Origin of the sequence: Halomonas qinghailakensis (assembly GCF_025820815.1) — a bacterium.
GTDB classification, from domain to species: Bacteria; Pseudomonadota; Gammaproteobacteria; order Pseudomonadales; family Halomonadaceae; genus Vreelandella; species Vreelandella qaidamensis.
In genome coordinates this window covers 2,703,402-2,818,744 of sequence record NZ_CP096973.1, presented here as the reverse complement: position 1 = coordinate 2,818,744, position 115,343 = coordinate 2,703,402, and the positions used below count along the sequence as shown (strand labels likewise).

Annotated in this window: 98 protein-coding genes, 3 tRNA genes and 1 pseudogene (2 of these 102 cut by a window edge); 34 read left to right on the top strand and 68 right to left on the bottom strand. The window is 52.7% G+C overall.

The annotated features are described in order from the left end of the window. From M0220_RS13030 to M0220_RS12950, 18 genes and pseudogenes are all read right to left on the bottom strand, one after another. Window positions 1-954 carry the 5' portion of a beta strand repeat-containing protein gene (locus M0220_RS13030; RefSeq protein ID WP_264017845.1) on the bottom strand. It extends 654 nt beyond the left edge of the window, so the window shows 954 of its 1,608 coding nt (coding positions 1-954); the start codon lies at window positions 952-954; its stop codon lies beyond the left edge, outside the window. Then, window positions 951-4,373, bottom strand: a complete 3,423-nt coding sequence (locus M0220_RS13025; RefSeq protein ID WP_264017844.1) for a beta strand repeat-containing protein — start codon at window positions 4,371-4,373, stop codon at window positions 951-953. Before M0220_RS13025 ends, M0220_RS13030 begins: the two co-directional genes overlap by 4 nt. Before the next feature lie 22 nt (window positions 4,374-4,395). Further along, entirely contained in the window at window positions 4,396-6,918 is a 2,523-nt protein-coding gene (locus M0220_RS13020) for a beta strand repeat-containing protein (protein ID WP_264017843.1), read from the bottom strand. After that, window positions 6,918-7,565 carry an immunoglobulin-like domain-containing protein gene (locus M0220_RS13015; protein WP_264017842.1) on the bottom strand — a complete coding sequence of 216 codons (648 nt, stop codon included), beginning with the start codon at window positions 7,563-7,565 and terminating at the stop codon, window positions 6,918-6,920. The genes M0220_RS13020 and M0220_RS13015 overlap by 1 nt, the downstream gene beginning before the upstream one ends. Further along, window positions 7,480-8,547 carry an immunoglobulin-like domain-containing protein gene (locus M0220_RS13010; protein WP_264017841.1) on the bottom strand — a complete coding sequence of 356 codons (1,068 nt, stop codon included), beginning with the start codon at window positions 8,545-8,547 and terminating at the stop codon, window positions 7,480-7,482. The genes M0220_RS13015 and M0220_RS13010 overlap by 86 nt, the downstream gene beginning before the upstream one ends. Continuing rightward, the gene (locus tag M0220_RS17375) at window positions 8,450-8,770 is read right to left on the bottom strand and encodes an immunoglobulin-like domain-containing protein (protein WP_318784696.1); all 321 of its coding nucleotides are present in this window, start codon (window positions 8,768-8,770) and stop codon (window positions 8,450-8,452) included. The genes M0220_RS13010 and M0220_RS17375 overlap by 98 nt, the downstream gene beginning before the upstream one ends. Window positions 8,771-8,791: 21 nt before the next feature. Further along, window positions 8,792-9,367: pseudogene (locus tag M0220_RS17370) on the bottom strand (immunoglobulin-like domain-containing protein); the annotation flags it as partial. Between the two features lie 56 nt (window positions 9,368-9,423). After that, window positions 9,424-9,630 (bottom strand): hypothetical protein, encoded by a 207-nt coding sequence (locus M0220_RS13000; RefSeq protein ID WP_264017838.1) that lies wholly within the window; start codon window positions 9,628-9,630, stop codon window positions 9,424-9,426. A gap of 166 nt (window positions 9,631-9,796) precedes the next feature. Continuing rightward, the gene (locus M0220_RS12995; RefSeq protein WP_264017837.1) at window positions 9,797-12,994 is read right to left on the bottom strand and encodes a hypothetical protein; all 3,198 of its coding nucleotides are present in this window, start codon (window positions 12,992-12,994) and stop codon (window positions 9,797-9,799) included. A 188-nt stretch (window positions 12,995-13,182) separates the two neighbouring features. Continuing rightward, the gene (locus M0220_RS12990) at window positions 13,183-15,033 is read right to left on the bottom strand and encodes an ABC transporter ATP-binding protein (protein WP_264017836.1); all 1,851 of its coding nucleotides are present in this window, start codon (window positions 15,031-15,033) and stop codon (window positions 13,183-13,185) included. After that, the gene (locus M0220_RS12985) at window positions 15,030-16,067 is read right to left on the bottom strand and encodes a hypothetical protein (protein WP_264017835.1); all 1,038 of its coding nucleotides are present in this window, start codon (window positions 16,065-16,067) and stop codon (window positions 15,030-15,032) included. Before M0220_RS12985 ends, M0220_RS12990 begins: the two co-directional genes overlap by 4 nt. Further along, complete coding sequence (locus M0220_RS12980) at window positions 16,060-19,263, bottom strand: UDP-N-acetylmuramoyl-tripeptide--D-alanyl-D-alanine ligase (RefSeq protein ID WP_264017834.1); 3,204 nt, start codon at window positions 19,261-19,263, stop codon at window positions 16,060-16,062. The genes M0220_RS12985 and M0220_RS12980 overlap by 8 nt, the downstream gene beginning before the upstream one ends. 77 nt (window positions 19,264-19,340) lie before the next feature. Continuing rightward, window positions 19,341-19,973: a response regulator transcription factor gene (locus M0220_RS12975; RefSeq protein WP_264017833.1), complete on the bottom strand. Its 633-nt coding sequence runs from the start codon at window positions 19,971-19,973 to the stop codon at window positions 19,341-19,343. Beyond that, entirely contained in the window at window positions 19,973-21,403 is a 1,431-nt protein-coding gene (locus tag M0220_RS12970; protein ID WP_264017832.1) for an HlyD family type I secretion periplasmic adaptor subunit, read from the bottom strand. The genes M0220_RS12975 and M0220_RS12970 overlap by 1 nt, the downstream gene beginning before the upstream one ends. After that, window positions 21,404-23,581, bottom strand: coding sequence for a type I secretion system permease/ATPase (locus M0220_RS12965; protein ID WP_030073254.1), 2,178 nt, complete (start codon window positions 23,579-23,581; stop codon window positions 21,404-21,406). It lies immediately after the preceding gene. A 64-nt stretch (window positions 23,582-23,645) separates the two neighbouring features. Then, on the bottom strand, window positions 23,646-25,457 hold the full coding sequence (locus tag M0220_RS12960) for a TolC family outer membrane protein (RefSeq protein WP_264017831.1): 1,812 nt from the start codon (window positions 25,455-25,457) through the stop codon (window positions 23,646-23,648). Between the two features lie 234 nt (window positions 25,458-25,691). Continuing rightward, window positions 25,692-26,585 carry a DMT family transporter gene (locus tag M0220_RS12955; protein WP_030073259.1) on the bottom strand — a complete coding sequence of 298 codons (894 nt, stop codon included), beginning with the start codon at window positions 26,583-26,585 and terminating at the stop codon, window positions 25,692-25,694. After that, on the bottom strand, window positions 26,582-26,851 hold the full coding sequence (locus M0220_RS12950) for a SelT/SelW/SelH family protein (RefSeq protein ID WP_264017830.1): 270 nt from the start codon (window positions 26,849-26,851) through the stop codon (window positions 26,582-26,584). The genes M0220_RS12955 and M0220_RS12950 overlap by 4 nt, the downstream gene beginning before the upstream one ends. Before the next feature lie 82 nt (window positions 26,852-26,933). Between M0220_RS12950 and M0220_RS12945 the strand changes: the two genes are divergently transcribed. The 4 genes from M0220_RS12945 (at window position 26,934) to ettA (ending at window position 31,147) form a co-directional block, all read left to right on the top strand. Then, a complete protein-coding gene (locus tag M0220_RS12945) occupies window positions 26,934-28,247 on the top strand; it encodes an MFS transporter (RefSeq protein ID WP_030073263.1) in 1,314 nt (437 codons plus the stop codon). A 173-nt stretch (window positions 28,248-28,420) separates the two neighbouring features. Beyond that, complete coding sequence (locus tag M0220_RS12940) at window positions 28,421-28,858, top strand: PAS domain S-box protein (protein ID WP_030073265.1); 438 nt, start codon at window positions 28,421-28,423, stop codon at window positions 28,856-28,858. 181 nt (window positions 28,859-29,039) lie between these two features. Beyond that, window positions 29,040-29,252 carry a PA3496 family putative envelope integrity protein gene (locus tag M0220_RS12935; RefSeq protein ID WP_030073266.1) on the top strand — a complete coding sequence of 71 codons (213 nt, stop codon included), beginning with the start codon at window positions 29,040-29,042 and terminating at the stop codon, window positions 29,250-29,252. A gap of 233 nt (window positions 29,253-29,485) precedes the next feature. After that, window positions 29,486-31,147 carry an energy-dependent translational throttle protein EttA gene (ettA, locus tag M0220_RS12930; protein WP_030073267.1) on the top strand — a complete coding sequence of 554 codons (1,662 nt, stop codon included), beginning with the start codon at window positions 29,486-29,488 and terminating at the stop codon, window positions 31,145-31,147. Between the two features lie 110 nt (window positions 31,148-31,257). On the opposite strand, the gene M0220_RS12925 is transcribed toward ettA, so the two are convergent. The 5 genes from M0220_RS12925 to phaR form a co-directional block, all read right to left on the bottom strand. After that, window positions 31,258-31,599, bottom strand: coding sequence for a histidine triad nucleotide-binding protein (locus M0220_RS12925; RefSeq protein ID WP_030073269.1), 342 nt, complete (start codon window positions 31,597-31,599; stop codon window positions 31,258-31,260). A gap of 53 nt (window positions 31,600-31,652) precedes the next feature. Next, the gene (locus M0220_RS12920; RefSeq protein ID WP_009721706.1) at window positions 31,653-32,525 is read right to left on the bottom strand and encodes a phosphoribulokinase; all 873 of its coding nucleotides are present in this window, start codon (window positions 32,523-32,525) and stop codon (window positions 31,653-31,655) included. Beyond that, on the bottom strand, window positions 32,525-32,977 hold the full coding sequence (locus M0220_RS12915) for an acyl-CoA thioesterase (RefSeq protein ID WP_264017829.1): 453 nt from the start codon (window positions 32,975-32,977) through the stop codon (window positions 32,525-32,527). Before M0220_RS12915 ends, M0220_RS12920 begins: the two co-directional genes overlap by 1 nt. Window positions 32,978-33,028: 51 nt before the next feature. Further along, complete coding sequence (gene purD, locus M0220_RS12910; protein WP_264017828.1) at window positions 33,029-34,324, bottom strand: phosphoribosylamine--glycine ligase; 1,296 nt, start codon at window positions 34,322-34,324, stop codon at window positions 33,029-33,031. 117 nt (window positions 34,325-34,441) lie between these two features. Continuing rightward, window positions 34,442-34,906 carry a polyhydroxyalkanoate synthesis repressor PhaR gene (gene phaR, locus M0220_RS12905; protein ID WP_030073282.1) on the bottom strand — a complete coding sequence of 155 codons (465 nt, stop codon included), beginning with the start codon at window positions 34,904-34,906 and terminating at the stop codon, window positions 34,442-34,444. 134 nt (window positions 34,907-35,040) lie between these two features. Here phaR and M0220_RS12900 point away from each other — a divergent pair, with 134 nt between their 5' ends. Further along, window positions 35,041-35,751, top strand: a complete 711-nt coding sequence (locus M0220_RS12900) for a 16S rRNA (uracil(1498)-N(3))-methyltransferase (protein WP_264017827.1) — start codon at window positions 35,041-35,043, stop codon at window positions 35,749-35,751. A gap of 55 nt (window positions 35,752-35,806) precedes the next feature. On the opposite strand, the gene rloA3 is transcribed toward M0220_RS12900, so the two are convergent. The 13 genes from rloA3 to hemH all read right to left on the bottom strand — a co-directional run bounded on the left by rloA3 (window position 35,807) and on the right by hemH (window position 47,197). Further along, a complete protein-coding gene (gene rloA3, locus M0220_RS12895; protein WP_030073286.1) occupies window positions 35,807-36,361 on the bottom strand; it encodes a retropepsin-like aspartic peptidase RloA3 in 555 nt (184 codons plus the stop codon). A 53-nt stretch (window positions 36,362-36,414) separates the two neighbouring features. Next, window positions 36,415-37,671: a lytic murein transglycosylase gene (locus tag M0220_RS12890; protein WP_030073288.1), complete on the bottom strand. Its 1,257-nt coding sequence runs from the start codon at window positions 37,669-37,671 to the stop codon at window positions 36,415-36,417. 68 nt (window positions 37,672-37,739) lie between these two features. Next, complete coding sequence (locus M0220_RS12885) at window positions 37,740-38,186, bottom strand: DUF3429 domain-containing protein (RefSeq protein WP_030073290.1); 447 nt, start codon at window positions 38,184-38,186, stop codon at window positions 37,740-37,742. Between the two features lie 49 nt (window positions 38,187-38,235). Further along, complete coding sequence (locus M0220_RS12880; protein WP_264017826.1) at window positions 38,236-39,657, bottom strand: DASH family cryptochrome; 1,422 nt, start codon at window positions 39,655-39,657, stop codon at window positions 38,236-38,238. Next, window positions 39,650-39,817, bottom strand: coding sequence for a DUF2256 domain-containing protein (locus M0220_RS12875; protein WP_084180475.1), 168 nt, complete (start codon window positions 39,815-39,817; stop codon window positions 39,650-39,652). Before M0220_RS12875 ends, M0220_RS12880 begins: the two co-directional genes overlap by 8 nt. Window positions 39,818-40,049: 232 nt before the next feature. Then, the gene (gene mnhG, locus M0220_RS12870; protein WP_030073293.1) at window positions 40,050-40,454 is read right to left on the bottom strand and encodes a monovalent cation/H(+) antiporter subunit G; all 405 of its coding nucleotides are present in this window, start codon (window positions 40,452-40,454) and stop codon (window positions 40,050-40,052) included. Next, the gene (locus tag M0220_RS12865; protein WP_009721695.1) at window positions 40,447-40,716 is read right to left on the bottom strand and encodes a monovalent cation/H+ antiporter complex subunit F; all 270 of its coding nucleotides are present in this window, start codon (window positions 40,714-40,716) and stop codon (window positions 40,447-40,449) included. The genes mnhG and M0220_RS12865 overlap by 8 nt, the downstream gene beginning before the upstream one ends. After that, window positions 40,716-41,189: a Na+/H+ antiporter subunit E gene (locus M0220_RS12860; protein WP_030073295.1), complete on the bottom strand. Its 474-nt coding sequence runs from the start codon at window positions 41,187-41,189 to the stop codon at window positions 40,716-40,718. Before M0220_RS12860 ends, M0220_RS12865 begins: the two co-directional genes overlap by 1 nt. Then, on the bottom strand, window positions 41,186-42,787 hold the full coding sequence (locus M0220_RS12855) for a Na+/H+ antiporter subunit D (RefSeq protein ID WP_030073297.1): 1,602 nt from the start codon (window positions 42,785-42,787) through the stop codon (window positions 41,186-41,188). Before M0220_RS12855 ends, M0220_RS12860 begins: the two co-directional genes overlap by 4 nt. Further along, entirely contained in the window at window positions 42,784-43,131 is a 348-nt protein-coding gene (locus M0220_RS12850) for a Na+/H+ antiporter subunit C (RefSeq protein ID WP_030073299.1), read from the bottom strand. The genes M0220_RS12855 and M0220_RS12850 overlap by 4 nt, the downstream gene beginning before the upstream one ends. Window positions 43,132-43,149: 18 nt before the next feature. After that, the gene (locus tag M0220_RS12845; protein ID WP_030073303.1) at window positions 43,150-43,581 is read right to left on the bottom strand and encodes a Na+/H+ antiporter subunit B; all 432 of its coding nucleotides are present in this window, start codon (window positions 43,579-43,581) and stop codon (window positions 43,150-43,152) included. Beyond that, window positions 43,574-45,922 carry a putative monovalent cation/H+ antiporter subunit A gene (locus tag M0220_RS12840; protein WP_264017825.1) on the bottom strand — a complete coding sequence of 783 codons (2,349 nt, stop codon included), beginning with the start codon at window positions 45,920-45,922 and terminating at the stop codon, window positions 43,574-43,576. The genes M0220_RS12845 and M0220_RS12840 overlap by 8 nt, the downstream gene beginning before the upstream one ends. Before the next feature lie 195 nt (window positions 45,923-46,117). Continuing rightward, the gene (hemH, locus tag M0220_RS12835; protein WP_030073307.1) at window positions 46,118-47,197 is read right to left on the bottom strand and encodes a ferrochelatase; all 1,080 of its coding nucleotides are present in this window, start codon (window positions 47,195-47,197) and stop codon (window positions 46,118-46,120) included. Between the two features lie 112 nt (window positions 47,198-47,309). Between hemH and M0220_RS12830 the strand changes: the two genes are divergently transcribed. Then, on the top strand, window positions 47,310-48,890 hold the full coding sequence (locus tag M0220_RS12830) for a cryptochrome/photolyase family protein (RefSeq protein ID WP_264017824.1): 1,581 nt from the start codon (window positions 47,310-47,312) through the stop codon (window positions 48,888-48,890). Beyond that, entirely contained in the window at window positions 48,887-49,282 is a 396-nt protein-coding gene (locus tag M0220_RS12825; RefSeq protein WP_264017823.1) for a thiol-disulfide oxidoreductase DCC family protein, read from the top strand. The genes M0220_RS12830 and M0220_RS12825 overlap by 4 nt, the downstream gene beginning before the upstream one ends. 26 nt (window positions 49,283-49,308) lie before the next feature. On the opposite strand, the gene M0220_RS12820 is transcribed toward M0220_RS12825, so the two are convergent. The 9 genes from M0220_RS12820 to rnr all read right to left on the bottom strand — a co-directional run bounded on the left by M0220_RS12820 (window position 49,309) and on the right by rnr (window position 57,249). Then, entirely contained in the window at window positions 49,309-49,611 is a 303-nt protein-coding gene (locus M0220_RS12820) for a DUF6482 family protein (RefSeq protein ID WP_030073311.1), read from the bottom strand. A gap of 212 nt (window positions 49,612-49,823) precedes the next feature. Then, on the bottom strand, window positions 49,824-50,117 hold the full coding sequence (locus M0220_RS12815) for a hypothetical protein (protein WP_009721685.1): 294 nt from the start codon (window positions 50,115-50,117) through the stop codon (window positions 49,824-49,826). A 66-nt stretch (window positions 50,118-50,183) separates the two neighbouring features. After that, entirely contained in the window at window positions 50,184-51,572 is a 1,389-nt protein-coding gene (gene dnaB, locus M0220_RS12810; RefSeq protein ID WP_030073314.1) for a replicative DNA helicase, read from the bottom strand. 294 nt (window positions 51,573-51,866) lie between these two features. Beyond that, on the bottom strand, window positions 51,867-52,313 hold the full coding sequence (gene rplI / locus M0220_RS12805) for a 50S ribosomal protein L9 (RefSeq protein WP_030073316.1): 447 nt from the start codon (window positions 52,311-52,313) through the stop codon (window positions 51,867-51,869). A gap of 15 nt (window positions 52,314-52,328) precedes the next feature. Continuing rightward, complete coding sequence (locus M0220_RS12800; RefSeq protein WP_030073317.1) at window positions 52,329-53,180, bottom strand: hypothetical protein; 852 nt, start codon at window positions 53,178-53,180, stop codon at window positions 52,329-52,331. Between the two features lie 12 nt (window positions 53,181-53,192). Beyond that, window positions 53,193-53,420 (bottom strand): 30S ribosomal protein S18, encoded by a 228-nt coding sequence (gene rpsR / locus M0220_RS12795; RefSeq protein WP_009097135.1) that lies wholly within the window; start codon window positions 53,418-53,420, stop codon window positions 53,193-53,195. Between the two features lie 33 nt (window positions 53,421-53,453). Further along, complete coding sequence (rpsF, locus tag M0220_RS12790; protein ID WP_030073320.1) at window positions 53,454-53,834, bottom strand: 30S ribosomal protein S6; 381 nt, start codon at window positions 53,832-53,834, stop codon at window positions 53,454-53,456. 212 nt (window positions 53,835-54,046) lie between these two features. Next, window positions 54,047-54,844 (bottom strand): 23S rRNA (guanosine(2251)-2'-O)-methyltransferase RlmB, encoded by a 798-nt coding sequence (gene rlmB / locus M0220_RS12785; protein ID WP_264017822.1) that lies wholly within the window; start codon window positions 54,842-54,844, stop codon window positions 54,047-54,049. Between the two features lie 2 nt (window positions 54,845-54,846). Continuing rightward, window positions 54,847-57,249, bottom strand: a complete 2,403-nt coding sequence (gene rnr, locus M0220_RS12780; protein WP_030073324.1) for a ribonuclease R — start codon at window positions 57,247-57,249, stop codon at window positions 54,847-54,849. Window positions 57,250-57,495: 246 nt separating this feature from the next. Between rnr and M0220_RS12775 the strand changes: the two genes are divergently transcribed. From M0220_RS12775 to M0220_RS12765, 3 genes are all read left to right on the top strand, one after another. Beyond that, a tRNA-Leu gene (locus M0220_RS12775) sits at window positions 57,496-57,582 on the top strand. Window positions 57,583-57,679: 97 nt separating this feature from the next. Beyond that, window positions 57,680-57,766, top strand: a tRNA-Leu gene (locus M0220_RS12770). Window positions 57,767-57,820: 54 nt separating this feature from the next. Next, window positions 57,821-57,907, top strand: a tRNA-Leu gene (locus M0220_RS12765). A gap of 255 nt (window positions 57,908-58,162) precedes the next feature. On the opposite strand, the gene M0220_RS12760 is transcribed toward M0220_RS12765, so the two are convergent. Next, window positions 58,163-59,026 carry a DNA/RNA non-specific endonuclease gene (locus tag M0220_RS12760; protein ID WP_264017821.1) on the bottom strand — a complete coding sequence of 288 codons (864 nt, stop codon included), beginning with the start codon at window positions 59,024-59,026 and terminating at the stop codon, window positions 58,163-58,165. 67 nt (window positions 59,027-59,093) lie between these two features. Beyond that, window positions 59,094-59,369 (bottom strand): Lrp/AsnC family transcriptional regulator, encoded by a 276-nt coding sequence (locus tag M0220_RS12755; RefSeq protein WP_030073328.1) that lies wholly within the window; start codon window positions 59,367-59,369, stop codon window positions 59,094-59,096. Window positions 59,370-59,627: 258 nt separating this feature from the next. Between M0220_RS12755 and M0220_RS12750 the strand changes: the two genes are divergently transcribed. Next, window positions 59,628-59,942 (top strand): high-potential iron-sulfur protein, encoded by a 315-nt coding sequence (locus tag M0220_RS12750; RefSeq protein ID WP_030073330.1) that lies wholly within the window; start codon window positions 59,628-59,630, stop codon window positions 59,940-59,942. 132 nt (window positions 59,943-60,074) lie between these two features. Here M0220_RS12750 and M0220_RS12745 read toward each other — a convergent pair whose 3' ends face one another. The 5 genes from M0220_RS12745 to M0220_RS12725 all read right to left on the bottom strand — a co-directional run bounded on the left by M0220_RS12745 (window position 60,075) and on the right by M0220_RS12725 (window position 68,414). Beyond that, the gene (locus tag M0220_RS12745) at window positions 60,075-61,643 is read right to left on the bottom strand and encodes a SpoVR family protein (RefSeq protein ID WP_030073332.1); all 1,569 of its coding nucleotides are present in this window, start codon (window positions 61,641-61,643) and stop codon (window positions 60,075-60,077) included. A gap of 20 nt (window positions 61,644-61,663) precedes the next feature. Further along, on the bottom strand, window positions 61,664-62,953 hold the full coding sequence (locus M0220_RS12740; protein WP_030073334.1) for a YeaH/YhbH family protein: 1,290 nt from the start codon (window positions 62,951-62,953) through the stop codon (window positions 61,664-61,666). Window positions 62,954-62,972: 19 nt separating this feature from the next. Beyond that, window positions 62,973-64,895, bottom strand: a complete 1,923-nt coding sequence (locus M0220_RS12735; protein ID WP_030073335.1) for a PrkA family serine protein kinase — start codon at window positions 64,893-64,895, stop codon at window positions 62,973-62,975. Window positions 64,896-65,177: 282 nt separating this feature from the next. Further along, a complete protein-coding gene (locus M0220_RS12730; protein ID WP_030073336.1) occupies window positions 65,178-66,221 on the bottom strand; it encodes a threonine aldolase family protein in 1,044 nt (347 codons plus the stop codon). Window positions 66,222-66,392: 171 nt separating this feature from the next. Beyond that, a complete protein-coding gene (locus tag M0220_RS12725) occupies window positions 66,393-68,414 on the bottom strand; it encodes an NADPH-dependent 2,4-dienoyl-CoA reductase (RefSeq protein WP_264017820.1) in 2,022 nt (673 codons plus the stop codon). Window positions 68,415-68,606: 192 nt separating this feature from the next. Here M0220_RS12725 and M0220_RS12720 point away from each other — a divergent pair, with 192 nt between their 5' ends. Together M0220_RS12720 and M0220_RS12715 are read left to right on the top strand one after the other, a co-directional pair. Next, window positions 68,607-69,524 carry a DMT family transporter gene (locus M0220_RS12720; protein WP_264017818.1) on the top strand — a complete coding sequence of 306 codons (918 nt, stop codon included), beginning with the start codon at window positions 68,607-68,609 and terminating at the stop codon, window positions 69,522-69,524. A 42-nt stretch (window positions 69,525-69,566) separates the two neighbouring features. Further along, a complete protein-coding gene (locus tag M0220_RS12715) occupies window positions 69,567-71,135 on the top strand; it encodes a bifunctional GNAT family N-acetyltransferase/carbon-nitrogen hydrolase family protein (RefSeq protein ID WP_030073342.1) in 1,569 nt (522 codons plus the stop codon). Window positions 71,136-71,202: 67 nt separating this feature from the next. Here M0220_RS12715 and M0220_RS12710 read toward each other — a convergent pair whose 3' ends face one another. The 4 genes from M0220_RS12710 to M0220_RS12695 form a co-directional block, all read right to left on the bottom strand. Next, complete coding sequence (locus tag M0220_RS12710) at window positions 71,203-71,502, bottom strand: MGMT family protein (RefSeq protein ID WP_264017817.1); 300 nt, start codon at window positions 71,500-71,502, stop codon at window positions 71,203-71,205. 26 nt (window positions 71,503-71,528) lie between these two features. Then, on the bottom strand, window positions 71,529-72,134 hold the full coding sequence (locus M0220_RS12705; protein WP_030073346.1) for an FMN-dependent NADH-azoreductase: 606 nt from the start codon (window positions 72,132-72,134) through the stop codon (window positions 71,529-71,531). 182 nt (window positions 72,135-72,316) lie between these two features. Next, window positions 72,317-73,768, bottom strand: coding sequence for an alanine/glycine:cation symporter family protein (locus M0220_RS12700; RefSeq protein WP_264017816.1), 1,452 nt, complete (start codon window positions 73,766-73,768; stop codon window positions 72,317-72,319). Between the two features lie 114 nt (window positions 73,769-73,882). Further along, window positions 73,883-74,302 carry a secondary thiamine-phosphate synthase enzyme YjbQ gene (locus M0220_RS12695; protein ID WP_030073350.1) on the bottom strand — a complete coding sequence of 140 codons (420 nt, stop codon included), beginning with the start codon at window positions 74,300-74,302 and terminating at the stop codon, window positions 73,883-73,885. 171 nt (window positions 74,303-74,473) lie between these two features. Between M0220_RS12695 and M0220_RS12690 the strand changes: the two genes are divergently transcribed. Together M0220_RS12690 and M0220_RS12685 are read left to right on the top strand one after the other, a co-directional pair. Then, window positions 74,474-75,085, top strand: coding sequence for a lipocalin family protein (locus M0220_RS12690; RefSeq protein ID WP_264017815.1), 612 nt, complete (start codon window positions 74,474-74,476; stop codon window positions 75,083-75,085). 17 nt (window positions 75,086-75,102) lie between these two features. Then, window positions 75,103-76,176, top strand: coding sequence for a tartrate dehydrogenase (locus M0220_RS12685; protein ID WP_030073353.1), 1,074 nt, complete (start codon window positions 75,103-75,105; stop codon window positions 76,174-76,176). Between the two features lie 63 nt (window positions 76,177-76,239). On the opposite strand, the gene wrbA is transcribed toward M0220_RS12685, so the two are convergent. Further along, window positions 76,240-76,839, bottom strand: coding sequence for an NAD(P)H:quinone oxidoreductase (gene wrbA / locus M0220_RS12680; protein ID WP_030073355.1), 600 nt, complete (start codon window positions 76,837-76,839; stop codon window positions 76,240-76,242). A gap of 247 nt (window positions 76,840-77,086) precedes the next feature. On the opposite strand from wrbA, the gene M0220_RS12675 reads away from it, so the two are divergent. The 9 genes from M0220_RS12675 (at window position 77,087) to M0220_RS12635 (ending at window position 85,428) form a co-directional block, all read left to right on the top strand. After that, the gene (locus tag M0220_RS12675; RefSeq protein ID WP_030073357.1) at window positions 77,087-77,527 is read left to right on the top strand and encodes a hemerythrin domain-containing protein; all 441 of its coding nucleotides are present in this window, start codon (window positions 77,087-77,089) and stop codon (window positions 77,525-77,527) included. 192 nt (window positions 77,528-77,719) lie between these two features. Further along, complete coding sequence (locus tag M0220_RS12670) at window positions 77,720-78,703, top strand: succinylglutamate desuccinylase (RefSeq protein WP_264017814.1); 984 nt, start codon at window positions 77,720-77,722, stop codon at window positions 78,701-78,703. 244 nt (window positions 78,704-78,947) lie between these two features. Then, window positions 78,948-79,718, top strand: a complete 771-nt coding sequence (locus M0220_RS12665) for an ABC transporter ATP-binding protein (protein WP_030073361.1) — start codon at window positions 78,948-78,950, stop codon at window positions 79,716-79,718. 15 nt (window positions 79,719-79,733) lie between these two features. Then, window positions 79,734-80,435: an ABC transporter permease gene (locus tag M0220_RS12660; protein ID WP_030073363.1), complete on the top strand. Its 702-nt coding sequence runs from the start codon at window positions 79,734-79,736 to the stop codon at window positions 80,433-80,435. A 1-nt stretch (window position 80,436) separates the two neighbouring features. Next, complete coding sequence (locus M0220_RS12655) at window positions 80,437-81,168, top strand: ABC transporter permease (RefSeq protein ID WP_030073365.1); 732 nt, start codon at window positions 80,437-80,439, stop codon at window positions 81,166-81,168. Between the two features lie 168 nt (window positions 81,169-81,336). After that, window positions 81,337-82,107 (top strand): transporter substrate-binding domain-containing protein, encoded by a 771-nt coding sequence (locus M0220_RS12650; RefSeq protein WP_030073369.1) that lies wholly within the window; start codon window positions 81,337-81,339, stop codon window positions 82,105-82,107. A 347-nt stretch (window positions 82,108-82,454) separates the two neighbouring features. Beyond that, window positions 82,455-83,252, top strand: a complete 798-nt coding sequence (locus M0220_RS12645) for a transporter substrate-binding domain-containing protein (RefSeq protein WP_264017813.1) — start codon at window positions 82,455-82,457, stop codon at window positions 83,250-83,252. Between the two features lie 93 nt (window positions 83,253-83,345). Continuing rightward, window positions 83,346-84,494: a beta-aspartyl-peptidase gene (gene iadA / locus M0220_RS12640; protein ID WP_264017812.1), complete on the top strand. Its 1,149-nt coding sequence runs from the start codon at window positions 83,346-83,348 to the stop codon at window positions 84,492-84,494. Window positions 84,495-84,603: 109 nt separating this feature from the next. Beyond that, window positions 84,604-85,428, top strand: coding sequence for a conjugal transfer protein TraX (locus M0220_RS12635; protein ID WP_264017811.1), 825 nt, complete (start codon window positions 84,604-84,606; stop codon window positions 85,426-85,428). Here M0220_RS12635 and M0220_RS12630 read toward each other — a convergent pair. The 3 genes from M0220_RS12630 to purE all read right to left on the bottom strand — a co-directional run bounded on the left by M0220_RS12630 (window position 85,406) and on the right by purE (window position 88,877). Further along, window positions 85,406-87,049: a sensor domain-containing diguanylate cyclase gene (locus M0220_RS12630; RefSeq protein WP_264017810.1), complete on the bottom strand. Its 1,644-nt coding sequence runs from the start codon at window positions 87,047-87,049 to the stop codon at window positions 85,406-85,408. The genes M0220_RS12635 and M0220_RS12630 overlap by 23 nt on opposite strands. Window positions 87,050-87,212: 163 nt before the next feature. Next, a complete protein-coding gene (locus tag M0220_RS12625; RefSeq protein WP_264017809.1) occupies window positions 87,213-88,352 on the bottom strand; it encodes a 5-(carboxyamino)imidazole ribonucleotide synthase in 1,140 nt (379 codons plus the stop codon). Window positions 88,353-88,364: 12 nt separating this feature from the next. Continuing rightward, window positions 88,365-88,877, bottom strand: a complete 513-nt coding sequence (purE, locus tag M0220_RS12620) for a 5-(carboxyamino)imidazole ribonucleotide mutase (protein WP_030073381.1) — start codon at window positions 88,875-88,877, stop codon at window positions 88,365-88,367. 217 nt (window positions 88,878-89,094) lie between these two features. Here purE and M0220_RS12615 point away from each other — a divergent pair, with 217 nt between their 5' ends. The 4 genes from M0220_RS12615 to M0220_RS12600 all read left to right on the top strand — a co-directional run bounded on the left by M0220_RS12615 (window position 89,095) and on the right by M0220_RS12600 (window position 94,678). After that, window positions 89,095-89,367 carry an XRE family transcriptional regulator gene (locus tag M0220_RS12615; protein WP_030073383.1) on the top strand — a complete coding sequence of 91 codons (273 nt, stop codon included), beginning with the start codon at window positions 89,095-89,097 and terminating at the stop codon, window positions 89,365-89,367. 275 nt (window positions 89,368-89,642) lie between these two features. Continuing rightward, complete coding sequence (dsrO, locus tag M0220_RS12610; protein ID WP_030073385.1) at window positions 89,643-90,419, top strand: sulfate reduction electron transfer complex DsrMKJOP subunit DsrO; 777 nt, start codon at window positions 89,643-89,645, stop codon at window positions 90,417-90,419. Continuing rightward, window positions 90,403-91,590 carry an NrfD/PsrC family molybdoenzyme membrane anchor subunit gene (nrfD, locus tag M0220_RS12605; protein ID WP_264017808.1) on the top strand — a complete coding sequence of 396 codons (1,188 nt, stop codon included), beginning with the start codon at window positions 90,403-90,405 and terminating at the stop codon, window positions 91,588-91,590. The genes dsrO and nrfD overlap by 17 nt, the downstream gene beginning before the upstream one ends. Beyond that, a complete protein-coding gene (locus M0220_RS12600) occupies window positions 91,583-94,678 on the top strand; it encodes a molybdopterin dinucleotide binding domain-containing protein (RefSeq protein ID WP_264017807.1) in 3,096 nt (1,031 codons plus the stop codon). The genes nrfD and M0220_RS12600 overlap by 8 nt, the downstream gene beginning before the upstream one ends. Window positions 94,679-94,697: 19 nt before the next feature. On the opposite strand, the gene chrA is transcribed toward M0220_RS12600, so the two are convergent. Together chrA and ilvD are read right to left on the bottom strand one after the other, a co-directional pair. Next, window positions 94,698-95,891 (bottom strand): chromate efflux transporter, encoded by a 1,194-nt coding sequence (gene chrA / locus M0220_RS12595; RefSeq protein ID WP_264017806.1) that lies wholly within the window; start codon window positions 95,889-95,891, stop codon window positions 94,698-94,700. Between the two features lie 311 nt (window positions 95,892-96,202). Beyond that, complete coding sequence (gene ilvD / locus M0220_RS12590; protein WP_030073394.1) at window positions 96,203-97,879, bottom strand: dihydroxy-acid dehydratase; 1,677 nt, start codon at window positions 97,877-97,879, stop codon at window positions 96,203-96,205. Between the two features lie 152 nt (window positions 97,880-98,031). Here ilvD and recC point away from each other — a divergent pair, with 152 nt between their 5' ends. From recC to recD, 5 genes are all read left to right on the top strand, one after another. Next, window positions 98,032-101,646: an exodeoxyribonuclease V subunit gamma gene (recC, locus tag M0220_RS12585; RefSeq protein ID WP_264017805.1), complete on the top strand. Its 3,615-nt coding sequence runs from the start codon at window positions 98,032-98,034 to the stop codon at window positions 101,644-101,646. Window positions 101,647-101,761: 115 nt separating this feature from the next. Next, window positions 101,762-102,052 (top strand): hypothetical protein, encoded by a 291-nt coding sequence (locus M0220_RS12580; RefSeq protein WP_264017804.1) that lies wholly within the window; start codon window positions 101,762-101,764, stop codon window positions 102,050-102,052. Window positions 102,053-102,055: 3 nt separating this feature from the next. After that, a complete protein-coding gene (locus M0220_RS17420; protein ID WP_030073398.1) occupies window positions 102,056-102,343 on the top strand; it encodes a type II toxin-antitoxin system RelE family toxin in 288 nt (95 codons plus the stop codon). A 96-nt stretch (window positions 102,344-102,439) separates the two neighbouring features. Continuing rightward, window positions 102,440-106,177: an exodeoxyribonuclease V subunit beta gene (gene recB, locus M0220_RS12575; protein WP_264017803.1), complete on the top strand. Its 3,738-nt coding sequence runs from the start codon at window positions 102,440-102,442 to the stop codon at window positions 106,175-106,177. Then, window positions 106,174-108,567, top strand: coding sequence for an exodeoxyribonuclease V subunit alpha (recD, locus tag M0220_RS12570; RefSeq protein WP_264017802.1), 2,394 nt, complete (start codon window positions 106,174-106,176; stop codon window positions 108,565-108,567). The genes recB and recD overlap by 4 nt, the downstream gene beginning before the upstream one ends. Before the next feature lie 578 nt (window positions 108,568-109,145). Here the strand turns inward: recD and M0220_RS12565 are convergent. The 3 genes from M0220_RS12565 to M0220_RS12555 all read right to left on the bottom strand — a co-directional run bounded on the left by M0220_RS12565 (window position 109,146) and on the right by M0220_RS12555 (window position 112,004). After that, window positions 109,146-109,868 carry a hypothetical protein gene (locus M0220_RS12565; protein ID WP_264017801.1) on the bottom strand — a complete coding sequence of 241 codons (723 nt, stop codon included), beginning with the start codon at window positions 109,866-109,868 and terminating at the stop codon, window positions 109,146-109,148. Then, complete coding sequence (locus tag M0220_RS12560; protein WP_264017800.1) at window positions 109,865-110,698, bottom strand: hypothetical protein; 834 nt, start codon at window positions 110,696-110,698, stop codon at window positions 109,865-109,867. Before M0220_RS12560 ends, M0220_RS12565 begins: the two co-directional genes overlap by 4 nt. A 64-nt stretch (window positions 110,699-110,762) precedes the next feature. Continuing rightward, on the bottom strand, window positions 110,763-112,004 hold the full coding sequence (locus tag M0220_RS12555; RefSeq protein WP_264017799.1) for an nSTAND1 domain-containing NTPase: 1,242 nt from the start codon (window positions 112,002-112,004) through the stop codon (window positions 110,763-110,765). Between the two features lie 387 nt (window positions 112,005-112,391). Between M0220_RS12555 and M0220_RS12550 the strand changes: the two genes are divergently transcribed. After that, window positions 112,392-113,408: an IS30 family transposase gene (locus M0220_RS12550; RefSeq protein WP_264017463.1), complete on the top strand. Its 1,017-nt coding sequence runs from the start codon at window positions 112,392-112,394 to the stop codon at window positions 113,406-113,408. A 1,220-nt stretch (window positions 113,409-114,628) separates the two neighbouring features. Here the strand turns inward: M0220_RS12550 and M0220_RS12545 are convergent. The 3 genes from M0220_RS12545 to M0220_RS12535 form a co-directional block, all read right to left on the bottom strand. After that, window positions 114,629-114,784, bottom strand: coding sequence for a helix-turn-helix domain-containing protein (locus M0220_RS12545; protein WP_264019230.1), 156 nt, complete (start codon window positions 114,782-114,784; stop codon window positions 114,629-114,631). Between the two features lie 26 nt (window positions 114,785-114,810). Further along, on the bottom strand, window positions 114,811-115,146 hold the full coding sequence (locus tag M0220_RS12540; RefSeq protein ID WP_030073414.1) for a zinc ribbon domain-containing protein YjdM: 336 nt from the start codon (window positions 115,144-115,146) through the stop codon (window positions 114,811-114,813). A 140-nt stretch (window positions 115,147-115,286) separates the two neighbouring features. Beyond that, window positions 115,287-115,343: the end of a HigA family addiction module antitoxin gene (locus M0220_RS12535; protein WP_264017797.1), read on the bottom strand. It continues 198 nt past the right edge of the window; only the last 57 of its 255 coding nucleotides appear in the window; the start codon falls outside the window, past its right edge; it ends in the stop codon at window positions 115,287-115,289.

Below are 115,343 nucleotides of genomic sequence, written 5' to 3'. Positions count from 1 at the left end.
GACTTCGTGGGACGTGGCGTTGTTGACCAGTACCAGGTCTTCGTAGCCGCTGTTGTCGCTGCCGCTGAAGTTGGTCGGGGCACTAATGACGTTGTCGTCGAGGAACACGTCCGGGTCATTGAACGTGAAGTTCGTGCTGCCGGTCAGTTCGTTGGCGGCCACCGTAATGGTCTGCTGCTCGCCGTTAACATCGAAGGTGAAGGTTTCTTCGGTGGTCGGGGCGTTGTCCAGCGTGACGGTGTAGGTCACCGTGGCACCGTCTTCGTTACCACCCGCCGCCAGACTGGACGTCAGCGTGGCGTTCACGGTGTCAATTGTGTCATCGACTTCGTGGGACGTGGCGTTGTTGACCAGTACCAGGTCTTCGTAGCCGCTGTTGTCGCTGCCGCTGAAGTTGGTCGGGGCACTAATGACGTTGTCGTCGAGGAACACGTCCGGGTCATTGAACGTGAAGTTCGTGCTGCCGGTCAGTTCGTTGGCGGCCACCGTAATGGTCTGCTGCTCGCCGTTAACATCGAAGGTGAAGGTTTCTTCGGTGGTCGGGGCGTTGTCCAGCGTGACGGTGTAGGTCACCGTGGCACCGTCTTCGTTACCACCCGCCGCCAGACTGGACGTCAGCGTGGCGTTCACGGTGTCAATTGTGTCATCGACTTCGTGGGACGTGGCGTTGTTGACCAGTACCAGGTCTTCGTAGCCGCTGTTGTCGCTGCCGCTGAAGTTGGTCGGGGCACTAATGACGTTGTCGTCGAGGAACACGTCCGGGTCATTGAACGTGAAGTTCGTGCTGCCGGTCAGTTCGTTGGCGGCCACCGTAATGGTCTGCTGCTCGCCGTTAACATCGAAGGTGAAGGTTTCTTCGGTGGTCGGGGCGTTGTCCAGCGTGACGGTGTAGGTCACCGTGGCACCGTCTTCGTTACCACCCGCCGCCAGACTGGACGTCAGCGTGGCGTTCACGGTGTCAATTGTGTCATCGACTTCGTGGGACGTGGCGTTGTTGACCAGTACCAGGTCTTCGTAGCCGCTGTTGTCGCTGCCGCTGAAGTTGTCGGGGCACTAATGACGTTGTCGTCGAGGAACACGTCCGGGTCATTGAACGTGAAGTTCGTGCTGCCGGTCAGTTCGTTGGCGGCCACCGTAATGGTCTGCTGCTCGCCGTTAACATCGAAGGTGAAGGTTTCTTCGGTGGTCGGGGCGTTGTCCAGCGTGACGGTGTAGGTCACCGTGGCACCGTCTTCGTTACCACCCGCCGCCAGACTGGACGTCAGCGTGGCGTTCACGGTGTCAATTGTGTCATCGACTTCGTGGGACGTGGCGTTGTTGACCAGTACCAGGTCTTCGTAGCCGCTGTTGTCGCTGCCGCTGAAGTTGGTCGGGGCACTAATGACGTTGTCGTCGAGGAACACGTCCGGGTCATTGAACGTGAAGTTCGTGCTGCCGGTCAGTTCGTTGGCGGCCACCGTAATGGTCTGCTGCTCGCCGTTAACATCGAAGGTGAAGGTTTCTTCGGTGGTCGGGGCGTTGTCCAGCGTGACGGTGTAGGTCACCGTGGCACCGTCTTCGTTACCACCCGCCGCCAGACTGGACGTCAGCGTGGCGTTCACGGTGTCAATTGTGTCATCGACTTCGTGGGACGTGGCGTTGTTGACCAGTACCAGGTCTTCGTAGCCGCTGTTGTCGCTGCCGCTGAAGTTGGTCGGGGCACTAATGACGTTGTCGTCGAGGAACACGTCCGGGTCATTGAACGTGAAGTTCGTGCTGCCGGTCAGTTCGTTGGCGGCCACCGTAATGGTCTGCTGCTCGCCGTTAACATCGAAGGTGAAGGTTTCTTCGGTGGTCGGGGCGTTGTCCAGCGTGACGGTGTAGGTCACCGTGGCACCGTCTTCGTTACCACCCGCCGCCAGACTGGACGTCAGCGTGGCGTTCACGGTGTCAATTGTGTCATCGACTTCGTGGGACGTGGCGTTGTTGACCAGTACCAGGTCTTCGTAGCCGCTGTTGTCGCTGCCGCTGAAGTTGGTCGGGGCACTAATGACGTTGTCGTCGAGGAACACGTCCGGGTCATTGAACGTGAAGTTCGTGCTGCCGGTCAGTTCGTTGGCGGCCACCGTAATGGTCTGCTGCTCGCCGTTAACATCGAAGGTGAAGGTTTCTTCGGTGGTCGGGGCGTTGTCCAGCGTGACGGTGTAGGTCACCGTGGCACCGTCTTCGTTACCACCCGCCGCCAGACTGGACGTCAGCGTGGCGTTCACGGTGTCAATTGTGTCATCGACTTCGTGGGACGTGGCGTTGTTGACCAGTACCAGGTCTTCGTAGCCGCTGTTGTCGCTGCCGCTGAAGTTGGTCGGGGCACTAATGACGTTGTCGTCGAGGAACACGTCCGGGTCATTGAACGTGAAGTTCGTGCTGCCGGTCAGTTCGTTGGCGGCCACCGTAATGGTCTGCTGCTCGCCGTTAACATCGAAGGTGAAGGTTTCTTCGGTGGTCGGGGCGTTGTCCAGCGTGACGGTGTAGGTCACCGTGGCACCGTCTTCGTTACCACCCGCCGCCAGACTGGACGTCAGCGTGGCGTTCACGGTGTCAATTGTGTCATCGACTTCGTGGGACGTGGCGTTGTTGACCAGTACCAGGTCTTCGTAGCCGCTGTTGTCGCTGCCGCTGAAGTTGGTCGGGGCACTAATGACGTTGTCGTCGAGGAACACGTCCGGGTCATTGAACGTGAAGTTCGTGCTGCCGGTCAGTTCGTTGGCGGCCACCGTAATGGTCTGCTGCTCGCCGTTAACATCGAAGGTGAAGGTTTCTTCGGTGGTCGGGGCGTTGTCCAGCGTGACGGTGTAGGTCACCGTGGCACCGTCTTCGTTACCACCCGCCGCCAGACTGGACGTCAGCGTGGCGTTCACGGTGTCAATTGTGTCATCGACTTCGTGGGACGTGGCGTTGTTGACCAGTACCAGGTCTTCGTAGCCGCTGTTGTCGCTGCCGCTGAAGTTGGTCGGGGCACTAATGACGTTGTCGTCGAGGAACACGTCCGGGTCATTGAACGTGAAGTTCGTGCTGCCGGTCAGTTCGTTGGCGGCCACCGTAATGGTCTGCTGCTCGCCGTTAACATCGAAGGTGAAGGTTTCTTCGGTGGTCGGGGCGTTGTCCAGCGTGACGGTGTAGGTCACCGTGGCACCGTCTTCGTTACCACCCGCCGCCAGACTGGACGTCAGCGTGGCGTTCACGGTGTCAATTGTGTCATCGACTTCGTGGGACGTGGCGTTGTTGACCAGTACCAGGTCTTCGTAGCCGCTGTTGTCGCTGCCGCTGAAGTTGGTCGGGGCACTAATGACGTTGTCGTCGAGGAACACGTCCGGGTCATTGAACGTGAAGTTCGTGCTGCCGGTCAGTTCGTTGGCGGCCACCGTAATGGTCTGCTGCTCGCCGTTAACATCGAAGGTGAAGGTTTCTTCGGTGGTCGGGGCGTTGTCCAGCGTGACGGTGTAGGTCACCGTGGCACCGTCTTCGTTACCACCCGCCGCCAGACTGGACGTCAGCGTGGCGTTCACGGTGTCAATTGTGTCATCGACTTCGTGGGACGTGGCGTTGTTGACCAGTACCAGGTCTTCGTAGCCGCTGTTGTCGCTGCCGCTGAAGTTGGTCGGGGCACTAATGACGTTGTCGTCGAGGAACACGTCCGGGTCATTGAACGTGAAGTTCGTGCTGCCGGTCAGTTCGTTGGCGGCCACCGTAATGGTCTGCTGCTCGCCGTTAACATCGAAGGTGAAGGTTTCTTCGGTGGTCGGGGCGTTGTCCAGCGTGACGGTGTAGGTCACCGTGGCACCGTCTTCGTTACCACCCGCCGCCAGACTGGACGTCAGCGTGGCGTTCACGGTGTCAATTGTGTCATCGACTTCGTGGGACGTGGCGTTGTTGACCAGTACCAGGTCTTCGTAGCCGCTGTTGTCGCTGCCGCTGAAGTTGGTCGGGGCACTAATGACGTTGTCGTCGAGGAACACGTCCGGGTCATTGAACGTGAAGTTCGTGCTGCCGGTCAGTTCGTTGGCGGCCACCGTAATGGTCTGCTGCTCGCCGTTAACATCGAAGGTGAAGGTTTCTTCGGTGGTCGGGGCGTTGTCCAGCGTGACGGTGTAGGTCACCGTGGCACCGTCTTCGTTACCACCCGCCGCCAGACTGGACGTCAGCGTGGCGTTCACGGTGTCAATTGTGTCATCGACTTCGTGGGACGTGGCGTTGTTGACCAGTACCAGGTCTTCGTAGCCGCTGTTGTCGCTGCCGCTGAAGTTGGTCGGGGCACTAATGACGTTGTCGTCGAGGAACACGTCCGGGTCATTGAACGTGAAGTTCGTGCTGCCGGTCAGTTCGTTGGCGGCCACCGTAATGGTCTGCTGCTCGCCGTTAACATCGAAGGTGAAAGGTTTCTTCGGTGGTCGGGGCGTTGTCCAGCGTGACGGTGTAGGTCACCGTGGCACCGTCTTCGTTACCACCCGCCGCCAGACTGGACGTCAGCGTGGCGTTCACGGTGTCAATTGTGTCATCGACTTCGTGGGACGTGGCGTTGTTGACCAGTACCAGGTCTTCGTAGCCGCTGTTGTCGCTGCCGCTGAAGTTGGTCGGGGCACTAATGACGTTGTCGTCGAGGAACACGTCCGGGTCATTGAACGTGAAGTTCGTGCTGCCGGTCAGTTCGTTGGCGGCCACCGTAATGGTCTGCTGCTCGCCGTTAACATCGAAGGTGAAGGTTTCTTCGGTGGTCGGGGCGTTGTCCAGCGTGACGGTGTAGGTCACCGTGGCACCGTCTTCGTTACCACCCGCCGCCAGACTGGACGTCAGCGTGGCGTTCACGGTGTCAATTGTGTCATCGACTTCGTGGGACGTGGCGTTGTTGACCAGTACCAGGTCTTCGTAGCCGCTGTTGTCGCTGCCGCTGAAGTTGGTCGGGGCACTAATGACGTTGTCGTCGAGGAACACGTCCGGGTCATTGAACGTGAAGTTCGTGCTGCCGGTCAGTTCGTTGGCGGCCACCGTAATGGTCTGCTGCTCGCCGTTAACATCGAAGGTGAAGGTTTCTTCGGTGGTCGGGGCGTTGTCCAGCGTGACGGTGTAGGTCACCGTGGCACCGTCTTCGTTACCACCCGCCGCCAGACTGGACGTCAGCGTGGCGTTCACGGTGTCAATTGTGTCATCGACTTCGTGGGACGTGGCGTTGTTGACCAGTACCAGGTCTTCGTAGCCGCTGTTGTCGCTGCCGCTGAAGTTGGTCGGGGCACTAATGACGTTGTCGTCGAGGAACACGTCCGGGTCATTGAACGTGAAGTTCGTGCTGCCGGTCAGTTCGTTGGCGGCCACCGTAATGGTCTGCTGCTCGCCGTTAACATCGAAGGTGAAGGTTTCTTCGGTGGTCGGGGCGTTGTCCAGCGTGACGGTGTAGGTCACCGTGGCACCGTCTTCGTTACCACCCGCCGCCAGACTGGACGTCAGCGTGGCGTTCACGGTGTCAATTGTGTCATCGACTTCGTGGGACGTGGCGTTGTTGACCAGTACCAGGTCTTCGTAGCCGCTGTTGTCGCTGCCGCTGAAGTTGGTCGGGGCACTAATGACGTTGTCGTCGAGGAACACGTCCGGGTCATTGAACGTGAAGTTCGTGCTGCCGGTCAGTTCGTTGGCGGCCACCGTAATGGTCTGCTGCTCGCCGTTAACATCGAAGGTGAAGGTTTCTTCGGTGGTCGGGGCGTTGTCCAGCGTGACGGTGTAGGTCACCGTGGCACCGTCTTCGTTACCACCCGCCGCCAGACTGGACGTCAGCGTGGCGTTCACGGTGTCAATTGTGTCATCGACTTCGTGGGACGTGGCGTTGTTGACCAGTACCAGGTCTTCGTAGCCGCTGTTGTCGCTGCCGCTGAAGTTGGTCGGGGCACTAATGACGTTGTCGTCGAGGAACACGTCCGGGTCATTGAACGTGAAGTTCGTGCTGCCGGTCAGTTCGTTGGCGGCCACCGTAATGGTCTGCTGCTCGCCGTTAACATCGAAGGTGAAGGTTTCTTCGGTGGTCGGGGCGTTGTCCAGCGTGACGGTGTAGGTCACCGTGGCACCGTCTTCGTTACCACCCGCCGCCAGACTGGACGTCAGCGTGGCGTTCACGGTGTCAATTGTGTCATCGACTTCGTGGGACGTGGCGTTGTTGACCAGTACCAGGTCTTCGTAGCCGCTGTTGTCGCTGCCGCTGAAGTTGGTCGGGGCACTAATGACGTTGTCGTCGAGGAACACGTCCGGGTCATTGAACGTGAAGTTCGTGCTGCCGGTCAGTTCGTTGGCGGCCACCGTAATGGTCTGCTGCTCGCCGTTAACATCGAAGGTGAAGGTTTCTTCGGTGGTCGGGGCGTTGTCCAGCGTGACGGTGTAGGTCACCGTGGCACCGTCTTCGTTACCACCCGCCGCCAGACTGGACGTCAGCGTGGCGTTCACGGTGTCAATTGTGTCATCGACTTCGTGGGACGTGGCGTTGTTGACCAGTACCAGGTCTTCGTAGCCGCTGTTGTCGCTGCCGCTGAAGTTGGTCGGGGCACTAATGACGTTGTCGTCGAGGAACACGTCCGGGTCATTGAACGTGAAGTTCGTGCTGCCGGTCAGTTCGTTGGCGGCCACCGTAATGGTCTGCTGCTCGCCGTTAACATCGAAGGTGAAGGTTTCTTCGGTGGTCGGGGCGTTGTCCAGCGTGACGGTGTAGGTCACCGTGGCACCGTCTTCGTTACCACCCGCCGCCAGACTGGACGTCAGCGTGGCGTTCACGGTGTCAATTGTGTCATCGACTTCGTGGGACGTGGCGTTGTTGACCAGTACCAGGTCTTCGTAGCCGCTGTTGTCGCTGCCGCTGAAGTTGGTCGCTGTTTGTCGTCGAGCCGCTGAAGTTGGTCGGGGCACTAATGACGTTGTCGTCGAGGAACACGTCCGGGGTCATTGAACGTGAAGTTCGTGCTGCCGGTCAGTTCGTTGGCGGCCACCGTAATGGTCTGCTGCTCGCCGTTAACATCGAAGGTGAAGGTTTCTTCGGTGGTCGGGGCGTTGTCCAGCGTGACGGTGTAGGTCACCGTGGCACCGTCTTCGTTACCACCCGCCGCCAGACTGGACGTCAGCGTGGCGTTCACGGTGTCAATTGTGTCATCGACTTCGTGGGACGTGGCGTTGTTGACCAGTACCAGGTCTTCGTAGCCGCTGTTGTCGCTGCCGCTGAAGTTGGTCGGGGCACTAATGACGTTGTCGTCGAGGAACACGTCCGGGTCATTGAACGTGAAGTTCGTGCTGCCGGTCAGTTCGTTGGCGGCCACCGTAATGGTCTGCTGCTCGCCGTTAACATCGAAGGTGAAGGTTTCTTCGGTGGTCGGGGCGTTGTCCAGCGTGACGGTGTAGGTCACCGTGGCACCGTCTTCGTTACCACCCGCCGCCAGACTGGACGTCAGCGTGGCGTTCACGGTGTCAATTGTGTCATCGACTTCGTGGGACGTGGCGTTGTTGACCAGTACCAGGTCTTCGTAGCCTGTTGTCGCTGCCGCTGAAGTTGGTCGGGGCACTAATGACGTTGTCGTCGAGGAACACGTCCGGGTCATTGAACGTGAAGTTCGTGCTGCCGGTCAGTTCGTTGGCGGCCACCGTAATGGTCTGCTGCTCGCCGTTAACATCGAAGGTGAAGGTTTCTTCGGTGGTCGGGGCGTTGTCCAGCGTGACGGTGTAGGTCACCGTGGCACCGTCTTCGTTACCACCCGCCGCCAGACTGGACGTCAGCGTGGCGTTCACGGTGTCAATTGTGTCATCGACTTCGTGGGACGTGGCGTTGTTGACCAGTACCAGGTCTTCGTAGCCGCTGTTGTCGCTGCCGCTGAAGTTGGTCGGGGCACTAATGACGTTGTCGTCGAGGAACACGTCCGGGTCATTGAACGTGAAGTTCGTGCTGCCGGTCAGTTCGTTGGCGGCCACCGTAATGGTCTGCTGCTCGCCGTTAACATCGAAGGTGAAGGTTTCTTCGGTGGTCGGGGCGTTGTCCAGCGTGACGGTGTAGGTCACCGTGGCACCGTCTTCGTTACCACCCGCCACCAGACTGGACGTCAGCGTGGCGTTCACGGTGTCAATTGTGTCATCGACTTCGTGGGACGTGGCGTTGTTGACCAGTACCAGGTCTTCGTAGCCGCTGTTGTCGCTGCCGCTGAAGTTGGTCGGGGCACTAATGACGTTGTCGTCGAGGAACACGTCCGGGTCATTGAACGTGAAGTTCGTGCTGCCGGTCAGTTCGTTGGCGGCCACCGTAATGGTCTGCTGCTCGCCGTTAACATCGAAGGTGAAGGTTTCTTCGGTGGTCGGGGCGTTGTCCAGCGTGACGGTGTAGGTCACCGTGGCACCGTCTTCGTTACCACCCGCCGCCAGACTGGACGTCAGCGTGGCGTTCACGGTGTCAATTGTGTCATCGACTTCGTGGTGGCGTTGTTGACGTGGCGTTGTTGACCAGTACCAGGTCTTCGTAGCCGCTGTTGTCGCTGCCGCTGAAGTTGGTCGGGGCACTAATGACGTTGTCGTCGAGGAACACGTCCGGGTCATTGAACGTGAAGTTCGTGCTGCCGGTCAGTTCGTTGGCGGCCACCGTAATGGTCTGCTGCTCGCCGTTAACATCGAAGGTGAAGGTTTCTTCGGTGGTCGGGGCGTTGTCCAGCGTGACGGTGTAGGTCACCGTGGCACCGTCTTCGTTACCACCCGCCGCCAGACTGGACGTCAGCGTGGCGTTCACGGTGTCAATTGTGTCATCGACTTCGTGGGACGTGGCGTTGTTGACCAGTACCAGGTCTTCGTAGCCGCTGTTGTCGCTGCCGCTGAAGTTGGTCGGGGCACTAATGACGTTGTCGTCGAGGAACACGTCCGGGTCATTGAACGTGAAGTTCGTGCTGCCGGTCAGTTCGTTGGCGGCCACCGTAATGGTCTGCTGCTCGCCGTTAACATCGAAGGTGAAGGTTTCTTCGGTGGTCGGGGCGTTGTCCAGCGTGACGGTGTAGGTCACCGTGGCACCGTCTTCGTTACCACCCGCCGCCAGCAGACTGGACGTCAGCGTGGCGTTCACGGTGTCAATTGTGTCATCGACTTCGTGGGACGTGGCGTTGTTGACCAGTACCAGGTCTTCGTAGCCGCTGTTGTCGCTGCCGCTGAAGTTGGTCGGGGCACTAATGACGTTGTCGTCGAGGAACACGTCCGGGTCATTGAACGTGAAGTTCGTGCTGCCGGTCAGTTCGTTGGCGGCCACCGTAATGGTCTGCTGCTCGCCGTTAACATCGAAGGTGAAGGTTTCTTCGGTGGTCGGGGCGTTGTCCAGCGTGACGGTGTAGGTCACCGTGGCACCGTCTGTTTACCACCCGCGCCAGACTGGACGTCAGCGTGGCGTTCACGGTGTCAATGTGTCATCGACTGCGTGGGTGGCACCGTCTTCGTTACCACGTGGCGTTGGGACGTGGCGTTGTTGACCAGTACCAGGTCTTCGTAGCCGCTGTTGTCGCTGCCGCTGAAGTTGGTCGGGGCACTAATGACGTTGTCGTCGAGGAACACGTCCGGGTCATTGAACGTGAAGTTCGTGCTGCCGGTCAGTTCGTTGGCGGCCACCGTAATGGTCTGCTGCTCGCCGTTAACATCGAAGGTGAAGGTTTCTTCGGTGGTCGGGGCGTTGTCCAGCGTCGGGGTAGGTCACCGTTCTTCGTCCAGCGTGACGGTGTAGGTCACCGTGGGACCGTCTTCGGCCGCCATTGACTGGACGTCAGCGTGGCGTTGGTCACGGTGTCGGGGCGTTGTCCAGCGTGACGGTGTAGGTCACCGTGGCACCGTCTTCGTTACCACCCGCCGCCAGACTGGACGTCAGCGTGGCGTTCACGGTGTCGTTATCATCAACGGTGATAATTGTAGCTTCGGCGCTGGTATCCAGTGCTTCGTAGTTGCCGCCCTCGGTGCCGATGATGCTCAGGGTCTGGCTCTGCTCGCCTTGCTGGAAGACGTCGTCTTCACGGCTGGCGAACGTGACGCTGCCTTCGGTGGCACCGGCGGCAATGACGATCTGCTCGCCGTTGGAGAGCGTGATGGTCAGCTCGGTGGCCGGGGCGTTGTCCACGCGGGCGGTGACGGTGATGTCCTCGCCTTCGGTGACGGTGTCCGGGGCCTCCAGGGTTACAGTAGCCTCTAAATCAGCATCGGCATCAGCGTCCGCATCTGCATCGGCGTCTGCATCCGCATCGGCGTCTGCATCGGCATCAGCGTCTGCATCGGCGTCCGCATCGGCATCGGCATCTGCGTCCGCATCAGCGTCCGCATCAGCATCTGCGTCAGAATCCGCATCGGCATCGGCGTCCGAGTCAGCGTCCGCATCGGCATCTGCGTCGGCGTCGGCGTCTGAATCAGCATCAGCATCAGCGTCTGCATCTGCATCTGCATCTGCGTCCGAATCGGCATCAGCATCAGCATCAGCATCAGCATCAGCATCAGCATCCGCGTCGGCATCGGCATCAGCATCGGCGTCCGCATCAGCATCTGCGTCAGAATCCGCATCCGCATCCGCATCCGCATCGGCGTCGGCATCTGCATCGGCATCGGCATCTGCGTCAGAATCCGCATCCGCATCCGCATCCGCATCGGCATCCGCATCAGAATCAGAATCAGAATCAGCATCGGCGTCTGCGTCCGCGTCAGCATCCGCATCAGCATCTGAATCAGCGTCCGCGTCGGCATCCGCGTCAGCATCGGCATCCGCATCTGAATCGGCATCCGCATCCGCATCTGAATCGGCATCCGCATCCGCATCTGAATCGGCATCCGCGTCGGCATCAGCGTCAGCGTCCGAATCGGCATCTGCGTCGGCATCGGCATCAGCATCAGCATCAGCATCAGCATCAGCATCAGCATCAGCATCAGCATCAGCATCAGCGTCCGCATCTGAATCTGAATCGGCATCTGCATCTGAATCTGCATCTGCATCGGCATCAGCGTCTGCATCGGCATCTGCATCTGCATCTGCATCGGCGTCTGAATCGGCGTCGGCGTCGGCGTCTGCATCAGCGTCGGCATCTGCATCAGCATCAGCGTCGGCATCTGCATCTGAATCGGCATCCGCGTCAGCATCCGCATCGGCATCAGCGTCAGCATCTGCATCTGCATCAGCGTCAGCATCTGCATCTGCATCTGCATCAGCATCGGCATCGGCATCGGCATCGGCGTCTGAATCGGCGTCGGCGTCTGCATCGGCGTCGGCGTCGGCATCGGCATCGGCGTCGGCATCTGCGTCCGAATCGGCATCAGCATCAGCATCAGCGTCGGCGTCCGCATCGGCATCAGCGTCCGCATCGGCGTCGGCATCTGAGTCGGCATCAGCATCGGCGTCAGCATCCGCATCAGCATCCGCATCAGCATCGGCGTCGGCGTCGGCGTCGGCGTCGGCATCGGCATCGGCGTCCGCATCTGCATCTGCATCTGCGTCAGCGTCCGAATCGGCATCGGCGTCCGCATCAGCATCAGCGTCAGCATCCGCATCAGCGTCTGCATCGGCATCAGCATCAGCATCAGCATCAGCATCAGCATCAGCATCAGCATCAGCATCGGCATCAGCATCGGCATCCGCGTCGGCGTCGGCATCAGCGTCCGCATCAGCGTCAGCATCGGCATCGGCGTCAGCATCAGCGTCGGCATCAGCATCCGCATCGGCGTCCGCATCGGCGTCAGCGTCCGAATCGGCATCTGCGTCCGCATCAGCGTCAGCGTCAGCGTCAGCATCGGCATCCGCGTCGGCATCAGCATCAGCATCAGCATCAGCATCAGCATCAGCATCAGCATCAGCGTCAGCGTCAGCGTCGGCATCCGCATCAGCATCGGCGTCTGAATCAGCATCAGCATCAGCATCAGCATCAGCGTCCGCATCCGCATCGGCATCCGCATCGGCATCCGCGTCAGCATCCGCGTCCGCATCAGCATCTGCGTCAGAATCCGCATCGGCATCAGCGTCCGCATCTGCGTCGGCATCCGAATCAGCGTCAGCATCCGCATCCGCGTCAGCATCGGCATCGGCGTCGGCGTCGGCGTCGGCGTCTGAATCAGCATCAGCGTCTGCATCCGCGTCAGAGTCAGAGTCATCTGGATCTTCTGGATCAGTTGGCTCTTCCGGATCAGTTGGATCTTCTGGATCAGTTGGATCTTCTGGATCAGTTGGCTCTTCCGGATCAGTCGGATCTTCTGGATCAGTTGGCTCTTCCGGGTCAGTCGGATCTTCCGGGTTAGTCGGATCTTCCGGGTCAGTCGGATCTTCTGGATCAGCATCTGCATCAGCGTCCGCATCGGCATCGGCGTCCGCATCTGAATCGGCATCCGAATCAGCATCTGCATCGGCGTCCGAGTCAGCATCCGCATCGGCATCCGCATCTGAATCGGCGTCAGCATCCGCATCTGAATCGGCGTCAGCATCTGCGTCAGAATCCGCATCGGCGTCTGCATCCGCGTCGGTGTCGTCTAGATCTGTTGTAGCAGCGGCTAGGCCACCATCAAATTCAACGAACTCGGCCCCTTCAAGGCCGCCTTCAGTGCTAAAGCTAAGCGGGTCGGTTTCTTCGGCAATACGAGCAAGGCGCACAAAGCTGCTACCACCACCGCCACCGCCGGCTGCTCCACCGGCTGCAGTCGCATCTAACAGTTCGAGTAGGTCGCCATCTTCATCATTAAGAGCAGTGAGCAGCGCTTCTAGATCGTCATCCTGGATGCTGGCATCAGTGGCTACAATCGCGTCAACATCAAGTTCGGGGGTAACCGCAACCTCTTGGCCGCCTTCGACAACGTTAACGCCTGTTCCGTCGGCAAAGTCTAGCTCTACCCGGCCATCTGCAGAGGTGATGATCGTTTCGCCTTCCTGAAGAACGTCGCCAACGCGAAGTTCACGCAGGTTGCCGTCTTCGTCACGTGCCCATGCCTGACCTGAAATTGCGATAACTGTTGCCATGTGCTGTATCCACCCGCTGCTTCATCAAAGAGATTGCCGTTTTTGGTGAAAATTCAATAAAGTGAACTTTTATTAACGGCATTTTGCAGCAAGATTAATCGTGATGACGACGAATTCATATTGTACTGGTGGACAGTACTACCACGGCGATAGGAAAAGACGGGCATGCTGAAAGCTAGGATGAGGCTTTAATACTCAACGGCGCTTTTCACGGGAGAGTTTTGCTCATCCGCGAGTGTAATGACCTCGTAGGCTTTTATAAGCCCAGACATCATGTTGAGTGCGCCTGAGTCATTATGAAGATGACAACGTTGGCAAAATTCGTGCGCTCGCGCCGCTAATGCAACGCAGTTTGCCGCTTGGGTGGGTGAGTCAAACCCATGCCAAGGTTGCTGACTATCAGCGTTTTCCCATTGGCTATTGATAACCTCAAGTATTTCCGCCTGTAGCTTTGCTGATAGAGGCCAGTGCGCGCCCAATGTGTCATATACCCAACCCTGCCAGTCCAATAGCAGCATGTGATTGTCTATAACGGCCATGCGGGCGCTACTAGGATTTTGTACCGTTAGACACTGGGGAACCCTTTCCACTTCAGCGATCATAAACGGCCATAGCTGCATGAAACGCTCGACTTGAAAGCTCTGTCGGTCTTGTTGTGTCAGGTAGGCAAAGTGTGAAGCTGCCACTTTCTTCATGCGCTCGGGTAAAGAGGCAAACGTTGCTGTGTATTGGGTAATCAGATGATTGGGCAAAGGAACATGGCATAGGCATTGCCGTAACTCATTCATCCAAGGCTTACGCTCTTCGGAATTCTTCCACTGGGGTGGCTTGTCTCCTATTTCCACCAACACAAAATGACACCAGGGTAACTGTCCACTAGCTCGTAAAACAGGCACCGTGGGCATAGCACTTTGAGACATCACACTTTGAGACACCGCACCATGGCAATAGCCTCCTACTTCATTCAAAAGCGCAGTTTCATGCAGTGCTTCGTTCTCTCGGGCAGCGATATAGCACTTTAGTAATACATAATATGGCAAGCCGTTGCTATCCGTTTCACAAACTAATACATGCGCTACGGATCGCCCATAGAGTAAACGGCATTGCAAAATTTCAAGATCGCCGACACAGTATTTGCTCTCAATCAACCATGACGGTAGCCACTGTTGAAGAGTCGCTTGTTCAAAGCGTTGGACAAAGTCCGTGGTTAGCGAGAAAGAAATCTGTTGGGAGCGAGGTAAAAGCAGCATATTAATCTGCTGAAAATACTTGATGATACTCAAGAAATTGACCAACCCATTAACACTGGCCACCATTAGTTGGCGCATTGCTAGCAGCAATATAAATAGCGTCAACAGTGGCCGCATTGTGCCATTGAGATGATCGAGGACAATAATCAAAAAACCCAAAGCAAAGCTGATATTGATGACGGTCAGAACGTTACCTTGCAGGGTATTCTGAATAGTTTGCACCCGCTCAAAGCGGTAGTAAAAGCTAACCATCATCACCAACCCCAACACACATGCCACTGCCAATAGCGCGAGCAGAGGGTGTAGAAAAGCGATCATCAAGCAGAAAAGCAGTGCGATCACCGCTGACGACAGGGCACCTATCACAATGCCAAGTACACGCTTGCCAACTAATCGATGGTTGGCAACTAGCCGAGTTTTATTCAAAAGCCCTAGGATTAGGGACGAAAGCTGGGCAATGGCTTTTGTAATTAACCATTTAAGTAAGGCGTAGGCGCAAAAGCAGAGCACGGCCGCTACGATTAATACCGCTATTTTGGCACCATGGGATTCTGTTCCAGGTACCCAGCCATCTATGCGGCTACGCCCGGTCATCAACACTTGAAGCAACTGCCAAGGTAACACTAGGCTTGCCAACAGCATGACCTGACTTACAATTTGCATTAACAGGATCGTTAATACACGCCAACGAAACGGCCATAGCACCGCGCGCGCTAACGCAGCCATTAGGTCGAGAACTTGATCTCCGTGAATCTCCTCTCTCTCCCTGTTAGTCGTCGGGTTACTCATCGATTAATCATTGGTTCTATAAGTTGCATGAAGGCACGTAATTCGTCCGGTTGATCGGCTATCGGCTTATACGTTGAAACGGCATCATGGATGGCAGATAAAATGACCCTATTGTGACGCAGGCTACGCTGCTCTGCCTCTGCCCAACCATATACGGGCCATTGCTCTTGATGGGCCAGTGTCGCGCCAGCCTCATTGAGTGAGGCGAAAAGTAACGGCAGAAAGGCATGGCCATAAAACTCACTCGCTGCCACTACTTGGCTGCCATCGTGGTAGCGCTTATCGTGTAGCTCCTTCTGAATTGAGCGACTACCCTGCGAGTCAAGCAGATAAAACAGTCGCTGCCAAAAGGTCGCTGCGCCGTAGCTTGCTTGCATCACTGCGTTAAGCGCTTCGGCATTCACAGGTAAGGGGGGCCCCTCTTGTGCACCACCTCTCTGCGCATCCTCTCTAAAGAGAGATTCCGACCAACGAGCTAACCCTTCATGCACCCAAGCTTGCTTGAACATCATGTGGGCATTTTGATACAGATGAAACAGCTCATGGGCAGGGGTTAAGTTTTCAGCAGCATTTACCTGCCCACCTAACGCCATACGAATATGGCAATCAGGCACAGTAGGGCTGCGTACTACTTCATCATACGCTTGCCCACCACGTGACTGGTCAGCACGTAATATCACCATAATGAAGTTTGCACGCTGATAGCGTGGCATGAGCAAGGGTGGGGTAAGCCCAAGAACGTCACGATAGAGTAGATTGGCGGCGTTAAGCTGTCTTTCCAAGTCATCTCGTTGTGTAGTGCTCAGCGCCCCAATCTCTTCAACGACCTCGATAAAAAAGTGAGCCTCCTCCAGTCCCAACGTTTGGTTCGGCCCGTTTGTTAATATCTGGAGAGGTGCATCACGTTGCAGGTAATGACACTCCCCTGCTTCTGGGGTCGGCTGAGCGGCTACTGGCGTTAGCTTAGCCGTGGCTATGCAAAGCAGTAGTAGAGTGATCCACCAATGGTGAGTTAACGGTAGATGTTTACTCATAAGGTAGCGGGGGGAAAAGCGCGTGTAGCCCAATGCCATGGGATGCTTTAACAAGCACGCTATCATGGGGCATTAGGTGGTGTGGCAGCGCTGCCTCAAGGGCTTTAACATCCGCAAAGTGAAACACGCCAGCAGCCTCTCCACCCAATAAGGGTGCTAACACTTGGCAGTGCTGACCACAGAGCAGTAATTCCCTAGCTGATAGTGAGGCAAGAAGAGGAGCAAGTTCCTGGTGTAGCCGTTCAGTCTCTGCGCCCAGCTCTAGCATATCGCCAATAATCACCAGCTTTTTACTCGCATCCACAGTGAGCGAAGAGAAGGCTTCCAACGCCATGCGCATCGATAAAGGGTTAGCGTTGTACGTTTCATCGTACAGTGTGATTGGCACGCCGTGACAATGCGTGGCCCGTACTTCGCCTCGCCCTGCCACTGCTTGAAAAGTGGCCAGCCGGGATATAACGATGTCTAGCGGTAAATTATCGTGCCTAGCCACCGCCAGTACTGCCATGGCATTCAGCATCATATGGCGCCCTGCAGCGCTCATGCCAAGTTCATACACACTTCCATCACACATAATCCGGGCGCTATTCCCTGCAAACGCAAGCATGCGTATATCTGCGTCGGGGTGCTCACCGAAACTCACCACCTGCAGGTGATAGCGCCTTGCCTGTTCGGCCAGATAAGCATAATGAGGCATATCGCGGTACAGAATAGCGACCCCATTAGGGGGCATGCTCTGAAAAATAAGCGCTTTCTTACGGGCAATTTCGTCTAGTGAGCGGTGATACACCAGGTGCGATGCCGCAATATTAGTGATTATGGCGATATCAGGGCGAGCAAGATCCGTATTCTGGGCCATGGAGCCGATGGCCATTTCAACCACCCAGTACCGTGCCTCTTGCGGCATCGAAGCGATGTTCCAGGCAATGCCAATCGGCAGGTTGGCACTGCCTTGCGTTTGCCCTACCGCACCGCTATAGCTCAGCACATGGGCCAGCATTGCTACTGCCGTTGTTTTACCCGCGCTGCCAGTAATACCGACGACGCGACCAGCGTAACTGCGCCGCTGCCACTGTCCTATCGCCAGCGTTGCTGCTCGCACATCAGCTACGTGTAACACAGGCACACCGATACCATGATATAACTCAGGGTCATCGCAAATGACAGCGGAAGCGCCTTTACTCACCAGAGACTTCACCGCGGCGAATGGCAAAAAACCTTTTTCCATTCCCTTGCCCCGCGCGATAACCACTTGCCCCGTTTGAAAAGATCTTGGCCAGCAGCATAGGCCTCTTGCTAGCCACTCATCAGGTGGAGTTGATATCCATACTCCCTCGGTTATCGAGACAATAGTTTTAGCATCCAAGCGCTGCCCCAATAGTGGCGACTTAATGCTGGCATAGCTTGCCTCACGCAGCATCTGCTGATACGCCACCAGCCCCGATAAGTAGTGCTCTACATCGTCAATCCTAACGCGGAAACTGTGATGGCGAATAAAAAAGCCATCCACAACAGTCGCCGGAGCTTTAAAGTACATCGCGACTTCCGGCCAGAAAAAGCCGTTCAGCAGATAGTTCGCCCTAGCATGCAAAGCGCGGTAAAACGCATTGACATCAAAGCCATTCAGCACATCGGCTAAATCAGGCCGTTGCTCAAGCTTAAGCAGCGTTTTATGAAACGCCATCGACAGCTCAAGCAGCGTGGGGAAAGTGGTGATCCGCTCGTGGATAAAATCGACATAGCCCGCGATATTGCGCACGGCAAACGCAAAGTATTTACGCTCTGGGCGGTGCGCCACCAGTTCATTGGAGCAATAAGCAAGCCAATGGTCGTGGGCATTTTCGTGACCGCTAGCAATAAAGTAGTCAAACGCGTTGACCACGCAGTCTAGCCAACGGTTATTTCGGGTATGGTCATAAAGCCGCATTAGGGCAAAAGCCGCTTCGCCATCGTAATAAATGATCCGGGTCTTTTCCTTAACCGACAAATCAGCCGCATTAAGTACGTGTATAAAGCTCCCATCGGCCTCTTGCATTCTTGTAATGCCAAGTGCCAGTGCATCTGCCAGCGCTGCATAACGATCGTCGCCCGTGACCTGGTGATACTTCACTAATGCAAGAATGGCGACTGCGTTGGCTCCCAGTTTGATAATGTCGCCAACATCCACCACATAGGCTGCGCCTTGGCGGTAAATAACAAACTGGGAACATAAGCCCGACAGCGCGCCGGCAATCTGCTGGCGTATCAGTCTGAGTTGTTCGTTACTTAACAGTCGCTGTTCCGCACAGGCCTCATAGCCTTCTAGCAAAGCATAGGTACTGCTAGCGTGCCGCAATACGTTGTAGGTATTAATACGGCGATCAAAGCAGGGAAAATAGCCATACACATAGCGCCCATCTTCCTTCATCTGCTTACCCAAAAAACGGGTGGAACGCTCGATTAACTCTCCTGTGGATGCCGCTGTTAGAGGAGGAGCTTCTCGCCTTCCCCAGCATCTTGGTTGAGTCTCTAGACCATGAACTCGAGCAGTTTCGCCGCTAACATCCACGAATACGCCAGCAGTAGAAAAGCTCCAAACTGGCATAGTATCGCCAAAGTCAGGCATCTGGCTTGAACCATGACGCGCTTTTATATAGCGCTCTAAGTGCCCCAAATTAACATCGGCATGCGCCACCTGATTGCCTGCGTATAGGCAGGCATTAGCGTTAAGCTCCATTTCTGTGAGTAGAAGCCGAGGAAGTTTCGTGCCCACAAACGCTAAGCCACTACGAAAATAGTTGCGTTTATAACGCTTAATGTTTTGCTTTAGCGTCTGCCACTGCCATTCACGCACTGCAAAAGGCCACTCCAAGCGACACCACACCAATGGGTGCTGAAACTTTCGCTCAAGCCGTTGCAGTGCCTGTTTCAACGCGGGGAGTAAAGCTGCCCAGTTGCCTGCCTGCAGGCTGTTCACATCAATCTGCACAGTAGCGACTTGAGCGCGCCCATAGCCATCGCTTACTGATAGCAGCATTAGCTGAGCAAACTCTGCTGGCTGTGCATGCTTGTTCAACCATATCGGCACCACCGTTTCACCGATGCCATCTAAAGCGAGCGCAACGTTGACCGCTTGGGCAGAAGGCCCAGCTTTTTCAGCGCCCGATTTGCTTAATGGGGGCAAGCCAGGCAGTGAAGAACGTGTATTGTTGGGCATTTAATTGCTCAAAAATAAGGGCTGACGTATGAAGCTGAACGCCATGCACATGCACAGCACACATGCAGGTATATCAACTAGAACTGTTCTAACGTGCGTTCTGCAACCGGCGTTAGCTTCAAAATTAGCTGTAAGCGATCACGGACAGCTAACTTCTTGAAGATGGCACTTAAGTGGGCCTTCACCGTACGTTCCGTAATGTCTAATTGGCGCGCGACTTCTTTATTGGTTGCACCACGAGCAACGGCTAACGCCACACCCCGCTCGCGCTCCGTTAATAGGTTCAAATAGTCACTCTGCTGATGCTCCGCACCTTGCTGACGTTTTTGTAGCGCCTTAAAAGTGCCACCTACCACCTTGGCAAGCAGCTCTTGTCCCACCCATATACCTTGATTAGACACCACAAGGGCGACTTGGATAAGGACGTCAGAAGCTGCCAGTGTATGGACATAGCCACGCGCCCCGAGGTCCAGCGCCTTAAGCGCCTCACGATCGTTAGGCACATAGCTGAGTATCACGACAATGGCACCATTTGCAGTTATCGCCGGAATCAGCTCACTCCAATTTTCGACCATCGTTGTTAGCCATGCCACGTCACCCGGCTGCACTTGATCCACTATTTTATCTGGCGTGGTGGCCATGCTTGCAGGAAAAGCACTTTCCCAGCGCGCCTTTAGGCGTCCATCCGTTGTCACAAACCAGTGTTTCATTAGCGCTCCCCCATGGAATCTCGCCACGCCCTTAAAACAGGTTTTAATAAGAACTGCATCACCGTTCTTTTGCCTGTCACAATATCGACTTGTGCCGTCATCCCTGGAATAACCTGCAGCCGGTCAGTAATACTTTCATCTTGCAAACTACGAACCCGGACCAAATAAAACGTATTACCGTCATCGTCAGTAATCGTATCTGCACTGATGTGGTCAAGCTCAGCCTGCAGCCCACCATATATGGCGTAGTCGTAGGCAGTGAGTTTGATCGTTGCAGGCTGCCCAGGATGTAGAAAGGCAATATCCTGAGGAGCAATACGGGCTTCAACCAGTAACTGGTCATCGCTGGGCACGATATCCAATACTTCTTGTCCTGGCTGGACCACCCCGCCAATCGTACTGATATGAATACGCTGAATCACACCATCGACAGGCGAGCGTATTTCGGTAAGGCGTACTCTGTCTTGAAGCCCCGTGCCTGATTGCTGAAGCGCGTTGAGATCGCCTAACGTCTGAGCAAGCTCATTTCGCCACTCACTTCTACGTTCGGCACCTAGCTCAAGTAACTGCCCCTCCGCTTCTTCCACTCCCGCTTCCAGACGTGAAACAGCAGCGGCAGCTTGATTGCGCTCACCAGTGGCACGCGACACTTCACGCTGTAAGCGCAATACCTCAACTTCTGAAACAGCACCTGAGGCGAGTAGTGGGCGAGTTAAGTTAAGCTCTTGCCCTGCCATACTTGCTTCACGCTGGGCTGTGTCACGACGTGCCTGCGCTTCCCGAAGTTCTTCTCGACGTTGCCGAATACGATCATTGAGGACGTTTTCTTGCTCACGTAGCTCTTCGCGCCGGCTTTCATACACCTCCCGTTCTTGCATCACGATATTAGGCACTTCTTGGCGCAGCTCTTCAGACGGCTCAAAAGCGGTGCCAGTCGCCAACGCCCTTAGCCGCTCTGCACGTGCTTCTAGTGCAAAACGCTGGGCACGGTTTTCGCGAAAATCAGACACAAACCGGGTTGGGTCAATTTGCATTAACACCTCTCCGGCACTGACCACCTGCCCTTCTCGCACCATGATCTGCTCTATCACACCGCCGTCAAACGACTGTATGCGCTGCAGTTGGCTTGCTGGAATAACCCGCCCCGCGCCACGGGTCACTTCATCGATGGCAGCAACCGATGCCCAAACCACCAGCACAATAATGGTCAGTAAAACGGTGTAGAGAAATAGCCGAGCTCGAATAGGCTCTTGCTGCATACGCGCCCAGTCAGTGTCGCTCGCCCAATCACGACTGAGGTGCGCCGAGGTAACTCGCCGGGCAAACAGCCTATCCATAAACGGACGAAACGGTTTCTGCCCTTTCTCAGAAAAACGACCAATGGCCTCAAAGCCTTTTTGTTCAGACGTGGAGGTGTTTTTTTTCGCCATTTACGACGCCCTCCCAATCTGCCCTTTGCGCAATGCCTCGACCACGGTATCGCGCGGACCATCCGCCACTACTTTGCCAGCATCCATAACGATGATGCGGTCAACCAGGGATAACAGCGAGGTACGGTGGGTAACAACGAGAATAGTTTTCCCCGGTGCAACACTGGAAAGGTTAGCTTTAAACGCTTCTTCGCTGGCGTTATCCATTGAGCTGGTTGGCTCATCAAGCAACAGAATGGGTGGGTCTTGTACAACCGCTCTTGCGATTGCAACAGCTTGTTTTTGACCGCCTGAAAGCGCTTGGCCACGCTCACCTACCTCAAGGTCGACGCCTTTGGGATGGCTATTAACCAATGATTCTAGACCCGCAATTTCGATCGCTCTAAGTAGCGCCTCGTCATCAACCCGGTCGTTTCCACCACCCGCGACAATATTATCCCGCAGCGTGCCAGCAAACAGGCTGACATCCTGAGGTACATAGCCAATATGACGACGAAGCTGGAGGGGATCTAGCTGACGAATATCAACGCCATCCACCAGCACCGCGCCGGATACGGGCTGATAAAAACCAAGTACCAGCTTATTCAGCGATGATTTTCCGCAGCCAATACGGCCGAGCAACGCGACTTTTTCACCGGCTTTGATAGAAATCGAGACATCACGCAATGCCTCTCTTTCTTCATTGGGATAGCGCAAGGTGACTTTCTCTAAGCGGATGCTGCCGGTAAAACTGGGCTTTTCTACGTAAGCCTTGCCTTCGTGGCGCTCCACGCTCTTGGCCATCACGCCATTTAAAGATTCCAGGGCAGTTGAGGACTGATGATATTGAGCCAGTAAAGCAGCCGCTTGGCTAACAGGCGCCATTGCCCGGGAAGAGAGCATATAGGCAGCAATCAACCCACCTTGGGTCAAGTTGCCTTCAATAATTTGATAGACACCGATGATAATGACGCACACGGCCACGCTGTGCTGCGCCCATTGAGCAACGCTTGAAACCGAAGAACTCACCATTTTGAGTTGGGCACCGGTTCTTGATAAGAAAGCAGATGCTTTTTCCCAATGGCGTTGAATTCGGCTTTCAGCGCGCAGCGCCTTGACGTTTTCTAATTGAGAAACGGACTCTACCAACAACGCATTACGTTGCGCCCCCACTTCCCAAGTTGTTTGTGAAAGCTCATGTAATTTGCCTTGTGCTGCAAGGGCATATAAAAGCACGAAAACAATTCCTATGAGCACTGGCAACACAAGCCAGGGGTTGATCAGTGCAATGATGGCCGCAAAAAGCAGTACAAAGGGCAAATCCACTATACCAAGAATGGTTGCAGAGCCGATAAACGCCCGCACCGATTCAAACGATTGAAGCGTTGAGGTAAACGAACCTGTTGACGCTGGCCGCTCCTCTAAGCGCAACCCCAACGTTTTCGCCATTATTGACGAAGAGAGCTTTACATCTGCTCGACTGGCTGCCAAATCAACAAAGCTGCTACGCATTAAGCGCAGCGCTAAGTCAAAGCAGAGCACAATAAAAATGCCAATTGCCAGCACCCAAAGCGTTTCAGTGGCCTGATTGGGTACAACACGATCATAGACATTTAACACAAACAGCGGCATTGCTAGCGCAAATAAATTGATAGCCACCGACCCTAAAACAATATCGCGATAGAGACGCCGATTCTCACGAATAACGCCCCAGAACCAGTGCTGGTCACCGCGTTTTTTAACTCCAGGTTCTGAAGCACTATCAACTCTAAATTTTGGTCGCACATAGATGGCTTCACCGCTATAACCTGCGTGAAGTTCCTCTAACGATATTTCCGTATCGGCTTCTGACAGCTCAGGAAAAATTACTTTTGCTTTTTGCTGCTTGAGATCCAACCCAAGCAACACACAAGCACGCCCCGGCTCCAACAATAAAATTGCGGGAAATAGGGCAGGATTTAGTCCCGAAAGCTTACTTTTCACAATATGCGCAGTAAGCCCTGCTCGCGAGGCTGCTCGCCCAAAGACAGAAGGAATTAACTTCCCTTGCTCTAAAGGCAAGCCTGCTTTTAAGGCTTCTGAGGACACTTCGTGCTGATAATATGAAGCAACTGCCTTCAAACACTCCAGTAACTCATCGCTTGATTCTTGCCCACCACTACGGGCAGCCCCAGAAACTGACAGCTCACTTTGCGTCACAAAAACCTCATTTCCCTTCCGAAATTTGAATATCTCGGATGACTAGATGCCCATAGTTCACTACTCAGCCACGCGTCACAAACGCATCCGCATAGCCAAATCCTTGCAGCTCAGACTGCAATGACTTTGCATCATTCAGGGATTCGAAGGGCCCTACTTGCACGCGAAAATTCCCTGCAGCTGTCACTACTCTAGCACTGCTGGATAACTGGTTATTCAATTGACGGCTCAGTGCCTCAGCACGCTCAATAGCACTTAAAGACGCCACCTGAACATAAAGTCCCTGCGTTTGACTTGGTGCTGGTACGTTCGTGACAGTGGCTTCAATAGGGGCAGCCATTACCAGCTCCTCAGATTCTGAGTAAGCACTTTGCGGACTATCGGCTTGCTGCGCAGAAATCCCACGGGTGAAATCATCTAAGGTAAAGCCACGCGGCCCCTCTACACCGCAAGCCATGCGAATGTTGTCAGCCATATCCTCGTAGCCCAGCTCATCAAGGCTTGGAATATCTTCACGGGTTACTTGCAGGGTATGCATTAGCTGCCCCATAGCCGCTAGGGTACGCGCTTCTGCTAGCGTCAAATCAAACTGTGCATTGGCATAGGCACGGCTAGCTTCAAAGTACTCGTTCTCACTATCTAGAAGGTCGAGCAAGGTGCGCTGGCCAATATCGAACTGCTGTTGGTATGCACCGCGGACACGGTCAATTGATTGACGATGTTCGTTCAAATATTCCAACTGCTCTTTTAAGCGCTGGGTGTCGTTATAAGCAATTTGTGTCGTTTGCCTAACGTTGGTACATGCGGTTTCTCGCTGACTCTCTGCTTGTTCAATTCTTGTCGTCGCTGCATTGAAGGCAGCATAGTCCGAACCGCCTCGATAAAGGTTCATGCTCGCCACCAGCTGAATGCTGTGTTCATCACTGCGACCAGCAATCGAATCATCTTGGTTATTCGTGCCTGTACGTCCTTGAATATCTAGACGAGGCATAAAGGCAGCGCGAGCGCCTTCACGCTCTGCACGTTGTACAGCAATATTTTCAATCGCCGCGTGAAATTCAGGGTTACCCTGGAACGCTAGCTCTATGGCTTGGCTAACATCGGTAGGTAAGTCATCGGCAAGAGAAGGCGCAGGTGCCATATTTTGTGCGGGAAGCGTGCCAACAATTCGCTGAAAACGGGCGGTAACATCGTGAAGGTTTGATGCTTCAGACATCAGGTTGGATTCGGCTAACGCCAGACGGCCGCTAATTTGTTCAAGGTCAACACCGCGCCCTGCCCCCGAATTAAAACGCTCTTCGATTTGCGTTAATACGCGCTGATGTTCACGGTAGTTATCCTGCGCTAAGCGCACTAACTCGCGATAGCGTGCTACGTCTAGGTAGGTACGAAAGGCTTCAAGGGCAATTTCTTCACTAGCCCCCAGCAACTCAAAATAGGCGACTAGCCGAGAACGGTCTAAGCGCTCAACCTCACTGCGGGTTGCAAAACCATCAAAAACCATCTGGGTTAACGTCAGTTCTGCAAAATCACTATCGTAACTGCCACGCCCATCATTTTGCTGATCCTGTCTTCCAACACCAGCACTGACATCAATCGTAGGTAAGTAACCACCTTGCGCCTCTCGAACGTCATTGCCGGACGCCCGAAAATTTGCCCAGGAAGCATTGACTTGGGGATTGGTGATAATAGCTTGTTGAATGCTGCTTGAAAGTGTTGTGCTGCCTGGCGCATAAAGCGTAGCAGGAAGCGACTGACCCAAAGCAGAGAGAGGAAGACAGACGAACGTCGTCACCGTGAGCGGTCGAATTGCGCGCTGAAAAAAAACTGTATTTAGGAACCCAGTATTTAGCGTTGTTTTGATGCCATTTTTCATCGTTGTTAATCCCTAATGAATATTTACGCTGCTAGCTAAAGGTGCAGCGGCTCTACGCCACCTACCCTGGGGCATGGTTCTTTTAGGTCTTACTTACTAGCTAATGCTCAGTGCGATCTAGACGTGGTTCGGTGACGCTCCCTTGCTCAGATTTTTCATTCAGTAGCATTAGTGGAAAACCACACTATAAAGCCAAACGTCACAAAATTTTACAATATAAATCTTAAAAAAACACTATATCGCCGATTTCCGGTTGGTTGTTAAACGCAATTGCTGTAGCGCTAGCCCAAGTAGAATCAGCCCTAAACCAATAAGCGTTGACACCAACAACGGCTCCCCCACCACTAAATAGAGCAACAGCAAGGAAACCGGAGGCGAAAGAAAGATTAGATTAGAAACCTTAGCAGTCCGCGAAACCTTACGAACTGCCATTTGCCAAAGCACAAACGCCACTCCCATTTCGAAAAGCCCTACGTAGACCCCAGCGCCTAACGCCTGCCACCCATGCCAGTTAAGCCCTGGCCCAACAAAGAATAGCAGCGCCGTTAAAACAGGCAAGCCAACGCTGAAGTTCTGCCATTGCGCAATTAAGGGTGCTCGCTCATCACGCGCGTTAAGCAACCAATACATCGCCCATAGCAACGTCGATAAAAGTGCAAACACCACACCTAGTGGGTCTGCAAAATCAACGTTGAAGATATTGCCGCGGGTGGCGATTACCCAAACACCGGCATAGGCAATAAGCCCCGCCACTATATCCATACGTGTCAGCCGCTGGCCTAGGATCGGCACAGCCAAAAGTGCCATCGCCAATGCCCAGGTATAATTCAAGGCCATGGCTTCTTGACCTGGCAACCGATCATAAGCAGCAAATAGCACCAGATAATAAGCAACCGGGTTCATTAACCCCGCCCAAGCGGCAGTACGCCAACCATGGCGAAGCGCTTGTGGTAGATGCCCCTGCTTCACCATCAAGACAGACATGAATACCCACGACACCAGAGCCGCAAGCCACATCAATTCCAGTGGGCTCATCCAAGCAAGCGCAACTTTAAAAGCGGTGGCAACCGTCGACCATAGCGCGACCGCTCCAAGCCCATACAATATCGCTTGACGATCTTGGTTCATCGGTCGATATGCCCCAGGTCTCGGGCTGGCTCAATCTGATCTCGTACGCGCTGCTTTAAAACTTTGATATCTGGAAAACCGCCATCGCGCTGCCTTTCCCATAGCAATGTCTCATCACACCAGATTTCAAAAGTTCCACCGTGAGAGGACGATAATGCAACTTCTGCTAGGCTTTCACCGAAGGTTGAAAGAAGCTCTTGAGCATACCAAGCACTTCGCAACAGCCACTGGCATTGCGTGCAATAACGTATTTGAATACGTGACATTCAGGGGTTCCTTAACGTTTTAATAGGGGCATCCTTACCTTTCATTCTGTCACCTTACATTTGCTACTGCCAAGGACCCCTCATGGCTGAACATAATGTTTCTCAAACACGAGTTTACGAATGGCTGACCAGTGATGATGATAGCCGAATGTGCGATGACATTCCCGACGAGGCATGTCAGGAGCAGCCACATAATTTCTTCCTGCATCTTTGTGCTTCGTTAGGTAATAAACTTGCTGATGAGCTATCTAGCGCCCGATTGGTCTTGCCTTGGTTAATGGGCATTATTGGCGCTCCTGTATGGATGGTAGGCCTGTTAGTACCTATCCGTGAAGCGGGTGCTCTGTTGCCGCAGCTTTTCGTAGCTGGTTTTATTCGCTTAAAACCAACGCGCAAATGGGTATGGGTAGCAGGCGCACTGATACAGGCCCTAGCGGCATTAGCGTTAGCACTGCTAGCACTGGTGGGCAGCGGCTCTTTGGGGGGCGCGATGGTGCTAGCTACCCTGGTGTTGCTATCACTGGCGCGAGGACTCTCATCCATAGCAACGAAAGACGTGTTGGGTAAAACCATCGCGAAGCGACGCCGTGGAACTCTAATGGGGTGGAGTGGCAGCGTAGCAGGCGCCGCAACCCTGGTAGCTGGCGGCGTTCTGATGTGGTTTGGCGACCAACCCGGCAACGTAGCACTGGCTATTTTACTGGTTGTTGCCGCCGCAGGATGGCTACTCAATGCAGTGAGTGCGGCGCGCATAGCGGAAGTGCCCGGCGCTGTAGAAGGCGGCGAAAATGCCTGGGATAGCATTAAGCTAGGGCTTTCTTTACTCAAAGAAGATCGCAATTTTCTAAACTTCAATCTGGCTCGCGCCCTGCTTCTTTCCAGCGCACTGGCACTCCCCTATTTAGCTCTACTCGGTCAACAACAAAGCGGTACTAACTTAGGTGGCCTTGGCCTGCTGGTAGTGGTATCAGGCATTGCTGCGATGGTGGCAAGCCCTGTATGGGGAAAGCGAGCAGACCAATCGAGCCGCCGTGTGATGAGGGATGCAGCCATCGGGACCGCCATTTGCTGTCTGCTGGGCGCAAGCCTGGCATGGCTCCCCAGCCAGTGGAGTGAAAGCGTTTGGCCTTATGCGATTATTTACGCCCTTCTGGTTATCGTTCATCACGGCGTACGCCTTGGCCGTAAAACCTACTTGGTTGATATCGCCACGCAAGAAAACCGAGCGTTGTATGTTGCGCTATCGAACACCTTAACCGGCGTATTAATGTTAGTGGTGGGCGGAGTAATTGGTGGGTTGGCACAATGGCTTGGTAGCGCGCCACTGTTGTTAATACTCGCTGGGACAGCATTCTGTGCAATGTTATCAGCCCAACGATTACCTGAGGCAGAATAGCGCTGTCGATTGCAATGCATCTCAACGCTCGCCATGATGGTAGGTAATTAGCGGTGATTAGCTGGGTTTTTGCTATTCTACCTTTATTAAGCAACATGAAATGCCGCTTAGCTCCGCGTTGATGGACAGCGCCATAGCTACGGAAGAACGAGAGCAGCAACAGGAACCCATTGATGAAACGATCTCCTTTGATCAGCCCGGAGTTACTCGAACGTATTGTTGACGCTTCTGAGGATGGCATCGTCGTTGCAGAGCAAGAAGGCGACGAAAACATCCTTATCTACGTTAACAAAGGCTTCGAACGCCTCACCGGCTACAGTGCGGATGAAATTCTTTATCGCGACTGCCGTTTTTTGCAAAATGAGGACCGCGACCAAGATGCGCTGACCTCTATTCGCGAGGCGCTAAAAGAGGGCCACCCCTCTCGCGAAGTGCTGCGTAACTACCGCAAAGACGGCACTATGTTCTGGAACGAGCTCTCCATTACGCCTGTATACGATGAAGCGGATAACTTGATGTACTACATTGGCGTGCAGAAAGACGTGACTGAGCGTGTCGAAGCTCAGCAAGCATTAGCAGCGCTCCAAAAACGTCAAGAAGTCGCAGAATAAACAAAAACACCAATAAAATATCTTCATGGGCTTGAACTTCAACCTAAGTTGCGGTAAATAGCGGCTAAGCGTATAAAAGCGCTAGGCGCTTCTTATTTCGTCTTAGTGATCGAAAGGTCTTATTGATCGAACGAGAAGCCGTTGTGATGCCGGTGCGCCGGCTTGGGTTGGAGGGCATACCATGAGCCGTGACCCCTTAAATCGTGAAACTTATACCAATGATGCACTCGATGCAGATGAGTTTGACAACTTAGACGCTGTTAATGACGACCATTATGGTAAAAGTAAACCCAGCAAAGCAGACACACTACGCGCCCGCCGCCAGGTAGAAGCATGGCTTGAAGAGCGCCGTTTGCAGCGCGCTATTGAAGATGATTGGGATGAAGAGGAGTAACTTCCACTTCTAAACCGCTTTTATTGGTTGGCAGTTTAGTCACGATGTCTAGTGCTTAAAATCATTATTCCGCTCTGTTTGTCACACACCGAGCTTTTACTAGGCTGCTAACCAACGTCCCAGAACGTCTTATCTTCTATGCTTCTGGCCTTTGTTCGCGCTGAGCACTATCATCTTAGCCCTATGCCAGCACATAGCTGCGACTCTTTTCTCCAACAACCTAACGGATTTCCATGGCGCAATACGTATTCACCATGAACCGGGTTGGCAAAGTTGTGCCGCCCAAAAAGCAAATTCTCAAGGATATTTCGCTATCATTCTTCCCTGGTGCCAAAATTGGCGTGTTGGGTTTGAACGGTTCCGGTAAATCCACACTGCTGCGCATCATGGCCGGTGTCGATAAAGAGTTTGAAGGTGAAGCTCGTCCGATGCCTGGTATCAATGTGGGCTACCTCCCCCAGGAGCCACAGCTTGATGACGAAAAGAACGTTCGCGAAACGGTAGAAGAAGCCCTAGGCGCCATTAAAGAAGCTCAAGAGAAGCTAGACGCGGTGTACGCCGCCTATGCCGAGCCTGATGCGGATTTTGATGCCTTAGCGAGCGAACAAGCACGCCTTGAAAATATTATTGAAGCTGCGGATGCGCATAACCTTGAGCGTAAGCTAGAAGTTGCTGCTGAAGCGCTGCGTCTACCGCCTTGGGATGCCAAAGTAGGCAACCTTTCCGGGGGTGAGCGTCGCCGCGTGGCATTATGCCGCCTGCTGCTTTCAAGTCCCGATATGCTGCTGCTTGATGAGCCTACTAACCACTTGGATGCTGAATCCGTTGCTTGGCTAGAGCGCTTCTTGCACGACTATAACGGCACTGTAGTGGCCATCACCCACGACCGTTACTTCCTGGATAACGTTGCTGGATGGATTCTAGAGCTTGACCGTGGCCAGGGCATACCCTTTGAAGGCAACTACTCTCAATGGCTGGAACAGAAAGAGCAGCGCCTGAACCAAGAAGCCAAGCAAGAAGTATCGCGCCAAAAAGCCATCAAGCAAGAGCTTGAATGGGTGCGCAGCAACACCAAGGGGCGTCAAGCGAAGAGCAAAGCGCGCCTTAATCGCTTTGAAGAGATGCAGTCTGGTGATTTCCAAAAGCGTAATGAAACAAACGAGATCTATATTCCGCCTGGCCCACGCCTGGGTGACAAGGTCATTGAGTTTCATAACGTCACCAAGCGGTTTGATGACAAACTACTCTACCAGGATCTCTCGTTTACCATTCCCCAAGGGGCAATTGTCGGGATTGTAGGTGGTAACGGGGCCGGTAAATCAACGCTGTTCAAGCTGGCCACCGGCCAAGAACAGCCGGATGCTGGCGAAGTAGTGATTGGCGAGACAGTCGATATTGCCTACGTTGAGCAGCTGCGCGACGCGCTAGACGACAAGCAAACTGTTTGGGAAGCCGTCTCTGATGGGCAGGATATTCTCAACATCAATGGCTATGAAGTATCCTCGCGGGCCTACGTTGGCCGCTTCAACTTTAAGGGGAACGATCAGCAGAAGCGCTTAGATGAGCTTTCTGGTGGTGAACGCGGTCGTCTGCAACTTGCCCAAACGCTGAAGCAAGGCGCAAACGTACTGCTGCTAGATGAGCCTTCAAACGATCTAGACATTGAGACCTTACGCGCATTGGAAGAAGCGCTACTTGCCTTCCCTGGCTGCGCTATGGTGATCTCTCACGATCGTTGGTTCCTCGACCGTATCGCTACGCACATTCTCGCCTTTGAAGGCGATTCAGAAGTTGTCTTCTTCGATGGCAACTACACCGAATATGAAGAAGACCACAAAAAGCGCGTGGGTAATGACACGCCTAAGCGGATGAAGTATAAGCGTATCGACGCCTGATCGTGGCATCGTAGCAACACTGCTTATATGCAAAAAAGCCCCATGTGCGGATGAAAGCGCACTTGGGGTTTTTTACTGTCTTAACGTTTATAAAAAAACTGAAAACGTTACTAGCCTGCCGGCCAAGTAAACTGCCGCCCACCCATCAAATGCATATGAATATGGTAAACAGTCTGGCCGCCCATTTCGTTGCAATTCATGACTACTCGATAACCATCTTCTGCGAAGCCTTGCTGTTTAGCTAGCTGTGCAGCGGTGTACTGCAATCGCCCAATAACCGCTAAGTCATCTGGAGTAATATCGTTCAGCGTGGCAATGTGCTTTTTAGGAATGATCAGCTGATGCGTTGGTGCCTGAGGGCTAATATCATTAAATGCCAACACGTGCTCATCTTCATATACGATATCTGCGGGAATTTCGCGGTTTATTATTTTGCAAAACAGGCAATCCATACGGCCTCCTTCATTTTGTAAGTGGCGAAAACGTACTAACTAGCAAAAACGGCCTAGCGAAAACGGCGCTGAGAAAGCAAATGGCGAACCAAGGGGGCTAGGATTAGCTCCATCGCTAGCGACATTCGCGCGCCAGGCACTACCAACGTGTGTGGGCGTGTCATAAACGAGTCTTTAATCATCGCCAATAGCCAGGGAAAATCCACTGTTGACGGGTCTCTAAAACGAATCACTACGAATGATTCTGCATCGGTGGGAATGTCTTGTACTTCAAACGGGTTCGACGTATCGACGGTGGGCACCCGCTGGAAATTAATATGGGTACGAGAGAACTGCGGCTGAATGTAGCGCACATAATCATCCATGCGCCCTAATATGGTATCGATTACCGCTTCCTGGGAATAACCGCGCAGCTTAGTATCACGGTCAATTTTTTGAATCCACTCCAGGTTCATGGTTGGCGCAACGCCAACTAACAAATCCACGTGACGAGCAATATCATACTCTTGCGTCACTAAACCGCCGTGCAGCCCCTCGTAAAATAACAAATCGGTACCACAGGGTAGTGACTGCCATTCAGTGAACGTCCCTACCCGATAACCCGCCTCAATTTTTTGCTTATCTTCCGCATGAATATAGTGGCGGAACGTACCCGCCCCATGTTCACCGTACTCGATAAACAGCCCTTCAAGCCGATCAAGCAGATTGGCTTCTACCGCAAAGTGAGAAAGTTCATCTTTACGCTCGGGCTCATCTCGAAAAATCCGCTGAAGGTCATCGCGAGTGTAGCGGTGGAACGCATCGCCATCCACCATGGCAGCGTGCACATCTTCACGCAAAAACATGCGTTCAAAACTGCGCCGCACCGTCGTGGTGCCCGCTCCTGAAGAGCCGGTAATGGCAATGATTGGATATTCCCGCGACATTAAGCACCTCTCTCCGGTGCGACCGCCTGAGCAATCGCCTGCACGACGTCATCAGGCACGTTCACAGGCCGCCCTGTAGAAAGGTCTAAAAGAAGCTGATTGACGCGAGCAGTTGCCACCACTTTATCGGTTTCCGCATGACAAATGCGCTGGTAAACCGTTAACGCTTTGCCTTGCGGCTCAGGGACAGCGGTCTCAATTATCAAGGCATCTGGCCAGCGTGCCTCGCTCTGATACTGAACAGCCAGATCGACAACAACGCTTGGGTACCCTTTCATATCCCACTCAGGCAAGCCTAGCGCTGCGAAGGCATGCACACGAGCTTCATGTAGTAGCGATACTAAAACGTCATGTCCCAAGTGACGGCCATAGTTCATATCCGTCACCCGCACCGTCAAAGGATGCCGATGAATAATCGCTGCCGAGGGGAAATCCAGCGTGACACGCTCCATGCCTAGCTCCTTGTCGGTGATAGTTTAGCGCTGGCGAACCACCGCTGTTTGCTATGCTTCCCGGGCGATAGCACGGAATGCGATATCACGGCGAAACTCAGCGCCTTCCCAATGAATCGCGTTAACACCCTGATATGCTTGCTGTTGAGCAGCAGAGACCGTGTTGCCCAATGCTGTTACACACAGCACTCGTCCGCCTGCGGTTAAAATAGCGCCGTCAGCAGCCTGTGTCGTGCCAGCATGAAAGACCTTGCACTGGGCCTGTTCTGCCTGTTCTGCCTGTTCTAAACCGTCAATGACATCGCCTTTACGGTAACTACCGGGATAGCCACCTGCTGCCATGACAACGCCAACAGCCGCACGGTCGTCCCACTTACACTGCTTATCAGCAAGCTCACCCTTAGCACCGGCCAGACAAAGGGCAGCTAAGTCTGACGTTAAGCGCATCATAATCGGCTGAGTTTCAGGGTCACCAAAACGACAATTGTATTCAATAACCTTTGGATTGCCTTCAGCATCAATCATCAGGCCCGCGTACAAAAAACCTGTGTATGCATTGCCCTCTTCCGCCATGCCTCGCACGGTAGGAAGTATAACCTGCGCCATGATGCGCTCGTCGATCTCTGGCGTTACCACCGGCGCTGGGGAGTAAGCCCCCATGCCGCCCGTATTGGGGCCAGTGTCGCCGTCGTAAGCACGTTTGTGGTCTTGGCTAGTAGCCATGGGCACGACATTTGCACCATCCACCATAACGATAAAGCTGGCTTCTTCGCCTTCCAGAAATTCTTCGATAACAACGCGCGCACCTGCATCGCCAAAGGCATTCGCTTCTAACATATCGCGAATAGCCGCTTCAGCTTCGGCTTCGCTCATCGCTACAATGACCCCCTTACCCGCCGCCAAGCCGTCAGCTTTGATGACAATCGGCGCGCCCATCTCAGCTAAGTAAGCCAAAGCGGGTGCTACCGCCGTAAAGGTTTGGTATGCAGCAGAAGGAATCTGATGACGTGCAAGAAAGTCTTTGGTGAACGATTTAGAGCCTTCCAATTGGGCGGCACGTTGAGAAGGTCCAAAAATGGTCAGGCCCGCAGCCTGAAAGCGATCGACAACGCCTTCCACTAGCGGTGCTTCTGGCCCCACCACTGTCAGCGCCACCTGCTCACGCTGGGCAAACTCAACCAACGCGTCTAAATCTGTTGCTTCAATCGCTACGTTGGTCAATTTAGGCTCGGTGGCAGTACCTGCATTACCCGGCGCAACAAACACCTGCTCGACATCACTAGACTGCGCTAATTTCCAAGCCAATGCGTGCTCGCGGCCACCGCCACCTATCATTAAAACGTTCATTATCATCCTTCTCAAACGGGAGTGCGTAGTTGAGACTAGTTGAGACTAGTTGAGCGCAGTTAAGAGCGTCATCGAATTAATCAGCCACATTATGCCACAACGTCTCAACCAGCGGCGTTACGAGCTTTTATCCGGCGTATCGTCTTCATCCGTTTGATTAGGCTGATTAAGCGTTTTTTGCCAAAAGCGCATATTCTCTTCCGCCAATTCGCGCATAAACTCCATGGGAGAGTGGCGAATTGCTTGTTGCCATTGGCTTTGCATGCGCTTTTGCTGCTCTAGCATGAGCTGGGTACCCTGCTCTAAATAGCGTGCCAGCGGTAAAGGTGATGACATATCATAAACACGGATCAGCTGGGCAAGCAGATCGTTCGAGAAGACCTCAGCATCGCTATCAGCCTGCTCTTGTTCGATAATGATCGACAGCAAGATAGTTCGCGTTAGATCTTCCCCACTTTTAGCATCTTCGACGCGGAAGGGTTCTTCCTCAATAATCAAACGCCGCAGATCCTCAAGCGTCACGTAACGACTTTGCTGAGTATCATATAACCTACGGTTAGCATATTTACGAATTACGCGCACAGCGCATCTCCTTAAACGCGGTAGAGGCTTTGTCGCCATTGCTGCTATTGTGCCTGCAACATGCGCCTATGCAAGCCAGCTTAACGGATTAGTACCGTTAGACGTGTCTTCCTTATGACCAATAGACGACAATCATGAATCTGATTCTGCTTAATCCGAGCGAAGTGAAGGGAGCTTATGCTTACCTTACTGACGCACGACGTATCACCCATTTACGCGAGGTACACCGCGCCTGTATAGGAGATCACTTCACCGTTGGCCTGCAGGGGGGGCAAATGGGGAAAGCACAGCTAACCGAACTAAACGATATCCAGGCAACTTTCACATTAGAAAGCTTGAACGAGCCGCCCCCACCGCCCCTGCCAGTACACTTAGTGTTGGCGCTTCCTCGGCCCAGAATGCTGGCACGTACCTTAGAGCATGTCACTGCCCTTGGTGTAAAAAATATTACACTGCTACACACTAAACGGGTGGAAAAAAGCTACTGGCAATCTCCCGAACTCCGCACGGAGAAAATTCACCACCACTTAGTACTTGGCCTTGAACAAGCGCGGGACACACAAATGCCCAAAGTGACGCTATGCAAAGGTTTTCGCCCCTTTTTAGAAGAACAGCTGCCTGAACTATTAAAAGAAAGGCGCGGCTTGATGGCACACCCTGGCATGCCGAACGCCTGCCCGCGGACGGTTGACGGGCAAATACTGCTTCTCGTTGGGCCGGAAGGCGGTTTTATCCCCTGGGAAGTTGAAAAACTACTTGAGGCAGGCTGCGAGGGCATGCACTTAGGCCCCCGCATCTTACGGGTAGAAACGGCCGTAACCGCGCTGTTATCCCGACTTTTTTAATCCTTCGCTACGCCTTTTGCTGGGTAACGAGCGCTATAGGCTCAAAAAACAGGCGTTAAGACTGCTCGTCTGCAGGGTCGTGGGGAACATAAGCCGCGTTTTCCCCACACTCTGGTTGTTGAAGAAAAGTAGCACGCACATCCAACAATCCTAAGTGACTAATCGTACGACGCCCCAAGAGAAGAGGATAAATCATCTCTTCTCGATCACGCAGGCTAAACTGCTCTTCATAAACTGTATTACCCATGCACACGTCCATTAGCACCACCGGACGCTCATCACGACCACCTGCCCCGCGTACGGCTAGCTCGCGATAGAGGGGGCGTTCGATCTGATCGCTAAATGTTTCACCGCTCTCCTGATCCTCTAGCTTGAGCCGGAAACGAACCCACTCTTCGCCCTCTTTCTCAAACATTTCGATATCACGTGCGTCTAGCGAAGAAGTCAGTGCACCGCTGTCTAGCTTAGCTTTCACAGCGATACCCCAAGGCTCAATTAATGCATTTTCAACCCAGCCAAATACCTTATCATCTGCTTGAGCAACCATGCTCACTAGTAATGCACCGGCAACAGCACTAGCAGCCAGAACACCCAGAAAAGTTTTCCTCATTACATTTCGTCCTTGGTGAGAAATTTAAATAACTACAAAGACCTAATAAACCATTAACGCAACCGTTCTAACAGCGCCTGTGTCGCGAAGCCATCCGGAATGAGTCCTTGGTCACGTTGGAAAGCGCGTAACCCTTCACGTGTATTGGGTCCCATGATGCCGTCCGCAGTTCCTACTGAATAACCAGCATTATTTAAACGTTGCTGCAGGGTACGTACATCATCACGTGTTAGCGGAGCTTGGTCTCTTGGCCAAGACGCTTTAATGCCATCACGTCCCGCAATAGCATCTGCCAGTGTAGCCACGGCTAGAGCATAACTGGTGGCATTGTTATAGCGCAAAATTGCCCGAAAGTTAGGCCCTACTAAAAATGCTGGGCCGTTTGCTCCTGCGGGCACAATCACCGCAGCGCTATCAAAATTAGGAAGTTCGCCACTTATCGGACGCACGCCTTGTGACGCCCATTCAGCACTGCTACGCCGTTGCGTTTGTGAGTAATCGAACGAGTCAGGCAAGTTGACTTCCACGCCCCAGGGCTGTCCAGCCTGCCAGCCTGCCCGCGCAAGATAGTTAGCGGTAGATGCCATGACATCAGGAATACTGCCCCATATGTCTCGACGGCCATCATTATCGCCATCCACAGCATAGGCTTCAAAACTGCTGGGTATAAACTGCGTATGCCCCATGGCGCCCGCCCAAGAGCCTTTCATTTGCTCAGCGGCAATGTCACCTTGGTCAATAATCCGTAGAGCCGCTAACAGTTCGCCCCGTGCAAAATCACGCCGACGGCCATCGTAAGCAAGTGTTGCCAGTGACTCAAGCGTCGAGAAGTCACCAAAATTACTGCCATAATTACTTTCGATACCCCAAATGGCGACGATAATTTCCGCAGGAACGCCATAGCGTTGCTGCATTTGCCGAGCAGTATCGCGATGAGCCGCAAGCTTTTCTAACCCGTTATTAATCCGTGTACTGGAAACTGCTGTATCAAGGTATTGCCAAATAGGACGAACAAACTCTGGCTGATACTGGTCAAGCTCAATCACCCGTTCACGGTAGCGAAGCCCATCAAACGCAGAGGTAAGCGTTGCCTCACTAATTCCTTGCTGTGCAGCGTAGCGGCGAAAATCAGCTAACCACTGGTTAAAACTGGCGTAGCTAACTTGTTCGGCTGCGCGTGCATCCACTTCGCTCATTAGCTGCTGATTAGCGGCTACGCTAGCACTTAGCGGAACACTACTCGCCGCTAATGCAAGTGATAAGCACAATGCGGGACGGATACTTATTGAACCTTTATCTTTCAAAGACATAGCATTAATCTCTTGGCAATCCTTGGCGTGTTTCCGATAATGGCTCAGAAACACGGCAGATGCTAGTCTTACCCACCAAGCCGCAATAAAACAATCAGGTGAAATGCCACCACGACCCCAGTCAGCAAACCACGCAGTTTAAAATACCAAGCAGGAAAGCCTTCTCGCCCATCGCGACTAAGATCGTAACCACCGATTAAAATAAAGCCTGCTAGCAACACCCATAACCCTGTCACCACATTGAATAATAATGCAGGCCAAGCGATTAAGCTGGGCACCATAGCGATAAACAAACGTCGGCGGTTGTCTGGGCGCGGTACTTGAAGAGCACTTCCCCAATGAACACCCCCTAGAAAAGACAAAATAACTGCGCTGTAATAGCTAAATCCATACACCGCTGTTACTTGCCAAGCAGAAGATCCCCACCAAGCGATCACGCCCCCGGCAACAAAAGGAATTAACCCTGCAAGACCAAGAAACCAAGCAACGCGGCAGTCACTACTTACCTCTCTCATATTTCAAAATCCACTTCTTGAACGCTATTGTCAGTACCTAAGTGAAACATTACTCATCTGTTTCTTGAAGTTCTGTTTTAGCTACTAGCCAGCGTTGCCACTCGCTTGGCTCTACATAGGGCACACCAAACCTGGAAGGCGCTACACGCCAGGGTTGTTGTCGCTCTAATCCTATTGGCAACGTCGCTAATTCAGGTAGCCAGTAGGCGACGTAAAGCCCCTTAGGATCATAATGGCTTGCTTGCTTTAGTACATTAAAATAACGGTCTTCACGGGGGTCACGGCCAACTCCAGCCACATAACGCCAATTACCCCAGTTACTTGCCACATCATAATCAATCAAACAGTGCTCAAACCACCACGCCCCAAGACGCCAGTCGACGTTCAGATCTTTCACTAGGAAACTGGCGACATTTTGGCGGGCTCGGTTAGATATCCAACCGGTGTATTTAAGCTCCAGCATGGCAGCGTCAATAAATGGCACGCCGGTTGTAGCATTGCGCCACGCATTAAATGCTTTGTTAGCAGGCGACAATTTTTCATGACCAAATAGCGCAGCGCCTTCCAGTTGGGCCGCTCGGTGAAAATAATCACGCCACAAGAGTTCAAAAACTATCCAGTAACTGGATTCACAGCTGCCGTTTATCGCTTCCCAGGCTTTTACTTCTTGATGCACCTGACGCGCGGACAAACAGCCACGTGCTAACCAAGGAGAAAAACGCGTCGAGAAATTTGCACCCAGTAACCCATTACGGGTTTTCTTATAAGATTCCGCACCGTTTTGACGCCAGAGATACTGTTGAAAGCGGTCACGGGCAGCCAGCTCACCCCCAACGAATACAAAGCCTTGTCGCTGATCCGGCTGCCAGTCAGCACTCTCTTCGCAAACGGCTTTTAAAGGAGGAAACCCTCTGGGCGCTGCGTCTGGCCAGGGTGGCAGTGTCACTGGTGCAGGTTGCGGTTCAGAAAATTCGCAATGTTTTTCTATACGGCGTCGGAATGCCGAAAAGCTTGGCGGCAGTTCATTCAACGCAAAGGGCAACTCATTTTCAGAAATCAAATAACCACTATCAGCGCAAAAAAGCTGACAACCCGATGGAAGATGCTCAGCAACACGCTCGATATGCTGCGATTCTTCATATCCCGAATGGACTGCTACTCGAACTTCTCGTGCGCTTAGCGTTTTGGCTGTTTCCAGTACAATACTGGCGGGGTCGCCAATGCGAACTAACAAATCACTGCCGCGCTGTAACAGCTCACCACGTAGCTCCATCAAACTTTGCCATAAAAAACGCAGGCGAGCTGGTCCAAGCCTAGGGGTGTCATCTCCCTCAAGCGCCGGCTCGAGCCATCGCTGATCTAGCACATAAAGGCAAAGCAACTGTTCTGGAGGGGTATTGAAATGTAGTAGAGGGTTATCCGCTATCCGCAAATTATCCTGAAGCCATACAATATCAGTCGTGCTAGTCATGCACTTGCCTCCTTGGTGTGCTTTGCTGCTTGGCTTCGCGACGGCAGCGTTCACTGCAATAGCGCACTTCATTCCAGCAGCGCGCCCACTTTTTCCGCCAAGTAAAAGGACGCTGACATTGAACGCAATCTTTTTGCGGTAAATCTTGCTTGCGTTGCATGGGAGTATCTCGCTGCCTGACGTTTGCACGCCACGTATAAAAACATAGACACATTATCCTACACAGTATAACTATTGTACATAAATTGACACGTTTGTTTCTGACGCTCAGCCCCTTTTCTCTAGTGCGCGCAATAAAAAAGCCATCCGAGTGGATGGCTTTTCAATAGTGAATACCGCAGCGAATCGCTATTCTATAACGCAAGGGAAAGAGTTAATCCGGCCCGCTGTGGTCAATCAGGGTCTGTAGTGCGGGGGTGCCGCTTGGCATTTTCATGGGTTTCAAGGCCGCTTTTAAGCTCGTGAGTCAGCGGATCATAGTTGGGCCTTAACTCATCTTTTACGGTACCGCTCCAGAGGCGTGAGCCAACAAAATAGCCTGCCCTGCCAATCACATGGGCAGCAATCGGTGCTGTTATTAAAATAAAAACAATAATAGCGAACGAGCGCGCAACAATGCCAACTTCGGCAAAGTGCATGGCTGCAGCCAACATAATTAAGATCACACCAAGCGCTGCCGCCTTGGTAGTTGCGTGCATACGTGTTAGCAGATCTGGTAGCCGCAGCAAACCAATTGCAGCGAGTAGCATAAAGCTCGACCCCGTTATCAACAGTGTGCCTTTGATAAACTCAATCATCCCGCGGGCCCCCACGTTCTAGAAAGCGTGCAAAACCAATCGCTGCTAAAAACCCCATCAAGGCAATCACAATAGCGGCATCCAGAAAGCTTGCCACGCCCGACTGAATTGCATAAACCCCCACAAGCCCCACCACCGTGGTGGAGAACAACTCAAGTGCAACAACACGGTCAGGTAAGCTAGGGCCTCGCACAACACGCACAAAGGTCAGCACTAGCGCTAGCCCCATAATGATCTGGCTAATCAAAATAACGGTATCCATTAACGAAATAGCTCCAAGGCACGGTGCTCCATTTCTTTTAAGTTATTTCGAAGCTCTTCTTCATCATCTAAAAACATCGCATGAATATAGAGCACTTTTCGGTCATCAGAGACATCAAGGCTCAATGTGCCCGGCGTTAGCGAAATCAAATTAGCAACCATAGTAATTTCCATTTCGGTACGAGCAGAAAGAGGCAGCGCAATAACGCCTGGTTTCATATGCCAAGGCGGTGTCAGTATATCGAATGCAACGCGTAGGTTAGCCTGCACTAACTCCTTAATGAAAAAACCGATAAAACCAATAATTCTCGGCACACGAGCCGGATAACCTTTCAACGCCTCGACTTGAGGCTCGATTAATAGCAATGCGATGTAGCCAAAAATCATCCCCACTAACAAATTAAGCCCCGTGAAGTCTCCACTTAACAGCACCCAGGCTAGCCCGAGCAAGAGGTTCCAAATCGCACCGGTCATGGGGAGTCCTCCGTACGGTCGCCTAACTGCTCGGCCTGTAACTCAATCGGGTCAAGCATCGCTGCTTCGGCGCTAGCAGACACACCTAGTACAGCCTCAATGTAACCTGACGGTGTCATCAGCTGCTCACCAATAAGCGTCATCACTTGCATGATGGGTTCAGCGAAAACACCTATTAATAGTGACATCATGGCCAGCACAATAACTGGCGTATACATCATCCACAGGCTTGGTTTTAATAAACGTCCATCATCTCCGACAGACGTGTGTGAGGCGGGTACATTGTTGTCTTCCGGCAGCGCCTTCCAGAAAACTTCATTCCAAATTTTCACCATGGAATAAAGCGTCATAATTCCTACCGCCAGTGCAAACCCTGTCGCTACGTAAGCTTCTGCTTCAAGGCCAGCGCGAACCAGCACGAACTTGGCAAAGAAGCCCGATAGGGGCGGAATGCCTGCGAGCGAAAATGCCGAAATAAAGAAGGCCACCGCTAACCAAGGCCGTTCGCGATAAAGGCCTCCCATCTTTTTAAGCTGGTAAGTGCCTTGTAAACGATGGGTAATACCGCTGATCAGAAACAGATTTGTTTTAACAATAATGTTATGCATGATAGCGAATACCCCACCAGCAATCGCTAGGGGTGTATAAAGTGCCAAACCAAGAATCATATAACCAATCTGGCTCACAATGTGGAATGAGAGAATGCGACGGAACTCATACTGAGCGGCAGCACCAAGCACACCGGTGACCATCGTCAGCACGGCTCCCCAAAGCATAATGTCCTGCAGATACCCCATTGTCTGATCAAAAATAAGCGTGAATACGCGAAACAACGAATACACCCCGACCTTTGTCAGCAAGCCAGCAAACAGCGCCGATACGGCTACTGGCGGGGTATGATAGGAAGCAGGTAGCCAGAAAAAGAGTGGGAAGGCAGCGGCTTTAATACCAAAGGCCACCATAAACATGACAGCAAGCACTTCGACCATGCCACTATGTTCTGCCTCATCCATGCGCAGCGCTATATCAGCCATGTTTAACGTGCCTACCGTGCCATATAGTAGCCCCACTGCTGTTAAAAAAATCACCGATGCAAGCAGGTTCAGCGTGACGTATTTAATAGCCCCTTCCATCTGCGCTCGCTCACCACCCAGAATCAACAACGCAAACGACGCCACCAGCATGACTTCAAACCAGACATACAGATTAAAAATATCGCCAGTTAAAAAAGCCCCCGCTACCCCCGCTAACAACAGGTGCATCAACGGGTAATAGCCAAACTTTTCGTGGCCACGCCCCGTGGTAGCCAGCGAATAAATACCCATTGCCAAGCCAATGATGCCTGTCATTAAAATCATGACGGCACTCAACATATCGGCAACGAGCGTAATTCCAAACGGCGCCGGCCAGCTGCCCATCTGCATGGTAATGTAACCATCAGCTAACACAGCAACAAATAGCCATACACTGACAAGCAGCAGTGCCACATTACCCGCTACCGCAATAAAACGTTGTACGGGGCGAGAGCGCCAAAACAGGAGTGAAAGCGCTCCAGAAAGCAGTGGCAGCAGGACGGGAAGTGCAACTTCAGGCCTCACGTGTCGGTATCCTTCATTTTGTCCAGATCATCTGCTTTTACGATTTCGTAGGCACGGCGAATTAACACGACAGCAAACGCCAGCACCCCAAATGCAATCACAATTGCCGTTAGTACAACGGCCTGAGGCAGCGGATCCGCTACCTCACCCAATGGTTGTAGCATCCCTTCCGGAATTAACGGTGGTGCTCCGCGGGTCATGCCTGCCGTAGTAAAAATCAGCAAATTAGCGCCATTAGACAGCAGCAATAGACCTATCACTAACTTAACAATAGAGCGGCGTAACATCATAAAAATAGCGGCGGCATAGAGCAGCCCAATCGCTAGTGCCATTAGCGGTTCCATATGGGGCCTCCTGAGTTATTAAGGTTCATCCTTATCCACCTCCATCAACGCCATCACCATACCCATGACCGAACCAAGCACAGCAAAGTACACTCCCACATCAAAAATGAGCGGTGTAGATGCTTTAAAATCAATCACGGGAATAGTCCACCACTGAGCGGTTAAAAACGGCTGTCCCATAAACCAAGCAGGTACGACTGAAATCATGCCTAGCAATAGCCCCACCCCAATTAAGTCACGGGGATCAACCATGCGTAGCACCTCTTTAGTGGCACTGACGCCAAAGGCAAACAGATAAAGCGTGAAAGCCCCAGCTGCCACCAGACCAGCAATAAACCCACCACCTGGCTCATCGTGTCCACGCAGCAACAAGAAAATTGAAAACATCAGCTGTAGCGGCATCAAAAAACGTGCCGCAGTATTGAGAATGATGGTGCCTGATTTAACCATCGTACGGCTCCTTAATACTGGCTTTTTCGCATTCTGCTGCTTTGTTTTCATCTCCGCCGTGGCGAAGCTTAAGCATGGCAATTACCCCAATTGCAGCGAGAGCAAGTACAAACATTTCGCCTAGCGTATCGAGAGCACGGTAGTCCACCAAAATGACGTTTACGATGTTACGGCCATAAGCCAAGGGAGCACTGTTCTCGACCATATATGTTGAAATTGGCTCAAACTGATTGATACTCCAGGCGGTCATAATCAGTAGAAAAATTAAAATCCCCATCATCGCAGCCACACTACCATCGCGGATACGTTCCAAACTGGTGGAGAGGTTTGAAAAGCGAGGCAAGCGAAAGAGCACCAAGACCAATAAGATAACCGTCATGGTCTCAACCAATAGCTGGGTAATACCCAAGTCCGGGGCACTAAAAAGAATAAAGATCAGCGCAATCGAGAAGCCCATAATGCCAACTGACACCACCGCCCCAAGACGTGAGCGGGAAATGGTCGCAAACAACGCACCCATCACCATCGTGCCAACGACAATTACTTCATGGAAACGCACGTCCAGCGTCAAGGCCAGCTGGGGAGAGTGGCGAACCAATATCGAGTTTCCAATCAGGGCAATAAGCACCACTAACATGACAAGAATGTAGTTGCGCATGTAGCCGTTTTGCAGCAAGCGTGTCTGCCATTCAGAAAATCGCACAATGCCATTCATTAAACCTTCGTAACCCGCTTCGGGGCCATGGCGCATGACGGGCGCCAGCATCGCTAATTTGCTACGGGCCCCGTCCCAGCGTTTAAACAGGAAAAAGCCTAGCCCAAGACTAACAATCGACATGATCAATGCCATGTTGATGCCATACCAGAGCGACAGTGTCACCGATAGTGGCTCGCCTGCCACCGCTGTTGCGGCTGATGTAAGTAACGCATCAGCCCCCAGAATGGCGGGTGCCAACCCTAGCAAAAGCGAACCAAGCGCCAACACAGCAGGCCCAATTAGCATGCTAAAAGGCGCTTCATGGGGCTCTTTTGGGGTGGTATGCAACTGCCCCCAAAAGGGGCGAATCGCTATGATGATGGCCACGGCTATCGTCAGGATGGCAGCTAAAAAGGCAAACAAAACTAACAGCATTTTAAAACGCTCTGCGCCTAACGCTGCTTCTAGCATTAACTCTTTTCCAATAAACCCAAAAAGCGGCGGCACACCAGCCAACGACAGCGCCGCCACACAGGCAATCACCGCGGTGATTGGCATGGCAGACTTCAGCCCACCCATGGCAGTAACGTCTTTGGTACCTGTCTCATGGTCTAATATACCGGCAACCATAAACAGCGCCCCTTTATACATCGAATGAGCAAGTAAAAAGGTAACAAATGCCGTCATAGCGTACTCAGAACCAATGCCCAACAGCATGGTTAACGTGCCCAGTGCCATAATGGTGGAATAGGCCAGTAGCTTTTTGATATTAGTGTGATGAATCGCTAAGAAAGCCCCCGTTAACATGGTGGTCGCGCCGACCACTGACAGTATTCCCACCCACAGCGCTGTGCCACCGAGCTCTGGCTGCAAACGGGCCAGTAAGTAAATACCTGCCTTTACCATGGTCGCTGAGTGCAGATAGGCCGAGACTGGTGTCGGTGCCGCCATCGCGTTGGGCAACCAAAAATGAAAAGGGAACTGAGCTGATTTTGTAAAAGCTCCCAACAGCAGGCAAATAAGCATAGGGGTATAAAGCGAATGGTCGCGAAGATCGCTTTCCATTTGGCTTATTTCATAAAGCGACCAACTCCCGCTAGCCACTCCCAGGAACACAAGGCCTGCCATCAACGCTAGTCCACCCGCGACAGTGACGAACAACCCTTGGCGTGCGGCTTTCCGAGCCTCCATGTCGTAGTGGTTAAAGCCAATCAATAAGTAAGACGTGATACTGGTTAATTCCCAAAAGACAAAGAGTGTCAGCAGCCCATCAGCGAGCACCAACCCCAACATAGAGGCCATAAACGCTACAAGCGCTAAGTGAAAACGTGCGATATCGTCATGGCCTTTTAAATACCCACCGGCATAAATCAGCACGAAGGTACCGATCACTGTAATCAAAAGGCCAAATAATAAGGAAAGCCCATCAACTAAAAAGCTTAGACTGATGCCTAGAGACGGCACCCATGCCCACTCCAGCAGTAATGATCCCTCGCTTATGACGACCGGCGCTAGGCTGAGCAGCCAGCCAGCCATTAGGGCAGGAAACAGTGCCAGCGCTAGGCTTGCCCGTTCTCCAAACCAGCGGTTGAGCAAAGGCGACGACGCTGCCAGCACAAAGCCCATTAAAACAGCGAATTGCATCCGGTGGTTTCTCCCTGTAAGAACGTTTCAGTTAACTCTAAGGCAGCAGCAAGATCGAACGGCCCTAACGTTGAATAAATGTGATTTTTAATGCACAGACCTTATACCAAGGTTGGTCAAATTTCTAGAAATCTAGGACCCATAAAAAAAGCCGCCGTGGTTAGGTACCTTGGCGGCTTGTGACAAGATGAATCCTTACGTAGTAGAAAGCCAACCTAACAACTCGTTGTTTACAACCGCCAACAGCGCCTCAATATGGTCATCCCGGTCATTCAAGCAAGGGATGTAGCTAAACGTCTCGCCGCCCGCTTCCATGAAGCTATCGTGAATCTCTTCCTTTATCTCTTCTAGCGTCTCGACACAGTCAGAAGAGAAAGCCGGCGACATAATCGCAATATGCTTGTGCCCCTGCTTAGCCAACTCAGCTACATGATCAACGGTTTGCGGGCCTACCCACTTTTCGGGCCCAAACTGCGACTGAAACGCAGTGTCCACTTCCTCTTTACTCAGCCCCAACTTTTCGCGCATCAAGCGCGTCGTTTTCTGGCACTGACAGTGGTAGGGGTCACCTTCTAACAAGTAGCGCTCCGGCACACCGTGGTAACTTGCCACCAGCTTGGTGGGACGAGTTTCAAAGCTGTCATAAGCTTCTTGTACCGAGTTTGCCAGCGCCTGAATATAGGCTGGGTGCTCAAAGTAAGCGGGCACTGTACGAATATAAGGTTGCCACTTCATTTTCATGAGCGTGCGGAATGCCTGATCATTTGCCGTCGCTGTGGTGGGCGAGCCGTACTGGGGATATAGCGGGAAAAAGACGATCCGCTCACAGCCCTTCTCTTTCATACGGTTGAGCACACTTTCGGTCGACGGATTGCCGTAGCGCATACAGAAATCAACTTCGACGTTATCGCCATAGAGCGCCTTCAAACGTTCGGCCATTTTCTCCGTTTGCGCACGCGTGGTGGTCAACAGTGGGCTCTCGTTTTTCTCGTTGTTCCAAATACTTTTATAAGCATGCCCAGAAGAAAACGGCCGCTTGGTTAAAATAATCAGCTGCAGCAGCGGCTGCCACTTCCAGTTAGCGTAATCAACAACGCGCTTATCAGACAAAAACTCACTGAGATAGCGACGCATGGACCAATAGTCAGTTGCATCCGGGGTGCCCAAGTTGGCCAGAACCACACCCACCTTGGCAGGAGGAACCGCAGGGTGGTCACTAGGGGCATGAACCAAACGCCCTTCGCCCGGCTGATCTTTCACAACACTATCGACCATGTCGCTAACTCCTTAGGTACTTTTAATAGTTGGCAAAATCTTAACACTTTTCGGCAAAGCCGCGGCATAAAGTTATACTATCAACATTATTTGTATAACTGCAGGCAAACTCATGTATAAGCCTTTACTGCTTGTTCTTGGCGATCAGCTGTCGCTTTCCCTGGCAACCTTGCGCGATGCGCCGAACAACGCGGTGGTCGCCCTATGTGAAGTCAGCGAAGAAGCACGTTATGTGCCTCACCATATACATAAGATCGGCTTATTCATGGCCGCCATGCGACATTTTGCCCAAGCGTTACGGGATAAAGGCTATACCGTGCACTACACCCGCCTTGATGATCCCGACAATACCCATTCGCTCATCGAAGAAGCCGAACGTATTGCAACCCAGTATGGCTGCAGTGAAATACACGTAACGAGACCCGGCGAGTGGCGATTATGGGATGCCATGCGCCAGCGCCAACAGGCTACCCTACCCTGGCAACTGATAGAAGATGAGCGTTTCTTTACCACACCCGACGACTTCGCTCACTGGGCTCACGGTCGTAAACAACTCCGTTTAGAGTATTTTTATCGTGAGCAGCGCAAGCGAACCGGCCTGTTAATGGAAGGCGATTCACCTGCGGGTGGCCAGTGGAATTTCGACCACGACAACCGCGAACCGATTGATGCAACCCTCCGTTTTCCAGCGCTACCCCAACACACCCAAGATGCGCTCACCAAGGAAGCACTCAACGACGCCAAGCGCCATTTTAGCGACCATATGGGCTCCCTGGATAACTTCAACCTCCCCGTCACCCGCCGACAGGCGCTGGTGGATTTGAAGCACTTTCTTAACCACGGCCTGGCCGATTTTGGCCGCTATCAGGATGCAATTAGCGACGCCGCACCGTTTCTGTATCACTCCAGGCTATCGGCGGCGCTCAATATCGGTCTGTTAACCCCTCAAGAAGTGTGCGAAGCCGCTGAGCAGCAGTATTACGATGGCAAAGCCCCCCTTAACGCTGTTGAAGGGTTTATTCGTCAGATACTTGGCTGGCGAGAGTATGTTCGTGGGCTTTACTGGACACACATGCCGAATTATAAGCGTGAAAACCGGCTTGGTTTTGAACGCGATTTGCCTGCGTTTTACTGGGATGGAAATACTGATATGCGTTGCTTACAGCGCGCTATTCAAATGACCATCGACAATAGCTATGCCCACCATATTCAGCGCTTAATGGTAACCGGCAACTTTGCCCTACTTTGCGGCGTGAAGCCTGAAGCACTCTGCGATTGGTACCTAGCGGTTTATGCCGATGCCTGCGAATGGGTCGAACTGCCCAATACGTTGGGCATGGTGCTGCATGCCGATGGTGGTCTAATGGGTTCCAAACCTTACTGCGCTTCCGGCAAGTATATCGACAAAATGTCTGACCACTGCCAGCACTGTCGCTACTCCCCAAAGCAGGTAACTGGCCCAAAAGCCTGCCCATTTAACAGCCTTTATTGGCATTTTCTGGAAACCAACGCTGAGCAGCTAAACCGTAACCCGCGCATGAAACTAATCTATGGCTCTCTCTCACGCATGAAAGACGAAAAGCGTGAGGCGATGCGTCAGCAGGCGGAACAGTTTCTAGCCTCACTACCGACCAGCCAAGGCTACGGCCAAGCGCACCATACCCAAGGTTATAACGCAAAGGACACTCAATGAGCCGTTTTTCGACACTCCAGGCCAACTCACCAGTCACCCTATACCACGATGGTCACTGCCCCTTTTGCCGCGTAGAAGTCGCATGGCTTGCAAAACATCGCCATAAAGAGCGCGTGACCTTAGTGGATATTCAGGATGAAAACTTCAAAGCTGCCGATGTTGGACGCACCTTTAGTGACATGATGGGACTGCTACACGTAAGAGACAGCAAGGGAAGTTGGTATATCGGGATGGATGCCAGCCGGGCCCTTTATGCGGTGTTGGGCTACCGGTGGCTAGTGTGGCTATCTTGCTTACCAGGCCTACGGGGGATAATGGATGCAGGCTATCGTTTTTTTGCCCGTCGCCGCGTTCGACTGGGGCAGTGGTGGGAAAAACGTGCCGCTAAATAAGTGAATAAAAGAAGATCAGGTTAAAATTAAAATACCAGCGGCATACGCGATGTCAGTGGCGAGCTGTAATGCGCATCACGACCAATCACTTCATCCTGGGGCACATGCTGAACTAAGTAAGCACGATGGATGCCAGCGCGCTTTAGCTCAAGGTAGACATCGTCTAATGAGCGAAACAGCATTGGCTTGTTACGCTGAGTTAGCATGTGCCGCTCACCCTCGACATCTTCAAGTTCAACTTGGTAAAAACGGCTACCAGAATGAGTAATGACGCGTATTTCAAAGTTGTCGTGCCCTGCGACAAACCGTTTCAGTTCTTTCAGTTCCATGATGCTCTCCTATGATTGTTAATTATCATGGGGCACAGCATGACGTTACCCCATGACAATTTTATTACCTTTACACTAACTCACTATGACGGCAACATCACAAGAGAGTTCCTGACCAAACCATCAACTATTTTAGCCAAGAATTCATCAACTTTTTCATCAACTTTTTCATCAACTTTTTCATCAACTTTTTCATCAACATATTCATCGAATTATTGATATTCAGATGGGTCGATGGCCTTACCTAACGAGTTGCGATCAATCCAGTTGCCGCCTTTGGTTTCCTTATAACGAAAAACCACCTTATCGCCCACGGTGACTGGCAGCTCCGAATCCTCAGTCTGGTAGCTATATTTTTCCCCTTCGACCACTAGGAAGTAACGGTAGAGGTCAGGCATACCCAACCACTCTTTAAATGGCCCTTCACGCTCTAGCGACTGCAACTCCCCACGGCCTTCTAACTTTGGAAGACGCTTACGGTTGCCACGTCTAAAACCACCTGCCATTTGATACTCCTGTCTATCTGTTTCGTCGGGGAGGAGCATTATACGTTCTCCCCCCTGACGCTCAAGTTAATCACCGAAAGCTTCACCATAGCTATCAGGCGCTAGATCTTCAAAGCGCGTGTACTTACCAATAAACGCCATATGCACCGTCCCAATCGGGCCGTTACGCTGCTTGCCGATAATCAGCTCAGCAATCCCCTGGTTATCAGGATTATCGGGGTTATACACTTCATCTCGGTAAACAAAAGCAATCACGTCGGCATCCTGCTCGATCGCACCCGACTCCCTTAAGTCCGACATCACAGGACGTTTATTGGGGCGTTGCTCTAACGAACGGTTAAGCTGTGAAAGGGCCACAACAGGACACTGAAACTCTTTTGCCAACCCCTTCAACGAACGTGATATTTCCGAAATCTCACCGGTTCGGTTTTCAGAAAAACCGGGGATCTGCATCAGCTGCAGATAGTCAATCATGATCAGTGCCATATTACCGTGTTCACGCACTACCCTGCGTAAACGCGAGCGCATTTCGTTGGGCGAAAGTGCTGCGGTGTCGTCTATAAACAGCTGCTTGTCTTTGAGCAAATTGACTGCTGAGGTAAGCCGCGGCCAGTCTTCATCTTCCAACTGGCCAGAGCGCACGCGAGTCTGATCAATTCGGCCTAGTGACGACAGCATCCGTAGCATCAGCGACTCAGCGGGCATCTCCATGGAAAACACCATCACCGGTTTGTCGCTAGAGATCACCGCATGTTCAACCAGGTTCATTGCAAAGGTGGTCTTACCCATAGACGGACGTCCGGCAATAATCACCAAATCCGAAGGCTGCAGGCCGGACGTCATTTCATCCAGGTCACGAAATCCCGAGGAAAGTCCGGTCATCTCACCTTTTAGATTGAACAGCTCATCAATACGATCAACCGCTTTGGTTAGTAGCTCACTCATGCCAATAGGGCCGCCGGTTTTCGGCCGCTCCTCGGCAATTTGAAACACTAGCCGTTCAGCTTCATTGAGCAATTCATCTGCAGGCCGCCCCTGGGGCGAAAATGCCCCATCAGCAATTTGATTGGCCGCCCGGATAAGCTTACGCAGCGTCGCCCGCTCACGAACGATATCGGCATAAGCACGAATATTGCTGGCCGAAGGCGTATTACGCGCAAGTTCTGCCAGGAACGCCAAACCACCTACTGTATCTAGCTGATCACGCGCTTCCAGCGCTTCTGATAATGTAATAACGTCCAGCGGCTGACCAGATTCGGCTAGATGAATCATCACGTTGAACACCAAGCGATGTTCATAGCGGTAGAAATCGTCTGCCACCAACCGCTCCGACACATTGTCCCAAGCCTGGTTGTCCAGCATTAGCCCACCAAGCACCGACTGCTCCGCTTCAAGAGAATGCGGCGGCAGCTTCAGCGCTGCCGTTTCCTGATCAGCAGATGGCAGGTCCTGCATAGCGAGCTCCTTTAAATAACATAGCCAACGACGTTCACTATCTTAGCGCAACCTCAGATACACCATAAGCGGTACATCGACGCTAAGCGACGTTCAAAAAAACGCACCAAAAACAGCGCACATACTTTTGACCAGCGCCTAGAAGTAAACATACTCAGTCGTTGCTCCTTAACGACGAGTCACAACTGTTTTAAAAATTTGTTTTAAAAAAACCTACTTCAAAAAACCTACTTCAAAAAACAAAGGGCGCGGGAAGTCCCGCGCCCTTTGAGGCGTCAGCGTTGGCGAGAGCGTTTACTCTGCGACAACAACCACGCGAACAACCGCATCTACATCTGCATGCAGGTGTAGTGCAATGTCGTACTCGCCAGTCTGGCGAATCGGACCTTGCGGCATGCGTACTTCGCTCTTGGCAACATCGATGCCAGCAGAGGAAATCGCATCGGCCAGGTCACGAGGACCAATAGAACCGAACAGCTTGCCTTCATCACCTGCTTTAGAAACCAACGACAGTTCGATGTCGTTAAGCTGCTCAGCACGCGCTTCAGCTTCTGCTTTACGCTCGGCGGCTTGGGCTTCAAGCTCAGCACGCTGGGCTTTAAATGCTTCAACGTTCTCTTTGGTAGCCGGTACGGCTAAGCCATAAGGTACCAAATAATTACGACCATAACCGGGCTTTACAGTGACTTTGTCACCCAGGCCGCCCAGCTTACCAATATTGTCGAGCAGAATGACTTCCATCTCGTAAACCTCTTGTCAGTTGCTGCGGGCAAGGCGTGCGCGAACGTTCGCGAATGTATCAATCAGCCCCAACAGCAGCACAATGAGAATCGTGGGCCAGGTCGTGATCAGCAGCACATAAAATGCCACCAGCCACAGCCCGTTCATCCCCTTTATTCCAATAAACCCATGCACTAACGCAATACCAGCGACCAGCAGAGGAATCCATCCAAGCATTGCCAGAGCGTGCGCGCCTAGCACCATACCCACTACACCAAGCACGATTAAAACAGCGAGCTCTTTAGGGGATAGGCGCAATGCGTGAAACTCTTCACGGAAGCCGCCTGGGTTATAAAGCCCAGCCTGCCAGCTTCGCGCTAGGGCTAAACACGCAATAGCGGCTAACAGTACTACTAAGCCGGTTACTCCACCAATCACCATAGCGGCGAGTGTCGGCGCATCAATACCTTGGTTAGCAAACTCTGTCAGCATGCGATCAATCTCAGTCGAGCTTTCTCGCAGCTGCTCCAGCATCAGCTGTGTTCCACCTGGCGGGCTAAAGATGCCGAGCTGAACCATTACCGCTGCCGCTAATGTGCCAACGATTAATGCTTCACTCCAGCGCATCCTCTCACGCAAGATAACCGCCATCAGGGTTACTAGCAGTACGCTAGCAAGTGGAATGACGTCACCTTGAGACCACCAAAAACCTGCAGGTAGTGCTGCAGCGATAATTACCGGCAGTGCAGGCGCGAAGCCTTTTCGCAAAGTAACTAACGCAGCAATGGCTGCCCCTAACCAGAACAGCCAAGGCACTAGCGTCGCTAATGCTGCCCCGCCAATGGCATAAGGCGTGCTCTGCATGAGCCATCTTGCCAGTGCCAGCATCACGTTAAACGCTTACTGATGGCTATCGGAGTAGGGCAGCAGTGCCAGGTAGCGCGAACGCTTGATAGCAGTCGCTAGCTGACGCTGATAGCGTGCTTTGGTACCGGTAATACGGCTCGGAACGATCTTGCCGGTTTCGGTGATGTAAGCCTTCAACGTGTCGAGATCTTTATAGTCGATCTGCTTGACGCCTTCAGCGGTGAAGCGGCAAAACTTACGGCGACGGAAAAAACGTGCCATGGACTAGCTCCTTAAAACGTGCGGTGGATAAAATCAGGCAGTTTCTTCAGCTTCTTCAGCGCGCGGCCTATCTTCGCGACGCGGACGCTTCTCTTCTGCCGGCTTCATCATCGGTGAAGCTTCAGTGATCGCTTCTTTACAGCGAACAACCAAGCTGCGAATGATAGCGTCGTTGAAACGGAAGATGTTCTCGATTTCTTCGAGAGTCTCACCGGTGCACTCGACGTTCATCAGCACGTAGTGGGCTTTGTGGATCTTGTTAATCGGGTAAGCCAGGTGACGACGGCCCCAATCTTCCAAGCGATGCACAGTGCCACCGTTTTCGGTAACGATGCTGGTGTAGCGCTCGACCATAGCCGGCACTTGCTCGCTCTGATCCGGGTGGACCATAAACACGATTTCGTAATGACGCATGGAATCTCCTTGCGGTTTGACAGCTTCCGATGTGCATTGAGACAAATGTCTCAGCAACGACAGGGAAGCAAGGAGTTAACTGAAGTGCCCGTTACTCACCGCGAACGATGTTGTCTGGGGCATCAAGCAGAACTGTTTTTCGTATTCACTATTAACTAATACGAGCACCCGCTTAAGGATAAACGGGCGCAAGCATTTTAGTGGGACAGGGACTAACTTGCAAGCTGCCGCTGACGAACAGCTTCAAACAAACAAATACCCGCCGCCACCGAGACGTTCAAACTGGAGACTTGACCCGCCATAGGCAGCTTTGCCAAGTTGTCGCAAGCTTCTCTAGTTAGCCGACGCATACCTTTCCCTTCAGCTCCCATCACTAATGCCGTTGGGCCAGTCATATCAATCTCAAACACACTTGCGTCAGCTTCACCCGCCGTGCCAGTAATCCACACACCGGCATCTTTAAGCTTGGCAAGCGTACGAGCCAGGTTAGTGACCTGATACACAGGCACCACTTCAGCAGCACCGCACGCTACTTTGCGCACCGTCGCGTTCAGCGGTGCAGCTTTATCCTTCGCCACGATCACTCCATGAGCACCCGCTGCATCAGCACTGCGAAGACACGCACCGAAATTATGCACATCGGTAACACCATCCAGCACTAACAATAACGGCGGTGCAGAAGCCTGCCATGCACGCAGCTTCAGCCATAGCGACTCCTCCCCTTCGGGAACCAGCGGGGGGCAAAAAGCTACAACGCCCTGATGAGCAGCGCCCTGCGTAAGCTGATCCAACAGGTCACGCGACTGCTCTTTAACATGCGTACCACGGGACTGAGCATTAGCAACCAACTCTTTCAAGCGGTTACCAGAGCCCTGCTGCACCCACAGCTCACGGGGCGTTTCACCCCGCTCCAGCAGGCTTTCAAGGGCGTGAACGCCATACACTTGATCTAACCCATCTGGTGTAGGTACCGCTGGACGCGAGCCACGTCGAGACGACGACGATTTCATGCTCAACCCTTATTCGGTGATGGTTTACGCGGGCCATTACGCGTGCGTCTTGGACCACGGCGTGTCGGCTGCTTATCGGTGGATGCTGCTTTGTCAGCCCCACCTTCTTTACCAGCCCCGCCTTCTCCACCACGACGCTTACGTGGCTGACGACGCGGTCTAGGCTTGTCATCGGCAAGGCCAAAGTCGATCTTACGATCATCCATGTCTACCCGCGCAACCTGAACCGTCAGCCCGTCGCCCAGGCGGTACGTTGTACCTGTACGTTCGCCTTTAAGACGATGCTTTTCCGCCTCATAGTGATAGTAGTCGGAGGGCAGCGAAGTGACATGCACCAACCCTTCAACATAGAAGTCATCAAGGCGTACAAACAGGCCAAACTGGGTTACCGAAGCAATAGTGCCATCGAAGGTTTCACCCAGCTTGTCAGACATAAACTCACACTTGAGCCAGCTTTCAACATCACGGGTTGCTTCATCAGCCCGCCGCTCGGTCATCGAGCAGTGCTCACCCAGCTCAAGCATTTGCTCAAAGGTGTAAGGGCACCACTTGCTCGGCGGATCGACAGGTGCGCCTTCAACCCGAACCACCGTATTGGTTTGGCGAGGCCCACGAATAACCGAGCGGATAGCGCGGTGTACCAGCAGATCAGGATAACGGCGAATGGGTGACGTGAAGTGCGCGTAGGCCTGGTAAGCCAAGCCAAAGTGCCCCTCGTTCTGCGGCGAATAAACCGCTTGATTCATCGAGCGCAGCATGACGGTTTGGATAATGTCAGCATCTGGGCGATCAATAATCGCCTCGCGTAACGCTTGATAGTCCTGAGGCGTTGGCATATCGCCACCACCCACGGAAAGACCTAGCTCACTTAAGAACAGGCGCAGCTTATCAAGGCGCTCTGGGGTTGGCCGCTCGTGAATCCGGTACAGGGCTGGCAGATCATGTTTATCTAAGAAACGCGCGGTAGCCACGTTAGCTGCCAGCATGCACTCTTCGATCAGCTTGTGAGCATCGTTACGGGTGCGAGGCACAATTTTTTCAATCTTGCGCTCATCATTAAAGATAATCGCCGTTTCAGTGGTATCGAAATCAATCGCACCGCGCTCTTCGCGCGCACTACGCAGCAGGCCGTAAAGCTCGTGCAGATTTTGCAGTGGCTTTACCAGCCCTTTGTACTCATTACGCAGCGCTTCGCCTTCGTCACTCTCGCTATCGAGAATGGCCGCCACCTTGTTATAGGTCAGGCGGGCGTGGGAATTCATTACCGCCTCATAGAACGAGTAGCGACTAATTGCGCCGGTTTTGGAGATATTCATCTCACAAACCATCACCAAACGATCCACTTGGGGGTTTAACGAACACAAACCGTTTGAAAGCAGCTCCGGCAACATCGGCACCACTTGGCCGGGGAAGTACACCGAATTCCCCCGCGTACGTGCCTCGTCATCAAGCGCGGTACCAGGACGCACGTAGTGCGACACATCGGCAATCGCAACCAGCAGCTTCCAACTACCCGACTTGGTCTTCCAAGCACACACCGCATCGTCAAAATCTTTGGCAGACTCATCGTCAATGGTAACCAACGGAAGCTCACGCAGATCGACACGGTGTTGCTTATCTTCCTCTAATACTTCTGCTGAAATACCGCTAGTTTGGTCAAGCACTTCTGGCGGAAACTCAGCGGGGATATCGTAACTACGAATCGCGATATCTATTTCCATGCCAGGGTCCATCCGCTCACCCAGCACTTCGATAACTTCGCCTACCGGCTGAACGCGCGTAGCTGGCTGCTGAACGATTTTCGCAGAAATCACCTGGCCATCTTTTGCGCCAGCGCTTGCGGTATGAGGAATAATAACTTCCTGGGTAATACGAGGATTCTCAGGAATTAGCACGCCAAACTCAGGTGAATTGCTACGGTATACCCCCACAATCGTTTGGGTATTTCGCGCAATCACATCAGCGATGGTCGCCTCATCACGGCCGCGGCGATCACGTCCACTCACTCGCGCCAGCACATAATCCCCGTGGAAAACACGGCGCATCTGGCGTGGTGGCAGCACTAAATCCGGTTTTTTCCCATCGTCGCGCAACAGAAAACCAAAGCCATCTCGGTGGCCTAGCACTTTGCCTTTAATCAGATCCAGCTTATCAATCAAGGCATAGGCACCACGCCGGTCGCGCAGCACCTGACCATCGCGCTCCATGGCGGCCATGCGCCGGCGAACCGCTTCAAGATGATCTTCATCTTCAATGCCGAGCATACGGCTCATATTTTCGTGGGTTATCGGCTTGCCGTACGTTTCCAGGGCAGCTAATAAATACTCGCGGCTGGGCGCAGGATTGTCATACTTTTGCGCCTCGCGCTCGGCGTGCGGATCATCACTTAACGTCCAGTACTTCATGCGATCAACATCCTTGATTGCGTTTGCGGGAGGCAGCTAATGGGCGCAGGCACAGTGCGCTGCGAGCGGGGGGATTCAGCCATTGATTGACTGAAAAACGTCATGTTTTGTTTGATCATAGCTACATTATAGCGCTGCCTGTTCAATCACCCAACCACCTAGCACGGCAATTGTACGTTTTTAACGATAAAAAACAGTTGCCGGGCCTTGCATTTAAGCGTGGCCTCGGTATCATACGCGCCACTTGCCCAGATGGCGGAATTGGTAGACGCGCTAGCTTCAGGTGCTAGTGTCCGTATGGACGTGGAGGTTCAAGTCCTCTTCTGGGCACCATCTTATATCGTGTTACCCCCTTTTCATGATGTAAAACGGTGCAGCGGCAAGCATTAGAAGTAGTATTGAAAAAAGTGTCAGCAAAAAGTTTGTGTTCGCCCAGGTGGCGGAATTGGTAGACGCGCTAGCTTCAGGTGCTAGTGTCTGTATGGACGTGGAGGTTCAAGTCCTCTCCTGGGCACCATACGAATGCAAACAGCGGTACGAAAAACAGCAGTAAAAATAGCAAACATGATATGCCCAGATGGCGGAATTGGTAGACGCGCTAGCTTCAGGTGCTAGTGTCCGTATGGACGTGGAGGTTCAAGTCCTCTTCTGGGCACCATCTCAATAGTCTTGATCCCATCAGTTCCAGTTAAAAACCTATCATTCCCACCTTCAGCTGTTTGCTCGCAATACTTCCTTTTCTAGGCCTTCATTATTTTATTTTTTGTTTAAGTTGTTTTGCTTAAAACTCTTTCCTGCTAGGGCACTGCACTTAGACAACGGTGCTTAGAAAACCGCACTTAGACAACAGTGCTTAGAAAATCACCTAAAATAACCGATTGAGCGAATATATTCGCTCAATCGGTATTTTGCATTATTGAAAACGCCCAGGACGTCGCGCGACCTCTTCTAACGCCCAGCCTTGGGTTCGTAACAGGCCTTCCACTACCGCCTCACGCTCTGACGACAAATCAGGGAAAAAATTCAACCCTGTGCGCGACTCGATCTCATCAATAGTCACCAGATAATCGTCTAACGGTTCATTACCACGAACGTCTTGCGGCATGATAAAAGCTAGTGCCAACGTTGCCTCTTCATCCGGTACAACGATAATTTTGTAAAACGCTTCCGGCACTTCTACGAAACCCACCCGATTAAACACATTATCCATAAAACGCTCTGGAAAAATCGGGCCAGTAATCACCTGCAAACGATCAAAGCGTGGCGCAAAGTGATCCATTACCGACTCTTCTAGACGCTGCCAAAGCTGGCGATTTAAATTAGGCCGCTGAGGCGTCATATTACTCATCAAAAAGGTATCAACCTGGGCACTGCGGCCATGTACCGCTGCAATTGCATAGTTAGGTGCCAAATGCCCACGATCATAACCACTGCCCGCATAACTGTCGGTACCAATTGGCCATAATGTGCGCCAGTCAGCTTTAAAATTAGGTCGTGAACCAATACGCGTGTCATCAGCTACCGCTTCAACTTGATAGCTGACCCACAAGGCATTGGCTCGCACATCTGACCACCCTGCTAAAAAGCCATCGTTTCTCAGCACACGATGAAAAGTGGTTGGATGAAATCCATCCCAGGTGGGCACCCCCATCCATGTATAGTCGTCCTTATGCTGACGCTCCTGAAACTCCCAAAGCCCCGCCCCCACAACGACAAACAGCACAGCGATACCAAGGCGTTTTCCCTGACGACGCCAGCGCGAAAGAGATTTCCCCAACAGACTTACTCCCTAATGTAGATTCTACGCCCTACTTTTTTATGTGTTACGTAAGATGGCTAACTGACTACCAACCTAGCGAAAACATTGTTTCTAGATCGTGACGAGAGTGTACCTGCATCGCATTCAATGTTTCGGTATCGCTGATACCCTCAACAGCATTTAGGCGCTCCGTGACGAGTTCAGCGAGGCTCTCAAAATCAGGTGTACGGGCAATCGCGACCAAATCATAGCGGCCACAGGTCGAATACACTTCACTAATGCCCTCGACATCAGCCAGGCGCTCCGCGACTGCTTTTACTTGGCCTTTCTCGGTATTGATTAAAATCACAGCGTTTTGCATAGTTCCCCCATAGACAGCGTTGATAATCATCTAACTTGCAGCTTGAGGCGAGTATAACAGGCTGCTTGCTAGGGCCAAGCATTGCCCAGTGGCGTGGTCAATTGTCGCGCTTATCATAAGGTTATTCGCACTAATTTTGAGCATGCGCTAGCATGTGTTAGATATCTTCGATTATATAAGTCTTGTCGGAGAATCAAGAGGTGGTTAACCACCCGATAATATTAGCGAACCGTCAGACCGTGACGATAAGGAGACACCATGGCTAATCAAAGCCGTCGTAAGTTCATGCGTAACAGCGTAATGGGCCTCGCCGCCCTACCGTTTGGTGCTGGCATTCTATCAAAGACTGCTTTTGCCCAAGAGTTACCGCGCCTTGATCCTTCTAGTCCAACTGCTCAGGCACTTAACTACGTTGAAGTAGCCAGTGATGCGAGCGATCACCCCGCCTATGAAGAAGGTGAACTGTGCTCAAACTGCATGTTCTTTAATGCAGACAATGAAGGCTGCCAGCTATTCCCGCAAAATAGCGTTGAACCTGACGGCTGGTGTCAATCCTGGACAGCACAAGCGTAATACTATTCGCTGTTGCTACTCTCACTAACGGTTATTAAATCCGCCAGTGAAATTACTCGGCCCTGCAGTCACTGCAGGGCCGAGTTAGTTGAACAAGCACAAACAAGGGCTCATAACGCTACTTGGCATTACCTACCCCACTTCTTTCTCGTTACCCTCTTCTCCAATAGGCCATTGGTAACGACGCGTTACTCGCCCCTCCTCCATTGAAACCAAATGCACTGGAAAGCCCCATAACTGCTGCAAATGGCGAATCACTGGATAAACACTGCGACCAAGGGGCCGACGGCTATCTTGCACATGGTGTAAGGTCAGCGACCGATCACCTCGAATAGCCGCCTCAACGACTTGTATATTCGGCTCACGCACCGACAAAGCGTACTGGGTCGACAGCGCCTCACGTACACGGCGATAACCGCGCTCATTATGAATTGCTGCGACTTCCAGCGTTTCCTCTTGATCATCATCCACTATTAAAAATAGCTTCAAATCACGCATTACTTTGGGAGATAAAAACTGCTGGATAAATGACTCATCTTTAAAGTTGCGCATGGCAAACTCGACGGTATCCCGCCATTGGCTGCCTGCAATATCAGGAAACCATTCACGATCTTCATCCGTTGGTGCTTCACAAATCCGCTTAATATCCATAAAGATGGCAAAGCCCAAGGCGTAGGGGTTAAGGCCACTGTAGTGCGGGCTATCAAAGCTTGGCTGATTGATCACCGCTGCATGGGACTGCAAAAACTCCAGCATCAAGCCTTCATCGACTTTTCCTTCGTCATACAGCCTATTCATTAACGTATAGTGCCAAAAACAGGCCCAGCCTTCGTTCATTACTTGGGTTTGCCGCTGAGGATAAAAGTACTGCGCTAGCTTGCGAACAATCCGCACAATTTCACGTTGCCAGGGTGCCAGCAACGGCGCGTTTTTCTCAATAAAATAAAGCAGGTTTTCCTGGGGCTCAGAGGGGTAACAGCCTCCATGATGCAAGCCAAGCGGGTCATCGTCACTAGCCAAACTGCCAGGCAATGGTGCAACGCCACTGGGGGCCTCGGGAATCGTTCGCCACAACATATTTACCTGGGTTTGCAGATAGGCTTCGCGCTCTTCTTGACGCCTCACCTCCTCTTCTGCAGAAATCGGTGAAGGTCGTTTATAGCGGTCTACCCCGTAATTTTGCAGCGCATGACAAGCATCTAGCAATTGCTCTACTGCATGAACGCCATGGCGCTCTTCGCACTGGGCAATATACTTACGCGCAAAGACGAGATAATCGACGATAGAGTCGGCGTCGGTCCAGGTACGAAACAAATAATTACCTTTAAAGAAAGAGTTATGCCCGTAGCAGGCATGGGCAATCACCAACACCTGCATCATCAAGGTGTTCTCTTCCATCAGGTACGCAATACATGGGTTGGAATTAATCACTAACTCATAGGCAAGACCCATTTGACCGCGCTTGTAGGCCTGCTCAACGGCCAAAAACTGCTTACCAAACGACCAGTGATGATAGCCCACCGGCATGCCTACACTCGCGTAGGCATCCATCATCTGCTCAGTAGTTATCACCTCTATCTGATTTGGATAAGTATCTAGGCGGTACTCATCGGCGAGCCTAGCGAGCTCTTCATCAAAACGTTCCAAGACACTAAAGTTCCAGTCGGAACCGGTCGCTATTGGCTGACGGGCTACACTCATGGCGTACTCCTCGGTTCGCGTTACTGCTCTTGACTCAACCGACGCTTAAACAGCTCACGGAAAACAGGGTAAATATCCCCAGCATCAACAATTTGACGCATTGCAAACCGCTCCGCGAACTGCTCAGCTACAATTTCATACTCATGCCAAAGCGATTGATGCTCATGAGGGGTAATCTCTACGTAAGCGTAATACTGCAACTGAGGCATGAGTTTTTTCACCAACATATCTCGGCAAATATTCGAATCATCATCCCAGTTGTCGCCGTCTGATGCCTGGGCAACATAAAGATTCCACTGCCCTGCAGGATAGCGCTTTTCAATGATGTTATTGACTAATGTAAGTGCACTAGAAACGATGGTTCCGCCGGTTTCGCGGGAGTAGAAAAACTCCTCCTCGTTCACCTCCCGTGCCGCCGTATGATGGCGCACAAACACCAGCTCTACTTTTTCGTAATGCTTCTCCAAAAAAAGGTAGAGCAGTAGGAAAAACCGTTTAGCGATATCTTTATGGTTTTGCGTCATGGAGCCGGAAACGTCCATCACACAAAACATTACTGCTTGGCTGGAAGGCTGTGGCTGCGCTGCCAGCTGGTGATAGCGTAGATCATAGGTATCAATAAATGGCACCGCTTCAATACGCTTTTCCAACCGCTCTACTTCTGCCTTTAGCTCAGCAATTCGTGCGGGATTGCGTAGCACAGAATCTTTGCGCTCTTCGGCAGCAAGCGCCTCTTGCGCGGCTTTTAACGCTCGCTTGATGGGAGCGCGCATCGCAATACGCCGCGCGTAGGCTTCGCGCATTGACCGGGTGATGCTAATTCTTGATGGCACTCCATCGCGAGCTAAGCCCGCTCGCACCATCTTTATTTCTTCAAGCGATTTTAATGGCTTGCGTTGAAGGTGTGGCAACTCAAGACCATCAAACACAAATTCTAAAAACTCTTCACGGCTAAGCGTAAACGCAAATTCGTCGTTCCCTTCACCTTGATTAGATGCCCCCCCTTCCCCCGCCCCGTCTCCACCGCCCTGACCGCCAGGGCGGCGAATTTTATCTCCCTCTAAAAACTCTTTGTTCCCCGGCGATACGATATGCCGCGCACCGCCCGGACCATGCTGAAAGACGGGTTCAGAAATATCCTTGGTCGGAATAGAGACCTTTTCACCTCGCTCCATATCAGTAATCGAGCGGCGGTTAACCGCCTCCTCGACTGAACGCTTAATATGCTTTCGATAACGTTCCAAAAAGCGCTGCCGATTGACCGCGCTTTTATGCTTAGCGTTTGGCCTTCGATCAATAAAGTAGGTCATACGACCTCCCGATTATCCGCTACTGGGACTTGCGCACGCGTAGATACCACTCGGAAAGCAGCCGAACCTGTTTTTCGGTATAGCCACGGTCCACCATGCGCGCTACAAAATCCTCATGCTTCTTCTGATCCGACTTTGACGCCTTAGCATTAAACGAAATAACCGGCAGCAACTCTTCAGTATTGGCGAACATTTTGTGCTCGATCACACCTTTGAGTTTTTCATAAGACTGCCAGCTAGGATTCATGCCGTTATTTTGTGCACGCGCCCGCAGTACAAAGTTAACCACTTCATGGCGGAAGTCTTTCGGGTTGGAAATACCTGCCGGTTTCTCGATTTTCTCTAGCTCATCGTTCAGCGATTGACGGTTCAACAATTCGCCCGTTTCGGGGTCGCGGTACTCTTGATCTTGAATCCAAAAGTCAGCATAAGTGACATAGCGGTCGAAGATGTTCTGCCCATACTCGCTATAAGATTCCAGGTACGCAGTTTGAATTTCCTTACCAATGAAATCGACGTAGCGCGGTGCCAGAAACTCTTTAATAAAGCCGATATAGCGTTCAAACACCTCAGAAGGCAGTTGTTCACGCTCTAACGCTTGCTCTAACACATACAGCAGATGCACAGGGTTAGCGGCGACCTCATTACCATCGAAGTTAAATACCTTAGACAGTATCTTGAACGCGAAGCGGGTAGATAAGCCCTGCATACCTTCATCCACACCGGCCGCGTCGCGGTATTCCTGAATAGATTTCGCACGTGGGTCGGTATCTTTTAGGTTTTCACCGTCGTATACGCGCATCTTAGAGTAGATGCTTGAGTTTTCGGGCACTTTCAGACGCGAAAGCACCGAAAACTGCGCCAGCATACGCAGCGTATCAGGCGCGCAGGGGGCGGCGTTAAGCGAGGAGTCTTCCAGCAGTTTTTGGTAAATCTTGATCTCTTCAGAAACCCGCAGGCAGTAAGGCACCTTAACGATATAGACGCGATCTAGAAACGCCTCATTGTTACGGTTATTACGAAACGCCTGCCATTCCGATTCGTTAGAGTGGGCTAAGATCACACCGTCAAAAGGAATTGCCCCCATGCCTTCGGTGGGGTTGTAGTTACCCTCTTGGGTAGCGGTAAGCAGTGGATGTAGCACCTTGATCGGCGCTTTAAACATCTCAACAAACTCCATCAGCCCCTGGTTCGCGCGACAGAGCCCGCCCGAGAAGCTATAGGCATCGGGGTCATCTTGTGAGTAAAGTTCTAGTTGGCGGATATCAACCTTACCTACCAACGACGAGATATCCTGGTTATTTTCATCGCCCGGTTCGGTTTTAGAAATAGCAATTTGATTTAATCGCGAAGGATAAAGACGCACCACCCGAAACTGGGAAATATCGCCCCCTGCTTCTTTTAAACGCTTGGCCGCCCAGGGCGACATCACGCTGCGCAAATAGCGCTGGGGAATGCCGTACTCTTGCTCTAGCAGTTCACCGTCTTCTTCTGGAGAAAAAAGCCCTAACGGTGACTCATATACCGGCGAGTCTTTAATGGCATAAAACGGGATACGCTCCATCAACAGCTTCAAGCGCTCAGCCAGCGACGACTTACCGCCACCCACTGGACCCAGCAAATAAAGAATCTGCTTACGCTCTTCCAACCCCTGAGCCGCATGACGGAAATACGACACGATTTGCTCAATGGCTTCTTCCATGCCGTGAAATTCAGCAAACGCTGGATAGCGGCGAATAACCTTGTTTGAAAATATACGTGATAGACGCGGGTCTTTCGCCGTGTCGATCACTTCAGGTTCACCAATAGCTTCCAACATACGCTCGGCAGCGCTGGCATATACCTTAGGATCTCGACGACAAAGCGCCAAATACTCTTCAAGGCTCATGTCTTCTTGTTGAACGCGGGCAAATCGGTCTTGAACGTGATCAAAGATGCTCATGGAACTCTCCTATGGTCCATCCCCAAGCAGCTACCGCCAAGCCCAAACATCGAAGCGGCGTGCAAAACGAGGTGTCGCTCTATCAGCGTAGTCAGCATTAGCAAAATGTGATGACTAAACCTTCAACGCATATTGATTAACAATTTGAGCATCACAGGAGAGGGTTAGTTGCGTTGAAACCCATACTTAACAACACACGAAGCGTAGGTACGGGTAGAAGCAGCTGCGCCGCCCAGAGGGCGGCGCAGTCGTAGTATCGGCACTGTTTATCGGCACTATGGATCACTCCAGCACAGATTTCACGTCTGCCAATAATTGATCTAATAATTCAACGGTTGTGTTCCAGGCACACACAAAACGCGCCCCACCGGCGCCTATAAAGGTATAGAAGGTCCACCCTTTAGCTTTCAACGCTTCGATGGAATGGGGTGGCAATTCAACGAAAACGCTATTGGCCTGAGTAGGAAACATCAACGAAACACCTGGCAATGCCTGTAGCCCTTCTGATAAATATCGCGCCATGGCATTGGCATGTTCCGCGTTAGTTAACCATGCGCCACTTTCCAACAGCCCCAGCCAAGGGGCAGAAACATAACGCATTTTGGAAGCCAGCTGACCTGCTTGCTTGCAGCGGTACGAAAAGTCTTCTGCTAAGTCACGATTGAAAAACAAAATAGCTTCGCCAAACGCTAAACCGTTCTTGGTACCCGAGAAACACAGCACATCAACCCCCACCTGCCAAGTCAGCTCGGCAGGGCTAGCCTTAAGACCGGCACAGGCATTAGCAAACCGCGCACCGTCCATATGCAGGCGTAAATCGTGCTTGTCTGCCATCGCGCGTATTGCCAGCAGCTCCTCCCGGGAATACACCGTGCCCACTTCCGTGGCCTGGGTAAGCGACACCACTTTGGGCTTGGGGTAGTGAATGTCACTGCGCTTGGTCACCAACGCTTCGATGCCCTGTGGCGTTAACTTGCCGTTAGCCCCAGGAGAGGTTAGTAATTTTGCGCCATTTGAAAAGAACTCAGGGCCACCACACTCATCGGTTTCAATATGGGCCAATTCATGACAAATAACGCTGTGGTAGCTGCGCCCCATCGCGGAAAGTGCCAGTGAATTTGCTGCGGTGCCATTGAACACAAAAAAAACGTCGCAATCGAAGTCGAACATCTCACGAAAACGGTCAGCTGCGCGGGCGGTCCAACGGTCATTACCATAGGCGAGATCATCAGCTTGGTTAGCTTCCAACAGGTATTCCATCGCCTCTGGGCAAATACCTGAGGTGTTGTCACTGGCCAAAAATCGTGGGGTACACTCCGAGGTCATGGCGATAGTCCTTTTATCTGACGGTCTTGCGGCGCGAGCTGGGTGCCACCCGCACCTTATAAATGGTTAGCTGTGATCTACAGCTATGCTGATCCACCAGTCTATCGCTATTTCAACGTTTACGTCACCTGCTCGGCTCGCCTAGCAATATTGCTAGGCCATGTCATTTAGCTATAGGACAGCAGCAAGACGAGTGCCCTGATCGATGGCCCGTTTTGCATCTAACTCTGCGGCTTCATCAGCGCCACCAATCACATGCACACGCCCACCGGTTTGGTTCAATGGCTTAATTAACTCACGTACCGACTCTTGGCCTGCACATACCACAATAGTGTCCACCGCTAGTACTTGCTCTTCACCCTCACGGCGGATATGCAGACCTGCATCGTCAATTTTCACATATTCACAGCCAGTTAAGGTTTTAACCCCGCGCTGCTTTAGTGAGGCCCGATGCACCCAGCCCGAGGTTTTACCCAGGTTTTTACCTGGCTTAGAGCTTTTACGTTGAAGCATTACAATGTCACGAGGTGACACAGGAGGCATCGGTGACTTTAAACCTCCTCGCTCACTCATTGCTAAGTCGACACCCCATTCATCACACCAGGCCGCCAAATCCATTGCGGGGTGACCTTCATGAGCGAGCAGCTCAGAAACATCAAAGCCAATACCACCAGCCCCAATCACCGCCACGCGCTGGCCGACACGCTCAGGGTGCTCAATAGCCTCGGCGTAGCTAAGCACACTGGCATGGTTGGCCCCTGGTAGCGTCAGTTCACGGGGAATAACACCGGTGGCAATCACCACCTCATCAAACTCGGCCAATTTTTCGGGCGTTGCTGCCGTATTGAGGCGAACGTCCACCGCATGTTTTTTTAGCATGACGCGGAAGTAACGTAGGGTTTCATTAAACTCCTCTTTACCGGGAATTTTACGGGCGTAGTTAAACTGCCCACCCAGCTCGCTACGGCGCTCAAACAGCACCACATCGTGGCCTCGGCTGGCCGCTGCCACGGCGCTAGCTAGCCCTGCTGGGCCACCGCCAACCACGGCTACCCGCTTAGGCGTATGAACTGGTGTTAGGCTGAACTCGGTTTCATGGCACGCCCTTGGGTTGACCAAGCACGAGGTAAGCTTGCCCATAAAGGTGTGGTCTAGGCAGGCTTGGTTGCAGGCAATACAGGTATTAATTTCGTCTGCAAGACCTGCTTCGGCTTTACGCACCCATTCAGGGTCCGCCAGAAACGGACGCGCCATCGACACCATATCTGCATGTCCCTCTGCCAACACGCGCTCGGCAACTTCAGGCATATTGATACGGTTGGTAGTGATCAGCGGGATGGAGAGTGCGGCTTTAATACGCTTGGTGACCTCGGTAAAAGCGGCACGAGGTACGCTGGTCACAATGGTGGGCACTCGAGCCTCGTGCCAACCAATACCGGTATTGATCACATTCGCACCCGCTGCTTCAATGGCTTGCCCAAGCTGCACCACTTCTTCCCAGTTGCTGCCCTCTTCCACTAAATCAATCATCGATAGGCGGAAGATTATCAAAAAACGCTCGCCCACTGCCGCACGAATACGTTTTACAATTTCAATCGGAAAACGGATCCGCCGCTCAAAATCACCGCCCCACGCATCATCGCGCTGATTGGTACGGCGACAAATAAACTGGTTAATCAAATAACCTTCAGAACCCATGACCTCAACACCGTCATAGCCCGCCTGCTGTGCAAGCTGCGCACAGCGCACATAGTCAGCAATTTGCTGTTCAACCTCATCGCTTGAAAGCGCCCGAGGCATAAACGGATTAATCGGTGCCTGCAATGCAGAAGGGGCGACTAGTTCTGGCGAATACGCATAGCGTCCTGCATGGAGAATCTGCATACATAAATGCCCGCCCGCCTCATGAACAGCATCAACAACGCCCTTATGCTCAGCCAGTTGAGACTCATCGGTAAGCGCATTGGCCCCTTGAAACACAGCACCTTCAGCATTAGGAGCAATACCGCCCGTTACAATCAGGCTAACGCCCGCACGGGCACGCTCAGCATAAAAGGCCGCTAAGCGCTCAAAGCCGTTGGGTGCCTCTTCTAAATTAGTGTGCATTGACCCCATCAATACACGATTAGGTAGCGTTAAGTGGCCAATAGTCAGCGGTTGAAACAGATGCGGGTAAGCGGGCGTTTGGTTCATCACGGTGCTCCTTCATTTTGTTAATAGCATTCAAACAAGCGTATGACATACGCCCCACAACGTACAGCCCTTTACCCTGCTTAATCTGTACCTCTTTTGCCGTCTTGCGAAACTAGCGCTCATTATGGCAAAGCACTTGCCCCCTGCGGGAAAGCACGTCACATTACCCTGCTAACGATAAGGGAACGTGCTATGCCATTGATTTACTTTTTACCGCCCCTGGCCACCGTATTGATTTGGTCAGGCAATATGACGATTAACCAATTAACAGTGGGTGCTATTGCGCCTAGCAGTATCGCCTTTTTACGCTGGCTGCTAGCCTTGGCCGTGATGACGCCGTTTGTACTCCCTGCGGTGATACGCCACCGCGATGAAATCTACCGCAACTGGCCAAAATTAGCGCTGCTGGGGCTACTTGGCATGGGGCTTTGGCAAGGTTTAGCGTATGTAGCAGCAGAAACGACCACTGCCACCAATATGGGCATTTTAGCGGCCATGGTGCCCCTACTAACGGTTCTGTTAAGTGCGCTGATTTTGCGCGAACCGCCCACGTTTGGTGGTGTTTTCGGTGGGGTGTTAGCATTTATTGGCGTTACCGTACTGCTTGGCCGTGGCAATCCTTTATCACTGTTACAGCTGCAAGTAGCGTTTGGTGATGCCTTAATGGTCGTGGCGGCCACCTGTTACGCACTCTATGGCGTTATGTTGAAGCGCTGGGCAATGAAACTCCCCCCTTGGGTGATGCTTTATGCTCAAGTCTGCTTTGCGGTGCTATTTCTGCTTCCCCCTTATTTAATGGGCCCAATGACGCCAGTAGACAGCCATAACGTCTGGTTGATTCTTTATGCAGGCATTCCCGCTTCCGTTATCACTACATTTTTATGGATGCGCGCGGTGCGTCAAATAGGTGCGAACCAGTCGAGTATTTTTATCAACTTGATGCCGCTTTTTAGTGCTGTGATTGCTATGGCATTTTTAGGCGAGCAGGTCGCAGGGTTCCACTTTATGGGAGGGCTGCTCATTCTTGCAGGCGTCATCATGGCACAAACGCTGACACGACCACTGGTGCGTGCGGTCGCTGCGGATAAAACGAGCAATGCTCAGCAATGATACAATAGGCTAACTTCATTCGACGGCCGGGAACCCCTGACTATGTCCCTAGAAGAACTGCACCTTAATCTTCGCAACCTTACCAGCGACGACTACGAACAGCTAAAAACGTTGATGGACGCGGTCTATCACGACCTCGGTGGTTCATGGCCTAAGCACACCATTGATAAGCTGATCCAGGAATTTCCCGATGGCCAAATAGCCATTGAGGACGACGGTATGCTGGTGGGCGTGGCGCTAACGGTACAGGTCGATTATGACGAGTTTTCTAACCCGCATAAATATGACGACTTGATCGGCCATCGCGAAACTATTCTTAACGACTCGGACGGCGATGCTATGTACGGGCTGGATGTCCTTATCCACCCAGACTACCGTGGTTATCGTTTGGGCCGGAGGTTGTATGAAGCACGTAAAGAGCTGTGTCGTTCACACAATCTGCGTGCCATTTTGGCGGGCGGGCGCATTCCTGAGTATCACCAGCACGCCAAAGAGCTCACACCGGCGGAATATATCGACAAAGTCTCCCGCAAAGAGATTTATGACCCTATTTTGTCGTTTCAGTTGGCGAACGACTTCCAAGTTAAGCGCCTGCTGCGCAAGTATCTGCCTGAAGATGAACAGTCCCGCGGTTATGCCACGCTCTTAGAGTGGAATAATATTCTATTCGAGCCTGCTGAAAGCGTGCTGGATACCCGCCCAACGCAGGTACGGGTTGGCGCCGTACAGTGGCAAATGCGTGAGTTCGCGTCTGTGGAAGCAGCCCTTCAACAAATTGAATACTTTGTTGACGCGCTGTCAGACTATCAAAGTGATTTTGCCGTCTTCCCAGAGCTGTTTAACGCGCCTCTGATGGGCCTACAAGACCGCGCGGCCCAGCAGGATCAAATGGGCGCGATTCGCTTTTTAGCAGGCTTCACCGAACGCTTTAAAACAGAGCTTTCGCGGATGGCGGTGTCCTACAACATCAACATCGTCGGCGGCTCAATGATTGAAGTCGGCGACGATGACCGTCTTTACAACATTGCATACTTATTCCATCGGGACGGCGAAATTGAAAGGCAGGCAAAGCTGCATATTACCCCCCAAGAGCGCCGTGACTGGGTAATTGAAGGCGGTGACAACCTACAGGTCTTTGACACCGATGCAGGCCGCGTGGGCATTTTGATCTGCTACGACGTTGAGTTCCCAGAACTTGGCCGTCTACTAGCCGACCAGGACATGGATATTTTGTTTGTACCGTTCTGGACAGATACCAAAAATGGTTACCTGCGAGTGCGCCATTGCGCCCAAGCCCGAGCCATTGAAAACGAATGCTATGTGGTGCTGTGCGGTAGCGTTGGCAACTTGCCTTCCATTGAGAACCTGGATATCCAGTATGCGCAATCGGCTGTGTTCTCGCCGTCGGACTTTGCCTTCCCGCATGATGCCGTGCTGGCGGAAACCACGCCTAACACCGAAATGATTTTCTTCTCGGACTTGGACCTGACCCGTCTCACGGTTGTGCGTGCTGAGGGTTCAGTGACCAACCTGAAAGACCGCCGCAAAGATCTATTTGACCTTCGCTGGCGCGACTGGTCCTGGAAATCCGGGGCTAACCTGGAAGAGTAAACCAACAACGCCGCCCAATGAACTGACCACCAGCCGTTGGGCGGCGTTATTTTAAAGCGCTTCTGGCTCAATCAGGCCAAACAAGATGGGCAGGCACACGCCCTTTGCTATCAAACATAACGCCTTCATCGCGCAGTTTCTGATGCTGGCGTTCCGCCCCACCGTGGTCGGCGAGCGTTAACGACGCGGCAATGACACGGTGCCAGGGCAACTGATGCCCTTCTGGCAAATGACGCATCGCCGATCCAACCATGCGCGGCGTTGCGCCATCGGTCATTGCTGCGATACGCCCATAAGTCGTTACCCGCCCAGCAGGAATCTGATCAACAATGGTATAAATCTGTTCGAGCAGCTCTGGGCGTGGCATGGTTACCCTTCGCAATCAGCGTGTTATTACAGTGTTGCGACCAGTTGATCGATTGCTTGGAACGCCTCTTTTAGCGCGGCATCGCGATGATTGTCGCCCATGTTCAACCCTTCAGCAAAGACGATTTCCACATCGCTAATGCCCATTAAACCGAGCATGGCTTTTAGATGCGGCGTTTGGCTGTCTAAGTCAGTTCCCGCGTATTGACCACCGCGAGCAGCTAAAATAATTGCCCGTTTACCTTCAATCAAACCCTGCGGACCGTTTTCAGTGTAGCGGAAGGTTTCGCCAGCGCGCAGTACACGGTCGAACCATGCTTTTAGCTGGGAAGGAATACCTAAGTTATACAACGGCACCGCCAGCACTAGTACCTCATGCGCTCGCAACTCTGCCAATAGCTCATCAGAGTGAGCCGCTAGCGCCTGCTGCTCAGCGCTGCGCTCTTCAGCTGGTGTTTGCCACGCACCAAGTTCTTCAATGGCAAGGTGCGGCAGTGTGTTTGCCACCACATCCCGATGGGTGAGGGCAATATCGCGGGCTTTCACTTTGGCTTTAAAATGATTGGCTAGCGCATTGGACTGACCATTTTCGCCAAGAATAGAAGAAGTAACCAGCAGTGTACGTTGGGTCATGTAAAAATTCCTGCCATATCAGTGAGTTCGTTGGCAGCTATTCTACGTCGCTTTTCGATTAGCAAAAGCGCAACGTTTTCCCAGTTTCATTCTAAAAAAACGAATTGATGCCCAACAAAAAGCCCCACACCGTCAGCTTCAACAGTAGCGGGGCTTTCAACTATCGCATTACCAGGGAGCGATTACTTACGCTTTGGCCACGCGTTAGGGTCTACTTTATCTATCAGCTTGGGGAATTTGCTGGGGTCAAACACTGGCTCTTTGCCTGCTTTTAGCTGTGCGTCATAATCACGGAATAGCGCAAAGGCAATCGGTGACAGCAACAAAATGGCCACTAAGTTAATCACTGCCATCATGCCCATGGAAAGGTCAGCAAAATTCCAGATTGCGCCCAGGCTTGCCACCGAGCCCACCATGACCATACCCAATACCGCCAAGCGATAAATGAGTACCGCCACCGGTGCACGACGGCCTGCTAAGTACTCAATATTAGATTCGCCATAAGAGTAATTAGCGATCACAGAGGTAAACGCAAACAGTAAGATCGCCACGGCAATAAACATACCGCCCCACTCCCCTACGTGGCTAGAGAGCGCCATCTGAGTCAGCTGGATACCATTGTTTTCCTCGCCAGCCAGTAGTTCAGGCCCTGCCATAATGATAATAGCGGCAGTGGCGGTACAAATAACCAAGGTGTCTAGAAACACGCCCAGCATTTGAATAAAGCCCTGTGCGGCAGGATGGTCTGGACGAGTGCTGGCGGTCGCAGCCGCATTGGGCGCCGAGCCCATACCGGCCTCGTTGGAAAACAACCCACGCTGAATACCATTCATAATCGCTTGTGAAATGGCATACCCCATAGCGCCACCCGCCGCCTGCTCTAAGCCAAAGGCACTTTGAATAATGGTCATAAAGGCCGCAGGCAAATCACTTATATTAAGTGCGACTACCACCAGTGCCAGTATTAAGTACAAGAGTGCCATCAGCGGCACCACGAGCTCAGCCACCCTAGCAATCGACTTTAGGCCACCAAAAATAATCGGCGCAACTACTGCCATCAGAACTAACCCCATGGCCCAAGTGGGAATAGCAAACGCCTGTTCCATGGCCTGGGCGATGGAGTTGGCCTGTACGCTGTTAAACGCCAAACCGAACGCAATGATCAAACAGATTGAAAACAGCACCGCTAGCCAGCGAAGCCCTAGACCACGCTCAATATAACGTGCTGGACCACCACGGAATGTGTTATCACCGTGATCGACTTTGTAGGCCTGCGCCAGGGTAGATTCTACAAAACTGGTCGCCATACCCACCATGGCGGTCATCCACATCCAGAAAATCGCACCCGGGCCGCCAAAATAAATCGCGACCGCCACGCCCGCTAGGTTACCAGTCCCGACCCTTGCCGCTAAGCTAGTAGAAAGTGCCTGAAAGGAAGAAATACCACCGTTAGATTGACGCGAACTGCGCAGCAGCTTGAACATGTGGCCGAAATAACGTACCTGAATGCCACGGGTCATGATCGTGAAATAGAGACCAGCCCCGATCAGCAGGTAAATCAGCACACTGCCCCAGAGAAGCCCGTTGCCGCGATCAACCATCGCCGTCAACAGAGGGGGAAGAGTAAAATCCATAGGTAATGCGTCCTTTTTAAAACAATGGAGGCGCATCATTCTTCACGGCTGCACCAAAATGGCAAGAAAAACGGAAAAATTAGTACCGTCGCCGGATTTAAATCTTCATTTCTGCTAGCAACCAGTTAATGTCACTAAAATACGCCGCGAACCACCATGCTCTCGATGCTCTCCCAGCCAAATACCCTGCCATGTGCCCAATGCTAAACGACCATCTCGAACAGCTAAGCAAAGTTGAGTGCCCAATAAGCTAGAAGCAACATGGGCAGGCATATCATCAGGCCCTTCAAGCGTATGACGAAAATAACTCAGCCCTTCCGGTACTAAGCGACGAAGAAAGGCGTCTAAATCATGACGAACATCGGGATCAGAGTTTTCATTTAGGGTAAGCGAGGCAGAGGTGTGCATTAACTGTAGATGTAGTAAACCTTGACTACACTCGGCCAAACACGGCAGCGCTCGGGCAATGTCATTGGTAATTAAATGAAAGCCCCTGGGCGTTTCAGGTAAGTGAATCTCTTGTTGATGCCACATAAACACTCCTTTGTTATCGCTATTGTAGAGGGTTATTGGGTACAGAAATACCATAGCCTATTTGGGCTTCCTTTCGGCAAAAGTAGCGTAAAAGGAAACCGCACATAGCGCTTATTTCTCCATACTGATAGATTTAACACTTATATACCATGCAGTCATAAGGAGCGTTTAATGCTCACTTTCGCACGAACTTCAAGGAAGATACGAATTTCAGGAAAGATACGAATTTCAGGAAAGAGAGCGGGGAAAGCCGCAGGACTAGTAGCAATCAGCAGTGTTGCATTAGCTGGTGCTGGCTGCACTGGCATACCCGATGGTACTGAACCAGTGTCTGGTTTTGAGCTTAACCGCTATTTGGGTCAATGGTATGAAATAGCCCGCCTGGATCACTCTTTTGAGCGAGACTTAGACTGCGTAACGGCGAGCTACAGCTTACGTGACGATGGCGGCGTACGCGTTATCAACCGTGGCTACAACCTCGCAGAGCAAGAGTGGAATGAAGCTGAAGGCCGCGCCTACTTCATTGACGATGAAAACATCGGGCGGTTAAAAGTCAGCTTCTTTGGCCCTTTTTATGGCGGCTATAACGTTTTAGAACTGGATGACGACTATCAATGGGCACTGGTATCAGGCCCAAACCGCGATTACTTATGGATTCTCTCGCGCACACCAGTCATGGAGAGCGCGATGGAAGAGCGACTACGCCAGCGCGCTGCCGAACTCAACTTCCCCACCGATGAGTTGATTGACGTCGTACAAGATCAAACGTGCCCTGAACGTTAATAACACAAGGAGCCACTATGGCCCACCGTATTGCAGTCATCGCCGGCGATGGTATTGGTACCGAAGTCATGCCCGAAGGCATTCGCGCCCTGGAAGTAGCTGCGAAGCGTTTCAAGATTGATTTAGCTTTCACAACGTTTGAATTTGGTAGCTGTGACTACTACTTAGAACACGGCAAAATGCTGCCCGACGACTGGTTTGATCAGTTAAAGGATTTTGATGCGCTGTTTTATGGTGCCGTCGGCTGGCCCGACAAAGTGCCCGACCATATTTCATTGTGGGGCTCGCTGCTACAGTTTCGCCGCCAATTTGACCAGTACATCAACTTGCGCCCCTGCAAACTGATGCCCGGCATCAAAAGTCCATTAGCAGGCCGCGAGCCGGGTGACATCGACTTTTACGTGGTGCGCGAAAACACCGAAGGCGAGTATTCAAGTGTCGGTGGCAAAATGTTCGAAGGCACCGAACGTGAAATTGTTCTTCAAGAGACGGTCATGAGCCGCGTCGGTGTTGATCGAGTTTTAAAGTATGCGTTTGACCTTGCGCAAACCCGTCCGCGTAAAAAACTCACCTCGGCCACTAAATCCAACGGCATTTCAATCACCATGCCCTACTGGGATGAGCGGGTTGCCGAAATGGCCAAGCACTATCCCGAGATTGCAGTAGATAAATTCCACATTGATATTCTGACTGCTAATTTTGTTCTACACCCAGACTGGTTTGACGTGGTGGTTGGCAGTAACCTATTTGGCGATATTCTTTCAGACCTTGGCCCCGCCTGTACAGGTACTATTGGCATCGCGCCCTCCGCTAATATCAATCCAGAAGGTAAATTCCCCAGCCTGTTTGAACCAGTACACGGCAGCGCCCCCGATATCGCGGGTAAAGGCATTGCTAACCCCATTGGCCAAATCTGGTCTGGTGCCATGATGCTAGAGCACTTGGGCTACAAAGAAGCCGCCGATGCAATGGTAACGGCTATTGAAGAAGTGTTAAGCGAAGGCAGCCGCCAAGTACTGACCCGCGACGTTGGCGGGCAAGGTAGTACGGTAAGCCTAGGCCAAGCGATCGCTGAACGTATTGGCGGCTAAGAAAAAATGCCTCGCTGTAAAAACAGTGAGGCATTACGTTTCTAGCGTGTCGGCTGAGGGGAGTTAGCTCGCCAGCTTGGCAGCAATTTCTGCGACATGCTTACCTTGAAAACAGGCAATTTTTAGTTCACGTTCATCCGGCTGGCGTGAACCGTCTCCGCCGGCAAGCGTGGCTGCGCCATAGGGTGTTCCACCGCTCACTTTGGAAATATCAAACTGCTCTTCAATACCATAGCCAATCGGCACAATGACCATGCCGTGATGGGCTAATGTCGTCCAGGTGGAGGTAATGGTCATTTCATCACCGCCACCAGTCCCGGTAGACGTAAACACACTAGCCACCTTGCCACGTAGTGCGCCATTAGCCCACAGCCCACCGGTTTGGTCTAAGAAAGTACGCATCTGTCCCGCCATATTGCCGAACCGCGTTGGCGTGCCAAAAATAACCGCATCGTAGTCCGCAAGCTCCTGTGGCGTCGCTTCTGGCGTGGTGAAGTCTTGTTTACCTCCAGCACTTTTGAAGGCGTCCTCTGGCATAGTTTCAGGAACGCGTTTAACAGTAACGTCAACACCATTAACGCTTTTTGCGCCCTCTGCCACCGCGGCAGCTAACGTATCTATATGGCCGTACATGGAATAATAAAGAACTAATAACTTTGTCATTACTCACTCCTTGTCGTGCTGTCGGATAATACGATGTAAACGCCTTAAGCTTATGAATACCTGCTAGTAAAGTAGCTCAGCTTCGCGTAGAAAAAAGCGAATGTTTTCGACGCGCTGCTTCGATTTTGTCGATGCTTCCCCGTTCTCGCCTTGCGCTTTCAACGCTTGCACACTAGTTTTTTACATCTACTACTCCTACGTTCAATTTTTAACACTTTCTGCTAGAAAAATAGCCACGGAGACAGGCATGACCATTTTCGAAGCTTTGCGAAAAGATCACGATATCCAGCGAGATTTGCTAGCACGCTTGGTGGAAACCCACGGCGACAGTGAAGAGCGCGATAAGCTCTACAAAAAAGTGCGTGCCGAGCTTAAATATCATGCCAACGCCGAAGAGCGTTCACTCTACAACCCCATGATGGATATTGACCTAACCCAGGAAAAAGCTCGCCATAGTGTTGCAGAGCATCATGAAATTGATGAAATGATAGAGCTGCTCGATACGACCGACTACAGCGCAACCAACTGGTTAACCCATGCCAAGCAATTACAACATTTGGTTACCCACCACCTAGATGAAGAGGAGCAAGAGGTCTTTCAACTGGCAGGTCGGGGATTGAAAGAGCAGCAAAAGACATCACTGGCTACGCTGTATCAGGCAGAAATGCAGCGCCAACGTTCAGAATAACGTTTATCTTTAGCCAACCCTAAACAAAAAAACGCTTATGCAGCAGTCTGCATAAGCGTTTTTTTATCGAAAGTTTTTCATGTTCGCACCCGCGTTTTTCATGCTATCGACGTCTCCCCTTGTGGTTAAGCTTCAGCATGTTAAAGGTAAAGCATTACAAAAAGCTGACGCTCCCTGCTCAAGGAAAACTTCATGCTTGGCCAATGGCTAGATTGGACACTCGATGGCAAATCGCCTTCTTCGCAGTTAGGCCGCTTTAAAAGCGGCACCTATCAATTGCATGCGCCGGGAATCTTAGAGATAACCCCAACAACAGTTCAACCAACCGCTCGTGCCTGCGTGTTTTCAGCTGCCATACATGGCAATGAAACAGCACCGGTGGAACTACTGGGCAGTTGGCTCTCTGCTATTGAGGCTGGCACGGTAACGTTAGGCGCACCTGTGTTAGTGATCATAGGCAACCTTCCTGCCTTAAAGGCTCAGCAACGCTTTGTCACTACTAACCTTAACCGTTTGTTTAACCGAGAACTCATCGAGACAGGTGAAGAGCCAGACCGTGCCCGCGAACTGATGTCGGCAGTGGATACCTTTTATGAGCGACACCACACACTGCCCAAACTCCACTACGACTTACACACGGCCATTCGCGACAGCCTTTACACACGTTTTGTCGTCGAGCCCTTCGCAGAGACAGTAATAGATCCTGAGCAGTGGCAATGGCTAGCAGCGGCGGATATGCAAGCAGTGCTGCACCAACACCAACATAGCTGGACATTTTCGCACTATAGTAAGCACTATCATGCAGCCCAATCGTTTACCTTTGAACTAGGCCGTGTTGCGCCGTTTGGAAAAAATGATATGACCGCGTTAACGCCAATGTTAACGCTGATTAGCTCTCTTAGCGCAGGACTAGAGCCGCCCACCAAGCCCGCTGAGACAATGACGTTTTTCCAGGTTAAACATGAGCTAATACGCAAAGCAGCAACATTTAGCCTTTGTTTTGATGAAGACGTTCCCAATTTCAGCCGTTTTGAGCCAGGCACCTGTCTCGCCAAGGATAGCGTAGCGGGGGATTTTATAGTGGGCGATACACCTTTACACGTGGTATTTCCGAACGCCCACGTCGAGATTGGTGCGAGAGCCGCTCTATTGGTCGTTCCAACACATGTCGCTTAACCTTATCAACGCCATCACACCAACCACGACAACAGCATAAATTGTATTAACAACAATAACGTAGAGGTGATCACAGGCCTGCCAATGTGCTACAAAACAAATCCCTTGCCTATTTTACGTCTAGGTAGGGCGCGCAATGTACGCAAGGCCTGATAGAATCGCCCCTTTTTTCGCGCCAGCCGCAAATCAAGCATCTGTTTTAAACCTGTTGCTGCTGCGGCAACCCTGTACTGGAGCCACTGTTATGGCTGATACGCCTACTCCCCTTGAAGTACGCAATATAAAAAAGCGCTTTGGCGATACAGAAGTTCTTAAAGGCCTCTCTCTCGAAGCCCAAAAGGGTGATGTTATCACTCTAATTGGTGCCTCAGGGTCTGGCAAAAGCACCTTCTTACGCTGTATGAACCTGCTTGAACAGCCCGACGAGGGCGAACTTTTCGTTCACGGCGAGCAAATTCGCTTTAAAACTACCAAGCATGGTCGCGAACCCGCTGATTGGAAGCAGGTCGTACAAATGCGTGCCAAGCTGTCGATGGTGTTCCAGAGCTTTAATCTCTGGGCACATATGACGCTGCTTGAGAACATCATTGAAGCGCCTATCCATGTGTTGGGCAAACCTAAAAAAGAAGCCGTCGAGCACGCTCGTGCACTGCTTGAACGGGTAGGACTAAGCGCGCGCGCCGATGCTTATCCTGCACAAATGTCGGGCGGTCAGCAGCAGCGTGGGGCAATTGCCAGAGCACTCGCGATGGACCCAGAAGTGATGCTGTTTGATGAACCAACGTCTGCCCTCGACCCCGAGCTAGTCGGCGATGTTTTGAAAGTCATGCACGGCTTAGCAGAGGAAGGCCGTACCATGGTAGTGGTGACGCATGAAATGAGCTTTGCAAGAGATGTATCCAGCAAAGTGATTTACCTCCACCAAGGTTTAGTAGAAGAAGCTGGCGCACCGGCTGATGTACTTGGCAACCCGCAGTCACCGCGCTTGAAGCAATTCCTAGCCCCTAAATATTGATCAGCGAGGCATACCATGCTTGATTTGCAAGGTTACGGCCCCCGCCTAATTGAAGGGGCAGGAGTCACCATTCAACTAGCGGTGCTATCGCTGATACTGGCCATTGTGCTTGGCCTATTAACAGCAACGGCAAAAATGTCACGCAATTGGTTTTTACGGCGCACCGCAACGGTCTACACCACCGTAATTCGCGGCGTGCCGGATCTGGTGCTGATGATGCTACTGTTCTTTGGCGGGCAAATCGGTGTCAACGCCATTAGTGACATGCTCTACTACAACTACGAAATTGATATTTATATTAATTTCAACGCCTTTGCGGCGGGTGTTATCACCATAGGGTTTATTTTCGGTGCCTACATGGGCGAAACCTTCCGCGGTGCTTTCATGGCGGTTGATAACGGCCAGATTGAAGCAGGTAAAGCATACGGCATGAGCAATGCCTTGGTGTTTCGGCGTATTCGCTTTCCACAAATGATGCGCCACGCACTGCCTGGCTTGTCCAATAACTGGATGGTACTGCTCAAAACAACCGCACTCGTATCAGTGATTGGCTTAACTGATATGGTCCGCGTGGCCGCAGAAGCTTCCCGAGCCACTCACGAACCCTTTGCTTTTCTACTTCCTGTTGCAGCGGTTTATTTGCTGATTGCTAGCGTCTCCGAATGGATTTTTGTGCGGCTACAAAAACGTTACGACATTGGTTTTGGGGGGCAGTGAGATGCTGGATATTTCTGCGTGGTTCAACGACCTGCTGGCTGGCAACCTGATTTTCACCCCTACCACCTTAGGCTATTACTGGGAAGGGTTAGTCACGACAACTCAGCTTGTCTTTCTTTCGCTGATTGCAGGGTTAATACTTGCCGTACCACTGGCCATCATGCGCAGTTCGAAGCGCAAGTGGATTAGCTTGCCGGTCTATTTTTACACCTATGTATTTCGTGGCACACCGCTACTGATTCAGCTCTATATTATTTACTACGGCGTTGTGTTTATCGACGGCATCCAGGAAACCTTTTTGTGGCCAGTCCTACGGGAAGCTTTCTACCCTGCGTTAATTGCCTTCACCCTTAACACGGCGGCATACACCACCGAGATTTTCCGTGGAGCTATCAAAGCCACGTCTAAAGGGGAAATTGAAGCAGCCAGGGCCTACGGTATGTCCCAAAGCCTAATGATGCGACGAATTATTCTGCCCAGTGCCTTCCGGCGCGCCCTGCCCGCCTATGGCAATGAAGTGATCTTCATGCTGCACGCCAGCGCCATTGCTAGCGTTGTTACGTTAATGGATCTTACCGGTGCTGCGCGCTTTGTTTACGCCCGTTTTTACGCACCGTTTGATGCCTTCTTATTCGTCGCAGCTATCTACCTGTGTCTTACGTTTGCCATTTTATATTTCTTCCGTTTTTTGGAGAAAAAGCTGCTGGCCCACTTGCGGCCGCAAAATACCTAGCCTCACCAACGGTTAACCACATACGCCTGCGGCGAGGAAACAATCTAGGTTGGTTTAACGTCAAACAAACGTTAGTTCTTAGTCACGCTCCCTCTTTTCGTTCGTCCCAACCTAGGGTACGTTAAGAGGGATTCTATTTGGTGAACCTGTTTCTTACGGAGTATAAGAATGAAAAAATTACTAACAGTGTCTGTGCTTGGCTTAGCAATTGCGGCGGCTTCTTCTGCTCACGCGCGGGATTACGATCATGTTCGTATTGGGGTTGATGTTCCCTACGAGCCGATGGAATACCGCACCGCAGAGGGTGAGCTGACCGGTTTTGATATTGACCTTGGCAACGCCCTGTGTGAGCGCATTGGCGTCACCTGTGAGTGGGTTGAGCAAGAGTGGGATGGTATTATTCCTGGCCTGATGTCGCGTAACTACGATGCCATCATGTCCTCAATGACCATTAACGATGAGCGTCGTCAGCAGGTGCTGTTCTCCGACCCCTACATCACCATGCCGTCTGCTTGGTTCGCTCCCAGCAGCTTAGACATCAGCGAAGCCAATGAAGAAACCCTAGAAGGAAAAACTATTGGTGTTCAGCGCGGCACGCTGCAAGATAATTACGTGACCGACAACTTCAGTAACGTTGCTAGTATCAGCCGCTACTCCACCGCCGACGACATGGTGCTGGATATGGAAGCGCAACGCTTAGACATCGTGTTCCTCGACTTCCCGATTGGGCAGTCTACGCTGTTAGAAAGTGAAGAAGCGGAATACGTTGTGGTCGGCGAGCGCATCAGCGAGCCAAAAGAGTATTTTGGTGACGGCTTTGGCATCGCTTTCCGTCAGCGTGATGAAGCGCTAGCTGAAAAATTCAATGAAGCCCTTGCTGAGCTTCAAGAAGATGGCACTTACGATGAGATTTTTACTCGCTATTTTGGCGAAGAGTAAGCGCTAGTAGCCTATGTATGCCTCTCCATTGGAGAGGCATATAACGCGAGAAGCCATCATGCATACACATCACTTTTTAGCGCCAGTGCTGTTGCAATTGCCAGCTATATGCGCGCTCCGCCCAGGTACTAGCGGTGATATCGCTTGCTTTTACCTGAGCGAATGGTTCGACGAATAGCCTTCCCCTCTTGGCACGCCCGTGCCATCCCACGCCCCTGCGCGTGATCTTTGTAATGCGGAAATAACGCATTACGACCCTGCGCTTAGCGCACCCCACATGCTTTAGCTCATAAAAAATCGCCGCTAGGCATGTAATCAATACCTAAAAAACGCTTCAGGAGACGACTATGCGTTATGCAACGCTGCCCCTTGCCGCTATTTTAGCGGTTGGTTTTTCGACGACTTTTGTTACCCAACAGGCTGACGCCCGAGACTACGATGACATTCGTCTCGGTGTCGATGTCCCTTACGAACCCTTTATGTACCGTGAAGCAGACGGCACGCTGACTGGCTTTGAAATCGAACTGGGTAACGCAGTCTGCGATTACCTAGAAGCCAACTGCACCTGGATCGAACAGGACTGGGACGGTATTATTCCCGGCCTACTCGCCCGTAACTACGATGCCATTATGTCATCCATGGCGATTACCGATGAGCGCGCCCAGCGCGTGCTGTTCTCGGAGGCCTATTACACAACACCCAGCGCGTGGATCACCACACAAGAGCGTGATATCGACATTGAAGACCGCGCTAGCCTGGAAGGTCTGACCGTCGGTGTTCAGCGGGCGACGCTACAGGATAACTACGTCACCGAGCTCTACGGTGACGTACTGGAAATCCGCCGCTATACCGGCGTAGACGATGTGGTGACCGACCTTATGGCCGGACGATTGGATCTCACCTTCATGGACTACCCAATTGCTGAGGCCGCGATTGATATCGATACGCCAGACAGCGACTTCCAGCGCATTAGCGACTTCATCAAACAGCCAGAGCATATTTTCGGCAAAGGGGTAGGTGTCGCCTTTCGCCAGCGTGACGAAGCCCTGGCAGAGCGTTTCAACGAAGCATTAAGCGCGCTGAAAGAAGATGGCACTTACGATGAAATTATGAACCGCTATTTCAACTACGATGTACGCTTGTAAGTACGTTTTATAAGTACGGTTTATAAACACGATCTCTGCGCCGACCGTTGGTCGGCGCATGTTCACCACCTGCTAATACCCCCTGGGAAGTACATGCTGACTCTTGTTAAAAACGCCCAGCTTTTCTCGCCAGAACCCCGCGGCCTGTGCCATCTACTTATCGCTGACCAGCGCATTGCAGCGGTAATAGACGCCTCCGAAGCGGTGAACTTAGGGCCATTAATTAGCACCGTCGATCTTGAAGGGCGTCGGGTCATTCCTGGTTTGGTCGACCCTCTGGTGCACTATATTGGTGGCGGCGGTGAAGGTGGTTTTGGCAACCGAACGGCAGAACTCAGCCTGCAAGATGCCTACGCCTCTGGCGTCACGACACTGATTGGTGCCTTAGGTACCGATGCGCTGACGCGCACCCCGGCCAATTTAATTGGTAAAGCCCGTGAACTCTTAGCAGGTGGCTTAACCGCTTATGCTTACACTGGCTCGTATCAACTTCCCCCAGTCACACTCACCGGTTCTATCGCCAGCGATATCCTCTATATTCCAGAGTTTATTGGCGTGGGCGAAGTCGCTATTAGTGATCACAGAGGCTCACAACCCACCACCCAAGAGCTAACCCGACTAGCCTCAGATGCGCGTACCGCAGGCTTGCTGGCAGGAAAATCAGGGATTGTTTTCATCCATACGGGCGATGCCGACTCACACCTGGAACCGCTGCGCGAGGTTGCCAAGCACAGTGCTATTCCGCTCTCACAATTCTACCCCACCCATATCAACCGCACCGCTGACTTATTCGAAGATGGCCTACGCTTCGCCCGCGAAGGCGGGTTTATCGACTTCACTACCAGCACCACGCCTGAACTATTAGCAGGCGGTGAAGTACCAGCATCAGAAGCGGTCGCTAGAGCGCTAAAAGCGCGTATTGACCCGAGCCAGATAAGCCTATCTTCCGATGCCAATGCCTCACTGCCAGAATTTGACGAACAGCACCGTTTTGTTGGTCTAAAACCCGGTAAACTAAGCAGTCTGTTCGAGGTGCTGGGTGAATGTATCAATGAACATCACATCACTATGGAGCAGGCGCTGAGATGTGCTTCAACAACCGCTGCGGACATCCTAAAGCTGCCCCGTAAAGGGCGTCTAGAAGAAGGAGCAGACGCCGACTTTATCGTGCTCGCAGAAGGGCGCTGGGCGATTGACCAAGTATGGGCCCTGGGCAAATCAATTTACGGTAGTAACCCTTAAGGTTGAACGACCAACCGACATTCCCAGACACCTTACCACCTGACCGAGTACCGAACTTGCTCAGCCAAATTGAGTCTGTAAACCAGTATAAAATTCACAAGGAAGTCTCATGGCTGAACAAACTACTGCAAACGTATCCTCCGAGACAGCTCCAGCTCGCGATATGCGCCCCTCATCTCACTGGACTGCCTGGGGGCAATGGCTGGCGCTATTCACCATGACCGTGGATCACCTTACCCGCTATGTGTTACCGGGAGACTGGGACTTAAGCTGGGCGGGTTCTTCGATTGGCCGTATTGCGTTTCCCTTATTTGCGGCCATGGTAGCCTGGCACGGGCTGTTTAATACCCGCAACCCACTGCGTTACTCACGACGCATACTGGTTATTGGCCTAGTGGCTCAGCTTCCTTATATGCTGATGCCGCGCTCGTCTGACGATTTTATTCTTAACGTCTGCTTCACCCTTGCCTGCGGTCTAGCGCTGGGAGCCTTGGTTCGCCAAGGTTGGCAGCACTATCAACAGCAGTCCCTTGAGTTAGCGTGGTTACTGCTAGGCGCAGCAGTAGGCGTAACCGTTTGGTATTTGCTAGGGTTCTGGGTCGAGTACGGTCATAACGGTTTGCTACTGATCCCGCTCTTAATGTTTGCTATGCAGGCGCTAAGTGAAACCCGCGACGCGCTGAAGTCGCGCTTATGGGCAGGTTTAGCCGCGTTTCCCGCACTTTGGATAGCCGGTCAAATGAATGCTTCCGACATGGCCAAATCATTTACCGTAGGCACCTGTGTAGTGGTGCTCATGCTTGCAGCAGGTGCCGCCCAACGCGTCCCTCCTGTTGCTTTGGCCATGCCCCGTCGCCTGTGGCTTGCTTGGTATCCAGGTCACTTTGCGCTAATTGCATTGTGGCTGTTGCTTAGCGGTCAGCTGGCGGGGTAATGACAGGCTCTGCGATACGCTTATTTACTTCTTCGCTCATCCAGGGTTGGTAACGACGCAGCCGAGCCCGACCCTCGGTTTTGGCCTGATACATTGCAATATCTGCCTGTTTTAATACGTCGCTATGGTCACACTTAGACGCATTAAAACAGGTGTACCCCATGCTCGGCGTTACCGTTAACCAGCGTTTTTCCAACCGATACTGTTCTGACAATACCTGCTGAACTTTACGCATATAACGCTCGGCCTGTTGATCCAGCTCCTCTGAAGCAAGCTCTTCAAATAATGCTAACAGCACAAACTCATCACCACTTAAACGCGCAGCTATGTCACCCTCGTTCAAACACTGCTCTAAGCGCCTTGCTACTTGCACCAATAAATCATCGCCTGCCGCGTGGCCTAAGGTGTCGTTAATCAGCTTAAAACGATCCATATCCAAAAACATCACTAACCCAAAGCGCTGCTCGCTAATCCGCTCATTACACAGCTTTTCTAAGCGTTCAATAAAGAGTCGGCGGTTAGGTAAATCGGTCAACGCATCATAGTAAGCTTGGCGATAAATAATTGCTTCGTTGCGTTTACGCTCAGTAAAGTCCTCTATAATTGCCACCCCACCAATCATTTGGTTACTGGCGCTTAGCACGCCGTTAAAAAACGCCCTTAGCGGTATCCCAGCAGTTGCTTTTGGGAACCGGTAAGTGCCTTCGTAATAGCCCGTACCTTTTTCTAGCGCATCATTAACGGCTTGCGCTACCTCATGATCAGCAGAGCGGGCCAGCATGTGGTAGCCAATCAACTGTGCCCGCCCAACGCCTAAAATGTCCAACAGTTTACGGTTGCAGTCAGTAATCACTCCCTGCTCATTGAAGTGCAATACCCCTAGCGGTGAGTGCTGAAATATAGAACGATAGCGATTCTCGCTTTCTCGCAGCTGCGTTTCCCGCGAGGCCATGCTTACCCGCAGTGCAATATTGTCGTGAATAGTGCGACTAAAACGGCGGCTCGTAGTGACAATCAAGCCTAAAAAAAGCACCAGCATTAAGCCAATCAATACAGAGAGCGGCGAACCCTGTAGTAAAAACTGCAGCTTTAGGGGCAGCAAAATTGGCAACACGAAACCTAGCGCGACCCACCAAACAGAAGAAAGCGTGGTAACGCCTCCCGCAGAGATACCCGCCAAAACAATCGAAAGCGCCGCAATTTGTCCCGGATGGTCATGGCTAAAGAGCAACAGACCTGTGGCTCCCCAGACACAGCCAGATGTAATAGCGCCAATAGCAAACCAGCGCAACCAGCGGCGGCGCTGTTGATGCGCAGCTGGCAAGCGCTTAAAACGCTGCGCAAGCAACAAACGCAGTCCAGAAATCGCGGTAAGTGTTATAAACCAACCAATTAACAAACTAGCGTCCACCACTGGCCACATCGCAGCTATCAAGAGCCCGCCGGCTGCCACACTACTTAACACTGGCTGCCAAAGATTATCGTAAAGCAGGCGCACTTTTTCACCGCGTAAGCGCAGTTGTGTTAAATGGTGTTCACGCTGATAGTCACTGCGTAGACCCGAGGCAGTCGCGGTTTCTCTTACGGATGCTCGTCCAGAAATCGTCGCAGGGGGTGCCATACAAACTTCCTTTTAATAAGCTGGTTTATAAACCAATCTTTTTAGTTCATTGCATCTATTCCTTTGCTATCTCTTTTAGCACGTTTACCAAGTAAACGTAGCCTATTAACTCAATAAAAAAGCCGCCAGAAATAGGCGGCTTCAACAGTGTTCACTATTAAAATTAAAGCGATGCTTCAAAACTCCACGCCACGGGCGGAGCTTCCGGCAGTAGTGTGTGGCAGGCACGCACTTTTTCAAGCAGCTCGGCATGCGTGTCAGCGACGATATTCACATGTGCCAGCTTCCGCCCTGCCCGCTCTTCCTTGTCATAACGGTGCAAGTGCGCATTGCTAATCGCCAGCATTGCGGCATTGTCGCCTTCGTGCCCAATCACATTCACCATACAGGTCGGCGCAATGGCTTGGGTGCTGCCAAGCGGCAGGCCTTGAACAGCACGCAGATGATTCTCAAACTGGCTAGTGACCGCACCGTCCATGGTCCAGTGACCGGAATTATGCACCCGTGGAGCCATTTCGTTAGCCAACAGGCTGCCATCACGCGTTTGAAATAACTCCAATGCCATCACACCTACGTACTCCAGCTCATCCAACAGCATGCGAATGTAGCTGTCAGCAGTCTCTTGAACGCTGGCTGCTAAGTCCGGCAGTGGCGCAACCGAATAGCGCAGAATGCCATCCACGTGCTGGTTTTCCGCCATGGGGTAAAACACCACTTCCCCATCGCGACCGCGCACGGCAATCATCGAAACTTCCCGCACAAAATCGACAAACGCTTCAACAATCAGTTGGCGATGACCAATGCTGTTCCACGCCTCTTCCGCCTGCTCCGGCGCTTTTAACACCGCTTGACCTTTACCGTCGTAGCCTTCGGTGACCGACTTGGCAACCACCGGATAGCCCAACTCATTGGCCGCCGCTTCAAGCTGCTCAGCGCTTTCAACCACACGGTAAGCAGGCGTCGGAATTCCTAAATGGTCAAACAGCGCTTTCTCTTCTACCCGGTTTTGACACACCGCGATGGCACGGCTTCCTGGGTAAACAGGCTTGTGCTGTTCGATTTGCTCTATCAGCGCGACCGGCAGGTGCTCAAACTCATAGGTCACGACATCGACCTTATCGAGAAATTCTGCCAAGTGCTGGTTATTGGGGTCGACGATGACGTCGCCAATACCTGCGCTCGGGTTGCCGGTAGTGTCTAAAAACGTGAAGCGATTACCTAGCGGGTAGCCCGCCAGCGCCAGCATGCGGCCCAGCTGGCCTGCGCCTAATACGCCGATGTTTTTTGAAATGCTAGCGTTCATGACCAGAACTCCTTAGTTCGCTTCCGCATCAGGCCGTGGGTCTGGGTTATCCAACACCAGTTGGGTTTGCTCAGCGCGGAAGGTCTCAACCGCTTCGCGCACGGTACTATCTTGCAAACCAACAATCTGTGCCGCCAATAAGCCAGCATTGGTCGCGCCCGCTTTACCAATCGCCAGTGTGCCAACAGCAATGCCGCCAGGCATCTGGGCGATGGAAAGCAGCGAATCTAGGCCTTTCAGCGCTTTAGATTCCACCGGCACGCCTAGCACCGGCAGCGCCGTTTGAGAGGCCACCATGCCGGGCAAGTGGGCAGCACCGCCAGCGCCAGCCACAATCACTTGCAGGCCGCGTTCAGCAGCGCTTTTAGCATAGTCGAACAGCAAGTCAGGGGTACGATGGGCAGAGACAACGCGGGTTTCATAAGGAACACCTAGCCGCTCTAGCATCGCCACTGCGTGCTCCATGACGGGCCAATCAGATTTCGACCCCATGATCACGCCCACTTTAGGTGCGCTGTTCGACATGCAAAAACTCCTCGGCCAAAGGCCTACGAAAGCAATAAAGCGTTTAACAAGCCGCTAACCACAGGCGGCTTACCAGGAAATTAGAAGGCGCATAGTCTACCAGAGCGTGTGCTTTTGGGCGCGTTTGTAAATAGATCGAAATTTTAATCAAAGTAGCATTGAAAAGCGCGCGACTTGGCGGCATTGTGTGATTGTCATTTCAGACTGATGGAGTCCCATGAGTACGGCATACTCAACTGCTCACGCAGACACGCTAGATCCTCCGCGAAGCAGCCCTGACCTCGATGTCAGGGATTTAGAAAAACGTACGCGCCTTATGCGTATCATTACCCGCCTGATCGCCGTATCAGATTTGGGAAGCCGCGAAATCGCCCGCCGGGCGGGGCTTCCAGTGCAAAAGATCAGCGACCTACTCGCCGGAAGGCTAGAGCATTTAGGCATTGACGAACTCAATGTCTTACGTCGCACTCTAGAGCTGGAGACGCCATAGCAACAGTTGCTACCTAACGTCACTATTCACCCCATATTTATCTTTTATTTACTATCAGGCTGGCCCATGGGCTAGCCTGTTTTCGTTTTAAAACAGATCGTTAGCGCTTTAAGATTAAGGGAGCATTAAGAAACCTGCACTAACCCATTGACACGCATCAATTTTTTATACAACCAAAGGCGTAACCTTAGCGTATTCACCTCATTCGCCTGCAACAACGACGTTTTATTAGCGACGTTGGTAACAGCGACATTTTTATTAGCTAAGGAGGCGTTATGGACGCCATACGCCGGTCGTTACTAGGCCAGCTGGCTCGCCTAAGTGCAGGCGCTGCCCTAGTACCGTTTTCCAGCCTTGCCAGCGCAGGCATCAATCAGCAGCCTGTTCGTCGCGAAGGCGACCCCACCAAACGTTATGGCATGTTGATTGATCTGCGCCAGTGTATCGGCTGCCAGGCCTGCACCGTATCGTGTCATATCGAAAACGCCGCGCCGTTAGGCCAATTTCGTACCACAGTTGCCCAGTATGAAGTGCAGCATCAAGAGAGTGGTGAGCTAGCTACGTTTATGCTGCCCCGGCTGTGCAATCACTGCGAAAACCCACCCTGCGTGCCAGTTTGTCCCGTTGAAGCGACCTACCAACAGCAAGATGGCATCGTTGTGGTGGATAGCGACCGCTGTGTCGGCTGTGCGTACTGCGTTAACGCCTGCCCCTACGATGCACGCTTTATTAACGAACGCACTCAAACCGCCGACAAATGCACGTTCTGCGCCCATCGTCTAGAAGCTGGGCTGCTACCCGCCTGTGTTGAAAGCTGCGTAGGCGGCGCGCGGATTATCGGCGACATGCGCAATCCAGACAGCCAAATCAGCCGTCTGATCAACGAGCATCGCGACGCCCTTATGGTGCTACAGCCAGAAAAAAACACCCTCCCCCAGGTGTTCTATTTAGGTATGGACGAACGATTCACCACACGCCCCGTGGCAGAACCCGTGGCGCTTGAAGTGCTCGACCCCCACGGCCAGGAGATGGGCTATGAATTCCACCATTGAATTACTCGCACCCCGTTACGACATCGCCTGGTATCCCTGGGCGGTACAGTACTTTTTTATGATCGCCGTCTCCTACGCGAGCCTATGGCTAGCAGCCCCGGCATTAATCTTTGGCAAAAAAGCCTGGCTGCCCACCGCACGTCTAGCGCTCATCGCCTGCGTCAGCACAACGTTAGTCGCACCGGTGGCTCTATTAGCAGACCTGCACCAGCCACTGCGCTTCTGGCACTTCTACGCCTATGCCAACACTCACTCGTGGATGTCGATTGGCAGCGTGGTACTGCCGCTCTATCTGATCAGCGTCTTAGGCTTCGCCTGGCTGGCCTGGCGTCCCGCACTGCAAGCTCAGCAACAGGCAGCGGGGTTCAGCGGGTTGATCGCCAAGTGGCTGAGCATGGGCAGTGGTTCAACGCCCAAAGTACTGGTGGCAATAGTGGGGTTAGCCGCCTTGTTACTGTCTAGCGGCATCATGCTCTATACCGGCGCGGAACTGGCTATCGTCAAAGCTCGCCCCTTATGGAACACAATTTGGCTACCGCCCATGCTGGTCGCCACCGGATTTATCGCCGCCGCTGGGTTAGTACTGGTGTTAAACCGTGTGAGCGGTATCTGCTCATCCGCCACCACCCGGCAAATGCTCTATGTCCTGTTGGCCTTTTGTGCACTGGCAGGGCTTATCGCGCTTAGCTGGCTATTAGATGGCCTGAATGCCCACGTTGGCTCAGTGGCGGCGGCGCTGGAGTCTGTCCGCTACAGCCCCTCTTGGCGCAGTACCGCACTGTGGGGTGGCATTACCGGCGTTGCGCTATTTGCCAGCATTGTATTTCTAGTAACGCGTTCAGCAAAGCGCCAGCCAGCACTGTTTGCCTGGGCATGGTTGTTGGGACTGGTGGCCATTCATATGGGCTGGATGTTCCGCTGGGTAGTGCTGATGGATGTTCAACACGTAGCCCGCAACAGTGCAGGTTTCCACCACTACGGCATTCCTGCTGGCTCTTCCGGCATCTTAGGCATTGTCGGCACCTTCGGGCTGTGGCTGGCGGCCATTTTACTGATCGACCTATTACTTCCGTGGCGACAGGCCCAACAAGGTGGTCAGCTATCCGCCAACGACCAAGACGCGTCTCGCGCCCCACTTACTGCTAATAAAGGAGCGCCTAGTCATGGCTAAGTCTGCTCAAGACCCCTCACGCCGTCGCTTTCTAAAAGGGGCTGCTGCCGCTGGCGGTGCCGCTACCTTTGCAGTGGGCTACGCCGACCCGCTAGCCAAAATGGCCAAAGGCATTACCGGCAGCGCCGGTGAAAAACCGCTGCACAACATTCATGGCAACTCGTTAACGCCTGAATACCGCGTTGATTTAGCGACCGGCGAACTCACCCTAACACCCGACCAGCGGGTCGCTTTTACCATTTGCTACGGCTGCACCACCCAGTGCGGCGTGCGCGTGCGAGTCGATGACACCCGCGGTGAAGTGCTACGAGTCTCTGGCAACCCTTATCATCCGCTTTCTGCCGATGACCATTTGCCTATGCGTACGCCGGTGGCGGATGCGCTGCGCAGTGTGAGTGCTTACGCAGAACAGGGCCAAGTCAACCGCTCTACCGCGTGTGCCAGGGGCAACGCGATGATGAGCCAAATTACCAACCCATTTCGTGTCGACCACTGCCTTAAGCGGGTCGGTGAACGAGGCAGCCGCGAGTGGCAAAAAATATCGTTTGAGCAACTGATCGAGGAAATTTGCGAAGGGGGCGACCTGTTCGGTGAAGGTCAGGTAGACGGCCTGCGTGACATTCGCGACCATGACACGCTGATTGACCCCAACAATCCGGAGTACGGCCCCAAGGCTAATCAGCTGATGGTCATGGAAGCCACCGACTACGGGCGCTCAGATTTACTTAAACGCTTCACCTTAAACGCCTTTGCGACCCGCAACTATGGCCACCATGGCGCTTACTGTGGTTTGGCATTCCGCATGGGCTCTGGGGCAGTGATGAACAACATCGTCACTAACGCTCACGTAAAGCCAGATATACAGAACGCACGCTTTATTATGTATATCGGCTGCGCGCCCAGCCAAGCAGGCAACCCGTTTAAGCGCCAGGGCCGCTTGATTGCACAGGCACGCGCCGCCGGTACGCTGGAATATGTGGTGGTAGACCCTGCGCTGAACGCTGCCACCTCCCACGCCGCTGATAACAATCGTTGGGTACCTATTCGCCCTGGCACCGACAGCGCCTTTGCCATGGCGCTTATTCAGTGGCTGCTGGAAAACGACGGCTATGCGCAGGCGTTTCTTGAACTGCCCGGCCAAGCTGCCGCCGATGCAGCAGGCGAAACCACCCACTCCAACGCCACGCATTTAGTGATTGATACCTTCGAGCACCCGCGCCGGGGTTACTTTTTGCGCGCCAGCGACCTTGGTTTTGCCGACCCAGGTAGCGATGCCGACATACCGGTAGTGGTGTCAGAGGGCGAACTCGCCCTAAGTGAAGAGGTAATGACCGCCGAGCTGTTTGCCGAACGTCCAGTCACCCTGGCGGATGGCACGACGGTCACCGTCAAAACTAGCCTTGCGCTACTGCGTGAATCCGCCAATGAGTACGACATAGATACCTACGCTGAACATTGCGGCATTCCCAAGGCAAAGATTATCGAGCTTGCCCAACGTTATGCTAGCCATGGCAGAAAAGCCGCCGTTAACTGCCACGGCGGCATGATGTCAGGCAATGGCTTTTACGCCGCGTTTGGTGTGCAAATGCTTAACTTGCTGGCTGGCAACTACAATATGAAAGGTGGCAGCGCCGTGGGTGGCGGCACCTACAGCGGCACCGGCGAAGGCCCCCGCTACGACCTCGCCAACTTCCCTGGCAAGCGTGGCCCTCAAGGGGTGTTTCTCTCCCGCTCACGTTTTCCCTATGAGAAATCATCGGAGTATCAGCGCAAGGTCGCGGCAGACGAAAGTCCTTACCCTGCGAAAGCCCCCTGGCGCTCATTGGCACCGCCAACGCTTACCGAGCACTTACCTTCCGCGCTGGATGGCTACCCCTATCCCATCAAAGCGGTGATTGGCTGTATGGCTAACCCGATTTATGGTCAAGCTGGCCTGAAAGGTGTGATTGTCGATAAGCTGAAAGACCCCAAGCGGTTAGGTCTATTTGTGGCCGTTGATGGGTTTATCAACGAAACCAACCGCTACGCCGACTACATTGTGCCTGATTCGGTAATGTACGAAGTATGGGGCTTTGCTGGTTCCTGGAAAGGCACCCTGGGCAAACTCTCCACCGCCTGCTGGCCAGTGGTAGAACCCCGCCAGCAAAAAACCGCCGAAGGCGAGCCAGTATCTATGGACAGCTTCTTTATCGCCGTTGCTAAACGGCTAGGGCTGCCAGGCTTCGGCGACAACGCTATTCCCGATGCAGATGGCAATCTTCACCCGCTCAACCGCGCTGAAGATTACTACCTACGGGCGGCCGCCAATATCGCCTTTCAAGATGAACCGCTGCCAGAAGCGAGCGCCGCAGACATTACTCACGGCGGCATTGCCCCGCTGCTGCCCAAACTCGAACGTACACTTAAAGCCGACGAGCGCGGCCGCGTTGCCTATCTTTACGCCCGGGGCGGGCGCTTCGAGGATGCCAGCGAACACTTTGTCGGCGAGCACTTGAAGCACCAGTGGAAAAGAACGCTGTGTATTTACAACGAGTCGGTAGGCACCAGCATTGATACCACTAACGGGCTCCCCAACAGCGGCGTGCCCTGTCACAAGTTGCCCCAGCTCGCCAACAAGCGACCCATGCGCGAGGTATTTACAGAGCAGGAGTGGCCGCTGCTAGCGTTTTCATTCAAATCTAACCTGATGAACTCTTACGCCATTGGCAACGAGCGGCTAAGAATGATCAAGCCGTACAATCCTGTGCAAATGCACCGCCAAGACGCCGAGCGCTTCGGCATCCAGCATGGCGACACCATCCGCATTGAAAGCCCAGGCGGAAGCGTCGTGGGGCTTGCGCTGGTTAGCGAAAGCGTTGTGCCCGGCGCATTGGGCATTGAACACGGCTACGGCCATCGGGATTTAGGAGCCACACCGCATACCATTGATGGCAAACCTCAGCCAGATATGCCCTGGATGCGGGCCGGTATCAACATCAACGACCTAGGCTTTCAAGACCCAACACGGGAAGTAGGCGGTACATGGCTAGAACCCATCAGCGGTGCCAGCGTGCGCCAAGGCTTACCGGTTAAAGTGAGCCGCGTGTAACGTGGATGGGGTAGTGACGTTACATAGCGATCACTACCCCACCCAAGGCGATGACAATCACCACCATCCACGCAGGCAGTTTCCAAACGGTCAGCAGTAAAAACCCCGTCAACGCCAGAACAAATTCATAAGGCCCAATAATCGCGCTGGTCCATACTGGTTGATATAGCGCCGCGCCTAAAATACCCACCACTGCCGCGTTAGCGCCGCGCATCAACGCCTGGGCGCTCTGCCAGCGGCGAAAATGATTCCAAAAGGGCAACACCCCCACCAACAGCAAAAAGCCAGGAATAAAGATCGCCAACAACGCCAGCAGCGCACCCACCACACCATTCATACCGGGCAGTAATGCGCCTAAGTACGCAGCAAAGGTGAACAGCGGCCCTGGCACCGCCTGGGCAGCCCCATAGCCTGCCAAAAACTCATCTGCGGTAATCCAGCCGGATTGCACCACTTCCGCTTCCAACAGCGGTAAAACCACATGCCCACCGCCAAATACCAGCGCGCCAGAACGATAAAATGCATCTGCTACCGCTAGCCACGCGGCGCTACCGGCCAACAACGGCAGCAAACCCAGCAGCGTCGCGAATACCACTAACGCGATAGTGCCTGCACGGCGAGATACCGGAAAATGCAGTGGTTCGCTAGGCGTAGCAGTAGCCACCATACGGCACAGCGCCAACCCCGCTAGGCCACCCAGCACAATAGCGGCGACCTGCCCCAGCGGCCCGCTGACCATGACCACAACAAACACTGCCGCCAGCGCAATCCCCACCCGGGTTTTATCGGGGCAAAGGTTACGCGCCATGCCCCACACCGCGTGGGCCACAATGGCCACAGCCACCACTTTTAAGCCATGAATAATGCCGCTGGCAATCGGGCCATCCAGTACCGCCGCGCCAAACGCGAACAGCACCAATACAATGGCGGAAGGTAGCGTGAACGCTAGCCACGCCATGGCCGCGCCCCAAGGGCCAGCGCGCATTAACCCCAAGGCAAAGCCTACTTGGCTACTGGCTGGCCCCGGCAAAAATTGGCACAGCGCCACAAGATCTGCGTAGGCGCTTTCGCTTAACCACCGGCGGCGCTCCACAAAGGCCGTACGAAAATAGCCTAGGTGCGCCACCGGCCCGCCAAACGAGGTCAACCCCAACGCCAAGAACGCCCAAAACACCTCGCTTACCCGACCGTTCAGATGCTGTTTTTCAGCCATAGCGTACGCTACCCCGTGTGAACAAAAGGCCTAACCTACCTATTAAAACTGACACGGTGATGACAATGTGCACTATCACCCAGTCGGATGAGCCGCCACCGCGGGTGCGCTAACGCTTACGCCGCGCTACAAAACCTGCCTATTCAATGCGTTAAGTAGCGCGTGGTAACGAATATCGCGAGGAACGAGCGAATGAGGCACCCGCGACAGGCGGCGGAACGACGCCCATCGCCGCTACTCCCAACCTCCGCGGGTGCGCTAACGCTTACACCGCGCTACTAAACCTTCCCATTCAATGACTTATATGCAGATTAATCGGTAACCGCACCCGTGCTGGCAGAGCTGACCAACTTGGCATACTTCGCCAGCACACCTTTGCGATAGCGCGGTTCTGGCTGCTGCCAGGCGGCACGGCGACGCATCATTTCTTCATCACTGATGTCGACATCAATGGTGTCGGCTTCAGCATCAATGGTAATGGCATCACCATCTTGCACCAGCGCCAACGGGCCACCATCGAAGGCTTCCGGAGACACATGCCCAACAACAAAGCCATGGCTGCCGCCGGAGAAACGCCCATCGGTAATTAGCGCCACATCATTACCCAACCCACGCCCCATAATGGCAGAGGTTGGCGTAAGCATTTCGCGCATGCCGGGTCCGCCTTTCGGGCCTTCATAACGAATCACCACCACATCGCCTGCCACCACGGTGCCGTCGTTAATGCGCGCCTGGGCTTCTTCTTCAGAGCCAAACACCCGTGCCGAACCGCTAAAGCGCGTTCCTTCTTTACCCGTAATTTTGGCCACTGCGCCTTCCGGTGCTAGGTTGCCAAACAGGATACGCAGGTGGCTTTCGGCTTTAAGCGGGTTACCCAGCGGCGCAATAATCTGTTGATCCATAGGGTAAGGCTCAACGTCTTCCAGGTTTTCGGCCAGCGTTTTACCCGTCACCGTTAAGCAGTCGCCGTGCAGTAATCCAGCATCCAGCAAAATTTTCATCAACGGCTGAATACCGCCAATCGCCACCAGCTCGCTCATCATATAGTGGCCGCTGGGGCGCAGATCAGCGACCACCGGTACGCGCTTGCCAATCTCAGTGAAGTCAGAAAGCGACAGTTCAACGCCAATGGTGCGCGCCATGCCAATCAAGTGCAGCACCGCGTTAGTCGAGCCACCCAGCGCAATCACCACGGTAATCGCATTTTCAAATGCTTCGCGGGTCATGATGTCAGAAGGTTTGATGTCACTGGCCAACAGCGCCAGCACGGCCTCACCTGCCGCTTTGCAGTCATCACGCTTGTCTTGGGAAATGGCGTTCTGCGCCGAGCTACCCGGCAGGCTCATACCCAATGCTTCAATGGCAGACGCCATGGTATTGGCGGTGTACATACCGCCACAGGAACCCGGGCCAGGAATCGCGGTTTCTTCGATGTTTTTGAGCTCGATCAGATCAATATCACCACGGGAGTGCGCACCCATCGCCTCAAATACCGACACGATATCGGTATGGCCTTTACCGGGCATAATAGTGCCACCATACACAAACACGCTGGGGCGATTCAGCCGCGCCAAGCCCATCACGCAACCCGGCATATTTTTATCGCAACCACCGATAGCCACCAGCCCATCAAAGCCTTCACAACCCGCTACGGTTTCAATGGAATCAGCGATCACCTCGCGGGAAACCAGCGAGTACTTCATGCCTTCCGTGCCGTTAGCGATGCCATCGGAAATAGTAATGGTATTAAAGATCACCCCTTTGCCACCCGCCGCGTCGGCACCGTCACGGGCAAACTCAGCCAACTCACCAATGTGGCTATTGCACGGGGTCACCATGCTCCAGGTAGAGGCAACGCCCACCTGGGGCTTAGTAAAGTCATCATCGTTAAACCCCACCGCCCGCAACATCGCGCGGCTGGCCGCTTTGCCAGGGCCGTCCACTACTTGAGAAGAGTGGCGGCGGGTATTGTTAGTAGGCTCGGTCATAGGGAGTTCCTCTTTGCTTGACTCACATCGCGTTACGCACGGTATCCGCATAGCTTGGCGATATAACGCGCATCCCGCAAGACACTTAACTTATGGCACCATAGTGCTAAGCGCTATTCCCACTGCCTAATGCCGCGAAGGAACACCACCGCATGCCTGCCAATTCACACGGCTCACCAACACCGTTCTCGCCAACGTCGCTTACCCCTGGCTTTATGGTGGTGCACGCTAACCGCCTGGAAGACTTGCGCGGGCTGGTGGTGCAGTGGATGCGCTTGCACCCGTTGGGGCCGCTGGAAAACGAGACCATTCTGGTGCAGAGCAACGGCATTGGGCAGTGGTTAAAACTAGCGCTGGCGGAAGACCCAGAAAACGGCGGCGCAGGCATCGCCGCCGCGTTGGATGTCATGCTGCCTGCGCGGTTTCTATGGCAGGCCTACCGCACGGTGCTCACCCACGTTGATCAAGATGGTGACGCGGTACCTGAAACCTCGCCGTTTGATAAATCGCGCTTGGTATGGCGGCTGCTGCGCCTGCTGCCCAGCCTATCTGGGCAGGAAGTGTTCGCGCCGCTGGCACAGTTTTTGGAAGTCGACCGCGACCAGCGCAAACACTACCAACTGGCCGAGCGGCTGGCGGACTTGTTCGACCAGTATCAGGTCTACCGCGCCGACTGGCTGGATGCCTGGGCCAACGGTGACGACGTACTGATAACCGCTCGGGGCGAACCCCGCCCGCTGGAAGAGCATCAGCGCTGGCAACCTGCGCTATGGCGCATACTGCGCGAAGACGTTGCCGCCACCCAAGGCGATGCAGGTCTGAACAGTAGCCGCGCCCAGGTGCATCGGCGCTTTTTGAACGCCACTGAACAGCTGGAAGGCCAGCCCTGCCCGCGCGGTTTGCCTCGGCGGCTAATTATTTTTGGTATTTCATCGCTGCCCCAACAAACCCTGGAAGCGCTAGCGGCGCTCTCGCGCTGCTGCCAAATCGTGCTGTGCGTGCACAACCCCTGCCAGTTCTACTGGGCGGATATCATCGAGCACAAGGATTTACTGCGCGCCAACCGCTACCGCCAGCGGCGCAAAACCGGTATGCCTGAAGCGCTAGATGTACTGGGCACTGGCGACGCCGACGATGCCCTGCATCTACACGCCCAGCCGCTACTCGCTGCCTGGGGCAAGCAGGGCCGCGACTACCTGCGCCTACTAGATGAACACGACGATTCGGGCAACTACCAAACCTTGTTTGAGCAGCAGGCGCTGCGTATTGATATGTTCGAGCCGTTTAACGGCGTTGATCGCGACTGCCTGCTCAGCCAACTCCAAGATGATATTCGCGAACTTCGCCCCGTGGCGGAAACCAAAACTCACTGGCCCGCGCTAAGTTCGGCAGATGACTCCATGGTGTTTCATATTGCCCATGGCCCCCAGCGGGAAGTTGAGATTCTTCACGACCAGCTGCTAGCCGCCTTCAGTGCCGACCCCGATCTGCGCCCACGGGATATCATCGTGATGGTGCCAGACATCGACCGCTACGCGCCGCATATCGCCGCAGTGTTTGGCCAGCTACAAAACGATGACCCGCGGCATATCCCCTACACGCTTTCCGACCAAGCCAGCCGCCACCGCCTGCCGCTAATGATTGCCCTGGAAAAGCTGCTGCGCTTGCCAGAGCTGCGTCTTTCGGTCAGCGATTTGCTGGATCTGCTCGATGTGCCCGCTCTGCGCCAGCGCTTTGGGCTTGAAGAGCGCGACCTGCCGGTGCTAGAGCGCTGGATGGAAGGCGCAGGCATCCGCTGGGGGCTGAACGCCAAGCAGCGCCAGACTCTCGAACTTCCTGGCGGGCTAAGCCAAAACACCTGGGCCTTTGGCCTGCGCCGCTTGCTGCTGGGCTACACCGTGGGCGAAGGCCACGCATGGCAAGGCATTGAACCGTTTGACGACATCGGTGGGCTGGAAGCCGGCCTTGCCGGACCGTTAGCCACCCTGCTGGAAAAGCTCGAAGAGACCTGGGAAACCTTCTGCCAGCCCACTGATCCCGCCAGTTGGGTAGCGCGGCTGCGCACGCTGCTAGAAACCTTCTTTCTTACCGACGACGCCCAAGAAAGCGTGATGCTCACCAAGCTGGAAAACGGTTTGCAGCAGATGCTGGAAAGCAGCGCAGAAGCTCAATTAAACGACCCGCTGCCGCTTTCCATGGTGCGCGAACACTGGCTGGCACAGATTGATGAACACAGCCTTTCCCAGCGCTTTCTAGCAGGTGCGGTTAACTTCGCCACGCTAATGCCCATGCGCGCTATTCCGTTTAAGCGCGTGTGCCTGCTAGGCATGAACGACGGTGAATACCCACGCTCCCAGCCACCGCTAGATTTTGATTTAATGGGTAGTGACTACCGCCCCGGCGACCGCTCCCGCCGGGAAGACGACCGCTACCTGTTTTTGGAAGCGCTGCTCTCCGCCCGCGACCAGCTCTATATAAGCTGGGTCGGCAGAAGCCAAATCGACAACACCCCGTTACCGCCTTCGGTGCTGGTCGGCCAACTGCGTGACCACCTAGAAGCAGGCTGGCAGCTCGAGAACGGTACGCCGCTGCTGGAAGCGCTGACCACCGAGCACCCGCTGCAGCCGTTTAGCCGCGTTTACTTCAACAACGCAGCAAACCGACTCTTTACCTATGCACATGAATGGCGCGAGGTACACGCACCGCGCACGCCTCAGGCTGCCCAAACCACACTTCCCCCACCGGAAAACACCCCGACCAGCCTGACGCTTGGCCAATTGGGCCAATTCCTGCGCGAGCCAGTACGCGCCTTCTTCAATACCCGGTTGGGGGTATATTTCGAGCAGGAAGCAATTGCCGAGCTGGACGAAGAACCGTTCGCCCTGGATGGCCTGCAAAACTGGCAGTTACAGGACCAACTGATCGCCGCCCAGCGCTACGCCATTGATCGCGGCGAGCCGCGCATCGAAGCACTGCACGCAGCCCTGGAACGCTTTCAGGGCCAAGGTGTACTGGCTATGGGCGCCTTTGGCGAGCGCATGCGCGATGCGTTAGCAGAACCCATGGAAGCGCTGTTCACCGGCTATGAAGACGCCCTAGGCGCTTGGCCGATTGCGCTAGGTGACCCAGAAGCCATTCACTTGGAAGGCAAGAACGGTATTACGCTTGAAGATTGGCTAGGCGAACTACGCCAGGATGATGCGGGCAACCGCTGCCGCCTGTTATTACTCAGCAGCAGCCTGGTCAAAAACGGCAAGTACCAGTGGCATCTGCTGCTGCGCCACTGGGTTGCGCATTTAGCTGGCAACCTCAGCGGCCCGATGACCACACAGCTGCTTTCCAAGGCAGGCAATATCACCCTGGAACCTGTCGCTGCCGACACCGCCCGCGCCCACCTGGAAACCCAGCTAAACGCCTGGCAACACGGCTTAGAAGTGCCGCTTCCGCTGGCCCCCCAGGCCGCCTTTGCGTGGCTGACAAAGCTGGGCACACCAGACATTGCCACTGAGAAAGGTCAGGAAAGCGACGCCTACGCCGCTGCCGTAAAAGTCTATGAGAGCGGTTACAAAACCACCGGCGAAGTCGAACAAAGCCCTTATCTTGGCCACCAGTGGCCACGCTTCGAACGGCTGTTTTTCGACCGCATAGAAGCATCTGATGATGGCCAGCCACACACCTTCGCCACCCTGACAGACGCCCTCTACGCCCCGCTATTCAAGGCCGTCAAAAAGCCAGAGGGTAAAAAGCCGGAGGGTAAAAAGCAATGAAACGCCAGAAGGCCATCAGCGATACACCTTGCTTAATCGACCATCTCTACATAGAATTGTATGTATAATAAAACATATTTTAATACGTGTAGTTTAATACATCCAGAGGTTAACCATGGCCACCTTACTTGAACGTCCAGAAGACGCGGTCTCAGCGACTGCCATGGCGCGCACCTTCAGCGCTCGACTCAAAGAAATATCATCACGTTCGACGGATAGACTCGTGGTGTTCAAGGATAACCAGCCTGCCGCGGTACTGATGAACGTTCAGGCCTATCAGGATCTCGTTGATGAGCTTGAAGACCTGCGTATTGAGGCTATCGCCCGAGACCGCCTAGCGAGCTACCAGGCAAATCAGGCCGTCTCGCACGATGACATGCGCGCTCTATTTAGTCAGAACGATTGAGCCATGGCCTGGCATCTGCGCTATCACCCTGATGTTCAAAATGATCTCACCCGGTTGGGCTCCGCTGCAGCGAATCGCCTCCTTGATGTTATTGAAGAGAGGATCCGCGACGGCGAGCCTGACAAACTCGGCAAACCCCTTCGAGGCGCTCTAGCAGGCTGTAGGCGGATGCGTACGGGTAATACGAGAATCATCTATAAAGTGGATGGATCCGCTATCCAAGTGCTCATCATAGCGGTAGGAGCCCGGCGGGATGACGAAGTGTACGAACTTGCCAACCGGCGTATATAGCCAATCGGGCTTGTGTCTTGCTGGAGCTCGGCTCTGACACTTGACCCAGGCTATTGCGCTGGCCCAGTCACAGCCCATTGACACAGAGAAAGCCGCATGAGCCAGGCTGACACACCCACCCCACTCAACCCGCTCACGCTACCGCTTCACGGCAGCCGCTTGATTGAAGCCAGCGCGGGCACGGGCAAAACCTTCACCATCGCGTTGCTCTACGTGCGCCTAGTACTGGGCGGCCAGCACAGCGAAGACGACAGCGCGTTTGTGCGCCCGCTCACCCCGCCGGAAATTCTGGTAGTCACCTTTACCAATGCCGCCACCCAGGAACTGCGTGAACGTATCCGCCACCGGCTGGTAGAAGCCGCCGCGGTGTTTAGAAAAGCACCGGGCGAGCCACCCGCTGACGATCCTTTACTCATCCAACTCCGCAGCCAATACACAGAGGCCACCTGGCCCGCCTGCGCCCGCCGCCTGGAACTAGCCGCCGAATGGATGGACGAAGCCGCCGTTTCCACCATCCACAGCTGGTGCTACCGCATGCTGCGCGAACACGCCTTCGATAGCGGCAGCCTGTTCTCACTCAACCTGGAAAACGACCAGTGCGAACTGGAACAAGAAGTGGTGCGCGACTACTGGCGCACCTTCTATTACCCGCTGGATGCCGACTCTCTGGGCAGCATTACCCGCTACTGGAAATCGCCGGATAATCTCCATGAAGAGGTGCGCAAGCTGCTCCACGAAAGCGAGGCACTGGGCAGCCAACGCCACGCGCCAGCAGAAACGTTAAGCACTGCCGACGCCGAACGCAGCGCACGCCTTGAAGAACTCAAAGCTCCTTGGCGAGCGTGGGTAAATGAACTACGGCAGCTTTTTGACGATGGCCAAACAGCCAAGCACTTTGCCCCTGGCAAAATGCGCAAAGATCATCGAGGAAAATGGCTGGATAAAATTCAGCAATGGGCGGAAAGCGACCTTGTCAGTCCTGATATGGATAAGAAGGCCACTGCATGGAAGCGACTGACACCGGCAGGCATTGCTGAAATCTGGAACGGAGAGCCACCGAACCACCCAGCGTTTGAGGCGTTTGAGGCACTGCCCGCCGCCCTCAACGCCTTGCCCGAACCGCGCAACGACCTGCTGATTCACGCCGTGCAGTGGTGCAAGGTACGTATGGAGCGCGAGCAAGAACGCCGCGCCGAAATGGGCCCCAACGACCTGCTCACCCATTTAGACCGCGCCCTGCAAGGCCCCAACAAAGACGCCCTGGCAGCGCAGATTCTGCGCCAGTTCCCCGTCGCGCTAATTGACGAATTCCAGGACACTGACCCGATTCAGTACCGCATCTTTAACGCGGTCTATGACGTTGCCAACCCACGTCGCGACGCCGCCATGCTGCTGATCGGCGACCCCAAACAGGCCATCTACGCCTTTCGCGGTGCGGATATCTTCACCTACCTGCAGGCCCGCCAAGACACCGCAGGCCGCCACGTCACGCTAGGCACCAACTTCCGTTCCAGCCGCGCCATGGTGGAAGCCGTCAATCACTGCTTCCACTACGCCGACCAGCACCCGGCTGGGGCGTTTCTATTTCGCGAAGAAGGCGGCGAAAACCCGCTGCCGTTTTTGCCGGTAGCCGCCAAAGGCCGCGACGAACAGCTAGTCCACCAAGGCCAGCCGCTGCCCGCCATGACGCTCTGGCCGTTAACCAGCGAAGAACCACTTTCCAAAACCGCCTACCAAACCGAGATGGCCGAGTGCTGCGCCTCTTATATGGTGGAACTGCTCGCGGCAGGCCAAGGTGGCAATAAAGAAAGCAAAAGCGGTTTTCAGAAAGGCGATGACTTCACCCCGCTAAAGCCTTCCGATATGGCGGTGCTGGTCAACGGCCTGCAGGAAGCCCGCGCCATTCGCTTAGCGCTGGCCAGCCGTGGAGTAAAGAGTGTTTACCTTTCCGACCACGACAAGGTGTTTAGCTCGCCCATGGCGAAGCAGGTAGAACGCTGGCTGCGCGCCTGCACCGAGCCACTGGCCAGCTCCCGCCAGGCCGAAGCCCACCTGCGCGCCGCTTTGGCAACGCCAGTGTTAGGGCTCAGTTTGGCCGACCTTGATCATCTGCAACAGAACGAACTGGCTTGGGAAGCACGGGTAGAGCAATTCAGCCACTACCACCGCCTATGGCAGCGCCAGGGTGTGCTGCCGCTGGTACGCCGCATGATGGTGGATTTCGATATTCCAGCCCGCTTGCTGGGAGAATTCGAAGAGGGTGAGCGCTTGCTCACCGACCTGCTGCACTTGGGCGAACTGCTGCAGCAGGCAAGTGCTGAACTAGACGGCGAACACGCGCTGATTCGCTTTCTGTATGAGGCCATTGCCGACCCGGAAAGCCACGGCGACAGCCACAAGCTGCGCCTAGAAAGCGATGCGGAGTTGGTCAAGGTGGTCACCATCCACAAATCCAAAGGGCTTGAGTACCCTCTGGTATTTCTGCCATTTATCGCCAACCACCGCCCGGTGAGCGATAAAGACATACCGCTGCGCTGGCACGACGCCCAAGGCAACCTTCAGCTCAGCCTAAGCGCGGATGAAGAAACACAGGCCACTGCCGACCGAGAACGTTTAGGGGAAGACCTGCGCAAGCTTTATGTAGCGCTGACCCGCGCCCGCCACGCGACTTGGCTGGGGCTAGCCCCGCTCCAAGGGGTGGAAAATAGCGCCCTCGGCTACCTGGTTAGCGGCGGAAAAACCATTGCACCGGCAGAGCTAACCACCGCGCTGGAAGCGCTGGCTCAAGGCAGTGAGATTGTTGTCAGCGAGCCACCGGCACCCACGGCCCAGCGCCTTGCCCTCTCTGCACAAAGCGCCGAACAAAACGCCACGCTTGGGCACGCCCGCACGCCCACGCGCCCGGCCAAAGAGCACTGGTGGATTGCCAGCTACTCGGCGCTGCGCCTTTCCGGCACGCTCAGCGCCCCCACGGCAACGCCCCTGGAACCCACCACCGCCCAGGAAGCCACCGCGTTTGAAGTATTGGATGAGCCCCAGGAACTATCCCAGTTGGCCCAGCCAGACACTTTCCACCTGCATAAGTTTCCAAGGGGGCCAGGGCCGGGCACATTTTTGCATGGGCTTTTGGAATGGGCAGGCAGGCAAGGGTTTGAAGCCGCTGCCAACGACCACGATTCACTCAACGATATGCTATGGCGGCGCGTGCAGCTGCGTGGCTGGCAAGCATGGCAGGAACCGCTGGCTGGCTGGCTTTCAGCGCTACTCACCACACCGTTGCCGCTGGCCGCGCCGAACCAACAAAGCGTCGCACTGACCGAACTCACCAGCTACCAAGTAGAGCTAGAGTTCTGGCTGGCCGCCCAACGGGTCAACACCCAAGCGATTGATGCGCTGGTCAGCAAGCACTTACTGCCAGGGGTTGAGCGCCCAGCGCTGGATGCCGATACCCTAAACGGCATGCTGAAAGGCTTTATTGATTTAGCCTTTGAGCACCAAGGGCGCTTTTACGTGCTGGACTGGAAATCGAACTATTTAGGGCCGAATGACAGCGATTACGAACCGGACGCCTTGCGCCATGCGTTGCTGGCCAAACGCTACGACCTCCAGGCCGCGCTTTACCTGCTAGCTATGCATCGGCTGCTCAAAGCGCGCCTGCCCAATTACGACCCGCACCAGCATCTAGGCGGTTCGATGACGGTATTTCTACGCGGCAGCCGCAGCCCAGGGCGCGGGGTATTTTCCGAGCACGCCCCGGTTGAACTGATCGAAGCACTGGATAGCCTGTTTGCAGGCGCATCGTTTTCAAGCCCCGCACAGGAAGCGACGGTATGAGTAAGCCCAAAGACACCCACACCTTCGACCTGTTTGGCGATGCCGTCGAGACACAGGATGCCCAGCCTTCAATAGCCCCCGCGCCAGTGAGCGCTCACCCTGCGTTAAGCGATACCACCGAATTGCTAACCCTATGCGAACGCTGGGTAGCCAGGGGCTGGCTGCGTGATTTAGACCGCGCCCTGGTGCGCTTTCTAGCGACAGAAGCACCGGATGCCCCAGCGCTGCTGCTGTTAGCCGCCGCCCTGGCCAGCCACCAGCTAGGCCGAGGGCATGTGTGTCTGGACTTAAACGCCACGCTTAACGCACCGGATTTCGCCCTTTCGCTACCGCCAGAAGGGGATGATTTAACCGACCCGCCACCGCTGCCTAGCGACGTGCTGGCAACGCTTACGCTAAGCGAATGGCAAGCCGCGCTGCACCACCCGCTACTCACCAGCGAAGGCCCCGGCAACACGCCGTTGGTGGTAGTGACCGCTCACTCAGCTTCAGAAACGCGACTCTACCTACGCCGCTACTGGCAGTATGAACAAACCCTGCATCAGCAAATCGTCAGCCGCTTAGAAGATGAAAACACCCCCCACACACAGGCGATGAATGATAACGCCACGACGGCAACTGATAACCGTTGTAGGAGGCCAATTTATTGGGCGATAGGTGACGATAGTCACCCCGGCCTTCTCCCCCAGGCGCTGAATGTTTTGTTCAAGCCAAGCGACAACCTCGACTGGCAAAAAACCGCCTGCGCCCTGGCCGCTCGCAGCCGCTTCGGCATTATTACCGGCGGCCCCGGCACCGGCAAAACCACCACCGTGGTGCGCCTGCTCGCCCTGCTGCAAACCCTGCAACTGGCTCACTCACCCAGCCAACCGCTGCGCATTCGTCTAGCCGCCCCCACCGGCAAAGCCGCCGCCCGCCTGAATGAATCCATCGCTGGGCAAGTCAGCAGTTTGCCATTGGCACAGTTAGAAAAACTCTTAACGAATTGCGTTATGAGCGAAGATGAGACAAGGCGAAGCGCGACGAAAACGCGGAGTTTACATCCTGTAAATGAGCAGTTTGAGGAGCGCTTCAACACAGTATCATCAAGCGCAATAGCAATTCCCACTGAAGTGACAACGCTCCATAGACTTCTAGGCGCTCGCCCCGACACCCGCCACTTCCGCCACAGCGCCGCCAATCCGCTAGCGCTGGATGTGCTGGTCATCGACGAAGCCTCCATGGTAGATATCGAAATGATGGCCGCCGTACTGAGCGCCCTGCCCGCCAATGCCCAGTGCGTGCTGCTGGGGGATAAAGACCAGTTGGCCTCGGTAGAGGCTGGCTCGGTACTTGGCGATTTATGCCGCCGCGCAGAGGCCGCCCACTACACACCGGAAACCGCCCAATGGCTGGAAAGCGCTACCGGCCAGCCGCTGCCGTCAGAGTATCTGGATGCTGAAGGCCAGCCGCTCGACCAAGCCATTACCATGCTGCGGGTAAGCCACCGCTTTAACAAACACAGCGGCATCGGCCAGTTGGCCCAAGCGATTAACCAGCCAAGACATGCCCAAAGTGATCGGGAAAAACAGCAGGCCGTTAACGCCGTGCTGCGCCATGGCTACCCAGACCTGCACCACCTAACGCTTTCAGAGGACACCGCGCTGGATAAGCTGGTCATTCACGGCAGCGCGGATAAGTTTCTGAATGGCGGTGAAGGCCGCACCAACCACAAAAATGAACCCATCGCCCCGCCCACCGGCTACCGCCATTACCTAAAGGTGCTGAACGCACAGCGCCCGCGTGGGGAATCGTTTGAGGACAACCCTGCGGCCTATAATGCCTGGGCCGCTGAGGTGCTAAGTGCCTACAGCCACTTTCAACTGCTGTGCGTGCTGCGCAAAGGCCCCTGGGGGGTAGAAGGCCTAAACCTGCATATCGCCAAAACCCTACGTAGCGAAAAGCTGCTGTTTGGCAGTGATTACACGTTGGAAAAAGGCTGGTATGAAGGCCGCCCGGTGCTGGTCACCCAAAACGACTACGGCCTAAAATTGATGAACGGCGATATCGGCATCACCCTCGCCGTGCCAGACCCGCGCACGCCGGGTAAATCGCTATTACGCGTTGCCTTTCCGACAAGCGACCCGGAAAAAACCATCCGCTGGGTACTGCCCTCCCGCCTGCACGCGGTAGAAACCGTATTCGCGATGACGGTACACAAATCCCAAGGCTCGGAGTTCTTGCACACCGCCCTGCTGCTACCGCCAACGATCAACCCGATTCTCACCCGCGAGCTGGTCTACACCGGCATCACCCGCGCCCGCGACTGGCTCACGCTAGTGGAAGCCAAACGCGGAGTGCTGAATGAGGCGGTGACTAGGGAAGTGATGAGGGTGAGTGGGATTGGGTGAGGAGAAGTTAAAATTGGCAAAAAAACAAATGTAGGCTACAAATATAAGGCTAATTAAATATTTATCATTAATTTAATCAAGCCACTTCAAAAAAAGGAATTAATCAGCATGACAATAAAACCAGGTCCTAAACCCAAGGCAAAATCGACCGGAAAAACTGATCAACGTCGCCATGTCACTCCTGAGAACAAGCAAAAGCATAAAGATTTAGACACTCACCACCATAAAAAATAATTTTTATAAAAAAGCTCTGTAACTGCAGAGCTTTTTAGTTTTACTAGATTCATGCCAGCCATAACTTTCCTTTCAGATAGTTTTTCAATTGCAGTAAGTAATTCAAAAAAACTAAAAGCTCTTATACACTATCAACCATCCTCACCCGCTAGCTGGTCTACACCGGCATTACCCACGCCTGCGACTGGCGCACGCTGGTGGAAACCAACCGCGGAGTGTTGAATGAGGCGGCAGTGAGGGTGAGTGGGGGGAGTTAATGGACAACTCACGGAGCAAGCTTTTCTGCACTATTGACAAAAATATAGCGAATATTTATTTTTTAACCATTAAAACCTCCATTTACTCTAAATATTTTTTAGATAATCACTAATACCCAGCGTTTCAAAAACCCCCATAAATTCTTTATTGTTGCGCAAACAATTAGTCTGTGCGTACTCAGTATATTTTATGGATATAAGAATTAGCCGGACTAAAGAAAAATCAGTATAGTTTATCAAAACCTCGTAATATTCAGAACGTTCATCCTTATCAAAACCACAGCTATCGCTTAATTTCTTTTCAACCAACTTCACTATCACACTGAATGTACGCACAACAGAGTATATACGATCCTCCGAATCATATTCATTTAAGGCGTGAGCAATATCTTCTTTAGATCCTCCATTACTTTTAATCTCTAAAATAATATCTTCTAGGGCAATAACAGCATTCGCGGAGTTATACTCCTCTTTAACATCAAAACCAACTTCAAGGACAAAATTATCATAAAGAGTTTTTTGCGAGGCAATCATATTAAAAAAGTGAGTTTCAAACGACCTGACCTTTTCGTGCTTATTAACTTTCCCAACTTCTTCTTTATGTAACGACAAAGACCTAACCAATATTAAGATGGTTAGAAAAGTTAATATCGGATTAACAACTCCTCCCAGAAAATCACCGAAAAGTGCCCAATGCTCTTGTGAGCTCGATATTTCCAGCTTATGAATAAATCCAAAATTCATCCAATATGAAAACCAACCTAAAGCAAGAACCAGAAATGCTATAATCACAAAAAACTTAGGTTTCATTCCAACACACCAACTACTAGAAACTTAATGACATCACCTGAAGGTAATAGTTTTCTCATCACTCGAAGTTTCATATAAGTACCCTCTTCCGAGCTTACAGCATTATTAACATGAAGGTTTTCTGAAATTTTTCTTTTAAGCTCTGTTTTCACTTGGTCGAGCTCAGTACCATATCCAAATGAATAGAACTCTTCATGCCCTTTTACATAAAGCCTTCCATTTCCAGTTTTAGAATGATACCTCATAATAATAGCATCTATTTCTTTTACGTTACGATCAATCAATAAATCAGTGAGGTGAGAGGAAGTTTCTCGTGTCAACTTCACAAGTTGTTTTACTTTATCACCTCTTTTCCTGTACCTTAACTTAACGTCATAGTCGTAGTATTTTGAGATTTTATGCATCTCTTTTAACGGAGAATCTATTCTTCGAAACAAGTTATCTGTCAAGCCTTCTAGTTCATCAATAACTTTATAGGCTTCCTCAGACAAATCTCCAGAGTCTAAATACAAGGCTTCCATAATAAAATAGGTTAAAACATCTAAAAATACAACATCCCCCATCTTTTTCAGTTTACAAATTAATTCTTTATCTTCAACCTCAATTGAAAACCTTTGACCAAATGAACCTTTGAAAGATTGCTTAAGTTTTGTCCTAAGGTTATTACTACTTGCGGTTCTTCGCCCAGTCTTTGCTATACCTCCCTGCAATATAGCCTCAGATACTAATGTAACAACGTCAGAAGTACCTTTGAGAGTTTCAAGCCCATACTGCATGTCTATTTCATTTTCTGTGGTCTCAACCACTAAATCTAATTCAATTTTCTTCATAACGCCAACATGCAAGTATGTGAAAACCATGCTCAACTTATCGTAGAGCTATTTATGAATTTTTTTAAATTTCATTATCATCAGAATTTAAAGCCATTTTCAAAAAACTAGGCATTCTAGGATCAGTAAATTGAAAACAGCCTCTTGCTGGCTTTTCAAGTATGGTCAATTTATCACCTTTAGTTAAAAGAGTTAGTCGCCTACTTAAAGATTGGGAATCAATATTCACGCCGAATTTCGAATTTAGTTTTTCTCTTAACTCAGCACTCCGAAACTCTGGTGATTTACAGTATGCAGCAGTTAATAAAAGCAGCTTATATTCAGCCGGCTTATTCAAAGCCCTTAAAGTTGTATCAAACATACGCTTCAATGCTCCTTCTGAATCTTTAACAGCTTCACTCAACGCTACTTTAAGTGTATTTCTTGTAATATGGCGCTCATTATTAGAAATCGCATACTCACCACATTTGAGACTTATCAAATGCGTAAAATGGGGATAACCTGCGCTAATATCAACTATTTTGTTTACAACATAATCATCAGGTATTAAACTCAAACTTTTCATACCGTTCAATATTATTTTTTTCAAATCATCATTACACATTCGTTGCAATGAGACTTCCTTCAAGCATCTCTCGACAGACGGATGCCCAGCTGTTAGCTCTTCACCTGTTTTGGCAATACCAACTACCACTAATTTAAAATCGGAATTACAGTCACTTAACAGCTTTATTAATTCTGAAATTTTCTTTTTATCTTCATTAGATTGTATAGAATCTGCCTCATCAATCAAAAAAACACCAGACATGTCCTTTAATTGGTTAGCAACCCAAGATGGCGAATTTGGTTTGAAGATTGCCGACGTTGTTGTCTTAACTTCTCGTTTAGATGTTACATCAGCCTTAGCCATTCCTAAGTTAATTCCTGCACCACCACTTTCATTATGAGTTTGAGTTCGCTCCTTAAAAGAAAAATCAATACCGGACTTTTCTAAAGGCTCTTCAAAAACTGTCGAAAAACAATCATTTGAATCACAACTTTTTTCAAAAAAAAGTCCTCTTTGTATTCTATGTAGCAAAACTTTACAGGTGGTTTTAGCCAATGAAGTTTTACCTACACCTCTATCTCCGTAAACTAAAATATGCTGACCGGGAGAATTAATTACGCTAACAAGTCTTGTTGCTTCTTCTTCACGACCAAAAAAATGCTGTATTTCGTCCACCGGGATATGCGGGGTGAAAACACTCCTAATCCCACTTTTTATTATCTTTAACTCGCGCTCTAAGCCAAACTCACCATTTGCCACTAAAAACCCTCCTATCAAAATAAAAACCACTCAAAAACAAAAACCTCTATTATCTATAATCACTTTAAAACCGTAGAAAAGATCAATTATTTAATTTAGCATCTATAGATATGAATAATTCACTTACCTCCCCCATTTTTTCAACTTTCAGTACTAAATATTTTTTATACATGCAATTCAACCTAAATTAAAACTTAATACAACTTCGTTTACACAAAGGTATACATTACGATATATTTAAGCACGCCTACCTATTAAATTAGCTATTCACAAATTCAGCCAGTTTACTGATTCTCCCCCCCCTGCGAGAAATAAAAATCATCCTCTTATATGCTTGGCCGCAGAAACTGAGTGCAACACCTGAGCATTTCGCTAAGGTGTTGTCCCATGTCTTACCTCGAACTCAGTATTGAAGAACGTGCCAGCATCCAAGTGGGTCAAGCCCAAGGGATGAGCCTTCGGCATATTGCCCAGCTCCTGGGGCGAGCTCCTTCAACCATCTCTCGTGAAATACGCCGTAACCAAATGGCCCAGAACGGTTACTGCGCCCGGTACGCCCAGCGTCAGCGAGAAAAGCGTCGAGAGGTCTGTCGTCCTGCGCGTAAGCTTTTGCCAGGCACCGAACGGTTTGATCTCATCGTGCATATGTTGCGGCGACGCTTGTCTCCCGAACAAATTAGCGGCAAGCTCAAGACGATGAAACTACCTGATTTGCGCGATGCCTACGTCTGCCGAGAGACCATCTACACGGCCATTTATGCCTTGCCTGTTGGCCACCTTCGCAAGGAACTGATTCACTGCTTGCGACAAGGTAAAACCACACGCAAGCCTCGTCGTGGCGAAGTGGATCGACGTGGACAGATCCCTGACATGATCAGCATTCACTTACGTCCGCCCGAGGTCAGTAAGCGTGAAATGCCTGGCCACTGGGAAGGCGATCTGATCAAAGGTAAGAATAACGCGTCCGCGGTAGGCACCTTGGTAGAGCTTAGCAGTGGCTATCTGATCCTCGCAAAAATGGACGACGCCACCGCCACATCCGCCGTAGCAGGTTTTAGTGCCGCCCTGAACCGAATGCCGACCACCGCTCGAAAAAGCATGACCTATGATCAGGGGCGTGAAATGGCACAGCATGCAAAAATCACTCAAGAAACGGGCGTTGCGATTTATTTTTGCGACCCCCACAGCCCCTGGCAACGTGGGGCCAATGAGAATATCAATGGTCTTATCCGTCAATATTTACCGAAAGGAACGGACCTTTCAGCACATAGCCAGGAAGAGCTGGACGCCATTGCCTTTGAGCTGAATATGCGACCTCGAAAACGCTTTGGATTTAAATGTCCGATAGAAGTGATGAGCGAGCTGATGGTCAAGTACCATGAAAGCCCATCAACCATCCAATGAGTGTGTTGCACTCAGAGTCTGCATCCGCCATGCGTAAAAACTGAAACCTGTAACAATGAGTAAGTTAATTCGCACATTAGAATGACTGAGTAAAAATGCTACAGCGTGCTCTCGAAGTCGATAAAACTGATCGAGTCAGCAAGTAACGTGCCATCAACATGCGCCTGCACGCGTTGGCTAATAGGGTGACGCTCAATGCGTGAGGCATTTGGCATTAGGTTGTTCCCTGCGGCGCTTTTTTCGCTTTAGTAAAATTAGCTTAGCAGTTAATTTAGATTAAGCCCACCGCAAAGGAATAGCACTTTAGGCTACGGGGTTGATCTGGGTCAGAGTTGTGGAATTACTGGCTTACTGCCTGCTCTATATGTTGGTGCCTACTTCATCGCGAGCTGAAGCTCCCTCCTACAAGATATCGTGCCACTGCTCTATTGTAGGAGGCCACTTCTAGTGGGCGATGGCGGCGTAGCCGCCCTTAGCCAGCATCTATCATCATCGAAGTGTAGAACCAAAGCTGAAGCCCCCTTATAAAACCAGAGTCAGTTTGGGTGGATTAGCATGTTTCGCGGGTGCCTCATTCGCTCGTTCCTCGCGAGATTCGTTACCGCGCGCTACTTAACGCATTGAATAGGCAGGTTTTGTAGCGAGGTGTAAGCGTTAGCGCACCCGCGGAGGTCGGGAGTAGCGGCGATGGGCGTCGTTCCGCCGCCTGCCGCGGGTGCCTCATTCGCTCGTTCCTCGCGAGACTCGTTACCGCGCGCTACTTAACTCATTGAATAGGAAGGTTTTGTAGCGCGGTGTAAGCGTTAGCGCACCCGCGGAGGTCGGGAGTAGCGGCGATGGGCGTCGTTCCTCCGCCTGCCGCGGGTGCCTCATTCGCTCGTTCCTCGCGAGATTCGTTACCGCGCGCTACTTAACGCATTGAATAGGCAGGTTTTGTAGCGCGGTGTAAGCGTTAGCGCACCCGCGGAGGTCGGGAGTAGAGGCGATGGGCCTCGTTCCGCCGCCTGCCGCGGGTGCCTCATCCGCTCGTCCCTCACGAGACTCGTTACCACGCGCTACTTAACGCATTGAATAGGCAGGTTTTGTAGCGCGATGTAAGCGTTAGCACTTCCGCGGAGGTCGGGAGTAGCGGCGATGGGCGTCGTTCCGCCGCCTGCCGCGGGTGCCTCATTCGCTCGTTCCTCGCGAGATTCGTTACCACGCGCTACACGTTGTTTTACTTAGTGAAGCTGTTCAAAGACGTCGGGGTGTTGCTCAGTAATTCGCAACAGAGCAACTGCCGGGCCTTGAGGCTCTCTGCGGCCTTGTTCCCAGTCCTGAAGTGTACGTATGCTGACCCCAAGAAGACCTGCAAAGGCTGATTGCGATAGATTCAGTTTATGCCGAATTAATTGTCATCTATTCAGGCTTTCTTCACAAACTGGGCGGTGACCATCATGTCGCCAGCGCCATCGACCTTGCAATCGAGCTGGTGGTCTTTGCCTTCCTTAAGCCGCTTGATAACGGCCTTGGTGCCAATCTTAAGCACGATTGAGCTGCCTTTGACCTTGAGGTCTTTGATTAGCGTTACCTTATCGCCTTCAGCCAGCAGAGTGCCATTGGCATCTTTCACCATGACGGTGTCTTCCGCTTCAACCTCGGAAGGGTTCCATTCGTGGGCACATTCTGGGCAGATGAACAGGCTTTGATCCTGGTAGACGAAGTCAGAGTGGCAATTGGGGCAAGGTGGGCATGACATGGAAGGTGGCTTCTGTGATTGGGTTGGCTACTTATGATACTGAGCCTTTGCAGCCTTGGCGAATGCCTACCCCCTTGTGCGGAAGCCATGGCTAGTTAACACCACTCCCAATGGTGCGTATTGTTACCTGAGTGAAAGCGCTAGGCCATTTTTTGCCAATGCGTTACCTCTTGAATACTGGATAAGTCGTCGTGTTC

What these genes read in the sequence shown, in the direction of transcription:
- M0220_RS12995 (WP_264017837.1), bottom strand. Translation starts at nt 12,994, where the DNA reads ATGGCAACAGTTATCGCAATTTCAGGTCAGGCATGGGCACGTGACGAA.
- M0220_RS12990 (WP_264017836.1), bottom strand. Translation starts at nt 15,033, where the DNA reads ATGAGTAACCCGACGACTAACAGGGAGAGAGAGGAGATTCACGGAGAT.
- M0220_RS12985 (WP_264017835.1), bottom strand. Translation starts at nt 16,067, where the DNA reads ATGAGTAAACATCTACCGTTAACTCACCATTGGTGGATCACTCTACTA.
- M0220_RS12980 (WP_264017834.1), bottom strand. Translation starts at nt 19,263, where the DNA reads ATGCCCAACAATACACGTTCTTCACTGCCTGGCTTGCCCCCATTAAGC.
- M0220_RS12975 (WP_264017833.1), bottom strand. Translation starts at nt 19,973, where the DNA reads ATGAAACACTGGTTTGTGACAACGGATGGACGCCTAAAGGCGCGCTGG.
- M0220_RS12970 (WP_264017832.1), bottom strand. Translation starts at nt 21,403, where the DNA reads ATGGCGAAAAAAAACACCTCCACGTCTGAACAAAAAGGCTTTGAGGCC.
- M0220_RS12960 (WP_264017831.1), bottom strand. Translation starts at nt 25,457, where the DNA reads ATGAAAAATGGCATCAAAACAACGCTAAATACTGGGTTCCTAAATACA.
- M0220_RS12955 (WP_030073259.1), bottom strand. Translation starts at nt 26,585, where the DNA reads ATGAACCAAGATCGTCAAGCGATATTGTATGGGCTTGGAGCGGTCGCG.
- M0220_RS12950 (WP_264017830.1), bottom strand. Translation starts at nt 26,851, where the DNA reads ATGTCACGTATTCAAATACGTTATTGCACGCAATGCCAGTGGCTGTTG.
- M0220_RS12945 (WP_030073263.1), top strand. Translation starts at nt 26,934, where the DNA reads ATGGCTGAACATAATGTTTCTCAAACACGAGTTTACGAATGGCTGACC.
- M0220_RS12940 (WP_030073265.1), top strand. Translation starts at nt 28,421, where the DNA reads ATGAAACGATCTCCTTTGATCAGCCCGGAGTTACTCGAACGTATTGTT.
- M0220_RS12935 (WP_030073266.1), top strand. Translation starts at nt 29,040, where the DNA reads ATGAGCCGTGACCCCTTAAATCGTGAAACTTATACCAATGATGCACTC.
- ettA (WP_030073267.1), top strand. Translation starts at nt 29,486, where the DNA reads ATGGCGCAATACGTATTCACCATGAACCGGGTTGGCAAAGTTGTGCCG.
- M0220_RS12925 (WP_030073269.1), bottom strand. Translation starts at nt 31,599, where the DNA reads ATGGATTGCCTGTTTTGCAAAATAATAAACCGCGAAATTCCCGCAGAT.
- M0220_RS12920 (WP_009721706.1), bottom strand. Translation starts at nt 32,525, where the DNA reads ATGTCGCGGGAATATCCAATCATTGCCATTACCGGCTCTTCAGGAGCG.
- M0220_RS12915 (WP_264017829.1), bottom strand. Translation starts at nt 32,977, where the DNA reads ATGGAGCGTGTCACGCTGGATTTCCCCTCGGCAGCGATTATTCATCGG.
- purD (WP_264017828.1), bottom strand. Translation starts at nt 34,324, where the DNA reads ATGAACGTTTTAATGATAGGTGGCGGTGGCCGCGAGCACGCATTGGCT.
- M0220_RS12900 (WP_264017827.1), top strand. Translation starts at nt 35,041, where the DNA reads ATGAATCTGATTCTGCTTAATCCGAGCGAAGTGAAGGGAGCTTATGCT.
- rloA3 (WP_030073286.1), bottom strand. Translation starts at nt 36,361, where the DNA reads ATGAGGAAAACTTTTCTGGGTGTTCTGGCTGCTAGTGCTGTTGCCGGT.
- M0220_RS12890 (WP_030073288.1), bottom strand. Translation starts at nt 37,671, where the DNA reads ATGTCTTTGAAAGATAAAGGTTCAATAAGTATCCGTCCCGCATTGTGC.
- M0220_RS12885 (WP_030073290.1), bottom strand. Translation starts at nt 38,186, where the DNA reads ATGAGAGAGGTAAGTAGTGACTGCCGCGTTGCTTGGTTTCTTGGTCTT.
- M0220_RS12880 (WP_264017826.1), bottom strand. Translation starts at nt 39,657, where the DNA reads ATGACTAGCACGACTGATATTGTATGGCTTCAGGATAATTTGCGGATA.
- M0220_RS12875 (WP_084180475.1), bottom strand. Translation starts at nt 39,817, where the DNA reads ATGCAACGCAAGCAAGATTTACCGCAAAAAGATTGCGTTCAATGTCAG.
- mnhG (WP_030073293.1), bottom strand. Translation starts at nt 40,454, where the DNA reads ATGATTGAGTTTATCAAAGGCACACTGTTGATAACGGGGTCGAGCTTT.
- M0220_RS12865 (WP_009721695.1), bottom strand. Translation starts at nt 40,716, where the DNA reads ATGGATACCGTTATTTTGATTAGCCAGATCATTATGGGGCTAGCGCTA.
- M0220_RS12860 (WP_030073295.1), bottom strand. Translation starts at nt 41,189, where the DNA reads ATGACCGGTGCGATTTGGAACCTCTTGCTCGGGCTAGCCTGGGTGCTG.
- M0220_RS12850 (WP_030073299.1), bottom strand. Translation starts at nt 43,131, where the DNA reads ATGGAACCGCTAATGGCACTAGCGATTGGGCTGCTCTATGCCGCCGCT.
- M0220_RS12845 (WP_030073303.1), bottom strand. Translation starts at nt 43,581, where the DNA reads ATGGTTAAATCAGGCACCATCATTCTCAATACTGCGGCACGTTTTTTG.
- M0220_RS12840 (WP_264017825.1), bottom strand. Translation starts at nt 45,922, where the DNA reads ATGCAATTCGCTGTTTTAATGGGCTTTGTGCTGGCAGCGTCGTCGCCT.
- hemH (WP_030073307.1), bottom strand. Translation starts at nt 47,197, where the DNA reads ATGGTCGATAGTGTTGTGAAAGATCAGCCGGGCGAAGGGCGTTTGGTT.
- M0220_RS12830 (WP_264017824.1), top strand. Translation starts at nt 47,310, where the DNA reads ATGTATAAGCCTTTACTGCTTGTTCTTGGCGATCAGCTGTCGCTTTCC.
- M0220_RS12825 (WP_264017823.1), top strand. Translation starts at nt 48,887, where the DNA reads ATGAGCCGTTTTTCGACACTCCAGGCCAACTCACCAGTCACCCTATAC.
- M0220_RS12820 (WP_030073311.1), bottom strand. Translation starts at nt 49,611, where the DNA reads ATGGAACTGAAAGAACTGAAACGGTTTGTCGCAGGGCACGACAACTTT.
- M0220_RS12815 (WP_009721685.1), bottom strand. Translation starts at nt 50,117, where the DNA reads ATGGCAGGTGGTTTTAGACGTGGCAACCGTAAGCGTCTTCCAAAGTTA.
- dnaB (WP_030073314.1), bottom strand. Translation starts at nt 51,572, where the DNA reads ATGCAGGACCTGCCATCTGCTGATCAGGAAACGGCAGCGCTGAAGCTG.
- rplI (WP_030073316.1), bottom strand. Translation starts at nt 52,313, where the DNA reads ATGGAAGTCATTCTGCTCGACAATATTGGTAAGCTGGGCGGCCTGGGT.
- M0220_RS12800 (WP_030073317.1), bottom strand. Translation starts at nt 53,180, where the DNA reads ATGCTGGCACTGGCAAGATGGCTCATGCAGAGCACGCCTTATGCCATT.
- rpsR (WP_009097135.1), bottom strand. Translation starts at nt 53,420, where the DNA reads ATGGCACGTTTTTTCCGTCGCCGTAAGTTTTGCCGCTTCACCGCTGAA.
- rpsF (WP_030073320.1), bottom strand. Translation starts at nt 53,834, where the DNA reads ATGCGTCATTACGAAATCGTGTTTATGGTCCACCCGGATCAGAGCGAG.
- rlmB (WP_264017822.1), bottom strand. Translation starts at nt 54,844, where the DNA reads ATGAAATCGTCGTCGTCTCGACGTGGCTCGCGTCCAGCGGTACCTACA.
- rnr (WP_030073324.1), bottom strand. Translation starts at nt 57,249, where the DNA reads ATGAAGTACTGGACGTTAAGTGATGATCCGCACGCCGAGCGCGAGGCG.
- M0220_RS12755 (WP_030073328.1), bottom strand. Translation starts at nt 59,369, where the DNA reads ATGCAAAACGCTGTGATTTTAATCAATACCGAGAAAGGCCAAGTAAAA.
- M0220_RS12750 (WP_030073330.1), top strand. Translation starts at nt 59,628, where the DNA reads ATGGCTAATCAAAGCCGTCGTAAGTTCATGCGTAACAGCGTAATGGGC.
- M0220_RS12745 (WP_030073332.1), bottom strand. Translation starts at nt 61,643, where the DNA reads ATGAGTGTAGCCCGTCAGCCAATAGCGACCGGTTCCGACTGGAACTTT.
- M0220_RS12740 (WP_030073334.1), bottom strand. Translation starts at nt 62,953, where the DNA reads ATGACCTACTTTATTGATCGAAGGCCAAACGCTAAGCATAAAAGCGCG.
- M0220_RS12735 (WP_030073335.1), bottom strand. Translation starts at nt 64,895, where the DNA reads ATGAGCATCTTTGATCACGTTCAAGACCGATTTGCCCGCGTTCAACAA.
- M0220_RS12730 (WP_030073336.1), bottom strand. Translation starts at nt 66,221, where the DNA reads ATGACCTCGGAGTGTACCCCACGATTTTTGGCCAGTGACAACACCTCA.
- M0220_RS12725 (WP_264017820.1), bottom strand. Translation starts at nt 68,414, where the DNA reads ATGAACCAAACGCCCGCTTACCCGCATCTGTTTCAACCGCTGACTATT.
- M0220_RS12720 (WP_264017818.1), top strand. Translation starts at nt 68,607, where the DNA reads ATGCCATTGATTTACTTTTTACCGCCCCTGGCCACCGTATTGATTTGG.
- M0220_RS12715 (WP_030073342.1), top strand. Translation starts at nt 69,567, where the DNA reads ATGTCCCTAGAAGAACTGCACCTTAATCTTCGCAACCTTACCAGCGAC.
- M0220_RS12710 (WP_264017817.1), bottom strand. Translation starts at nt 71,502, where the DNA reads ATGCCACGCCCAGAGCTGCTCGAACAGATTTATACCATTGTTGATCAG.
- M0220_RS12705 (WP_030073346.1), bottom strand. Translation starts at nt 72,134, where the DNA reads ATGACCCAACGTACACTGCTGGTTACTTCTTCTATTCTTGGCGAAAAT.
- M0220_RS12700 (WP_264017816.1), bottom strand. Translation starts at nt 73,768, where the DNA reads ATGGATTTTACTCTTCCCCCTCTGTTGACGGCGATGGTTGATCGCGGC.
- M0220_RS12695 (WP_030073350.1), bottom strand. Translation starts at nt 74,302, where the DNA reads ATGTGGCATCAACAAGAGATTCACTTACCTGAAACGCCCAGGGGCTTT.
- M0220_RS12690 (WP_264017815.1), top strand. Translation starts at nt 74,474, where the DNA reads ATGCTCACTTTCGCACGAACTTCAAGGAAGATACGAATTTCAGGAAAG.
- M0220_RS12685 (WP_030073353.1), top strand. Translation starts at nt 75,103, where the DNA reads ATGGCCCACCGTATTGCAGTCATCGCCGGCGATGGTATTGGTACCGAA.
- wrbA (WP_030073355.1), bottom strand. Translation starts at nt 76,839, where the DNA reads ATGACAAAGTTATTAGTTCTTTATTATTCCATGTACGGCCATATAGAT.
- M0220_RS12675 (WP_030073357.1), top strand. Translation starts at nt 77,087, where the DNA reads ATGACCATTTTCGAAGCTTTGCGAAAAGATCACGATATCCAGCGAGAT.
- M0220_RS12670 (WP_264017814.1), top strand. Translation starts at nt 77,720, where the DNA reads ATGCTTGGCCAATGGCTAGATTGGACACTCGATGGCAAATCGCCTTCT.
- M0220_RS12665 (WP_030073361.1), top strand. Translation starts at nt 78,948, where the DNA reads ATGGCTGATACGCCTACTCCCCTTGAAGTACGCAATATAAAAAAGCGC.
- M0220_RS12660 (WP_030073363.1), top strand. Translation starts at nt 79,734, where the DNA reads ATGCTTGATTTGCAAGGTTACGGCCCCCGCCTAATTGAAGGGGCAGGA.
- M0220_RS12655 (WP_030073365.1), top strand. Translation starts at nt 80,437, where the DNA reads ATGCTGGATATTTCTGCGTGGTTCAACGACCTGCTGGCTGGCAACCTG.
- M0220_RS12650 (WP_030073369.1), top strand. Translation starts at nt 81,337, where the DNA reads ATGAAAAAATTACTAACAGTGTCTGTGCTTGGCTTAGCAATTGCGGCG.
- M0220_RS12645 (WP_264017813.1), top strand. Translation starts at nt 82,455, where the DNA reads ATGCGTTATGCAACGCTGCCCCTTGCCGCTATTTTAGCGGTTGGTTTT.
- iadA (WP_264017812.1), top strand. Translation starts at nt 83,346, where the DNA reads ATGCTGACTCTTGTTAAAAACGCCCAGCTTTTCTCGCCAGAACCCCGC.
- M0220_RS12635 (WP_264017811.1), top strand. Translation starts at nt 84,604, where the DNA reads ATGGCTGAACAAACTACTGCAAACGTATCCTCCGAGACAGCTCCAGCT.
- M0220_RS12630 (WP_264017810.1), bottom strand. Translation starts at nt 87,049, where the DNA reads ATGGCACCCCCTGCGACGATTTCTGGACGAGCATCCGTAAGAGAAACC.
- M0220_RS12625 (WP_264017809.1), bottom strand. Translation starts at nt 88,352, where the DNA reads ATGAACGCTAGCATTTCAAAAAACATCGGCGTATTAGGCGCAGGCCAG.
- purE (WP_030073381.1), bottom strand. Translation starts at nt 88,877, where the DNA reads ATGTCGAACAGCGCACCTAAAGTGGGCGTGATCATGGGGTCGAAATCT.
- M0220_RS12615 (WP_030073383.1), top strand. Translation starts at nt 89,095, where the DNA reads ATGAGTACGGCATACTCAACTGCTCACGCAGACACGCTAGATCCTCCG.
- dsrO (WP_030073385.1), top strand. Translation starts at nt 89,643, where the DNA reads ATGGACGCCATACGCCGGTCGTTACTAGGCCAGCTGGCTCGCCTAAGT.
- nrfD (WP_264017808.1), top strand. Translation starts at nt 90,403, where the DNA reads ATGAATTCCACCATTGAATTACTCGCACCCCGTTACGACATCGCCTGG.
- M0220_RS12600 (WP_264017807.1), top strand. Translation starts at nt 91,583, where the DNA reads ATGGCTAAGTCTGCTCAAGACCCCTCACGCCGTCGCTTTCTAAAAGGG.
- chrA (WP_264017806.1), bottom strand. Translation starts at nt 95,891, where the DNA reads ATGGCTGAAAAACAGCATCTGAACGGTCGGGTAAGCGAGGTGTTTTGG.
- ilvD (WP_030073394.1), bottom strand. Translation starts at nt 97,879, where the DNA reads ATGACCGAGCCTACTAACAATACCCGCCGCCACTCTTCTCAAGTAGTG.
- recC (WP_264017805.1), top strand. Translation starts at nt 98,032, where the DNA reads ATGCCTGCCAATTCACACGGCTCACCAACACCGTTCTCGCCAACGTCG.
- M0220_RS12580 (WP_264017804.1), top strand. Translation starts at nt 101,762, where the DNA reads ATGGCCACCTTACTTGAACGTCCAGAAGACGCGGTCTCAGCGACTGCC.
- M0220_RS17420 (WP_030073398.1), top strand. Translation starts at nt 102,056, where the DNA reads ATGGCCTGGCATCTGCGCTATCACCCTGATGTTCAAAATGATCTCACC.
- recB (WP_264017803.1), top strand. Translation starts at nt 102,440, where the DNA reads ATGAGCCAGGCTGACACACCCACCCCACTCAACCCGCTCACGCTACCG.
- recD (WP_264017802.1), top strand. Translation starts at nt 106,174, where the DNA reads ATGAGTAAGCCCAAAGACACCCACACCTTCGACCTGTTTGGCGATGCC.
- M0220_RS12565 (WP_264017801.1), bottom strand. Translation starts at nt 109,868, where the DNA reads ATGAAACCTAAGTTTTTTGTGATTATAGCATTTCTGGTTCTTGCTTTA.
- M0220_RS12560 (WP_264017800.1), bottom strand. Translation starts at nt 110,698, where the DNA reads ATGAAGAAAATTGAATTAGATTTAGTGGTTGAGACCACAGAAAATGAA.
- M0220_RS12550 (WP_264017463.1), top strand. Translation starts at nt 112,392, where the DNA reads ATGTCTTACCTCGAACTCAGTATTGAAGAACGTGCCAGCATCCAAGTG.
- M0220_RS12540 (WP_030073414.1), bottom strand. Translation starts at nt 115,146, where the DNA reads ATGTCATGCCCACCTTGCCCCAATTGCCACTCTGACTTCGTCTACCAG.